At 73.7% G+C, this 89,614-nt stretch carries 60 protein-coding genes; 28 read left to right on the top strand and 32 right to left on the bottom strand.

Annotated elements, in window-relative coordinates; all coding sequences use genetic code 11:
* From ACZ5GP_RS33585 to ACZ5GP_RS33555, 7 genes are all read right to left on the bottom strand, one after another.
* A partial coding sequence (locus ACZ5GP_RS33585) for an amino acid adenylation domain-containing protein (protein WP_468754455.1) occupies positions 1–11,591 on the bottom strand: 11,591 nt, incomplete at its 3' end.
* Between the two features lie 59 nt (positions 11,592–11,650).
* The gene (locus ACZ5GP_RS33580; protein ID WP_468754454.1) at positions 11,651–11,914 is read right to left on the bottom strand and encodes an acyl carrier protein; all 264 of its coding nucleotides are present in this window, start codon (positions 11,912–11,914) and stop codon (positions 11,651–11,653) included.
* A 64-nt stretch (positions 11,915–11,978) separates the two neighbouring features.
* The gene (locus ACZ5GP_RS33575; RefSeq protein ID WP_468754453.1) at positions 11,979–13,730 is read right to left on the bottom strand and encodes an acyl-CoA dehydrogenase; all 1,752 of its coding nucleotides are present in this window, start codon (positions 13,728–13,730) and stop codon (positions 11,979–11,981) included.
* Complete coding sequence (locus ACZ5GP_RS33570) at positions 13,727–15,445, bottom strand: acyl-CoA dehydrogenase family protein (RefSeq protein WP_468754452.1); 1,719 nt, start codon at positions 15,443–15,445, stop codon at positions 13,727–13,729. The genes ACZ5GP_RS33575 and ACZ5GP_RS33570 overlap by 4 nt, the downstream gene beginning before the upstream one ends.
* The gene (locus ACZ5GP_RS33565; RefSeq protein WP_468754451.1) at positions 15,442–17,220 is read right to left on the bottom strand and encodes a fatty acyl-AMP ligase; all 1,779 of its coding nucleotides are present in this window, start codon (positions 17,218–17,220) and stop codon (positions 15,442–15,444) included. The genes ACZ5GP_RS33570 and ACZ5GP_RS33565 overlap by 4 nt, the downstream gene beginning before the upstream one ends.
* 290 nt (positions 17,221–17,510) lie before the next feature.
* On the bottom strand, positions 17,511–18,344 hold the full coding sequence (locus tag ACZ5GP_RS33560; protein ID WP_468754450.1) for a helix-turn-helix domain-containing protein: 834 nt from the start codon (positions 18,342–18,344) through the stop codon (positions 17,511–17,513).
* Positions 18,345–18,644: 300 nt separating this feature from the next.
* The gene (locus ACZ5GP_RS33555; RefSeq protein ID WP_468754449.1) at positions 18,645–19,700 is read right to left on the bottom strand and encodes a glycosyltransferase family 2 protein; all 1,056 of its coding nucleotides are present in this window, start codon (positions 19,698–19,700) and stop codon (positions 18,645–18,647) included.
* A 241-nt stretch (positions 19,701–19,941) separates the two neighbouring features.
* Between ACZ5GP_RS33555 and ACZ5GP_RS33550 the strand changes: the two genes are divergently transcribed.
* The 5 genes from ACZ5GP_RS33550 (at position 19,942) to ACZ5GP_RS33530 (ending at position 25,554) form a co-directional block, all read left to right on the top strand.
* Positions 19,942–21,126, top strand: coding sequence for a LeuA family protein (locus ACZ5GP_RS33550; RefSeq protein WP_468754448.1), 1,185 nt, complete (start codon positions 19,942–19,944; stop codon positions 21,124–21,126).
* On the top strand, positions 21,123–22,517 hold the full coding sequence (gene leuC, locus ACZ5GP_RS33545) for a 3-isopropylmalate dehydratase large subunit (RefSeq protein WP_468754447.1): 1,395 nt from the start codon (positions 21,123–21,125) through the stop codon (positions 22,515–22,517). Before ACZ5GP_RS33550 ends, leuC begins: the two co-directional genes overlap by 4 nt.
* A gap of 53 nt (positions 22,518–22,570) precedes the next feature.
* Positions 22,571–23,176, top strand: coding sequence for a 3-isopropylmalate dehydratase small subunit (leuD, locus tag ACZ5GP_RS33540; RefSeq protein ID WP_468754446.1), 606 nt, complete (start codon positions 22,571–22,573; stop codon positions 23,174–23,176).
* Between the two features lie 15 nt (positions 23,177–23,191).
* Entirely contained in the window at positions 23,192–24,226 is a 1,035-nt protein-coding gene (locus tag ACZ5GP_RS33535; protein ID WP_468754445.1) for an isocitrate/isopropylmalate dehydrogenase family protein, read from the top strand.
* Positions 24,227–24,465: 239 nt separating this feature from the next.
* Complete coding sequence (locus tag ACZ5GP_RS33530; RefSeq protein ID WP_468754444.1) at positions 24,466–25,554, top strand: hypothetical protein; 1,089 nt, start codon at positions 24,466–24,468, stop codon at positions 25,552–25,554.
* On the opposite strand, the gene ACZ5GP_RS33525 is transcribed toward ACZ5GP_RS33530, so the two are convergent.
* Complete coding sequence (locus ACZ5GP_RS33525; protein WP_468754443.1) at positions 25,520–26,683, bottom strand: acyl-CoA dehydrogenase family protein; 1,164 nt, start codon at positions 26,681–26,683, stop codon at positions 25,520–25,522. The two genes, ACZ5GP_RS33530 and ACZ5GP_RS33525, sit on opposite strands and share 35 nt — an antisense overlap.
* 332 nt (positions 26,684–27,015) lie before the next feature.
* Here ACZ5GP_RS33525 and ACZ5GP_RS33520 point away from each other — a divergent pair, with 332 nt between their 5' ends.
* A complete protein-coding gene (locus tag ACZ5GP_RS33520; protein WP_468754442.1) occupies positions 27,016–27,984 on the top strand; it encodes a UDP-glucuronic acid decarboxylase family protein in 969 nt (322 codons plus the stop codon).
* A 40-nt stretch (positions 27,985–28,024) separates the two neighbouring features.
* Here ACZ5GP_RS33520 and ACZ5GP_RS33515 read toward each other — a convergent pair whose 3' ends face one another.
* Entirely contained in the window at positions 28,025–29,002 is a 978-nt protein-coding gene (locus ACZ5GP_RS33515) for a beta-ketoacyl-ACP synthase 3 (protein ID WP_468754441.1), read from the bottom strand.
* Positions 29,003–29,502: 500 nt separating this feature from the next.
* Between ACZ5GP_RS33515 and ACZ5GP_RS33510 the strand changes: the two genes are divergently transcribed.
* Both ACZ5GP_RS33510 and ACZ5GP_RS33505 read left to right on the top strand, forming a co-directional pair.
* Complete coding sequence (locus ACZ5GP_RS33510) at positions 29,503–29,817, top strand: response regulator transcription factor (RefSeq protein WP_468754440.1); 315 nt, start codon at positions 29,503–29,505, stop codon at positions 29,815–29,817.
* A gap of 11 nt (positions 29,818–29,828) precedes the next feature.
* On the top strand, positions 29,829–30,608 hold the full coding sequence (locus tag ACZ5GP_RS33505; RefSeq protein ID WP_468754439.1) for a 4'-phosphopantetheinyl transferase family protein: 780 nt from the start codon (positions 29,829–29,831) through the stop codon (positions 30,606–30,608).
* A gap of 23 nt (positions 30,609–30,631) precedes the next feature.
* Here the strand turns inward: ACZ5GP_RS33505 and ACZ5GP_RS33500 are convergent, their stop codons facing one another.
* The 5 genes from ACZ5GP_RS33500 to ACZ5GP_RS33480 are packed head-to-tail and all read right to left on the bottom strand — an operon-like array spanning position 30,632 to position 35,120.
* On the bottom strand, positions 30,632–31,546 hold the full coding sequence (locus ACZ5GP_RS33500; protein WP_468754438.1) for an SDR family NAD(P)-dependent oxidoreductase: 915 nt from the start codon (positions 31,544–31,546) through the stop codon (positions 30,632–30,634).
* 56 nt (positions 31,547–31,602) lie between these two features.
* The gene (locus ACZ5GP_RS33495; protein ID WP_468754437.1) at positions 31,603–32,643 is read right to left on the bottom strand and encodes an SDR family oxidoreductase; all 1,041 of its coding nucleotides are present in this window, start codon (positions 32,641–32,643) and stop codon (positions 31,603–31,605) included.
* On the bottom strand, positions 32,640–33,965 hold the full coding sequence (locus ACZ5GP_RS33490) for an NAD(P)/FAD-dependent oxidoreductase (RefSeq protein ID WP_468754436.1): 1,326 nt from the start codon (positions 33,963–33,965) through the stop codon (positions 32,640–32,642). The genes ACZ5GP_RS33495 and ACZ5GP_RS33490 overlap by 4 nt, the downstream gene beginning before the upstream one ends.
* Before the next feature lie 40 nt (positions 33,966–34,005).
* On the bottom strand, positions 34,006–34,872 hold the full coding sequence (locus ACZ5GP_RS33485; protein WP_468754435.1) for a class I SAM-dependent methyltransferase: 867 nt from the start codon (positions 34,870–34,872) through the stop codon (positions 34,006–34,008).
* A complete protein-coding gene (locus ACZ5GP_RS33480; protein WP_468754434.1) occupies positions 34,869–35,120 on the bottom strand; it encodes an acyl carrier protein in 252 nt (83 codons plus the stop codon). The genes ACZ5GP_RS33485 and ACZ5GP_RS33480 overlap by 4 nt, the downstream gene beginning before the upstream one ends.
* 417 nt (positions 35,121–35,537) lie before the next feature.
* Between ACZ5GP_RS33480 and ACZ5GP_RS33475 the strand changes: the two genes are divergently transcribed.
* The 11 genes from ACZ5GP_RS33475 to ACZ5GP_RS33425 all read left to right on the top strand — a co-directional run bounded on the left by ACZ5GP_RS33475 (position 35,538) and on the right by ACZ5GP_RS33425 (position 56,843).
* Entirely contained in the window at positions 35,538–36,389 is an 852-nt protein-coding gene (locus ACZ5GP_RS33475) for an alpha/beta fold hydrolase (protein WP_468754433.1), read from the top strand.
* A 113-nt stretch (positions 36,390–36,502) separates the two neighbouring features.
* Complete coding sequence (locus ACZ5GP_RS33470) at positions 36,503–42,613, top strand: type I polyketide synthase (RefSeq protein WP_468754432.1); 6,111 nt, start codon at positions 36,503–36,505, stop codon at positions 42,611–42,613.
* Positions 42,614–42,616: 3 nt separating this feature from the next.
* Positions 42,617–46,564, top strand: coding sequence for a type I polyketide synthase (locus tag ACZ5GP_RS33465; protein WP_468754431.1), 3,948 nt, complete (start codon positions 42,617–42,619; stop codon positions 46,562–46,564).
* Positions 46,546–47,562 carry a 3-oxoacyl-ACP synthase III family protein gene (locus tag ACZ5GP_RS33460; protein ID WP_468754430.1) on the top strand — a complete coding sequence of 339 codons (1,017 nt, stop codon included), beginning with the start codon at positions 46,546–46,548 and terminating at the stop codon, positions 47,560–47,562. Before ACZ5GP_RS33465 ends, ACZ5GP_RS33460 begins: the two co-directional genes overlap by 19 nt.
* The gene (locus ACZ5GP_RS33455; RefSeq protein ID WP_468754429.1) at positions 47,559–48,950 is read left to right on the top strand and encodes an NAD(P)/FAD-dependent oxidoreductase; all 1,392 of its coding nucleotides are present in this window, start codon (positions 47,559–47,561) and stop codon (positions 48,948–48,950) included. Before ACZ5GP_RS33460 ends, ACZ5GP_RS33455 begins: the two co-directional genes overlap by 4 nt.
* Positions 48,947–50,041 carry an AfsA-related hotdog domain-containing protein gene (locus tag ACZ5GP_RS33450; protein WP_468754428.1) on the top strand — a complete coding sequence of 365 codons (1,095 nt, stop codon included), beginning with the start codon at positions 48,947–48,949 and terminating at the stop codon, positions 50,039–50,041. Before ACZ5GP_RS33455 ends, ACZ5GP_RS33450 begins: the two co-directional genes overlap by 4 nt.
* Positions 50,042–50,044: 3 nt before the next feature.
* A complete protein-coding gene (locus ACZ5GP_RS33445) occupies positions 50,045–51,406 on the top strand; it encodes a protoporphyrinogen/coproporphyrinogen oxidase (protein WP_468754427.1) in 1,362 nt (453 codons plus the stop codon).
* On the top strand, positions 51,403–52,242 hold the full coding sequence (locus tag ACZ5GP_RS33440; protein WP_468754426.1) for an SDR family NAD(P)-dependent oxidoreductase: 840 nt from the start codon (positions 51,403–51,405) through the stop codon (positions 52,240–52,242). Before ACZ5GP_RS33445 ends, ACZ5GP_RS33440 begins: the two co-directional genes overlap by 4 nt.
* A gap of 13 nt (positions 52,243–52,255) precedes the next feature.
* Positions 52,256–53,272, top strand: coding sequence for an acyl-CoA desaturase (locus ACZ5GP_RS33435; RefSeq protein ID WP_468754425.1), 1,017 nt, complete (start codon positions 52,256–52,258; stop codon positions 53,270–53,272).
* Between the two features lie 43 nt (positions 53,273–53,315).
* Positions 53,316–54,941, top strand: a complete 1,626-nt coding sequence (locus ACZ5GP_RS33430; protein WP_468754424.1) for an AMP-binding protein — start codon at positions 53,316–53,318, stop codon at positions 54,939–54,941.
* A 60-nt stretch (positions 54,942–55,001) separates the two neighbouring features.
* Positions 55,002–56,843: an acyl-CoA dehydrogenase gene (locus tag ACZ5GP_RS33425; protein WP_468754423.1), complete on the top strand. Its 1,842-nt coding sequence runs from the start codon at positions 55,002–55,004 to the stop codon at positions 56,841–56,843.
* Positions 56,844–56,875: 32 nt separating this feature from the next.
* On the opposite strand, the gene ACZ5GP_RS33420 is transcribed toward ACZ5GP_RS33425, so the two are convergent.
* The 4 genes from ACZ5GP_RS33420 to ACZ5GP_RS33405 all read right to left on the bottom strand — a co-directional run bounded on the left by ACZ5GP_RS33420 (position 56,876) and on the right by ACZ5GP_RS33405 (position 61,454).
* Positions 56,876–57,661, bottom strand: a complete 786-nt coding sequence (locus tag ACZ5GP_RS33420) for a thioesterase II family protein (protein ID WP_468754422.1) — start codon at positions 57,659–57,661, stop codon at positions 56,876–56,878.
* A gap of 124 nt (positions 57,662–57,785) precedes the next feature.
* On the bottom strand, positions 57,786–58,319 hold the full coding sequence (locus ACZ5GP_RS33415) for a GNAT family N-acetyltransferase (protein ID WP_468754421.1): 534 nt from the start codon (positions 58,317–58,319) through the stop codon (positions 57,786–57,788).
* 74 nt (positions 58,320–58,393) lie between these two features.
* Positions 58,394–60,808 (bottom strand): ATP-binding cassette domain-containing protein, encoded by a 2,415-nt coding sequence (locus tag ACZ5GP_RS33410; protein WP_468754420.1) that lies wholly within the window; start codon positions 60,806–60,808, stop codon positions 58,394–58,396.
* A gap of 193 nt (positions 60,809–61,001) precedes the next feature.
* The gene (locus ACZ5GP_RS33405) at positions 61,002–61,454 is read right to left on the bottom strand and encodes a carboxymuconolactone decarboxylase family protein (protein ID WP_468754419.1); all 453 of its coding nucleotides are present in this window, start codon (positions 61,452–61,454) and stop codon (positions 61,002–61,004) included.
* A 47-nt stretch (positions 61,455–61,501) separates the two neighbouring features.
* On the opposite strand from ACZ5GP_RS33405, the gene pdxR reads away from it, so the two are divergent.
* Entirely contained in the window at positions 61,502–62,980 is a 1,479-nt protein-coding gene (pdxR, locus tag ACZ5GP_RS33400) for a MocR-like pyridoxine biosynthesis transcription factor PdxR (RefSeq protein WP_468754418.1), read from the top strand.
* A 50-nt stretch (positions 62,981–63,030) separates the two neighbouring features.
* Positions 63,031–63,987: an AraC family transcriptional regulator gene (locus tag ACZ5GP_RS33395; protein WP_468754417.1), complete on the top strand. Its 957-nt coding sequence runs from the start codon at positions 63,031–63,033 to the stop codon at positions 63,985–63,987.
* Positions 63,988–64,030: 43 nt separating this feature from the next.
* Here ACZ5GP_RS33395 and ACZ5GP_RS33390 read toward each other — a convergent pair whose 3' ends face one another.
* Positions 64,031–64,993: an alpha/beta hydrolase gene (locus tag ACZ5GP_RS33390; protein WP_468754416.1), complete on the bottom strand. Its 963-nt coding sequence runs from the start codon at positions 64,991–64,993 to the stop codon at positions 64,031–64,033.
* A gap of 386 nt (positions 64,994–65,379) precedes the next feature.
* On the opposite strand from ACZ5GP_RS33390, the gene ACZ5GP_RS33385 reads away from it, so the two are divergent.
* Complete coding sequence (locus ACZ5GP_RS33385; protein ID WP_468754415.1) at positions 65,380–66,525, top strand: helix-turn-helix domain-containing protein; 1,146 nt, start codon at positions 65,380–65,382, stop codon at positions 66,523–66,525.
* Here ACZ5GP_RS33385 and ACZ5GP_RS33380 read toward each other — a convergent pair.
* Entirely contained in the window at positions 66,496–67,359 is an 864-nt protein-coding gene (locus ACZ5GP_RS33380; RefSeq protein WP_468754414.1) for a helix-turn-helix domain-containing protein, read from the bottom strand. The genes ACZ5GP_RS33385 and ACZ5GP_RS33380 overlap by 30 nt on opposite strands.
* 204 nt (positions 67,360–67,563) lie before the next feature.
* On the opposite strand from ACZ5GP_RS33380, the gene ACZ5GP_RS33375 reads away from it, so the two are divergent.
* The gene (locus ACZ5GP_RS33375) at positions 67,564–70,290 is read left to right on the top strand and encodes an ATP-binding protein (RefSeq protein WP_468754413.1); all 2,727 of its coding nucleotides are present in this window, start codon (positions 67,564–67,566) and stop codon (positions 70,288–70,290) included.
* A 14-nt stretch (positions 70,291–70,304) separates the two neighbouring features.
* Here the strand turns inward: ACZ5GP_RS33375 and ACZ5GP_RS33370 are convergent, their stop codons facing one another.
* The 7 genes from ACZ5GP_RS33370 to ACZ5GP_RS33340 form a co-directional block, all read right to left on the bottom strand.
* A complete protein-coding gene (locus tag ACZ5GP_RS33370) occupies positions 70,305–73,217 on the bottom strand; it encodes an AAA family ATPase (protein ID WP_468754412.1) in 2,913 nt (970 codons plus the stop codon).
* Entirely contained in the window at positions 73,199–73,549 is a 351-nt protein-coding gene (locus ACZ5GP_RS33365) for a GNAT family N-acetyltransferase (RefSeq protein ID WP_468754411.1), read from the bottom strand. Before ACZ5GP_RS33365 ends, ACZ5GP_RS33370 begins: the two co-directional genes overlap by 19 nt.
* Before the next feature lie 11 nt (positions 73,550–73,560).
* The gene (locus tag ACZ5GP_RS33360; RefSeq protein WP_468754410.1) at positions 73,561–74,487 is read right to left on the bottom strand and encodes a pirin family protein; all 927 of its coding nucleotides are present in this window, start codon (positions 74,485–74,487) and stop codon (positions 73,561–73,563) included.
* 163 nt (positions 74,488–74,650) lie between these two features.
* Entirely contained in the window at positions 74,651–75,388 is a 738-nt protein-coding gene (locus ACZ5GP_RS33355) for a YoaK family protein (RefSeq protein WP_468754409.1), read from the bottom strand.
* Entirely contained in the window at positions 75,369–75,893 is a 525-nt protein-coding gene (locus ACZ5GP_RS33350; protein ID WP_468754408.1) for a DoxX family protein, read from the bottom strand. The genes ACZ5GP_RS33355 and ACZ5GP_RS33350 overlap by 20 nt, the downstream gene beginning before the upstream one ends.
* A 66-nt stretch (positions 75,894–75,959) precedes the next feature.
* Positions 75,960–76,622: a hydrolase gene (locus ACZ5GP_RS33345; protein ID WP_468754407.1), complete on the bottom strand. Its 663-nt coding sequence runs from the start codon at positions 76,620–76,622 to the stop codon at positions 75,960–75,962.
* Positions 76,623–76,717: 95 nt separating this feature from the next.
* Positions 76,718–78,607 carry an amidohydrolase gene (locus tag ACZ5GP_RS33340; protein WP_468754406.1) on the bottom strand — a complete coding sequence of 630 codons (1,890 nt, stop codon included), beginning with the start codon at positions 78,605–78,607 and terminating at the stop codon, positions 76,718–76,720.
* Between the two features lie 277 nt (positions 78,608–78,884).
* Here ACZ5GP_RS33340 and ACZ5GP_RS33335 point away from each other — a divergent pair, with 277 nt between their 5' ends.
* Together ACZ5GP_RS33335 and ACZ5GP_RS33330 are read left to right on the top strand one after the other, a co-directional pair.
* Positions 78,885–79,856, top strand: a complete 972-nt coding sequence (locus ACZ5GP_RS33335; protein WP_468754405.1) for an alpha/beta hydrolase — start codon at positions 78,885–78,887, stop codon at positions 79,854–79,856.
* A 58-nt stretch (positions 79,857–79,914) separates the two neighbouring features.
* Positions 79,915–80,640: an alpha/beta fold hydrolase gene (locus tag ACZ5GP_RS33330; RefSeq protein ID WP_468754404.1), complete on the top strand. Its 726-nt coding sequence runs from the start codon at positions 79,915–79,917 to the stop codon at positions 80,638–80,640.
* 102 nt (positions 80,641–80,742) lie between these two features.
* Here the strand turns inward: ACZ5GP_RS33330 and ACZ5GP_RS33325 are convergent, their stop codons facing one another.
* Positions 80,743–81,876, bottom strand: a complete 1,134-nt coding sequence (locus ACZ5GP_RS33325) for a low temperature requirement protein A (RefSeq protein WP_468754403.1) — start codon at positions 81,874–81,876, stop codon at positions 80,743–80,745.
* A gap of 236 nt (positions 81,877–82,112) precedes the next feature.
* Between ACZ5GP_RS33325 and ACZ5GP_RS33320 the strand changes: the two genes are divergently transcribed.
* The gene (locus ACZ5GP_RS33320) at positions 82,113–82,718 is read left to right on the top strand and encodes a Dps family protein (RefSeq protein ID WP_468754402.1); all 606 of its coding nucleotides are present in this window, start codon (positions 82,113–82,115) and stop codon (positions 82,716–82,718) included.
* A gap of 27 nt (positions 82,719–82,745) precedes the next feature.
* On the opposite strand, the gene ACZ5GP_RS33315 is transcribed toward ACZ5GP_RS33320, so the two are convergent.
* Positions 82,746–83,651, bottom strand: a complete 906-nt coding sequence (locus ACZ5GP_RS33315) for a SigB/SigF/SigG family RNA polymerase sigma factor (protein ID WP_468754401.1) — start codon at positions 83,649–83,651, stop codon at positions 82,746–82,748.
* A 276-nt stretch (positions 83,652–83,927) separates the two neighbouring features.
* On the opposite strand from ACZ5GP_RS33315, the gene ACZ5GP_RS33310 reads away from it, so the two are divergent.
* Both ACZ5GP_RS33310 and ACZ5GP_RS33305 read left to right on the top strand, forming a co-directional pair.
* A complete protein-coding gene (locus tag ACZ5GP_RS33310; RefSeq protein ID WP_468754400.1) occupies positions 83,928–85,127 on the top strand; it encodes a PP2C family protein-serine/threonine phosphatase in 1,200 nt (399 codons plus the stop codon).
* Between the two features lie 112 nt (positions 85,128–85,239).
* Entirely contained in the window at positions 85,240–85,644 is a 405-nt protein-coding gene (locus ACZ5GP_RS33305) for a hypothetical protein (protein WP_468754399.1), read from the top strand.
* 32 nt (positions 85,645–85,676) lie between these two features.
* On the opposite strand, the gene glgB is transcribed toward ACZ5GP_RS33305, so the two are convergent.
* From glgB to ACZ5GP_RS33290, 3 genes are all read right to left on the bottom strand, one after another.
* Positions 85,677–87,926 carry a 1,4-alpha-glucan branching enzyme gene (gene glgB / locus ACZ5GP_RS33300; protein WP_468754398.1) on the bottom strand — a complete coding sequence of 750 codons (2,250 nt, stop codon included), beginning with the start codon at positions 87,924–87,926 and terminating at the stop codon, positions 85,677–85,679.
* A 4-nt stretch (positions 87,927–87,930) separates the two neighbouring features.
* On the bottom strand, positions 87,931–89,271 hold the full coding sequence (locus tag ACZ5GP_RS33295; protein WP_468754397.1) for a maltokinase N-terminal cap-like domain-containing protein: 1,341 nt from the start codon (positions 89,269–89,271) through the stop codon (positions 87,931–87,933).
* Positions 89,272–89,284: 13 nt separating this feature from the next.
* Positions 89,285–89,614 (bottom strand): alpha-glucosidase C-terminal domain-containing protein (locus ACZ5GP_RS33290; RefSeq protein WP_468754396.1); only part of this gene is annotated, 330 nt, incomplete at its 5' end.

The raw sequence follows: 89,614 nt of genomic DNA, 5'->3' as shown, positions 1-89,614 counted from the left end.
TCGGCCAGCCACGCCAGATGGTCCCGGAACGGACGCACGGCCGGCAGGTCCCGCGCCTCCCCCGCGCGGTACAGCTCCAGCAGGTCACGGAAGAGAACCGGCAGCGACCAGCCGTCGAGCAGGATGTGATGGAGCGTCAGGAGCAGGCGGTGCTGTTCGCGCGCCGTGCGCTCCACGGTGAACCGGAGCAGGGGCGGCCGGGTCAGGTCGAAACCCGCCGCGCGCTCGGCGCGGGAGGTGGCGTCGAGCGCGGTGCGCAGCTCCTGGAGGTCCAGGCCGGTCAGGTCGGCGTAGCGCCAGGGCGCCGGGGACGGTTCGGGTACGACCTGCACGGGCCGGTCGAGTCCTTCGTGCCGGAAGGCGGCGCGCAGGTTGGCGTGCCGTCGCAGCAGGTCGTCGGCGGCGCCGCGCAGCCGCCGGGGGTCGAGGGGCCCGGTCAGGTCCACCGCGCACTGGACCACGTAGTCGTCGGGTGAGCCCTCCGCCGTGTCGTGGTGCACGTGGTGGAAGAGCAGCCCTTGTTGCAGGGGGGACAGCGGCAGGACGTCCTCGATACGGGGGTGCAGCTCCTCCAGAGCGGTGAGGTCGGCCACGGTGAGGCCGGGCGCGGTGACATCCGGGGGCGTCAGCCCCGGTCGCCCGTCGGCGAGTTCCGCCAGCGCGGTGAACCAGAGGTCGGCCAGGTGCCGCGCCTGCTCGTCGGGGACCAGCTCGCGCGCCCAGGTCCACGACGCGGCCAGCGTCGGTCCCGCCGGGCCGTCCAGGGTGAGGGCGTCGAGGGCGATGGCGTGCGGGAGAGGTGTGGCGGGGTCCTGCTCGTCGAGGGCGGCGCCGTCGTCGGCCGCCGTCCACGGCTGCGCGCCGTCGGCCTGGACGCGGCCGAGGTAGTTGAAGCCGAAGTCGGGGTGCGGCGCGGCGGCGAGCCGGGGGCGGGTGGCGGGGTTGAGGTGGCGGAGCAGGCCGTGGGTGATGCCGTGGTCGGGGACGGCGCGCAGGCGTTCCTTGACGTCGGTGAGAGCGGTGAGGGGGGTGGTGCCCGGCCGCAGCAGCAGGGGGTGCAGCGAGGTGAACCAGCCGATGGTCCTCGTCAGGTCCGCGCCCGGCACGCAGCGCTCCGTGCGGCCGTGTCCCTCCACCTCGACCAGCACGTCGGTGCGGCGCGGGTCCCAGCGGGTCACGGCGAGCGCCAGGCCGGCGAGCAGCAGTTCCCGTGCGTCGCAGCGCAGGGCCGCGGTGGCGTCCAGGACACGTGCGGTGGTCTCGGGGGGCAGGGTCAGGGTCGTCCGGCCCGCGGTCGCGACCACGTCCACGGCCGGGTCGAGCGGCCGCCCGCCGACGGGGAGCGAGCGGCGGGCGTGCCGCTCCAGCCAGGCGTCGAGTTCCGCTTCCCGCGCCGGGTCCGTGGCCAGGCTCTGGAGCGCCTGTGCCCAGGCCCGCAGGGGTGTGCCCGCCGGTCGCAGGCCGATGGGCAGGTCGTCGCGCCGGGCCTGCCAGGCCTCGGCGAGGTCGGGCAGCAGGATGCGCCAGGACACACCGTCGACGGCGATGTGGTGGGCCACGAGCAGCAGCCGGCCCGGTTCGTCGCCGCGGTCGAGCCAGACGACGTCGAGGACCTCGCCGCGCTCCGGGGCGAGTCGTGCGCGGGCGGCGGCGGCCTGGGCGCGCAGCAGGTCCGGCAGCGCCGCGCCGTGGGCCGCCACGCGGCGCACATGGCCGCGGACGTCGACCGCGCCCGGGGGCAGCACCCGCAGCCGCCACCGGGCCCCGGTGGTCAGGGCCAGGCGCAGCGCGTCGTGGTGGTCGACCGCGGCCGTGACGGCGTCGGTCAGTTCCGGGAGGCCGAGGCGGGGTGGCACGGACACGGCCACCGACTGGTGGAACGAGCCGACGGGGCCGCCCAGTTCGCGCAGTCGGTGGACGACGGGGGTCAGCGGCACGTCGCCGGTGTCGGGGCCGGACACGCCGACGGCCGCCGTCGGGGCCAGCGCGGCGAGAGCGGCCGGGGTGGGGTGCTCGAACAGGTCCCGCGTGCTGACGGTGAATCCGGCGGCGCGTGCCTGGTTCACCAGTTGGATGGAGAGGATGCTGTCGCCGCCCAGGTCGAAGAAGCCGTCTTCCGGACGGACCGTGTCGAGGGACAGGACGCGGGCGAACAGCTCGCACATCAGGCGCTCGCGGGCGTCGCGGGGCGCTCGGCCCGGCGGGCGGGTGTTGTCCGGGCGGGGCAGCGCGCGCCGGTCGATCTTGTCGTTGACGGTCAACGGCAGCGCGTCGAGCAGGACGTACGCCGAGGGCAGCAGGTAGGCGGGCAGCCGTCGGCCCAGCCACTCGCGCAGTTCGGCGACGTCGGGGCGGTCGCCCGGCGCGGGCACCGCGTACACCGTCAGGCGCCGGTCCCCCGGCGTGTCCTCGCGGACGACGGCGACGCTCTGGGCGACCTGGGGGTGGGCGGTCAGCGCCGCCTCGACCTCGCCCGGCTCGACGCGGAAGCCGCGCAGCTTCACCTGGTCGTCGGCGCGGCCGAGGAATTCCACCGCTCCGGCCCGGTTCCAGCGCACCCGGTCGCCGGTGCGGTACATCCGCTCGCCGGGCTCACCGTAGGGGCAGGCGACGAAGCGTTCGGCGGTGAGCGGGGCGCGCCGGTGGTAGCCCCGGGCGAGGCCGCCGGCGATGTACAGCTCGCCGGCGACGCCGGGGGGCACGGGGAGCAGCCGTTCGTCCAGGACGTACAGGCGTTTGCCGTCGAAGGGGGTGCCGATGGGGACGGTTCCGGTGCTCGGTGCGGTCGTGTCGCCCGGCGCGGTGGCGTCCCGGTGGGGTGCGCAGTCCCAGATGGCGGCTCCGACGGTCGCCTCGGTGGGGCCGTAGCCGTTGAGGATTCTGCGGCCCGGCAGCCAGCGGCGGACCAGGTCGGGCGGGCACACGTCCCCGTTGAGGGTCAGGGTGACGCCTTCGGGCAGGCTGCCCTCGGGCAGGTTGGCGACGACGGCGGGCTGCACCGCGAGGTGGGTGACGCCGGCCGCGCGCACGAAGTCGGCGAGGTCCTGGCCGAGTGGTGTGTCCTGGGGTGCCAGGACGAGGGTCGCGCCGGACAGCAGGGCGCAGAAGGAGTCCCACAGCGAGGTGTCGAAGCTGGTGGAGACCAGTTGCAGGACGCGGCTGCCCGCGCCGAGCCCGAGCAGCCCGGTCTGCAGCGAGGAGAGCGCGGCGATCCCGGTGTGCGGGGTGACCACTCCCTTAGGTACGCCCGTGGAGCCGGAGGTGTAGATGACGTACGCGGCGTGCTCGTGCCGCAGGGGCGCCGTGCGGTCCGTGTCGTCGAGGTCGCCGGCCGGCCGGCGGCGCACCGACGCGGTGACCTCGGGATCGTCGAGCAGCAGGCAGGGGGCGCCCGCCGTGCGCAGCCCCGGGAGGAGGCCCCGGGTGGTCAGGACCGTCCGGGGGGCGGCGTCCCCGAGCATGAGGCGGATGCGCTCGGGCGGGTAGTCGGGGTCGATGGGCAGGAAGGCGGCTCCCGCCTTGGCGACGGCGATCCAGGCCACCACCCACAGGACCGAGCGGCGCAGGGCGACGCCCACGAAGGTGTCCGGTCCGGCGCCCAGGCGGATGATCTCGCGGGCCAACCGGTTGGCCCGCTCGTCCAGTTCGCGGTAGGTGAGGGCCTGCCCGTCGGTGCCTTCGCGTACGGCGACGGCGTGGGGGGTCGCGGCCGCCTGCGCCTCGAACAGGGCGGGCAGGGTGCGCGGCGTGGCGCCGGAGGCGCCGCTCGCCCACTTTGTGAGGAGGGTGCGGCGTTCGCGGGACCCGAGGATGTCGAGGTCGCCGACGGGGGTGTCGGGGTCGGTGACGAGGGCGGTGAGGACGCGGACCAACCGTGCGGCGATCGAGCGCGCGTTCTCTGCGTCGAACAGGTCGGAGCGGTACTCCAACTCGCCGAGGAGCCCGCCCTCGTGGTCCGCGCTCGCGGTGAACGTGACGCCGAGGTCGAACTTGACGAGGCCGGTGGGGATGTCGCTCACGCGCGCCTCGAGGCCGGGGAACCGGGCCCCGGGCGCGTCGAGGACCGCCTGGGCGGGCGCGTCGTCGAAGGTGAGCATGGTCTGGAACAGCGGATGGCGCGAGAGCGAGCGGGCCGTGCTCAGCTCTTCGACCACCTGCTCGAAGGGCACGTCCTGGTGGGCCTGTGCCCGCAGGTTCGTCTCGCGCCCGGCGGCCAGGAGGTCGCGGAAGGTCGGCGTCCCGGAGAGGTCGCAGCGCAGTACGACGGTGTTGACGAACGCGCCCACCGCCTCGTGGAACGCCGCGTCCGTACGGCCCGACACGGGACAGCCCACCGGGATGTCCCGGCCGCCGCCGAGTCGCGAGAGCAGGACGGACAGCGCGGTGTGCAGGCCGACGAACGGGGTGGTGCGGGCGGCGCCGACCAGGCCGAGCAGGGCTCGGTACGCGGTGTCCGGCACCCGGAAGGGCACGCGTCCGCCCCGGTCGGACAGCGCGGCGGCGCGCGGCCGGTCGAGAGGAAGGGGAACCTCCTCCGGCAGTCCGGCCAATGCCTCGCGCCAGTAGGACAGTTGGCGGGCGCCGACACTGTCCGGGTCGTCGGGGGAGCCGAGCAGGGCGGCTTGGCGCAGGGTGTGGTCGGCGTACTGCGCGGCGGGCTCGGGCCAGTGGGCCGCGGTGCCCTCGCGCCGCGCCGCGTAGGCGTGTGCCAGGTCGCGCACGAGCGGGGCTACGGACCAGCCGTCGCCCGCGATGTGGTGGGCGACGAGCAGCAGTACGTGCTCGTCGGCGCCGAGCCGCAAGAGCGTCGCGCGAAACGGCGGGGCGTGTGTCAGGTCGAACGGCCGCAGCGCCTCGTGGCGCAGCCGCTCGTCCGACTCGTCGGCGGTCGCCGGGAGCGGGGCGAGCGGGTACGGGGCGCCGGGCGGCGGTTGCACGAGCTGGTGCGGGCCCTGCGCGTCCTGGGCGAAGAGGGTGCGCAGGATCTCGTGGCGCTTGATGACGTCGGTGAGGGCGGCCCCGAGCGCCGCGAGGTCCAGGGCGCCCTTGAGCCGCAGCGCCATGGGCATGTTGTAGGTCGTGCGGGACGATTCCAGCTGGTGCAGGAACCACAGGCGGCGCTGCGCGGGCGACATCGGGACGCGCTCGGGCCGGGGCACGACCGCTCCCCCGACGGCCTCGTCCATGTCGGCCGGGGCCTGTGGCCGGCTCAGCACGAGGGCCAGTTCGGCGGGCGTGGGCGCGTCGAAGATCTGCCGTACCGACACGGAGGTGCCGAGCGCGGCGCGGACGCGGCCGACCAGCCGGGTGGCCATCAGGGAGTGGCCGCCGAGGTCGAAGAAGTTGTCGTCGGGGCCGACGGTGTCCGTTCCGAAGACGCCGGCGAACAGCTCGCACAGCGTCTCCTCCCGGTAACCACGCGGGGGCCGACCGGCCGGCCGCTCCGTCACGGGGGCGGGCAGCGCGGACAGGTCGAGTTTGCCGTTGGCGGACAGTGGCAGTTCGGGCACGATCTGGAAGGACTGCGGTACCGCGTGTCTGGGCAGCTGCCGACGCGCGTGCTCGCGCAGCTCCGCCGGCGTCGGCGCGGCGCCCTCGCGCGGCACGACGTAGGCCGCGAGCCGCTCGTCGCGCAGCGCCACGCCCGCCCGTACGACGCCGGGGTGAGCGCCCAGGACGGCCTCGACCTCGCCGGGCTCCACCCGGAACCCGCGGACGTTGATCTGGCTGTCGGCGCGGCCGAGGTACTCCACCTGGCCGTCCGCGAGGCGGCGCACGAGGTCCCCGGTGCGGTAGGCCCGGGTGCCGGGCGGGCCGTAGGGGCAGGCCACGAAGCGCTCCGCGCTCAGGTCCGGCCGCCCCAGGTACCCCCGGGCCAGTCCGGGCCCGGCCAGGTACAGCTCCCCCGGCACGCCCACGGGCACCGGGCGCAGCGCGCTGTCCAGGATCAGGGCGCTGGTGCCGCGCACCGGCCTGCCGATCACCGGGGCGGACGCGTCGGCCAGGTCGGCGGCGAGGGCGTCGACGGTGAACTCGGTGGGTCCGTAGAGATTGTGGGCGACGACGTCCGGCGCCGAACGCAGCCGGGTCCACAGCCGCTCCCCCGCCGCCTCCCCGCCGAGCAACACGACCGAGGGGCGTTCGGCGCCGTCGAGCAGGCCCTCCTCCAGCAGGATCTCGGCGTACGACGGCGTGACGTCGAGGACGTCCGCGCGGGTGCGCCGGAGATGGTCGACCACGGCGGCGGCGTCGCGCCGGGTGGCGTCGCCGAGCAGGTGCAGTTCGTGGCCGCCCAGCATCCAGATGAGCGCTTCCCACGACGTGTCGAAGGACAGTGACGCGGTGAGCACGAACCGCAGGCGGCGGCCCGCCCGCCGGGTCTGCGGGCCCACCAGGGCCTGGTGATGGTGCGTGATGAGGTTGACGGCGCCGCGCTGTTCGATGACCACGCCCTTGGGACGGCCGGTCGAGCCCGATGTGTACATGACGTACGCGGCGTCGGCCGGGGAGAGCGGCCGCAGGCGCTCCGTGTCGTCGACGGGGCCGGCCGGCCGCCCGGCGACGGCCGCCGCGGTGGCCGCGTCGTCCAGATCAACCCGCCGGGCGTCGCCGACCGGGCGCTGTCCGCCCGCCGTGACGACGAGGACGGGGCGGGCGCTGTGCAGCAGCCGCTCGATCCGCAGTTCCGGCAGGTCGTCCTCTACGGGCAGATAGGCGGCCCCCGACTTGAGGACGGCGAACAGGGCCACGACCAGGTCGCGGCGGCGTGGAAGCAGCAGCGCGACGACGGTGCCGGGACCGGCCCCCAGGCCGATCAGGTGCCGGGCGAGGCGGTTCGCGCGGGCTTCCAGGTCCGCGAAGGTCAGCGGTGTCTCACCCTCGCACACCAGGGCCGTGGCGGTGGCCGGGGCGGCCGCCATCAGGTGGTGCGCCAGGTCGGGGACGGTCGGGTGGGGCGGCCGCCGGTGGCCGGGGTCCGTGGCCCCCTCGGCGGCGGTGTCCGCCCCGGCCCGCGCGGCGGCCAGGGCCTGCCGGTGTTCCGCGGGTGCCAGCAGGTCGAGCCGGCCGAGCGGCAGCCGGGGCCGCGTCACCACCGCCTCCAGGACCCGGGCGACGCGGTCGGCCAGGGTCGCCGCGCCTGCCGGGTCGCCGGGCGCCGGGCGGCGTTCCACCTGGAGGACGAGTTCGTCCCCGACCGTCACCGTCAGGGCCAGCGGGTAGTGCGTGGTGTCGTGGAAGCCGGTACCGGTGATCCGCAGCCCGGCCGCGTCGGCGGCCGACGCCAGTTCGGCGCGGCCCGGTGGCTGGTTCTGCACGGACAGCAGCGTGTCGAAGAGCTGCTCGACACCTGCGGCCCGCTGGACCTCGGCGAGACCGAGGTGCTGATGGGGCAGCAGTGCCGTCTGCTCACCCTGGAGCCGGACGAGCAGGTCGAGCAGCGGTTCCCCGGGCCTCCAGGCCACCCGTACGGGAACGGTGTTGACGAACAGACCCACCATCTCGGCGTGTCCGTCGAGTTCGGCGGGCCGGCCCGCGACGGTGTTGCCGAAGACCACGTCGGTGCGGCCGGTCACCTGTCCGAGCACCTGTGCCCAGGCGCCCTGGAGAACCGTCGCGAGGGTCAGTCCCGCCGCCCGCGCCCGCCGTTCGAGCAGCGCGGTCGTCCGGCGCGGCAGCCGCACCCGGGCCACCTCCGAGGCCTCGGCGTCGAGGGGGCCGTCCGGCGCCACGAGGGTGGGCTCGACGGGCCCCGCGAGCGCCGTGGTCCAGGCCGCGACCGCCGTCTCCCGGTCGCGGGAGGCGAGCAGCCGCAGGTGCTCGGCGAACGGCACGGGCACGGGGAGGTCGCGTGCGCCGGCGGCCCCGGCCCCGTACAGCCGCAGCAGCTCGCGCAGCAGCACGGGCAGCGACCAGCCGTCGAGGAGCAGGTGGTGGTAGGTGAGCACGAGCCGGTGCCGGTCGTCGCCGAAGGCGATCAGCCGTGCCCTGAGCAGGGGGGCGCGGGACAGGTCGAACCTCGCCGAGCGGTCGGCGTCGGCCGCCCGCCGTGCGGCCGCCTCCCGGTCGGTCTCGGGCAGCGTCGCCACGTCGGTGCGCTCCCACGGGGTGGGCACCTGGGCCGGGCAGAAGACGACGGGGGTGCTCAGCGCCTCGTGCAGGAAGGCGGACCGCAGGGTGGCGTGGCGGTCGAGCAGGTGTCCGACGGCGTCGCGCATCCGTGCGGGGTCCACTTCGCCCGCCAGGTCCAGCTCGCACTGCACCACGTAGTGGTCGGGCCGGTCGGGGCCGTCCAGCAGTCCGAGGAAGAGCAGGCCCTCTTGCAGCGGGGTGACCGGGAGGATCTCGCCCGCGCCCCGCGCGGCCCGGACGGCCGCGAGTTCGTGGGGCGGCAGCGGCGCGGGGAGCGGCCCGGCCGCCGCTCGGCCGGGGCCGACGGGCTCGGCCAGGGCGGCGAGGGCGGCGGGAGTGCGGTGCTCCAGCACGTCGCGGGCGGTCAGGGCGAGCCCGGCACGGCGGGCGCGACCCACCAGCGCCAGCGCCTTGACGCTGTCGCCGCCCAGGTCCGTGAAGCCGTCGTCGGCCGAGATCCCGCCGATGCCGAGCAGTTCCTCGAAGAGGGCGCACAGCACGGTCTCCCGTGGCCCGGACGGGGGGCGACCGGTGCTCGCGGCGGTGTCGGGGGCGGGCAGCGCCCGCCGGTCGAGCTTGCCGTTCGGGGTCAGCGGGAGGGCCGCCAGGACCATGACGTGGGAGGGCACGGCGGGGCCGGGGAGCAGGGCGGCCACGTGCCGGCGGACCTGGGCGGCGAAATCGGCGTCCGAGACCCCGGCTCCGGTGGCCGAGCCGTCGGCGGCGCGTGTCACGTAGCCGGTGAGGCGACGGTCGGCGGGGCTCTGGCCGTGCACGGCGGCTGCCGCGCCGCCGACGCCGGGCGCGCCCAGCAGGGCGGCCTCGACCTCGGCCGGCTCGACCCGGTGGCCGCGCACCTTGACCTGGGCGTCGGTGCGGCCGACGAACTCCAGGCCGCCGCTCTCCCGTACGCGTACGCGGTCGCCGGTCCGGTACATCCGCTCGTGCGGGGAGCCGAAGGGGTCGGCGACGAACCGCTCGGCCGTCAGGTCCGGGCGGCCCAGATAGCCCCGGGCCAGGCCCGCGCCCGCCAGGTACAGTTCGCCGCTCTCCCCGGCCCGCACGGGTCGCAGCTGGTCGTCGAGCACATGGGCCGTGGTGTTCCAGATCGGGGTGCCGAGGGCGACGTCCGGTCCCTCGCACGCGGCGAACAGGCTGTCCCCGGTGGCCTCCGAGGAGCCGTACAGGTTCAGGAGCGTGGCCGCCGGCAGGGCCTGTGCGAACCGCTCGGCGTCCTGCTCTCTCAGCACCTCCCCGCTGCTGACCCACAGGCGGCACGGGCGCAGCCGGTGGGCGTCCGCGCCGTCCAGCAGCGCGCCGAGCAGGCTCGGGACCACGGTGACGCGGCCGATGCCGTACCGCTCCACCAGGTCCGCGATGCCGTCGGCCGCCGCCACCGCGCCGTCCGGGGCGAGCACGAGCGGCGCGCCGCTCAGCAGGGCGCCGAACAGCTCCGTGGTGCCGTCGATGAAGCTCAGCGACGTCTTGCCGAGGACGGCTTCCCCCTGGCGGTGCGGGAAGGCCCCCTCGAACCAGCGCACCCGGTTCAGCACGCCCGCGTGCACTCCGACGACGCCCTTGGGGCGGCCGGTCGAGCCGGAGGTGTGGATGACGTAGGCGGCCGATGTGGGGGGCACGGTGGGGCGTTCGGCGCCGGACAGCTCGTCCGGGGCGTGCGCCGCCAGCTCGCGCAGCACCTCGGGGTCGTCCAGTGCGACGACGTGCGCAGCGGTGGGGGGCAGCGCGGCGGCGAGCGCGGCCGTGGTGAGCACGGTGTGCGGGGCGGTGTCGGCCAGGACGAACTCGATGCGCCCGGCCGGGTAGTCGGGGTCGAGCGGCACGTAGGCGCCGCCCGCCTTGGTCACGGCGAGCACCGAGGTGACCTGGGCGAGGGAGCGCGGCAGATGGATGGCGACCGGCGTCTCGGGGCCCACCCCCCGGCCGAGCAGCAGGCGGGCCAGCCGGTTGGCGTCGGCGTTGAGTTCGCCCGCCGTGACACGGGTGGCGCCTTCGACGACGGCGAGCGCCGCCGGGTGGCCGGTGGCCCGCTGCTCGAAGGCAGTGGCGAGGTTCGGGCCGAAGGCTTCCTGCGGGACGTCGGCCCCCCGGAGCGAGGTGTCCGGGAGGGCGTCGCAGTGGCCGGAGCGCGGGGGGAGCGCGCCCACCGGGCGTCCGGGGTCTGCGGCGGCCCGCAGCAGATGGCCGATGAGGTCGTCACGGAGCTCGGCCAGGCCCGCCTCGGAGTACTCCTCGGCGTGGGCGTGCAGGTCGAGCGCGAGGCCGCCGCTGCCGTCGGGCGCGCCGTGGACGTTGAGGGTGAGCCCGTGCACGGGTCCGGTGGACAGCTGGTCGGTGACGGCCTCGACGGCGCCGAAGCGCAGAGTCCGGTCGAAGGCCATCACGTTGAGCATCAGGGCGCCGAACCCCGCGCCGGTCCAGCCGAGTTCACGCCGCAGGTCCTCGCCGCGATAGCGCTGGTGGCGCAGGACGGGGCCGAGCGTTTCACGCACCCGCCCCACCAGGTCGGTGACGGTGTCCCAACGTCCGACGGTCAGACGCAGCGGCAGTTCGTTGGCGAGCATGCCCGGGGTGGTCAGGGCGGCGCGCCCGACGCGGGTGGACAACGGCAGGCCGAACACGACCTCGTCCCGGTCGCCGGCCGCCCTGCGGTGGGCGGCGGTGAGCGCGATCACGAGGACCGTCCAGGGCACACCGGCCGCGCGGGCCGCCTCGACGAGGGGCCGGGTCTGCTCCTCGGTCAGGCGGCCCCGGCTGCGCGCCCGCGGTCCAGCGTCCCGGTGACCGCGCGACGGGGGCGCGTCGGCTCCGGCCAGCTTCGCCAGCCAGTACGCCCGGTCGTCCGCGTGCCTGGCGGACTCCTCGTAGGCACGGTCCTGTTCGACCAGTGCGGCGAGGCTGCCCGCGGCGGCCCCGGGCACGGCACGGCCGGCGGTGAGGGCGGTGTAGACCTGGGCGATCCGGGCGGTGTGCAGGCTCTGGCCGTAGCCGTCGAGGACCGCGTGGTGGTACGTCAGGACGAGGCGGTGCCTGAGGGGGCCCAGCCGCAGGAGCGCGTGGGCCACGAGAGGATCGCCGCCGAGCAGGGCCGGGGCAGCCGTGAGCCGGTCGGCCGCCCAGGCGTCGGCCGCCGCGGCCGGGTCCCGGTCCCCGCCGAGGTCGACTTCGGCGAGGGCGGCCTCGGCCCGCGCCTCGGCGGGCGTCAGGACGTGCTGCAGCAGCCGGTCGTCCCGCTCGGTGAAGCGCACCCGCAACGTCTCGGCGTCCGCGACGGCTCGGGCCACGGCACGGCGGAGCAGGTCGGTGTCGAGGGGTCCGGTCAGTTCCAGCACGGCCCCGCAGTGGAACGCGCCGGCGTCCCCGTCGAGCTTCTCGGCGATGTGGACGCCGCGCTGCGCGGCCGTCGCGGGCAGCGGGTCGAGTCCCGCCCGGCGGATGTTCACGGGGCATGCTCCAGGTCTGCGTGGACGGGTGGGGGGGGGATACGCCGCTCGGAACGGGGTCAGGTCGCCTCGGGACCGGTGAAGAACGCGGCGAGCGCGTCGATGCTGGGGTGGTCCCAGACGACGGCCGGGTCGACCTCGATGCCGAGGCGGTCCTCGATGGCGGTGGCCAGGGTCAGGCCCGCGATGGAGTCCAGGCCGTACTCGCCCATGGACGCGGCGCGGTCGATGGGCTCGGCCGGGTCGCCGAGCAACGCGGCGACCTCGCCGGCCAGCCAGTCGCTCAGCTCTTCACGTGCGCGGTCGGCGCGGACTTCGGTCATGGTCGGTTCTCCTCCTGCGGCAGGGGTCACGGCATGCGACGCGGGTGGTCTCCCGCGGCGCGGGTCAGGGCATCGCCCCTCGTCCGCCGTCCGGGAGCGGCCGGCCGGTGAGGTCGAAGGAGCGTCCCGCGCCGAGGCGGTCGAGCAGCTCGGTGACGAGCGGCTCCGCCAGGTCCTCGGGCAGCGCCGTCGGGCGGCCGCCCAGCCGCCCGTGCAGGCGGGTGAGCACGGCCTGGAGCCAGGCCGGCTCGCCCTGCGGTCCGCCGCGGTGGCGGTTGTGCCGCCAGATGCCGAGGCAGGCCGCGGCCGCGAGCAGGTGCCCGGTGCGGGTCACGAGTTCGGAGGAGCGCGCTCCGGTGGTGACGCCCAGTTCGGAGAGGGGCAGCGAGCGGCATTCGCGTACGAGGGCTGCGTGTTCGGCGAGGAACAGCGCGCCCAGTTCGGCGCAGCGGCCGGACAGCGCGGGCACCGAGGCGCGCAGGGTCCCGGTGAGGTGGTCGCTCCCCGAGCCGCTGAGCCTGAGCCGGTCGAACCGCAGGGGCGGCAGCGGCGCGTCGAGCCGGAACAGCTCCTCCGGGGCCGGCCGCGGGTCCGGTGCGGCCCACGAGCGGCGGGCGAGGACCGGGAGCTGGGGCAGGACGTTCGACTCGCAGGCCCCGCGCGCCGCGTGCCCGAAGCTCACGACACGCACGTCCCGCAGCAGCTTCTGGAAGATCGCCGCCGGCCCGCCGCGCAGATAGAAGTGGGCGCCCATGAGTTCGGAGAGGGTGTACATGACGTCGAGCAGCAGCGCGGACCCGAAGTGCTTGAACACCGAGGCGAGCACGCTGAGTTCGGCCGGCAGCACATGGACGGCCCGCAGCACGGTCGCGCTCAGGCACTCCACGGCGAGCAGGTCGGCGTAGGCCCCGGCGAGAGTGGAGCGCAGGTACGGCAGGTCCATCGCCGGCCGCCCGTACAGGCGTCGGTCGAGCAGGTGGCGCAGGGTCACGCGCAGGCCCGTCTCCACCGGCCCGCACATCACGGCGGGCAGGACGCTCCGGGTGATCTGGAAGGACCGCAGCGCGGTCTCCAGGCCGCCGCCGGTGCGGCCCAGAACGCTGCCGGGCGGCAACGGGCAGTCGGCGAACTCGATGCCGTGCAACTGCACTCCCCGCATGCCCGAGCTGAGGAAACGCGGCAGGTCGTGCACGCGTGCGGGGTCGAGGTTGCGCTTGTCGACCAGTACTTGCGAGTGGCTGCGGCTGCCGCGGCGCTCGTCGGTGCGGGCGAACACGACCAGGGCGTCGGCGCGCCGGATGTTCGTCACGACCTCCTTGCGGCCGCGCAGCACGGGTCCCGCGCCGGTCTCGGCCACGGCGCACTCCACCCCCGCCATGTCGTTGCCGTGGGCCAGCTCGTGGTAGGCCGCCGCGATCCTGCGGTCCGACAGGAGAAGGCGGGCGGTGGCGCGCTGCTGGCGGTCGTCGCCGGCCAGCCAGACGTTGACCGCCGCGATGAACGAGCTCATGCCGTAGCCGAGCCCCAGGCACGGGTCGCGCCGGTACACGGCACGCAGGGCCGCCACCAGCTCGTCGAGGCGGCTCAGCCGCCCGCCGAGCGCGGTGGGCACGAAGTCGGCGTTGAGCCCGTGCTCGTCCAGGGCCCGTTCGCCGGCGGCGCACATCTCGCCGCGCTCGTCGGCCCGCAGGATCGCGGCGAAGCCGAGGGGGTTGGCGTCGTCGAAGGGGTCCGCCAGCCGGTTCTCCAGTGCGTCGATGAGGGTGGGCGCCTCGGGGCCGGGGCCGGGGTCGGCGTGACGGCTGTCGACGGTCATGCCCCCTCCCTCCCGGGAAGCGTGTCGGGGAGCAGGGAGAGTCCCTCCGCGTCGGGCCCCGCGTCGAGCAGTGCGGCGGCGAGCAGGTCGCGGGCGTCGGGCCCCGCGGGGGGCTCCAGGCCCAGGCGGCTGAGGACGGTCGTCAGGCAGGCCCGTATCCAGAGCGCGTCCTGCCACCAACGGGCGTCGCGCGAAGGGGTGTTGTGGAGCCACAGGGCCAGGCAGGCCGCCCCGGCGAAACACCATTCGTACCGTTGGACGAGGTCGAAGGCGGCGGGTGGCACGCCCCCCGTCGTGCGGCAGGCGGCGATCTCCTCGTGCAGGCGCTGCGACTGTGCGGTCAGGGCGCGGGCCGCGTGCGCGATGTCCGGCGGACCGCCGGCCCCGGCCAGGTCGGCCGCGTCGGGCAGCGCCTGGACGACGCCGCACCCGTCACTGGTCAGGGCCAGCCGCGTGGGGTCCAGGGCCGGCCGCCGCGCACCGTGCCGGGCCGCCGCGACGACCCCGGCGCTGTCGTGGGAGCCGGCCCTGTGGGCGCGGGTGAGCAGCGGGAAGGAGGTGGCGAGGGCGTGGCGGTTGACCGCTGTGCTGCCGTCGAAGATCCCCACGATGCGGTGGTCCCGGTCGAGCTTGGCGAAGGCGCCGTGCTCGAAGACCGTGGTGACGAAGCCGCGCACGCCCAGCAGGTCGCCGAGCTGGTCGAGCGCCCGCTGCACGGTCGTGGGCACGAACGCCTTGGTGACGGCCGAGAGCACACCCAGCTCGCGGGTCAGGGTCTGGGCGGCGCGTCCCGCGAACACCGCGACCGCCTCGGCGGTCAGGATCGAGGCCGCGGCGTCACCCAGTACGCGGCGTACGCGCGGCAGGTCGGCCAGGTGGTGCCCGTAGAGGTCGCGGCCCGCGAGGAAGCGCAGGGCGAGCGGCAGGGCGTGGTCGGCCGCGCCCAGGGAGAGGGCGGTGGCGAAGATCCGGGTGACCTGGAGCGACTTGAGGGCCACCTCGAACCCGGAGCCCTCCGGCCCGATGAGGCACGAGCCGGGTGCCGGGGCGCCGCGCAGGGTGAAACCGCTGATGTCGGCCCCGCGGACGCCGTGAGTCAGTTCCTTGGGCAGCGTCCGGCAGGTGCCGTCCGGCAGCGTCGACCTGTCCAGCAGGAAGAAGCTCAGGCCCCGGGGCCCGCCGTCGGCGCGGGTGCGGGCGAGGACGCAGGCGTACCGCGCCCGCGTGCCGTTGTTGATCAGCCACTTCTCGCCGTCGAGCCGCCAGTCGCGGCCGTGCGGGCGCGCGGTCAGCCGGCTCGCGAGCAGATCGCTGCCGTGACCGCGTTCGGTCATCGCCCAGCACACCTCGGCGCCGGACATGATCACGCCGGCCAGCTCCGCCGCCTGCCGGTCGGTGCCGGCCACCCAGGTGGGCATCGCGCCCAGGAACGTCTTGCCGTGCGCGACGGCGAGGGTGAGATCGTGCCGGGCGATGACACGCAGGACGGACCAGAGCCTGTCCAGGCCGTGCAGCAGGCCGCCGTGGCGGCGCGGTACGTAGTGGGCGGGGACCCCCGCCTCGCCGAGCAGGTGGTGCGCGGCCGCCGGGAACGCCTCGGCCTCGTCCCACGCGGCGAGCCTCGCGGGGTCCAGGGCTCCGCCGGGCCGCGCCGCGTGTCGGAGCAGGTCCCGGAGCCGGGCGGCGGTGACCGCCGCCGGAGCGGTGCTCGTCATGTCGCGCGCCCCTCCCCCGCCGCCACCGCGGCCGCGCCGAGCCCGGGGTCGTACTCGGCGAACAGCGGTTCCACGCCGCCCGACAGGAACAGCTCCCGCATCGCGGAGCGCTGCACCTTGCCGCTCGTCGTGCGCCGGACGGCCGCCCGGCGCAGCAGTGCCACCCCGGCGGCACGCACCCCGAACTCCCGGGACACCGTGTCGCGCATGGTGCGGGCGAGCAGCCGGGCGCTGTCCTGCGAGGGCCGTCCGCGCACTTCCTGGAGGACGACGAGCGCCTCTTGCCCCGGCTCCTCCTCGTGGGTCACGGGCACGGTGAAGACCGCCCCGGGCAGCCCGGCCAGGTCGGCGTGGTCCTCGCGCAGGGCGTGCTCGACGTCCTGCGGGTGCAGATTGCGGCCGTTGATGATCATCAGGTCCTTGCGTCTGCCGGTGATGTACAGCTCGCCGTCGAGCAGCGCGCCCAGGTCCCCGGTCCGCAGGAACGGTCCGTCACCTTCGGCGGTGCGCGCGCCGAACACCTCGGCGGTGACCTCGGGGCGGTTCCAGTAGCCCCGGGCGACGCTGGCCCCGCTCAGCCAGATCTCACCGACGTGACCCGCGGGCACCTCGGCGCGGGTGTCCGGGTCGACGACGCGCACCTCGAAGTCGCGGATCATGCCGTTGCTCGGCAGTTCGCGCCCCGGTGCCGTGGGGGCCACCCGCCGCAGCCGCCCGCGTTCCAGGAGGTCGGGGTCCAGGCGGGCCACGACGAGAGAGCGCCCCGACGCGCCCGAGACGAAGACCGTTCCCTCCGCCAGGCCGTAGCAGGGGCTGAAGACGTCGTCCCGCAGCCCGGCCGCCGCGAAGCGCCGGACGAAGCGCCGGGCCGTGGAGACCTGGACGGGCTCCGCGCCGCTGAGCGCGTGGCGCCACCGCGACAGGTCGAGCGCGGCGAGCTGCTCGTCGGTGACCTTCTCGACGCACAGGGCATGGGCGAAGTTGGGGGCGGCGGAGCACGTCACGTCGAAGTCGTCGATCACCTTCAGCCACAGGTGGGGGCGCTTCACGAACGTCACCGCCGACATGAGCACCGTCGTGCCGGCCAGCGCCAGGGGGGCGAGGGTCTGCAGGATGAGCCCCATGTCGTGGTAGAGCGGGGCCCAGCCCCCCACCCGCATCGGGGCGTGCGGGGAGATGGCACCGGCGAACGCCAGGACGTTGTGCAGGAGATTGCCGTGTGTGACCTCGACACCCTTGGGGTCGCTGGTGGACCCGGACGTGTACTGGAGCAGGGCGAGCGTGGCGCGGTCGGCCGGTACGGGCGCCAGGCCGGTGCCGTCGGTGAGCTGGTCCGTGGCCACGGTGTGCGGCACGGGCCGGTCGGCGGCCTCGGCCCATTCGCGCACCCCGGCGCGGTGCGCGGTGTCGGTGAGCACCACGCCGATGCCGGCGTCGGCGGCGATGGCGGAGAGCCTGCGGCGGTCCTGCCGGTAGTTGCCGGGCAGGGGTGCCACGACCGCGACCATGCCCGCGTACAGGCATCCCAGGAACGCCGCGACGCACTCGGTGCCCGGCGGGTAGAGCAAGAGCACCCGCTCGCCGCGTTCCAGGGTCGCCGCCAGGGTCTCGGCGATCAGGGCGGCGCGGCGGTCCAGCCGGGCGTAGGTCAGGGTGTGCGCCCGCGCCTCGGCGGCGTCGTGGACGAAGACGACGGCCTCCCGCTCCGCGTGGTCGCGCGCGTGCTCGTGCAGCAGGGTGCTGAGCGCCTCGGCGCGTGCGACGTTCTCGGTCATGGTGTGGCCCACTGACGTCTTCTCCCTGGCGGTGGCCGCCCGTTGATGTTGGTGTCCGTCCCGGCGGAGCCGTGAGGTTCCCGCGCGGCAGGGGGGTGTGCGCGGCGCGGCACGGACCCACCGGCCCCGCGTCGGGGCGCCGCCGGTCCGTGGGTGGGGCGCCGGTGGTCCCTGCGTGGTGGCGCCACCCGTCGGTCCGCGCGTCCGGTGCCGGCGGTTCATACGTGGTGCCGGCGGCCCGTGCGTCGTACCGCCGGTAGTTGCGTGGTGCCGCCGGTCCGGGCGTGTGGTCAGGACACGCCGCTGCGCTCCAGCAGCGTTTCCCCCCGCCCCTTGCCGTCGTTCAGCAGGGTCGAGCCGAGCGGGGTCAGGGAGTGCAGCACCGTGTTGAGGTTGCGGCAGCTCGTGACGAGCCCCGCCGCGCGCAGCACCGTGGTGTGCTGGCTGGCGGCGGCGACGGAGATGCCGAGCCGGCGCCCGAGCTGGGTGGTGGTGCAGCTCTCGGTCAGCGCGCGCAGGATGCCGGCCCGGGTGCGGCCCATCAGGGCGCCGAGCGCCTTGCCCTGGTGCGTCGGCCAGTCCCACAGGGTCGCGGCGGTGACCGCGTCCAGCGGGACGGGGTAGATCAGGACGAGCGCCGCGCCCCGGGAGCCGGGTCCGGTACGGACGACCGGCCTGCCGTGCAGGAACAGCGAGGGCAGGATGGTCAGGCCGGCGCCCTCGGGATAGATGTCCTCGTCGAGTCCGTTGTCCAGCTCAAGGACCGGGGGCCGCCATTCGGCGCGGGTGTGCAGGGTCGCGAAGAGGCCCTCGACGCCGCTGCCGAGGAAGATGCGGCCGCGGTGCCCCGCGTCGGCCTTGAGGTAGGCGTTGATCCGGCTCCAGTAGGGCGCGACGGCCCTTTCGTGGAAGGCCGCGGCCGCTTCCCCGCCGAGGCCCGGCGAGCGCCGGGCGGAAGGGGGCGGACCCGCGGGCCGCGGGTAGGAGCGGGCGAGGTCGGGCGCGGCCGGGCGGCGCGTGGGATGTCGTACCGCGGCGCCCTGGCCCACCAGATCTCGCCAGCGGGCGAAGATCGCGCCACCGCCGCGGCGCAGTAACAGATCGGCCGCGAAAGCCGTTTCCATCATGGGGTCCCCACCAGGTGCGATGGTGATTCGCGTCAGGTCCTGCACAGAGAAATGGATTCGCTGCACTGATCCCCCCCTGATCGGTGGATGAAAACCCGGCCCGAGCCGCCGAGTTCGGCAAAGCCCCGGCAGTCTTACCGGCCGCGAACAGCACCGCAATGAGTTTCAGATGGCAGCGAAAATGCCCGCCGCCCGCTTACGGAAATCGTCCGGCCCGGGGCATACTCCGCGAGTGGATCGGCGCGACCGGGCACACCTCGTACCGTGTGGGCGGCATCGGGCGCCCGAGAAGCGGCTTCACCGCGCGTGGCGCGCCACTGCGGCGGCCACGAGATCGAGCCGCTGCCGGTCCCTGTGCCGCAGCAGCCGCTCGATCCGCAGCCCGTGGGCCCGGGTCAGGCACGGCACGGGGTGGACGAGGTCGGCCCCGTCGACGACGAGTTCGTCGATCAGCGGCTGAGGCCCTCCCGGCCGCGGCCCCGCCTGGAACGTGTCCCACTCGCCGAGCGCCTCCTCGCACGTCACGCCGGGCGGCAGCGCGGCCTGTCCGGACGAGAGGATCTCGGCCAGCCAGGCCCGGGTCGAGGCGCGGTGCAGCTCGTGGAACCGCTCGCGCAGCGGTGCCGAGCGCAGTTCGTCGAGGGCCGCTCGCGCCCCGTCCGGGGAACCGGCGCGGCCCACCACGATCGGGTGGGCGTCGGCGGCGTACGCGTCGGTGTGCCGCATCGTCGTCAGACCGGCCCGGATCTCCACCGTGGCCTCGCCGGCGATCGCGACCGACTGGCCGTCGTCGGCGAACCGCAGCCACAGCTCCCAGTCGTCCCGGTTGATGCCCCGGCCCTCGGACCAGCCGCCGAGCCGGTCGAGCAGGGCGCGGCGGTGCGCGACCCTGGAGGGCTCGAAGAGGGAGGCGACGAGTTGCAGTTCCGGGTGCCACACGCTGCCCAGGATGTGGGCGGGCACTTTCCGCTCCCCGTTGTCGTCCACGTAGGTGCCGGCCGCCACGACCCAGGATTCTCCGGCGTCGAAGCGGGCGAGCACCTGCGCGAGGTGGTCGGGGCGCCAGCGGTCGTCGTCGTCCAGGTAGGCGACGAGCGGCGCCGACGAGGTGGCGAGACCCACGTTGCGCGGGCCGCCGGGGCGCCTGCGCGCGGTGCACTCCAGGAAGGTGATGCGCGGGTCGTCGTAGCCGGCGACGACCTCCGCCGTGTCGTCGGTCGAGGCGTCGGAGACGATCACGAGGTGCCAGTCCGGGACGGTCTGGGCCAGCACGCTCTCGATGGCTCCGCGAAGCAGCGCAGAACGGTTGTATGTGGCGCACAGGACATCGATCCGGGAATCTTCGGGATACATACGGGTTCCACACTCCTGCGTGCTGAGTCACGAGTCGGCCGAGTTACGCTAGCGCGGAAATCACTCGGTGGCGCGCGTCGTATTTCAGCGATATCAGGGTCTTTCAAGCGAGCATGAAAAACTATTCGCGGGCCGTCCCGGACATTTAGCATCCCCCCATGCCGACGTCGGAGGGTCAGCCGCCAGCTAGCGCACCCGCCCGAAGAGGAACGGCACTTGCCACTTTCAGGGGGGCCAGCACGTGACCACAGAAAGCGCATCCCGTCTTCGCCGTATCTCGGTGTTCGACGCCACGCTGCGCGACGGCGAGCAGGCACCCGGCAACGCCATGTCGGCGCGGAGCAAAGTGCGGCTGGCCCTGGCGGCCGAGGCGTACGGCGCCGATGTGGTGGAAGCGGGTTTTCCCGGCTCCTCCCCCGAGGACGCCGAGGCGACCCGGCTCATCGCCGACGCGCTGACCACCGCGAAGTTCGCCACGTTCAACCGGGCCTCCACCTCCGACGTCCGGCAGTCCATGCTGGCCGGTGGCGCCCGCCCCCACCACCAGGTGCAGATCTGCGGCACCGGCAGCGACATCCACCTGAAGCACAAGCGCGGCATCACGCGCGAGGAGTCGGTCCAGGAGGTGCGGGACGCGATCCGGCTCGCGGTGGAGATGGGCGCGAGCGACATCTCCTTCGGGGTGGAGGACGCCAGCCGCAGCGCCAAGGACCACGTCAGGTCGCTGGTCACCACCGCCGTCGAGTGCGGTGCGGGCACGGTCATCCTCGCCGACACGACGGGCTGCGCGACGCCCCGCGAGTACGGCGACCTGTGCGCCGCTGTGCGCTCGTGGATACCGGACGAGGTGGTCCTGTCCACCCATTGCCACGACGACATGGGCCTGTCGCTGGCCAACGCCCTGGCCGGGATCGAGGCCGGCGCCGACCAGATCCAGGCCACTCTCGGCGGTATCGGCGAACGGGCGGGAAACACCGCTCTGGAGGAGCTGGCCGCCGTACTCGCCCACAAGGGCGAGCAGTTCGGCGTCACCAGCGACATACGGCTCGACCTGCTGTACCCCGCCTACCAGTCGCTCGCCGAGACCATCGCACTGCCGCCGTACCGGAACAAGGCCGTGGTCGGCGTCAACTCCTTCGCGACGGAGGCCGGGATCCACCAGGACGGCATCCTCAAGAACCCCGTCAACTACGAGTACCTGAACCCGCACCGGTTCGGCCGGGAACGCTCCCTGCTGGTGGGGCGGCACTCGGGCCGGGCCGTCCTGCGTTATCTGCTCACCCGGACGGGCCTGCCCCAGAACGACGCCCTCGTCGACGAGCTGTACGAGGAGTTCATCGCGTCCACGCCCATGGGCGCTTGTGAGGAACTGGACGACCTGGCCAAGCGGCTCGCCGACCGCGCCACCGCGCAGGCCGACACATGAGCCGACCCACCACGCTGATCGACAAGCTGTGGGACGCGCACGTCGTCCAGCGGCAGGACGGCGCCGACCTGCTGTACGTGGATCTGCACCTCATCCACGAGGCCACCTCGGCGCAGGCGTTCGACGGCCTGAGGCTCGCCGGGCGCCGGGTGCGCCGGCCGGACCTGACCCTGGCGGTCGAGGACCACAACGTACCCACCGACTCCCTCACCATCGGCGACCCGGTGGCGTCCCTCCAGGTCCGCACGTTGCGGCACAACTGCGCGGAGCACGGCATCCGGCTGTTCAGCCACGGTGACGCGCGCCAGGGGGTGGTGCACGTGGTCGGCCCCGAACTGGGCGTCGTCCTGCCCGGCATGACGGTGACCTGCGGCGACAGCCACACCTCCACCCATGGCGCTTTCGGGGCGCTGGCGTTCGGCGTGGGCACGAGCGACGTCGAGCACGTCCTCGCCACCCAGTCGGTCGCACTGCGGCGCCCCAAAACGATGGCCGTGGAGTTCGCCGGTCTGCCCCCGGACGATGTGACGGCCAAGGATCTGGCACTCGCCCTGCTGGCCGGGCTCGGCGCCAACGGCGCCCACGGGCATGTGCTGGAGTACCACGGCGACGCGGTGCGGGCCCTGTCGATCGAGGGCCGGATGACGTTGTGCAACATGAGCGTGGAAGCGGGCGCGCGGGCGGGCCTCGTCGCGCCGGACGAGACGACGCTCGCCTATCTGCGCCGGCGGCCGGAGAGCCCGCGGGGCCCGGACTGGGAGCAGGCGGCGGCCTACTGGAGCCGGCTGCGCACCGACGCCGGGGCCCGGTTCGACCGGACGACGCGCATCGACGCGTCCGCCCTGACGCCGCACGTCACCTGGGGCACGAACCCCGGGCAGGCGGTGGGCATCGGTGATCGCGTGCCCGACCCCGACCGGTTCACCGGCGCCGAACAGGCCGCGGCCCGGCGGGCGCTCGCGTACATGGACCTGGCGCCCGGCACGGCGATGCGGGACATCACGGTCGACACGGTGTTCCTCGGCTCGTGCACCAACGGCCGGCTGGAGGACCTGCGCGCCGCGGCCGACGTGCTGCGCGGCCGGGCCGTCGCGCCCGGGGTGCGGATGCTGGTGGTCCCCGGCTCGACGCAGGTGCGCCGTGCCGCGGAGGCGGAGGGACTGCACGAGGTGTTCCTGGCCGCGGGCGCGCAGTGGCGGTTCTCGGGCTGCTCGATGTGCCTCGGCATGAACCCCGACCGGCTGCCCGGCACACAGCGCTGCGCCTCCACGTCCAACCGCAACTACGAGGGGCGCCAGGGCAACACCGCCCGGACCCACCTGGTGTCGCCGGCCATGGCGGCGGCGACCGCCGTCACCGGGCGCTTCACCACCCCCGCCGACCTGGACTGACCGCCCGGACGGCAACGAGCGGCGCGAAGCCGCCAAGCGAGAGAGCCACGGACATGGACCCGCTCACCGAACACACCGGCACCTGTCTGCCACTGCGGCGCAGCGATGTGGACACCGACCAGATCATCCCGGCGCGGCACTGCCGCAGACTGACCAGGACCGGGTACGCCGACGCGCTGTTCGGCCACTGGCGCAAGGACACCGGGTTCGTGCTGAACCGGCCCGAGTACCGGGAAGCGAGCATTCTGCTGGCCGGCCCCCACTTCGGCACCGGCTCCTCGCGCGAACACGCGGTGTGGGCGCTGCGGGACTGGGGGATACGAGCGGTGCTCGCCGCCAGCTTCGGCGACATCTTCCAGCGCAACGCCCTGCGCAACGGCGTACTGGCGGTGGAGTTGCCGCAGGAGGTGGTGGCGGGCCTGCTGGAGCGCGCGGAGCAGGACCCCTCGTACACGCTCACCGTCGACCTGCGCGGGCGGGAAGTGCGCGCCGGCGGTCACCGGTGGCCCTTCGAGGTCGACGCGCGGGCCCGTCGGCTGCTGCTCGAAGGCCTCGACGACATCGAGGTCGCCCTGCGGGCCGAGGACGCGATCACCCGGCACGAACAGAGCAGGCCCCATTGGATGCCCCGGCCGTCGGCGGCCGTGGGGCGCCCCTGAAGGAGGAAGCCGAACGTGCGACGCATCGCCGTGGTCCCGGGCGACGGGATAGGCCCACACGTCACGGCGGAGGCGCTGCGGACACTGCGCGTGGTGGCGCCCGACCTGGAGTTCGACGTGCTCGACCACGTCAACGCCGACAGATACCTCGCCACCGGCACCGCGCTGTCCGACGACGACTTCGCCCGCGTGGCGAGCTGTGACGGCGCCCTGCTGGGAGCGGTCGGCGACCCGCGGGTGAGCGGCCCGGACTACGCGCGTGACGTACTGCTGCGGCTGCGCTTCGAGCTGGACCTGTACGTCAACCACCGCCCGGCGCACCTCCTGCACGACCGGCTCAGCCCGCTGCGCGACCCCGGCCGCAGAGCGATCGACTGCACGGTGGTGCGCGAGAACACCGAGGGGCTGTACGTGGGTGTCGGCGGCGCGCTGCGCGCCGGCACCCCGCACGAGACGGCGATCGACACGGAGGTGAGCACCCACCGCGGGGTGCGCAGGGCGATGGAGTTCGCGTTCGCGCGGGCCACCCGGTCGGTGTGCCTGGTGGACAAGGCCAACGCCGTGCCGCACAACGGAGCGCTGTGGCAGCGCTGTTTCCGCGAGGCGGCCGCGCTCCGTCCGGAGCTGCCCACGCGGCACTTGTATGTGGACGCGGCGGTCATGCTGCTCGTGCAGGATCCGACCGCGTTCGACGTGATCGTGGCGAACAACGCGCACGGCGACGTGCTGAGCGATTTGACCGCCCAGCTGGCGGGCGGCCCCGGCACCGCGGCCTCGGCGAACCTCAACCCGCAGACGGGGTACGCGCTGTGTGAGCCCGTGCACGGCTCGGCGCCGGACCTGGTGGGCACCGGCACCGCCAACCCGCTGGCGGCTGTCCTCAGCGCCGCCCTGCTCCTGGACTGCGCGGGCCGCGCCGAGGAGGCGGAACGGATCCGCGCGGCGGTTCGCACCACGGTCGCGGACCGGCGGTGCACACCCGACCTGGGCGGCTCGTCGACCACGTCCGAGGCTGGGGCGGCGGTGCGGGACGCGTTGCGCCGGGAATGAGAGGCGGAAATTCACGCGGCCATAAATCGCCGGTGGGCAGCATTTCGGCCTTTTCCCCGGGACCCTTCGGGCCGGAAAGCACCGGGCGCACCATGATTTCCTCGCAATTTGCTCAACAGTTGGTGTGACAGGTTGACCGCATTCAGTGACACCGGTATCGATGGACTGCGAGAGCGAAGCCTCCAGGCCTTTCGGACGTTTCGCGTCCGACCGTCACCCATTCTGAAGGGCATCCCGTGATGACCGGAGTACACGGGCTCCACCACCTGCGCCCCGGTGGCCTGTTCGGCCGCGAACGCCGCGCGACGGCGGGCGCGGCGCGCGGCGCGTTGTCGCCGCCCGCGTCCCGTCGCGTGGCGGGCGAGGTCGAGGGCGACGTGGGTGACACACCGTTCGCCGTCACGACCTCCCACGGGCTGCTGCTGTGGAACGGACGGCACTTCGAGCGCATCGTCCGGGGGCCGTCCTGCGGCCTGACGGTGCGGGACGGAGCGCTGTGGGTGTTCCAGCGGGCCGGGCGGCACGGCCGTGTCCTGTCGGTGCACCTGGAAGGCGGGGACGTCGAGGTCGTCCCCCGCATCTGGGGGCTGCCCCGCGACGAGTACTGCATCGACTTCGTCGACGACGAACTGCTGGTCACGGATCCCTCGCGCAATCAGGTGCTCGCCTACCGGGTGGGTGAGGGCGGACCGGCGGTGCACGCGGCGCACGCCGACCGCTCGTTCCGCCTGGACGAGCAGGCGCCCCGCCTCCCGCTGCGCATCAGCGCGCTGTTCCGGTACGGCCCGCTCCTGTTCGTGATGGCCAGCGAGGGGCGCCGGCGCGGTTCCCGGCAGAGCGAGATCTGGGCCTTCGACAGCCAGTCGCGGCTGGTCACGGTGGTGCCCGCGGGCGGTTCCCACTGCCACGACCTGTTCTTCGACGGGGAGCAGTTCGTACTGTGCAGGTCACGGGAGAGGACGGTGGTGCGCGGCCCGCAGCCGGTGTACCGCGCGGACGGCTTTCCGCGCGGCCTCGCCGTGAGCGAGGACCGGGTGCTGGTGGGCGTCTCGGCCTACGCCCGTTCCCGGTACGCCCGCGAGAAAGGCGCGGCGAGCGTGGAGTTCCTGGACCGCGACTTCCGGTGGCAGGGGCGGATCACGCTGCGCCACGGCCAGATCCGCAACGTGCGGCTGCTGTCCGGGGACCTCTCCACGAGTAACGCGGCCCGTGAGCCGACGGCCCGGCCACCCCGGCAGCCGGCGGGCCGCGGCCTGCCGGGCCCCGGCGACGAGGGCGCGCCCGCGGTGGCGGTCATCCCAGCACCACCGAGCGGTCGAGGAGCATGAGCGAGCCGGTCGCGGTCAGCAGCCGGTCGTTCGCGTAGTTGAGGCTCGCCGCCCGCAGGTCGCGGAAGGTCCGCTCCACCGGGAGCGGTGAGGTCTTGGAGTAACCGCCGGCGAGCCCCGCGAACTGCATCATGCGGTCGGCCGCCCGGAAGGTCAGCTCGGACGCGGCCACCTTGAGCGTGTTCAGATGGATCTGTACGACCGTCTCTCCCAGCGACCGGTCCGCCGCGCGCGCGGCACTGACCTCCTGCTGTACGCGGTGGAGGTATCCGCTGGTCAGCTCCAGGTCAATGCGGATGCGGGCCAGTCGTTCCCGGACGAGTTCGGAGCCGGTGTCGGGGCCCCGCCGTCCCGGGCCCCGCAGGCCGGTGACCAGTTCGCCGAGCGCCGCGCGGGCGGCACCCAGCCAGCAGGCGGACCAGCCGAGGTGGGCCATGGGGATCATGGACTCCACCGCCACCTCGCGAAAGCCCCCGGAGCCGCCGACGACCTGGTCCGCGGGGACCTCGCCGGAGAGCCGGACGCCGAGGCTGCGCGTCCCGCGCATGCCGAGGGTGTCCCACTCCCCGGTCTCCGTGACCGACAGGGCGTCGCGGTCGGCGTACACCAGGGACACCGCGTGGGCGGGCAGGTCCGCGCCCTCCTTCATCGTGACGAGGAAGCCCTCGGCGACGGACGCCCCGGTCACGACCGGCGCGTCCCGCTCGATGCGCAGCTTGCCGTCGCGCACGCCCAACGGCGCCTCGGCGGTCAGGAGATGGCCGCCCTTGCCCCGCTCGGTGGTCACCGACGCGATGTACAGCTCGCCGCGGGCGACGCGGGGCAGTACGCGTTCGCGCAGCCGGGGGCCGCCGAAGCGGGCGATGGCGTCCGTCTGCTGGCAGTGCATGGTCCAGGCGAGGGCCGTCGACAGGCAGCCGCCCGCGAGCACCTGGGCCACCTCGACGTAGGTGTCCAACCCGGCGCCCGCTCCCCCGTACTCGGTCGGCACCACGAGCCCCAGCAGGCCGCTCTCGCGGAGTGCGGCGAAGCTCTCCACCGGGAACCTCGCCTGTTCGTCCACCTCCGCCGCGTACTTGCGCAGCACGTTCACGGCTGTCCGCGCCGCGGCCTGGCACGAGTCGTTCATCGCTGCCCTCTTCCCTGCCCCGCGTAGGCATTTTCCGTACGCGACGCATTCGCTGCCTCGGACGGCGAGAAATTCGATGGCCCAGGGGGAATGCCCAAAGTGCACAGAATCAGATGTCGGCAGGCAGCTTAATGGCGCCGCCCGCCACACCGTCAAGAACCTTCAGCCCCTGCTGCATGACCCTGGATGCCGCTGCCGCAGAAGCGAATCGACTGCTAGGCTCCCGAGCCCGAACCAGCGCCTTCGCACCACTTTTGCACCCGGCCCATGCACACGGAATTCCTTTTCCCATGGATATGGACACCGACGACGGTGAGAGACACGGAGGCAGCATGAACGACGAGCGGCGCAGTGTGGTGGTCACCGGTGGTGCCGGCTTTCTGGGGTCGCACCTGTGTGAACGTCTGGTGGGTGAAGGCACGTCCGTGGTGTGCGTGGACGACTTCTCCACCGGCAACCCGGACAACATCGCGCACCTGCTGGCGGACCACGGGTTCCGCCTGGTGCGGCGGGACATCTGCGCCGGCCTGGAGGTCGAGGGCCCCGTGGACGCGATCGTCCACCTCGCGTCACCGGCCAGCCCGCAGGACTATCTGCGGCTGCCCGTCGAGACGCTGCGCGTGGGTTCGGCCGGCACGCTGGCCACGCTGGAGCTGGCCAGACGGACGGGCGCGCGCCTCGTCTACGCCTCCTCCAGCGAGGTGTACGGGGATCCGCTCGTCCACCCCCAGGACGAGACGTACTGGGGCAACGTGAATCCGCTCGGCCCGCGCTCGGTGTACGACGAGAGCAAGCGGTTCGGCGAGGCGGCGGTGGCCGCCTACGTCCGGGAGCACAACGTCGACGCGTGCGTCGTCCGGCTGTTCAACACCTACGGGCCGCGCATGAAGCCGGACGACGGACGCATGGTGCCGAACTTCGTCGTCCAGGCCCTGGAGGGCAAGCCCTTGACCGTCTACGGCTCGGGACGCCAGACGAGGTCGCTGTGTTATGTCTCCGACACCGTGGAAGCCCTTCTGCGCGCGGTCGGCAGCGATCATCCGGGGCCCATGAACCTCGGCAACCCGGTGGAGATGACGGTGCTGGAGGTCGCCGAGCTGATACGGGACCTCACCGGATCGACGTCCGAGATCACCTTCCTGCCCGGCATGGAGGACGACCCGAAGCTGCGCCGGCCGGAGATCGCCCTCGCCCGCCGGGTGCTGGGCTGGCAGCCGGAGGTGCCCCTGCGGCAGGGCCTGGCCGAGGTCATCGCGTCGTTCAGGGACGTGCGGGCGGCGCGGTACGGCGCGGTCGACTGAGCGGCTCGCGCCATCCAGGCCCCCCCGGGGCTCGCCGGGCCTACGGGCAGACGATCACCTGCGCCGCGTAGCTGAGTCCCGCGCCGAAGCCCATCAGCAGGATCGGGTCGCCGGGCCGGACCTGGCCGAGGTCGATCAAGCGGGACAGCGCCAACGGCACCGAGGCCGCGGAGGTGTTGCCGGTGCGCACGATGTCCCGGGCCACGGCCGCGTTCGTCGCCCCGAGACTCACGGCCAGACGTTCGATCATCCGCAGGTTCGCCTGGTGCGCCACGAAGCCCTTGAGGTCGGCCGGGGCGATGCCGGCGCGGGCGCAGGCCGCCGCCGCCACCGCGGCCAGCTCCGACGTCACCCAGCGGTAGACGGCCTGGCCGCGCATGGTCACGCTGCCGTGCCGGTCGGGGATGGCGACGAGGTCCGCCTTGTCGCCGTCGCCGCCCCACTCCACCGGATGGATCCCGGCCCGCTCGGCGCCGACGACGACCGCGGCACCGGCCCCGTCGGCGAAGACCGTGGCGGTGTCCACGTCCGTGGCGTCCACCCAGTCGGTCATCCGTTCCGCTCCGATCACCAGGGCACGGCGGCTGGTGCCGGAGCGGATGAGGCCGTCGGCGACACCGAGGGCGTAACAGAACCCCGCGCAGGCTGCGTTGACGTCGAACGCCGCGATGTGCGGGGTGCCGAGGAGCGCCGCGACGGAGGCCGCGCCGCTCGGCATCGGCGAGGGCATGGAGCAGGTGGCGAGGACGAGCAGATCGATGTCGGCGGGGGTGAGGCCGGCCGCCGAGAGGGCCTTGGCCGCCGCGCCGGCCGCCATGGCCGTGACGCTCTCCTCCGCGCCGGCGAACCGCCGTTCGCGGATGCCGACCCGCCGCTCGATCCACTCGGCCGTGACCCCGAGGCCCCGGCCCAGTTCCGTGTTGCCGACGATCCGTCGCGGGCGCACACCGGCGACGGCCGCGACGCGGGAACCGGCGACGGCGTCGGGGCCGGCCGGAACAGATGAATGGGACGACATACGGTCACCTCGAGCTGTCTGCGGCGATGGATGGTCCGGTGGGCACGGAAAGTCCGGACCTTCGGGGCCCTGAATGCGGGGCGGTCTTTTTGCACGGATCCGTCAATTCCACTTGGGGAAGAATTTCCTTGGCGCGCGCTTCTCCTCCCTCCCCTGGAAATTTTTGCGCGGCAGCGTAAATGCACACGCCCGACCCCGGGTGATCACCGCCGCAAGGCCGGGACATGCAGCACTACCGGCGCGAACGCCCATGGGATCAAGGCGCGTTGAGCGATCAACTAGTTACGATCGCAAGCAACCGTCGCCCCCGGGAAGGAAATCCACACCGACGGCCCCTCCTCTTCATCGGGGTATAGTGCGAGTGACTCACGTCACAAGGTGGTGACCCGGTGGGTGCGCCGCCTTATTTACTGTCGGTCAACAGGGGGAATAATGGTCGTGCGTGAATAATCACTCCGATTCCTCCTGCGGTGACGGCTTTTCAAGGAGTTGGAGAACGAATGCACGGGGAGATTCAGGTCGGCGGCGACGCCGACGGGGGAATAGGGTCCGGTGGCGGTCGCCTGGCGGCGGTGGAACGCTCCGCCCTGCGGGTGCTGACGCCACGGGAGCTCGAAGTGTTCAGCGTGCTCCCGGACGGGGAGGGGAACCGGGAGCTCGCCCGCCGGCTCGGCATCGCGGAGCGCACCGTCAAGGCCCATCTGACGAGCATCACGCGCAAGTTGGGGCTGCGGTCCCGGGTGGAGGCCGCGCTCCTCGCCGCGGAGTGGTCGCACGACCTGCCGCCCGGCCCCGAGGGCCTCGACAAGCCGTAGGGGCCACCTTCATGACCGAGGCCCCTCGGGACCCCGTCGGCTCCCGTCCGGACACCGTCGCCGTCGACGGGAGTGACGAGGTCGACGTGTGGATGCTGTGGATACCGGAGCACGCCGAGGCGGCCGCCGCCCGCACGGGGATCCTCGACTCCGAGGAGACCGTACGTGCCGCCGGGTTCTTGGACCCGGCGGCGCGCACCCGTTTCGTCACCTCGCACGTGGGACTGCGCGTGCTGCTCGGCGCCCGCCTCGGCACCGCTCCCGAGGACGTGGTGTTCGTCCGCGAGCGGTGCGGGATGCCCGGTTGCGCGAAGCCGCACGGGCGCCCCGCCGTCGCCGGCCGGCCCGACGTGCACTTCTCGCTCTCGCACGCCGGGGACATCGCGCTGTACGCCCTGGCCGCCGCGCCGGTCGGGGCGGACATCGAGTCCATGGACCTGGCCCGCGAGGGACTCGGACGACTGGCCCGGCGCCTGCACCCCGACGAGCGGCGCGCCCTCGACACCCTGCACCCGGCGGCCCGTCAGGAGGCCGTCCTGGGCTGCTGGGTGCGCAAGGAGGCCTTCCTCAAGGGGATCGGCACCGGACTGCCCGGCGGGGTGGGCGCCCATCACGTCGGCCTCGCCTCGGCGCTCGCCCCGCCCTGGGCACCGCCGGTGCCCGACGGCTGGGCGCTGCTCGACGTGGCCGCGCCCGAGGGGCGGCAGGCCGCCGTCGCCCTGCGGCTCCAGGGCCCCGCGGGCCGGGGACGGCTCCCCACCATGCGTACCTCCCGATTGCTGCTGGAGTGACCGCGCCGCGCGGTTTGACCGCTCTACTGCTCCGCCGCCGACCTGACCACCTTGTTCAGCCGGTGCATGCGGGTCGCCAGGCTCATCCGGCCCTCCAGGCGGAACGCCGGCGGCCGCCGGCCGTCCACGTCGGCGAAGCCGTACTCGACGGCCAGATCGCCGGTGCTCAGCACCTTGCCCGAGCGGCTCATCACGTCGGGGTCCGCGAGCAGGGCCGCGACGGCCCGGCCCACGTACTCCGGGGAGTGCACCACCGACGCGGGCCCCTCGCCCAGCGCCTCCCACGCCGCCGCCACGCGCTCGGTGCGGACGAATCCGGGGTGCAGGGAGAGCGCGGCGACGCCCTTCTTGCGCAGGTCCGCGGCGAAGCCCCGGCACATGCGGTCGGAGGCCGACTTGAAGACGTCGTAACCCACCTGGCCGAGGTAGATGTCGCCGTCGGAGAAGCTGATGCCGACGACCAGGCCGCTCTCCTGGGGCAGCATCAGCGGGACGAGCCTGCGGGTGACGTCGTACTGCGCCCGCAGCGACGTCTCGAACAGGTCGTAGCGCCACATCGGCTGGTCCCAGAAGGGCGCGTCGAAGCGGACCTCCGAGGAGCGTTCGTAGCCTCCCCAGGCGTTGTTGACCAGCAGGTCGAGCCTGCCGTGGTCGGCCTGGACGCGGGCGGCGAGCCTCTCGTTGTCCGCGCCCGACGCGTGATCGCAGCGCACGGCGATGCCCTTGCCGCCGCGCTCGGTGATCTCGTCGGCGGTGTCGTCCACCGTCCCGGGGAGCCCCTCGGTCCGCTCGCCGTCGCGGGTGCTGCGGCCCGTGACGTACACGGTGGCGCCCGCGGCGCCGAGCGCGAGCGCGATGCCGCGGCCCACGCCGCGGCTGGCGCCGGTGACCACGGCGACCTTGCCGCCCAGGTCCGGCGCGTTCCAGTCCTCGTTCACAGCCCTGTCCTTCCGTTCGTCCGGCCATGCCTTCGGCCGTCGGGCGGCCGTCGGCTCTAGCCGAGGTGTTCGGCCGCGTAGTCGAGGCTCGTCAGATACGCCGCCGTGTCGTCGACGTGGGGGATGCCGTAGCGCTCGCGCAGGTGCGGCATGGAGGTCGGCAGCACTCCCCCGCTGCACCGGGTGACCTCGCTGACGTCCCGCAGGACGGACAGGTAGGAGCGGGTGCGCGGTGCGGTGTTCTCGATGGCGTCCGGGGCCAGTTCGTCGGCGTTCACCACCGGTGGGGGTGTCAGCGACCGGCCGCGCGCGGCCGCGTGCTTGACCAGCACCCGCAGACAGGCCTCGATGTCCATGGCCTCCGGCCCGTACGTCACCCAGAACTCACCGGCGTCGTCCCCCAGTTCGATGGCGCGCAGTACCGCTTTCGACAGCAGGTCCTGGGGGACGAAGTCCATCCGGATGCCCGGGTGCGCCGGGATGAACGGCGCCCTGCCCCGGCCCAGCCAGTCCGACATGAGCTGCACGATCTGGCCTTGCGAGGTCCAGCCCGTGGTGGCGTCGCCGATGAGGTTGGTGGGGCGGAAGACGGTGTGCCGCACACCGCTGTCGCGCAGGATGTGCTCCGCCTCGCGCTTGGAGGCGATGTAGTTGCGGCAGACGTTGCCCGCGCCGAGCGGCACGGGCGCGTCGTCGGCGAGCGCGGCGACGAACGCCGTGCTCATGAAGTGCACGGTGGCGTCCGCCTCCGCGGCGAACCGGGCGACCCGCCGCGTGCCCTCGATGTTGATCGGCCGGTAGTCCTCGGCGGGCAGGCCCCATTCGGTGAGCCCCGCGGAGTGGATGACGACGTCGACCTCGGCGGCGAGGCCGGCGTAACCGTCCTCGTCGAGTCCGAAGCGCTCCGCGGTCATGTCCAGGCGCACCGCCCGCGCGTCGCCGGCCTCGGGCACCGGCGTGCTGTGGGTGGCGACGATGAACCGCGGCCCGTCCGGCGTCCGCGCCGCCTCGCGCAGCAGTGAGCGTCCGACGACCCCGGACGCGCCGGTCAGCAGGACGGTGGGACGGGCCCCCGGCCCGCTCGCGGTGCGGCTCATGCCCGGGAGTCCTTCCAGTCCATCAGCCGTGCCGCGGTGCGGGCACCCACGTACAGGGCCGGGTCGGGCGGGAAGGAGGCGGGCGGCCTGCGCCGCTCGTCGTCCACGAAGAGCAGGCGCGAGTAGTCCGTGTCCTTGCCGAGGGCGAGGTCGCGCAGGACCTTGCCGCCGGTGTGCGTGGCCGCGATGCCGTTGCCGCAGTAGCCGTACCCGTACAGGATGTTGCCGCCGCCGAGCGTGCCGAAGTGCGGGGCGTAGTCGCGCACGACGTCGGCGGTCCCGCCGTAGGCGTAGCGGAACTCCACGTCGCCCCACATCGGGAAGAACCGCAGGAACTCCCGGTGGATCTCGCGGTAGACCCCGGGCCGGTTCATGTTCCGCTGCCGCTTGTCCCTGCCGTAGTAGTAGGGGGCCGGGCCGCCGGCGAACATGACGCGGTTGTCATGCGTGAAGCGGGCGCAGGTCAGCAGTGACTTGGCCTCGACCAGGCCCTCGCGTCCCGCCCAGTCCACGCGCGCCAGCTGGGCGTCGGTGAGCGGCTCGCTCACCATCGCGTACGTCCAGATCGGGATGACCTTCCTGCGGAACGGCGGGAAGGCGTCCATGTGGACGTTGGTGGCGAGGACGACCTTGTCGGCCCTGACCTGTCCGCCCGCGGTCACGACGGTCGGCCGCACGCCCGGTTCCACGCGCAGGCAGGGCGAGTCGTCGTAGATCGTCACGCCCTTCTCGCGCACCACGCGGGCGATGCCGCGGGAGAGTTTGAAGGGGTTCACAAGCGCGCCGCCGGTGCGCATGCTGCCGATCACCGCGGGCGAGCCGATGACCTCCCGGGACTCCTCGCGGGACAGGATCCGCGCCTGGGCGGCGCCCATCCGCTCGGCGAGCGCGCGGTCGTGCTCCAGCCGCTTGAGCTGGGCGGCGTCGGTGGCCACCATCAGGTAGTCGTTGGCCTCGTACTGGGCGTCGACGCCGTTCTTGCGGGCGAACCTGCCGATCTCCAGGATCGACCGGCCGACGGCCTGGGACGCCTCGAGGGCACGCTGGACGCCGAATTCCTTGACCAAGGCTTGAATGTCCTTGCCGATGGTCGGCGTGACGAATCCGTCGGCGCGGCCCGAGGCGCCGTAACCGGAATGGTGTGCCTCGACGATGCGGATGTCGAGCGCGGGTTCGGCCTCTTTGAGGAAGTAGGCGGTCCAGAGCCCGGTGAATCCGCCGCCGACGATGCAGATGTCGCAGTCGACGGATTCCCGCAGCGGGTCCTCGACGGTGACTTTTTCGGTGTCGTGCCAGTAGACGACGTGCTTGTACGCGTTCAAATGAGTGCTCCTCAAGAGGACCCGCCGGTGGAGCTTTCGGTCACACCGCTTCGAAGATGATCCTCGAAAGTCCGAGATGGCGGCCCCTGAAGTGGCCGACCGTGGAGCTCAGATACCGCTCGTAGTGGGCGACGTTTTCCTCGCCGGCCACCTTCACGGCCTGCTCGCGATTGGCCCGCAGGCGGTCGAACCATTCCTGGCACGTTCGGCTGTAGTGGTCCGGGTCGTTGCGCAGCCGGACGACATCGAAGCGCTTCTCGCTGGATTCGATGACCTCGGAGAGGGCCGGAATCTCGGATTCGGGAAAAATGAAGTCCATGATGAAGAGCAGGTCCCGCACGGTCTGCTTGTTCATGCGGACGTTGTTTCCCTTGATGTTCGTCTGGAGCGCGAGTCTGCCGCCCTTGGGCAGCCAGTCCCGGCAGCGCTCGAAGAACTCGCGGTACGCGGCGATCCGCTCGGCGCGGGAGAGGCCGGCGCGCGCGAAGTGCTCGAAGGCGCCGATGGAGATGATCGCGTCGTACTGCTCGGTGGGCTCGTGGTCGAGCCAGTTCTCCACCCGCACCTCGGTGCGTTCGAGCGCCAGTTCGCGCAGGCGCTGCGCCTGGCTGTCGCTGAGCGTGAGGCCCACGGCCTGCTGCACCCCGTGGGTGCGGACCAGCCGTTCCAGCAGGCTCCCCCAGCCGCAGCCGACGTCGAGGACGCGGCGCGCCCCGGCCGCCCCGGCACCCTCGATGAGGTGGTCGAGCTTGCGCTCCTGGGCGCTTTCCAGCGTGTCGCCCTCGTCCCACAGCGCACACGTGTACGTGAGGTCCTTGTCCAGCCACAGCGCGAAGAAGTCGTTGGAGACGTCGTAGTGATGCTTGATGGACTCCGGGGTGGCGCCCTGATAATCGACGGCCGTCACGCGGCGGCGCTGCCCTGCTTGGTCTCCTCGGCGAGCTTCACCAGGTCCGCGACCGTCTTCACGCTCGCGGCCCTGCTCTCGTCGAATTCGATGTCGAGGTCGTCCTCGATGGTGTAGACGATGTCGGCTATCTGCAGGCTCGACAGGCCCACGGCGTCGAAAGCGGTGTCCTCGTTCAGGGTGTACGCGTTCGCCTTGCTGCCGAGCTTCTTGGCGATACGGGCACATACTTCTTCAGCAGTGATCACGGGGCAGCCTTTCCGATGCACGGTGATGGGGATGACCGATGTTCTGTGGACCCGGGATCCGGCCGAACGGGCCTGGGGATCGCGGGTGGGATTTCCTGAGCAAATGGCCTGTGGGGTGCGGTCCTGAGCCGCACGGCATACCTCGTCCGTGCACTCGTCCTTCACCTTGCGGCGGACGGCTGCGGCACGGGAGTTGCCACGGTACCCAGACGGCCGTCGCCCGACTATTGCCCTTAAGGGCAATGATCGTTTCGGCTCGGTTTGTTGCTGGCGAAAAAGAGCCTGAGGTGTTTTGCTTACCCCGACTCACCCGGCCGGGCGGCTGCCGCGCCGCCGACCTGGGCAACGAGTGTTGCGTCCGGTGCGGGCATCCCTTCGCGACCTCCCCGAACACGTACAGCTCCGAGGAGATGTGAAATGGCTGAGGTAGACCTTTCGGCTGGCACGGTGGAGTATCAGGACACCGGCGGCGAGGGGCCCGTCGTGGTCCTGCTGCACGGCGTCGCGATGGACGGCTCCCTGTGGCGGAACGTGGTCGCGCCTCTGCGCTCCGAATTCCGGTGCGTGGTGCCGACGTTGCCGCTGGGCGGTCATCGCCGGCCGATGAAGCCGGACGCGGATCTGTCCGTCGCGGGGGTGGCCCGGCTGGTCGCGGAGTTCCTCGACCGGCTCGACCTGCGCGATGTCACGCTGGTGATGAGCGACTGGGGCGGCGCGCAGGCCCTGGTGTCCGAGGGGAAGGACGAGCGGATCGGCCGGCTCGTCATCACCTCCTGCGAGGCGTTCGACAACTTCCCGCCGGGCGTGCCCGGAAGCAACCTCTTCACCTCGGCGAAGCTGCCGGGCGGCATCAACCTCGCCTTCAAGCTGCTGAAGTTCAAGCCGATGCGGCGACTGCCCATGACCTGGGGCTGGATGAGCAAACGGCCGGTGCCGCACGAGGTGATGAACGCCTGGTTCGAACCACTGTGGACCTCCAAGGAGATCCGCCGCGACCTGCGCAAGTACGTGCTCGGGGTGCCCCCGAAGAGCGAACTGCTCGGCTGGGCGGAGAAGTTGCGCGACTTCGACCGGCCCGCGCTCGTGGTGTGGGCCGCCGAGGACAAGGTCATGCCGCCCGAGCACGGGCGCAAGCTCGCCGAGCTGCTCCCCAAGGGACAGCTCGTCGAGATCGACGACAGCTACACCCTCATCCCCGAGGACCAGCCGGAGAAGCTCGGTGCGCACATCCGGTCCTTCCTGCTCACGGGCGGGGCCGCCGCCGCGTAGGAGGGCCGGTCCCGGCTCAGGGCGGACGACGGAACTCTGTGGCCGCGTCCCGGACCCGTGTCCGGGGGCGGCGGTGAGGCGCGGGGGCGCAGGGAGACGACGTGGAGGACTGCATGGCTGACCCGATGAACGAGCGAAGCCGAGGAACGGGGCCGAGGGACAGTCGGCGGGCCGGGCAGGACAGGCAGGCCGACCAGGACGGGCGGCCCGAGGGGCTGGTGGGCCGCCTGCTTTCGTTGCCGGCCGGTCGTCGGCCGGCGGCGGTGCTCGATCTGGTGCGTGCGGAGACCGCCGGGCTCGCGGGCACGGACCCGCTCGACGTCGACCCGCACCTGGCCTACCGGGACTACGGGTACAACTCCCTCGCGGCCGTCGAGCTGACCGGCCGGCTGAGCCGGGCCACCGGTCTCGAACTGCCGCTCACCCTGCTCTTCGACCACCCGACGGCGGCCGCCGTGGCGGAGCATCTGCTGGGCCTGCTGGGCTTCACGCCCGCCGGGGACGCCCAGGGTGCAGAGAACGCCGTGGACTCCGAGGGCGTCGGCGAGGCACCGGAGACGGACGCGGGCTCGGACTCCCGTTCCGGTTCTGGTTCCGGGTCGGCTTCTCGTTCTGGTTCCGGTTCGGCGCCGGATCTCGATGACGACCCCATCGCCGTCGTCGGCATGGCCTGCCGCTACCCGGGCGGTGTGACCTCCCCCGCCGGGCTGTGGGAGGTGGTGGCCGCCGGGCGCGACGCCGTCTCGGACTTCCCCCGCGACCGGGGCTGGGACCTCGACGGCCTCTTCTCCGACGACCCCGAGCAGCCCGGCACCAGCTACGCCCGTACCGGTGGATTCCTCGACCGGGTCGCCGACTTCGACGCCGAGTTCTTCGGCATCGCACGCCGCGAGGCCCTCGCGATGGACCCGCAGCAGCGGCTGCTCCTGCAGACCGTCTGGGAGTGCCTGGAGCACGCCGGCATCGACCCCGGCCGCCTGAAGAAGTCGCCGACCGGCGTGTACGTGGGCAGCAGCGGCCAGGACTACGAGAGCGTGGCGCGGTCCGGCCCCGGCGAGCTGGAGGGCTACTGGGGCATCGGCTCCGCGGGCAGCGTCCTGTCGGGCCGGGTCGCCTACGCCTTCGGCTTCGAGGGTCCGGCCCTCACCGTCGACACGGCGTGTTCGTCGTCGTTGGTGGGCGTGCACCTGGCGGTACAGGCCCTGCGCCGGGGTGAGTGCGCCCTGGCCGTGGCGGGCGGCGCCGCCGTGATGGCCACGCCGAAGGTCTTCACCGAGTTCAGCAGGCAGCGCGCGCTGTCACCGGACGGCCGGTGCCGTTCGTACGCGCGGGCCGCCGACGGCACCGGCTGGGCCGAGGGCATCGGCGTCCTCCTCCTGGAACGCCTCAGCGAGGCCCGCCGCAACAACCACCGCGTGCTCGCCCTCATCCCGGGCACGGCCGTCAACCAGGACGGTGCCAGCAACGGTCTGACCGCCCCGAACGGCGGCTCCCAGCAGCGTGTCCTGGCCCAGGCCCTCGCCGACGCCGGGCTGCGCCCCGGTGACATCGACGCGGTGGAGGGGCACGGCACCGGCACCACGCTCGGCGACCCCATCGAGGTCGACGCCCTCGCAGCCGTCTTCGGGCAGGACCGCCCCGCCGGACAGCCGCTGCGGCTGGGTTCGCTGAAGTCCAACATCGGGCACAGCCAGGCCGCGGCGGGCGTCGGCGGACTCATCAAGATGATCCAGGCGCTGCGTCACGAAGTACTCCCCGAGACCCTGCACGTGGACCGGCCCACCCCCAAGGCGGACTGGTCGGGCGACGGCATCTCCCTGCTGACCGAGGCCACCCCGTGGCCGCGCGGCGAGCGGATACGCCGGGCGGGTGTCTCGGCCTTCGGCGTGGGCGGCACCAACGCGCACGTCGTGGTGGAGGAGGCGCCGCTCGACGCCTCCGAGGACGCCGGGCCGCTGCTGCCGACGCGGGAACTGCCCGTGGTGCCCTGGATGCTCTCGGCCAGGACACCTGCCGCCCTGCGCGCCCAGGCCCGCCGCCTGCACACCCACCTCACCACCACGCACCCCCAAGCCACCCCCACCCACATCGGTGCCGCCCTCGCCCACACCCGCGCCCACTTCGACCACCGCGCCACCCTCACCGGGACCACCCGCGCCGAACTCCTCGACCTGGTCGACACGATCGCCCGGGGCGAGGTGGCGGAACAGGCGACCCTGGCCCGGGCGCGCACCGGACGGACCGTCTTCGTCTTTCCCGGCCAGGGCGCCCAGTGGGTCGGCATGGGCCATGAACTCGCCGCCGCGCACCCGGTGTTCGCCGCGGAGCTGCGTGCCTGCGCCGACGCCCTCGCGCCGCACACCGGCTTCTCGCTCGACGAGGTCCTGCGCGGGGCGCCCGGCGCGCCCCCGCTGGACCGGGTGGACGTCGTCCAGCCCGCCCTGTTCGCGGTGATGGCGGCGCTCGCCGCGCTCTGGCGGCACCACGGCGTGCACCCGGACGCCATCGTCGGGCACTCGCAGGGCGAGATGACCGCCGCGTACGTGGCCGGGGGTCTTTCGCTCCAGGACGCCGCCCGCGTCGTGGCGCTGCGCAGCAAGGCCATCGCGGAGCTGGCGGGGCGGGGCGGCGGCATGGCCTCGGTGACGGCATCGCCCGAACGTCTGCTGCCGCTCCTGGCGGACTGGGGCGGACGCATATCCGTCGCGGCCGTCAACGGCCCGTCCTCCATGACGGTCTCGGGTGAGTCGGACGCGTTGGACGGGCTGCTCGCCCGCTGCGCCGCCGAGGACATCTGGGCCCGCCGGGTCCCCGTCGACTACGCCTCGCACTCCTCGTGGGTCGAGCCGCTCAGGGAGCGGCTGGCCGAGGTGCTCGCGCCGATCACGCCGCGCTCCGGGGAAGTGCCGTTCCACTCCACACTGACCGCGGGCGAGTTCGACACCGCGGGGCTCGACGCCGACTACTGGTTCCGGAACCTGCGGCAGACCGTACGGTTCGAGGAAGTCGTGCGCTCGCTGCTGGAGCAGGGGCACACCACGTTCATCGAGGTGAGCCCGCACCCGATCCTCACCTTCGCGGTGGAACAGACGGTGGAGCAGGTCGCCGAGCGGGCGGCGCAGGAGGCGGCGCGCGCGGGCGGCGGCGGGGCCGGCCGGTCCGCCGCGGCCGTGCTCGGCTCGGCGCGGCGTGAGCGGGAACAGGCGCAGTTCACCGCCTCGCTGGCCGCCGCGCACGCCCACGGGGTGGCCGTGGACTGGGGCGCGGTGTTCGACCCGGCCGACGCGCACGGCGTCGAACTCCCCACGTACGCCTTCGAGTCGACGCGCCTGTGGGCGGCGCCGCGAGCCGCCGCCGGCGATGTCGGGGGCGCGGGCCTGCACGCCACCGGTCACCGGTTGCTGAGCGCCGGTGCCGAACTCGCCGACGGTGGCGGGTGGGTGTTCGCCGGCCGCGTCTCGCGGGACACGCACGGCTGGCTGGAGGACCACGCGGTCCACGGCACGGTCCTGTTGCCGGGCACCGCGTTCGTGGACATGGCCGTCCTCGCCGCCTCGCACGTCGGCTGCGACGTGGTGGAGGAGCTGACGCTGGAGGAGCCGCTGGTGTTCCCCGACGCGGGCGCGGCCGACCTCCAGGCGTCGGTCGGCGCGCCGGACGAGCGGGGACGGCGGCCGGTGTCCCTCCACTCCCGGCCGGCCGGCGCCGCGAGCGGCGGCGACTGGACGCGGCACGCCGCCGGCTTCCTCGCGATCGCCCCGGCACACGCCGACAGCGCCCCCGTGCCCGGCGCCTGGCCCCCGCCGGGCGCCGAACCGCTGGACGTCGAGGGCCTGTACGACCGGCTCGCGGACCGGGGCTTCGGCTACGGGCCCGCCTTCCGCGGGCTGCGCGCGGCCTGGCGGCATGACGGTGTGCTCCTCACCGAGGTGGACAGCGCGGCAGCCGGTGACGTCGGTGACACCGACGGGTACGGGGTGCACCCGGCCCTGCTGGACGCCGCGTTCCACGCCCAGCTGACCGAGCTGGCGGGTGCCGACGGGGCCGGAGGGCAGGCGTGGCTGCCGTTCACCTGGTCCGGCGTGCGCGTCGCCCGAACGGGTGCGTCGGCCGTGCGGGCCACGCTCACCCCGCTCGGCGAGGGCACCGTGCGGATGTCCGCGGTCGACGCGGCGGGCACGCCGGTGGTCTCCGTCGACTCCGTCGTGGCCCGCCCGGTGGATCCCTCGCGCCTGTCCGGCGCGGGCGGCCCGGCCGACGCCCTCTACCGCGTCGCCTGGCACCCGGCCCCGGCCCCCCAGCCCCCGCCGCCTCCCCTGCCTTCCACGCCCGAGCACTGGGCCGTCCTCACCGGGCCCGACGCGCCGCCACCGGCCCAGGACGCCCCGTACGTCTTCCCCGGCCTCGCCGGTACGCCCCTTCCCACCCATCCGTCCCTCACCCACCTCACCGAAGCCCTCGACGCCGGCGGCCCCGTGCCGGAGACCGTCGTCGCGTTCATGACCGAGGCGCACGGCGCGCCCAGCGCCGAGGGGGCGCGGGAGCGTGCCCGGCGTGTTCTCGCGTTGCTGCGCGGATGGCTGGCCGAGGAACGGTTCGGCGGGGCCCGGCTCGTGGTGGTCACCCGCGATGCCGTGGCCACCGCCCCCGGGGCGCAGGCCGCCCCCGAACTCGCGCCGCTGTGGGGGCTGGTGCGCACCACGCAGTCCGAGCACCCCGGCCGCTTCACCCTCGTCGATCTGGACGAGGAGGCGGCCGGTGACCCCGCGCGGGTGCTGCCCGCGGTGCTCGCCACCGGGGAGCCGCAGGTCGCCGTCCGGGACGGTGTGCTCCTGCTGCCCCGTGCCGAACGGGTCCGGGGGGCCGCGGGCGGGCCGCTGCCCTTCGATCCGGACGGGACGGTCCTGATCACCGGGGGCCTCAGCGGAATCGGCGCCCACATGGCCCGGCACCTCGCCGCCGAGCGGGGCGCGCGGCACCTCCTCCTGGCCGGCCGGCGCGGCCGGGACACCGCAGGCGCGGCGGAGCTGACGGCCGAACTGAGCGCCCTCGGCGCCCGGGTGACCGTCGCGGCCTGTGACGTCACGGACCGGGCGGCGACGGCCGCACTCCTCGCGTCGGTCGACGCCGCGCACCCGCTGACCGCCGTGATCCACTCCGCGGGGACGCTCGACGACGGCCTCCTGGAGACGCTGACCCCCGAGCGACTGGACCGCGTCCTGCGGCCCAAGGTGGACGCGGCCTTGCACCTCCACGAGCTGACCAGGTCCGCGCCGCTCACCGCGTTCGTCCTGTTCTCGTCGGTGGCCGGCACCATCGGCGGCCCGGGGCAGGGCAACTACGCGGCGGCCAACACCTTCCTCGACGTCTTCGCGCAGTGGCGGCGCGCCCAGGGGCTGCCCGCGCTCTCGCTGGCCTGGGGCCTGTGGGAGGAGGCGAGCGACATGACCCGGCACCTCGGACAGGCCGAGGTGGCCCAGTTGGGCCGGTCGGGGCTCGTGCCGCTCGGCACCGACGAGGGACTGCGCCTGTTCGACGTGGTGCACGGCACCGAGGACGCGCTGCTGCTGCCCGCGCGGCTCGACCCGGGCGCCCTGCGGGCGCAGGCCCGCGAGGGTTCGCTGCCCGCCGTGCTGCGGGCCCTGGTGCCGGTGACGCGGGCGGCCGCGGACCGAACCGAGCCGGCGCTGTCCGCCCGCCTGAAGGCCGCCGCGCCCGGGGAGCGGGACGCACTGGTGCTCGCGGCGGTGGTGGCGGAGGTCGCCGCGGTGCTCGGGTACGAGGACACGGGCGCCGTCGATCCGGAGCGGCCCTTCAAGGAACTGGGCCTGGACTCGCTGGGCGCGGTGCGGCTGCGCAACCGGCTGAGCCTGCTGACCGGGCTGGCGCTGCCCTCCACCCTGGTGTTCGGCCATCCGACGGTGCCCGCGCTCACCGCACACCTGCGCACGCTGCTCGACGCGGACGCCGCCGAGGGCGGGGAGCCGGTGCGATCCGCGGCGCACGCGGATCTGGACCGCCTCGCCGGATCACTGCCGTCGGTCGCCGACGCCGAAGTGGCGGCCGTCCGCGCGCGGCTGCGCTCCCTGCTCACCGCGCTCGACGCCAGGGACGGCCGGGAGGACGGCGACGAGGACGGTCGGGGCCTGCGCAGGGAGCGCATCGACGAAGCGTCCGCCGAGGACCTCTTCGACTTGATCGACAACGACTTGGGGGTGGGCTGAACCATGCCGGACGACGACAGGACACTGCGGTACCTCAAGCGCGTCACCGCCGAGCTCCAGGCCGCCCGCGAGCAGTTGCGGCAGGCGGAGCGGCGTACGCACGAGCCGGTCGCGGTGGTGGGCATGGCCTGCCGCTACCCCGGCGGGGTGACCTCCCCCGACGGCCTGTGGGAGGTGGTGGCCGCCGGGCGCGACGTGGTCGCGGACTTCCCCGAGGACCGGGGCTGGGACCTGGAGCGGCTCTTCCACGACGACCCCGACCACCCCGGCACGACGTACGCGAGGGCGGGCGGTTTCCTGGCGGGCGCCACGGAGTTCGACGCGGAGTTCTTCGGCATCGGCCGCACCGAGGCCCTCGCGATGGACCCGCAGCAGCGGCTGCTCCTGCAGACCGTCTGGGAGTCCCTGGAGGACGCGGGCATCGACCCGGGCGCCCTGCGCGGCTCGCGGACGGGCGTGTTCGTGGGGACGACGGGCCAGGACTACGCGCAGCTGGCGCGCTCGGGCCCGCAGGAGCTGGAGGGCTACTGGGGCATCGGCTCCGCGGGCAGTGTGCTCTCCGGGCGCGTCTCGTACGTCATGGGGTTCGAGGGTCCGGCCCTGACCGTCGACACGGCGTGTTCGTCGTCGCTGGTGGGGGTGCACCTGGCGGTGCAGGCGCTGCGGAACGGCGAGTGCTCGCTGGCCCTCGCGGGCGGTGTGACGGTGATGTCCACGCCGGGTGTGTTCACCGAGTTCAGCAGGCAGCGCGCGCTGTCACCGGACGGCCGGTGCCGTTCGTACGCGCAGGCCGCCGACGGCACCGGCTGGGGCGAGGGCGTCGGGATCGTCCTGCTGGAGCGCCTCGGCGAGGCCCGCCGCAACGGCCATCGCGTCCTGGCGGTCGTCGCCGGGTCCGCGGTCAACCAGGACGGCGCGAGCAACGGTCTGACCGCCCCGAACGGCGGCTCCCAGCAGCGCGTCATCGCCCAGGCGCTCACCGCGGCGCGGCTGCGTCCCGACGACATCGACGCGGTGGAGGGGCACGGCACCGGCACCACGCTCGGCGATCCCATCGAGGTCGACGCCCTCGCGGCGGTGTACGGCCGTGAGCGGGCCGCCGGGCAACCGCTGCGGCTGGGTTCGCTGAAGTCCAACATCGGGCACAGCCAGGCCGCGGCGGGCGTCGGCGGACTCATCAAGATGATCCAGGCGCTGCGTCACGAAATGCTCCCCAAGACCCTGCACGTGGACCGGCCCACCCCCAAGGCGGACTGGTCGGGCGGCGGCATCTCCCTGCTGACCGAGGCCACCCCGTGGCCGCGCGGCGAGCGGATACGCCGAACCGGGATCTCCTCGTTCGGCATCAGCGGCAGCAACGCGCACGTCGTGGTGGAGGAGGCACCGCTCGACGCCTCCCCGGACGCCGGGCCGCTGCCGACGACCCGGGAACTGCCCGTGGTGCCCTGGATGCTCTCGGCCAAGACGCCCGCCGCCCTGCGCGCCCAGGCCCGCCACCTGCACACCCACCTCACCACCACACAACCCCACGCCACCCCCACCCACACCGGCGCCGCCCTCGCCCACACCCGCGCCCACTTCGACCACCGCGCCACCCTCACCGGGACCACCCGCGCCGAACTCCTCGCGGGCCTCGCGGAGTTCGGTGCGGGGCGGCTGCCGGGCAACGCCGTCGTCGGCGTGGCGGCGCGGGGGCGCAGGACCGCCTTCCTGTTCTCCGGGCAGGGCTCCCAACAGGCGGGCATGGGCAGCCAACTCGCGGCCGCCCATCCGGTGTTCGCTGACGCCCTGGACGCGGTCAGCGCGGAGCTGGAGCGCCATCTGGAGCTGCCGCTGCGCCAGGTGATGGACGCCCCCGACGGCACCGCGGAGGCGGAGCTGCTGCACCGCACGGACTGGACGCAACCGGCGCTGTTCGCCCTGGAGGTGGCCCTCTTCCGGCTCGTCGAGTCGTGGGGTTTCACGCCGGACTTCCTGCTGGGCCACTCCGTCGGGGAGCTGGCGGCCGCGCATGTCGCCGGGGTGCTGTCCCTGGCCGACGCGAGCACCTTGGTCGCCGCGCGCGGCCGGCTCATGCGGGCGCTGCCGGAGGGCGGTGCGATGGTCGCCGTGGAGGCGACGGAGGACGAGGTCCTGGCGAGCCTGCGCGAGGAGGACCCGCTGGCCGTGGCGGCCGTGAACGGGCCCCGCTCGGTCGTCGTGTCCGGCGCCGCCGACCCGCTCACGGCCTGGCTGCGGCCGTGGCAGGAGCAGGGCCGCCGCACCCGTCGGCTGCGCGTCAGCCACGCCTTCCACTCGCCCCTCATGCGGCCGGCGCTCGCGGAACTGGCGGACGTGGCCGGGGGGTTGAGCTACCGCGCGCCGACCGTGCCGATCGTCTCCAACGAGACCGGGACCTTCGCCGCCCCGGCCATCCTGGCCACGCCCGGCCACTGGGTCCGCCACGCCGAGCGCCCCGTCCGCTTCCACGACGGGATACGCCTGCTGGAGGGCGCCGGGGTGAGCGCGTTCCTGGAGCTCGGGCCGGGCGGGGTGCTCACCTCGATGACCCGGCACTGCCTGCGGGAGCCGGGCTCCGCGGTGCTCGCCGCCGCCCTGGACGGGCGCGCGCCCGAACCGGCCGCGCTCGTGACCGCGCTCGCCGAGCTGCACACCCATGGCGCGTGCGGCGACCTCGCGGCCCTCCTCCCCCGGGAAGCGGCTCGCCAGGTGTCCCTGCCCACGTACGCCTTCCAGGGACGCCGGCACTGGATCGACGTGCCGCAGACCGTGCGGGACACGCGGGCCGACCCGGCCGTACCGGACCAGGGGGACGGCGGCGCCGCAGAGCCGATCGGCCAGGAACCGCAGGAATCTCAGGAGTCCCAAAAACAGGACGTGCTTCAACTGGTGTGCGCCCAGGCCGCCTTGACCCTCGGATACGAGGACGGCACCGGGATCGACCCCGAGCTGACGCTGCTGGAGCTGGGCCTGGACTCGCTCGGCGCCGTCCGCTTCCAGCGACGTCTGGCCACGGTCACCGGTCTGGACCTGCCGGCCACCCTGCTGGTCGACCACCCCACCCCGGCGTCCCTCGCGGAGCACCTGCGGCCGCTGCTCGACCCCGCGGCCGAGCACCCCGCGCGGGGACCGGCCGACCGGCTCAGGGACCTGCACCGGCAAGGGCGGCTGGCCGAGGCCGTACCGCTCCTTCGGGCCGCCGCCGAGGACCGGCCCGTCTTCCGTGCGGCCGAACAGCCCTCCGGTCCGCCGGAGTCGGTGCTGGTCTCCGACGGGCCCGCCGCACCCGTCGTGGTGTGCGTGCCGTCCTTCCTGGCCGGGTCGGGCCCGCACCAGTTCGCCCGGTTCGCCGCCGGATTCACCCACCGGCCGCGGATGTCCGCGCTCACCCTGCCCGGCCTCGGCGCCTCGCCGCTGCTGCCCGGCTCACTGCGCGCCGCGGTCGAGGGCCTGGCCGACGCCGCGCTGCGCACCGCGGCCGGCGCCCCGCTCGTCCTCGCCGGGCACTCCGTCGGCGGTGCCCTCGCACACGCCGCCGCCGCGTCCCTGGAACGCGCCGGGCACCGCGTCGAAGGGGTCGTACTGATCGACACGTACGAACCGGAAACCGCCCAGCAGCGGGCGGTGTTCGCCTGGGCGATGGGCCGCGTCCTGGACCGGGACGGCGCGCCCGCCGCCCTCGACGACGACAACGTCACGGCCATGGGCGGCTACCTGCGGCTCTTCGACGACTGGACGGCCGACCCGCTGACGGCGCCCGCGCTGCTGCTGAGCGCCGAGCGGGGCCCGGACGCGCCGGACGCGGCGGGCTGGCGGCTGTGGCGGGCCGCGGACACCGTCGCGACCGTCACCGGCGACCACTTCTCGCTCCTCGAAGAGGACGCCGCCCACACGGCGCGCGCCGTCGAGGACTGGCTTCGAAAGGAACTGTCATGCAGCCCGTCGGCATAGTCGACTTCGGCAGCCATCTGCCCGAGAACGTGGTGGGGCCCGAGTTCTTCCTGGACGAGACCGCCCCGGTGGACCCGCTCGCCGACACCCCGCTGTTCCGCGTGCCGCCGACCCGCCACCACGTCGCCCCCGGCGAACGGGCCGCCGACATGATCGCCAAGGCGGCCCGGCCGGTCTTCGAGCGCCTCGGCAAGGAGCCCGCGGGCCAGGTCGACGTGCTGCTGACGAACGTCCTGCTGCCCGACGAGCCGTTCATGGGCGTCGGCGCGCAGGCCGCGCACGCGCTGGGCATCGACCCCGAGTGGATCGTGGACCTGCACAACGGCGGCTGCGCCTCGTTCCCCTACATGCTCGCGCTGGCCCAGAAGATCATGGCCGACGGGGCGGCGCGCACCGCGTTGATCGCCAATGTGCAGAACACCGCGGGCCAGATGTTCGCCCAGTCCGAGGTGCGCAAGCTGTCGCACGCGCCGATTCCGGGCGACGGCTGCGGGGTGGCCTATCTGGAGGCGGGCGCGGGCTCGCCGATCCTCGGGGTACGGACCCGCAGCATCCCCGCGTACTCCGTGGACCTCGGCATCAAGACGTCGGACGGGCGCAAGTACTGGGAGCCGGGCGAGGGGCAGATGGACATCGCCTTCGACGCCGGCAAGGCGGCGGAGATCCTCCAGCGCGGCAACACACTCGTGCCCGAGCTGGTCGAGAAGCTCTGCTCCGACCTCGGGGAGCGGCCGTCCGACATCGACGTACTCGTCACCAACCAACCCAACCGCATCTTCCTGAAGAACTGGCGCCAGGCCCTGGGGCTGGACGAGGCGCGGCACCTGGACACCTTCGACCGCTGCGGGAACCTGTACGGCGCCGCCGTGCCCGTCACCCTCGACCGGGCGGCCCGCGCCGGGGAGCTGCGCGACGGCGACCTCGTGGTGATGTCGGGGTTCGCGCACGCCGGTGACTTCGCGGCCGCCGCGGCGGTGCGCTGGAACGGGGCCTCATGAGCGAGTCGTCCGGGCGGGCCGGGGAGTTGGACGTGATCGTCGTCGGGGCACGCTGCGCCGGGTCGACGCTCGGCGCCCTGCTGGCGCGCCGCGGGCTGCGCGTCGCCGTCCTCGACCAGGCCACCGAGATCCGCTCGACCCTCTCCTCGAACATCCTCCAGGCCGACTCGCTGGCGTTCCTCGACCGCCTCGGCGTGCTGGAGCGCCTGCGCGCGGCCGGGGTGCGGACCATGAGCCACGTCGACATGCGGCTGGAGGACTTCCGCTGCCGGGCGGCGTTCCCGCAGGAGCCCGGTGACGTCGGCGGCGCAGCGTGCATCCGACGCGAGGTCCTCGACCCGGTGCTTGTGGACGCGGCCCGCGCGTCCGGCGCCGAGGTGCGCCTGGGCACCCGGGTCGTCGGAGTGATCCGTGAGGGCGGCCGCGTCGCGGGGGTACGGGCGGTGTCGGGCGGTGCGGAGACCTCGCTGCGGGCCGCCCTGGTCGTCGGCGCGGACGGGCGGACCTCGAAGGTCGCCGAGGTGTGCGGGTCCCGGATGTACCACGTGAGTCCCGGTGAACGCAGTTACTACTGGACGTACTTCGAGGGAGCGGACATCGGTGAGCGGCCGACGTTCGTCTTCCACCGGTGGGGCGACCGGCACATGCTGGGCGGCCCCGCAGACAACGGCCTGTACATCGTGGGCGTCTCCCCGCAGCGGCACGAGCGGGAGAGTTTCCGCGCCGACCTCGACGCCAACGTCCGTGCCCACGCCCTGCGCTGCCCGCCGATCGCCGAGGCCGTCGCCGGGGCCACCAGGGCGAGCAGGATCTACGGCATCCGGCGCTTCTTCGGCTACTTCCGGGAGGCGGCCGGGGCCGGCTGGGTGCTGCTCGGCGACGCCGGGCACTTCAAGGACCCGGCGGGCGGGCGGGGCATCGGCGACGCGTTCCACCAGGCGGAGCGCCTGGCCGGCGCGGTCGCGGACGCCGTCGGGTCGGGCGCCCGGCTCGACCGCGCGACCGCCGACTTCGGCCGCTGGCGGGACCGCGCGTACGCGCAGTACTACGGCCTGGCCGCCGATCTCGGCGTGGCCGGCCCCCTCGCCGGCGTCGTCCCGCGAGTGGTGCGCTCCCTGCACGCCCGGGGCGAGGTCGACGGCGTCCTGAACCTGCTGAGCCACCGGGCCTCCGTCCTGGACGTCCTGACCCCGGCGCGGGTGCTCGGCGCCACGGGCGGGCACCTGCTGCGCGCCCCCGGCGGGCGGCGCGCCGCCCTCACCGAGCTGGGGCGGCTCGCGGCCACCGAGGTCCGGCGCCGGAACGCGATGCGCAGGCCCGTCTTCCAGAGCGGCCCCCAGCCGCGCCCCGTACAGCAGGACACTCCAGAACCGGAGCCGAGCCGATGACCCGTACCCTCCCGCACGCCGCCGAGCGCGGCCAGCTGCCGCCCCCCGGCGTGGAGCTGCGTTTCGAGCAGACGGTGCCCCGCTCCCTCGCCCACCGCAGGCAGGTCGGCGAGGTGTTCGTCACCGACTCCGCGCAGCAGACCGACGACGACTTCCACCTCGCCTTCCAGATCCCCCGCGCCCACAGCCTCTGGTCGGATCAACGACCCGGGTCACACGACCCGTTCGCGTCCGCGGAGGCGGCGCGGCAGGCCATCTTCGTGCTGCTGCACCGGCATGTCGGGGTGCCCGTCGGGCTCCCGTTCAGCCTGCAGCGCATCACGCTGCGGGTGACGGACCCGCAGGCGTACGCCCACGACGGGACGTCCGCCCTCCAGGGGTATGTGCACTACCGGGTCGCCGAGCGGCAGGGCAAGGGCTCCGACGTGGTGAGCATGGTCCTGGAGGGCGCCATGGAGATCGGCGGGCGCCCGGCGATGACGCTGAGCGCGGTGCTCGCGTTCATGTCGCAGGAGGACTACGACATCTTCCGGGCCTTCCAGCGGGCGCGGAAGCCGGTGGCCGACGCCCGCCCCACCCCGGCCCGGCGGCTTGCCGCCGCCCTGGTGGGGCGTGAGATCCCGCGCAACGTGGTCATCGGCCTGCCGGCGCACGAGGCCGAGCCGGTGCCGGCGGACCCCGCGGCCGGCGGGACGTCCGCGGAGGGCGGGCCCGGGGACGGCGCGTTCCGGTATCTGCTCGCCGCCGACCCGCACCATCCCGCCTTCTTCGACCACGAGTACGACCATGTGCCGGGGCCCCTGATGGTCGAGGGCATGCGGCAGGCCGCCGTGGCCGCGGCCTGCCGGTCCGGCGCGCTGGCCGCGCCGCACGCCCTGGCCGTCGGCTGCGAGGCCGCCTTCCTCGACTTCGCGGAGTTCGAGGCCGACCTGGTGCACGAGGCGCGGGTCGGCGCCGCCGGGGCGGACGGCCGCATCCCGGTGGCCGTGGTCCTGCGGCAGTTCGGCAGACCGGTCGTCGAGGGCCGCATCGACCTGCTTCCCGACGCGACCCCGCGTCCCCCATCAACCGCGCGAGCGCACGGAGTCTGATCCATGGCAGTGGCACACACAGGTGACAGCACGACGAACCGGCGGCGCGTCGCCGTCGTGGGAGCCGGTATCTCCGGCCTCACCGCGGCGCTCCGCCTCGACCTCCTCGGATACGACGTCGAAGTCATCGAGGCGGCCGAGACCCTCGGCGGCCGCTTCGGCGTCGACAAGCTCGGCGACCGGCCGGTCATGACCGGCGGGAAGAACATCGGCCGCCGCTACCACACCTTCCGCCGGCTCACCTCGGAGCTCGGCGTGGACACCTACGAGTCCTTCGGCTACAACGCCTCCCGGGTCAAGGACGGCGAGATCCTCACCCTCGACAGCGAGCGGCGGAGCCAGACGCTGAAGAACATCCGGCGGATGGGCTCGGCCCGCGACTTCGCGCGGATGGCGGCGATGGCGGCGCGGATCCGCGCCGACGAGCGCAACCGCTTCCTCGGCTCGCGCTACTTCAGCGGCGTCTCGCGGCGCCACGACCACGCCCCGCTCGCCTCGTTCTTCGGCCGCGAGATGACGGACATGCTGGTGCGGCCCATGGTCATCCGCAACAACGGCGCCGAACCGGACGAGGTCTACCCCGGCACGTTCGGCACCAACCTCGCGATGCTGATGGACCACTACGACCAGCTGACCGGCGGCATCCAGCCCGTCCTCGACGCGTTCGCCAAGCGCGTCCCGGTGCGGCTCGGGGCCACGGTGGAGGGCGTGGAGGTCCGTGACGGCAAGGTCGCCGGGCTGCGCGTGGCCGAGGCGGGGGCGCCCGCGCGGATCAGCGACTACGACGGCGTGGTGCTGGCGACCCCGGCCCACGCGACCGCCGGCATCCTGCGCTCGGCGCGGCCCGCGCTCGCCCGCCGCCTGTCGGACGTGAACTACTTCCCGGCCACGGTGGTGCTCGTCGAGTACGACCGGCCGGTCTTCGGACCCGAGGTGCGGGCGCTGGCCATGGACGACGGGCCGTGCAGCAACGCCGGTTCGTACGGGATGGAGGACCGGCACATCGTCCGCTACACCTACAGCGGACGCGAGGGACGCCTGAGCGACTTCAGCCCCGAGAACATCGACCGGCTGACCGGGCAGACCGAGGAGCGCCTGGTGAAGTATCTCGGGGCGCCGCGCGCCGAGCGCGTCAACCTCCTGGTCAGGCACTGGGAGGCGGCCTACAGCGGCTATCTGCCGCACCACGCCGACTTCCTCGCCGAGGTGCGCCAGGGCGTGGCGGACGTGGCGGGCCTGGAGCTGGCGGGCGACTACATCCAGGGTGTCTCCATCGAGGCGTGCGCCCGGACGGGCCGTGCCGCGGCCGGCCGGCTCGCCGCCCATCTCACCTCGCCCTCGGCGCCCGCGCGGGCGGCGGCGTGAGCGGCCCGGGCGACTGGGCGGTGGTCACCGGTGCCTCGTCGGGCATCGGTGAGCACCTCGCCCGGGGCCTGGCCGCGCGGGGGTACGGGCTGTGGCTCGTCGCCCGCTCCACCGACGCCCTGGAGCGGCTCGCCGGGGAACTGCGCGAGCGGCACGGCGTGCCGGTGCGCGTGCGGACCTGCGACCTGGCGGACCCCGCGGCGCGGCAGGCCCTGCTCGCCGAGCTGGCCGGTGAGCCGGTGACCGTGCTCTGCGCGAACGCGGGCTTTCCCACCTGCGGGCCGTTCGGCGACAACGACCCGGCCAAGGAGAGCGCCCAGGTCCAGGTCAACGTCGTCTCGCTGCACGCGCTGACGCGGACGCTGCTGCCGGGCATGCTGGCCCGGGGCCGCGGCGGGATCCTGGTCACCGGTTCGACCGCGGGCTGCCAGCCCGTGCCGACCGCGGCGACCTACTCGGCCGGCAAGGCGTTCGCCAACACCTTCGCCGAGGCGCTCCACGTCGAACTGCGCGGCACCGGGGTGCACTGCACCCTGCTCGCCCCCGGCCCCGTACGCACCAACTTCTACGCGGTGGGCGGCATGCCACGGCTCCAGGAGCGCTCGTTCCTGGCCTGGCTGACGCCCGAGCGGGTCGCCGAGGCAGGCCTGCGCGGCCTGGCCCGGGGGCGCCGTGTGGTGGTCCCCGGACCCGTGGCCAAGGCCCAGTACCTCGCGGGCCGGCACACCCCGCGCCCGCTGCTCTTCCCCGTGCTGCGCGCGGTGGTGCTGCCCGTCTTCCGCAACGCGCGAAGCGGCTCCCGCCCGCCGGTCCGTACTCCCGACGTCCGCAAGTGAGAGGCACTGCCACATGGACGGCAAGAAGCACCGTTGGTTCATCCTCGGGGCGTCGCTGATACCGCTGGTCGCGGTGTTCGGCGCCATGGCCCTGCTGTGGAACGAGATATTCGGCTGGTCGGACGTGGTGGTCCTGGTCATCATGTACGCCATCTCCGGCTTCGGCATCTCCGCCGGCTACCACCGGATGCTCACCCACCGCTCGTTCGAGACCTACAAGCCCATCCGCGTGGCCCTGGCCACCGCCGGGGTGATGGCCGGGCAGGGCCCGCCGCTGATCTGGGCGGCCCACCACCGCAAGCACCACCGCGTCGCCGACAAGCCCGGTGACCCGCACAGCCCGCACCTGGACTTCGAGCCGGGCTTCAAGGGCACGCTGGCCGGTCTGTGGCACGCCCACCTGGGCTGGCTGTTCGACGTCGATCTCACCTCCGACCCGATGCGCTACTGCCCCGACCTGGTGCGCGAGAAGCCGCTGCGCTGGCTCAGCGAGAACCTCCTGCTGGTCACCGCATCCAGCGTCGTGCTGCCCGGCCTCATCGCCTACGCCCTCACCGGCGGCGACTGGCGGGCCGGGCTGACCGGCATGCTCTGGGGCGGTCTGGTGCGCATCTTCCTCATCAACCACATGACGTACGCGGTCAATTCGGTCGGGCACGTCTTCGGCCGCCGCCGCTTCGACACCACCGACCAGTCGCGCAACGTCGCCTGGCTCTCCATCCCCTCCTTCGGCGAGGCCTGGCACAACAACCACCACGCCTTCCCGCGCTCGGCGCGCCACGGCATGAAGTGGTACGAGGTCGACCTCTCCGCGATCCTCATCTGGAGCCTGGAGAAGACCCACCTCGCCTGGAAGGTCGTGCGCATCGACCCCGAGCGCATGGAGATGCGCGAGGCGGGTGTCAGCCGCGTCGACGCGTCCGCCGCGGACAAGCGGGAGCTCCTGGAGACCCAGCAGAACATCGCGCCCATGGCGGAGCGCCGCCGCGAGGCCCGGGAGGCCGACGCCTCGCTGGTGGACGTGGAATAGCACGGCCGCCGCACGAGCAGACGAACAGACGGGGATCACGCACATGGAGTTCTTCCACGCCCTGACCAACGGGGCCTCGCACGGCGTGCTGCACGAGTGGACGGGCGAGGAGTTCGAGCACACCCCCTGGCGCGATGTCGTCAGGGACGCCCACGGCATGGCCGCCGAGCTGCGCACGCTCGGCGTCGGCCCCGGTACCCGGGTCGCCGCCATCCTCACCAACACGCCCGACACGGTGCGCGGTCTGCTGGCGGTCTGGCTGGCCGGCGGTGCGGTGGCCTCGCTGCCGCTGCCCACCCGCGGCCTGAGCCAGGAGGCGTACGGCGAACAGCTGGTGGCGCTCTCGGCGCGCCTCGACCCGACGCTGCTCCTGGTCGACGACTGGCTCACCGCGATGGTGCCGGAGCGGCTGGCCAAGGAGCTGCCGGTCCGCGGCTGGTCCGCGCTGCGCGGCGCGGGGCGCATCGAGCCGAGCCCGCCGGGCCCGGACGACATCGCCTTCATCCAGTACTCGTCGGGGTCCACCAGCACCCCCAAGGGCTGCGCGCTCACCACGCGCGCCATCGAGCAACAGCTGCGGATCATCCTGCATCTGACCGGTGGCCGGCCCGGCGCCGACACCGTCGCCTCCTGGCTGCCGCTCTCGCACGACATGGGGATGTTCGGCTGCCTGCTGTACTCGTGGGCGTACGACTTCGACTTCGTGCTGTCCTCGCCGGACCGGTTCGGGATGGCTCCGCGCACGTGGTTCCGGGACATGTCGGAGTACGGGGCGACGATGACCGCGGGCACGAGCACCGCCGTGTATCTCGCAGCGCGGGCGCAGGGCCGCGGGACGCTGCCCAAGGAGCTGAGGCTGCGGGCGGCCGTGATCGGCGCGGAGCGCGTCGACTGGGACACGCTGACGGCGGCGACGGAGAAGTTCCGGCCCTTCGGCCTGTCCGACACCGCGTTCCAGCCCGCGTACGGCATGGCGGAGGCGACGCTCGCGGTGACGGGCAAGCCGTGGGCGCAGGCGCCCAGGGCGCTCGCCTTCGACGGTCCCGCGCTCGTCGAGGGCTCGGTGATCGAGGTGGCGCCCGACCATCCGAAGGCGACCCGGCTGGTCTCCAACGGCGTGACACTGCCCGGGGTGTCGGTGCGGGCGGGCAGCGGCGGCGGCGTCTCGGAGATCCTGGTCTCCTCGCCCAGCCTGGCCAGTGGCTACTACGCGGACCCCGAACGCACGGCCGCGCGCTTCCAGGACGGTCGGCTGCGCACCGGCGACCTCGGGTTCGTGCGCGACGACGAGCTGTACGTCCTCGGGCGGGCCGACGACATGCTCTCGGTGGGCGGCCGGAAGGTCTACGCCTCGGAGATCGAGTCGGCGGTGGACTCCTTGAAGAACGTCCGCAAGGGGTGTGCGGCGGTGGTCGACGCGGGTGACTCGGGCATGTCCCGGCTGGTGCTGATGGTGGAGCCCCAGGGCAATCCGAAGGACTTCCGGCCGATCGCCGAGGAGGCCGCGTCGCTGGCCCTGGAGAAGGCCGGGGTCGCCCTCGCGGAGTGCCTGTTCCTGGCGCGCGGGGTGCTCCCGAAGACCCCCAGCGGGAAGATCCAGCGGTTCCGCTGCCGTGCGCTGCTCGACGAGGGGCGGCTGATCCCCGTGGCGCGGGTGACGTTCGACTGACGTGCCAGGCAGACCCCGGGGGCCGCAAGGCCCCGAGGACCTCAAGGGAGGCGACCGGCGATGAGCCATTACAAGTCACATCTGGAAGATGTGGAGTTCAACCTCTTCGAGGTCCTCGGCCGCGAGGAGTCCTACGGCCGCGGCGCCTTCGCGGGCACCACGGCCGAGACCGCGCGCGACCTGCTCGGCGAGGTGGAGCGGCTGGCCGTCCAGGAGCTGGCGGACGCCGCCGTCGAGGCGGACCGCACCCCGCCGGTGTACGACGCGCGGGCCCGCACGGTGACGCTGCCGGAGTCCTTCAAGAAGGCGTACGCCCGCTGGACGGAGTCCGGCTGGCACCTGATCGACCTGCCCGAGTCGCTCGGCGGGGCGGGGGTGCCGCCGTCGCTGCGCTGGGCGGTCGCCGAGCTGGTGCTGGGGGCCAATCCGGCGCTGTACATGTACCAGTCGACCGCCGGCTTCGCGAAGATGCTCGACAGCCTCGGCACACCGGAGCAGCGCGGGCTCGCCCGGCTGCTCGTCGGGCGCGCGTGGGGCGCGACGATGGTCCTCACCGAGCCGGAGGCGGGCAGCGATGTGGGCGCCTGCCGCACCAGGGCCGTCCGGCAGCCGGACGGCAGCTGGCACATCGAGGGCGTGAAGCGGTTCATCACCTCGGGCGAGCACGACCTTTGCGAGAACATCCTGCACTTCGTGCTGGCCCGCCCCGAGGGCCACGGCCCCGGCACCAAGGGGCTCTCCCTGTTCGTGGTCCCGAAGTACCTCGTGGCCGATCCGGGGACGGGGGAGCTGGGCGCCCGCAACGGCGTGTTCGCCACCTCCCTGGAGAGCAAGATGGGCCTGAAGGCCTCCGCCACCTGCGAGTTGACGTTCGGCGCGGAGATCCCCGCGGTGGGCGAGCTGCTCGGTGAGCGGCACGACGGCATCCGGCAGATGTTCCACATCATCGAACAGGCCCGGATGGTCATCGGCACCAAGTCGATGGCGACACTCTCCACCGGCCACCTCAATGCCCTGGAGTACGCCAAGATCCGCACCCAGGGCGCCGATCTGACCGCCCTCGCGGACAAGTCGGCCGCACGGGTGCCCATCCTGCGCCACCCCGACGTGCGCCGCTCCCTGCTCCTGCAGAAGGCGTACGCGGAAGGGCTGCGCGCCCTCGTCCTGTACACGGCCACCGTGCAGGACCAGATCGCCGAGGCGCGGGCGGCGGGCGCCCGCGACGACGCGGCGCACGCCCGCAACGACCTGCTCCTGCCGATCGTCAAGGGTTACGGCTCCGAACGGGCCTGTGAACAGCTGGGGCACGCGCTGCAGGTCCTCGGCGGGGCGGGTTACACGCAGGACTTCCCGCTGGAGCAGTACATCCGCGACACCCGGATCGACACGCTGTACGAGGGCACCACCGCGATCCAGGGCATGGACCTCTTCTTCCGCAAGATCGCCCGGGATCAGGGGGCGGCCCTCGACTCGCTCCTCGCGGAGGTGGCGCGGACCGCGGCCGCCGCCCCGGACAGCGGTGAACTCGCCGACGCGCACCGGCTTCTCGGCCGGTCCGTGGCGCAGCTGCGGGCGATGGCGGAGGGCCTCGGCGGGCATCTGCTGGCGTCCCTGGCGGAGCCTGCCGCCGTCTACCAGGTGGGGCGCGGCACGACCCGGTTGCTGATGGCGGCGGGTGATGTGCTGGTGGCGTGGCTGCTGCTGCGGCAGGCGGGTGTGGCGGCCCTGCGGCTGGCGGAGCCCGGGGCGGGGGTGCGGGCGGCGCGCCGCTCCTTCTACCGGGGGAAGGTGGCGGCGGCGGTGTTCTTCGCGCAGGAGGTGCTGCCGCTGGTCGCCGCCCAGCGGGAGATCGCCGACCGCGAGGACGGCGTCCTCATGACCCTGGACGAGGACGCCTGGTAGGGCGCCCGCGGTGGGCTCCGGCGACGGGCTGGTCAGGCGGTCGCGGGCCGCCGCCCGGCGGCGACCTCCGCGCTCACCTCGCGCAGGACGCCGAGGAGGGGCTCGCGGTCCTCGCGGAAGTAGAAGTGGCCGCCGGGCAGGGCGCGCCGGCGGGTGACGCGGGTCAGGTGGCGGGCCCAGCCCGCGCTCTCGCCGGCGAGGCGGTGCTGCTCCCCGGTGCCGCACAGCAGGGTCGTCGGCACCTCCAGCGGCGGCTCGGGCTCATGGACGTACGTCTCGAAGACGCTGATGTCGGCGCGGAGCGGGCCGAGGACCAGCCTGCGCAGCCGCGCGTGCGCGTGGACCTGCTCGGGCAGCGGGCCCCAGCGCGCCTCGGCCGCCGTGATCAGTTCCTCGTCGGGGAGGGTGTGCAGGGAGCCGGCCGGGCCGCCCCTGCCGAAGGAGTGCGGGGCGGGGCAGGAGGACAGGATCAGGTGCTTGGGCCGTCCGCGGCCCTCGCGGCGCAGCGCCCTCGCCGTCTCGTACGCCAGGAGGCCGCCGAAGCTGTGGCCGAACAGGACGTAGGGCGCGGTGAACACCGCCTCGCGGACCAGGGCGGCGACGAGGGGGCGGAGCGCGGTGTGCGCGGGCTCCGCGAGACGCGCCGAGCGCCCGGGGAGCCGCACGCCCCACAGCTGAACGTCCGTCAGTTCGTCGGCCCACGGCAGGTATTCGTCGCTGGATCCGCCCGCGTGCGCGAACACGTAGACGTTCAGCGGCGCCTCGGGGCGCTCGCGGCGGCGGACCAGCCACGGCGTCGGTGCGGTACGGGGGTCCATGGGGGCCTCGAGGCGTCAGGGGCGGCGGTGGCCGTCACCGGGTCACCAGGTCTACCACGGGCCCGGTCGCCGTCACCCGGGTGGCCCGGCACGCGGCGCCCCGCCCGGCACTCCGGCGCCGGCGTCAGGCCTGGTACTCGGTCAGGTCGATGCCGTGGACGCGCAGCGCATGGCCGGACCGCGGGTGCGTCGTCTCGCGCTCCAGGACCATGCCGAGCTTGCGGGCCACGTTCTCCGAGGCCTGGTCCTGCGCCCGGTGGATGCACACGACCCGGTCGAGTCCGCGGTCCTGGAGGGCGAACTCCAAGGTGGCCTGGGCCGCCTCGGAGGCGTACCCCTGGCCCCAGAACTGCGTGCCGAGGCGCCAGGCGATGGCCGCGTCGGACGCGGCCTCCGGCAGGAACTCGGGCACGAACAGGCCGGTGAAGCCGGCCAGCTCGCCCGAGGCGAGGAGTTCGACGGCGAAGAGGCCGAAGCCCTCGTCGTCCCACTCCTCCTGCCAGCGCTCGATGTCCTGCGCCGTCTGCTCCAGGTCACGCACGCGACCGTCGTCGACCAGGCGCATGACCCGCGGGTCCGCGTTGATCTCCGCCATCGGCGCGAGGTCGCTGTCGTGCCAGGGGCGGAGGAGGAGGCGGGGGGTGCGGATCTCGGTCATGCACCCCATCCTGCCCAAGGGAGGCGCCCCACCGGTAATCGGCGCTCCCCCGCACCCTCACCGTGTGAAGCCGATCACTGCCGTGGCCGCTCCGCCGCGCCGACGTACGCCGCGAGGTGCTCGCCGGTGAGGGTGGAGCGGGCGGCGACGAGGTCGGCGGGGGTGCCCTCGAAGACGACGGTGCCGCCGTCGTGGCCCGCGCCGGGTCCGAGGTCGATGATCCAGTCGGCGTGCGCCATGACCGCCTGGTGGTGCTCGACGACGATGACGGACTTGCCGGAGTCCACGAGCCGGTCCAGCAGGCCGAGCAGCTGTTCGACGTCGGCGAGGTGGAGGCCGGTGGTCGGCTCGTCGAGGATGTAGACGCCGCCCTTCTCGCCCATGTGCGTGGCGAGCTTGAGGCGCTGCCGCTCGCCGCCGGAGAGGGTGGTGAGCGGCTGGCCAAGGGTGAGGTAGCCGAGCCCGACGTCGGCGAGCCGCCGCAGGATCTTGTGGGCGGCCGGTGTGCGCGCCTCGCCCGCGTCGAAGAACTCCTCGGCCTCGCTCACGGACATGGCGAGCACCTCGCTGATGTCGCGGCCACCGAGGCGGTACTCCAGGACCGACGCCTCGAACCGCCTGCCCTCGCAGTCCTCGCAGGTCGTGGAGGTGCCGGCCATCATCCCGAGGTCGGTGAAGACGACGCCCGCGCCGTTGCAGGTGGGGCAGGCGCCCTCGGAGTTGGCGCTGAACAGCGCCGGCTTCACGCCGTTGGCCTTGGCGAACGCCTTGCGGATCGGGTCGAGCAGCCCCGTGTACGTGGCGGGGTTGCTGCGCCGGGAGCCCTTGATCGGGCTCTGGTCGACCGAGATCACGCCCGCGTCGGCGGGCAGGGACCCGTGCACGAGGGAGCTCTTCCCCGATCCGGCGACGCCCGTGACGACGGTGAGCACGCCGAGCGGGATGTCGACGTCGACCTTCCGCAGGTTGTTCGCCGTCGCGTTCCGGATCTCCAGGGCGCCCGTGGCCTCGCGCACGCTCTTCTTGACCGCCGCCCGGTCGTCCAGGTGGCGGCCGGTGATCGTCTCGGAGGCCCGCAGCCCCTCCAGGGTGCCTTCGAAGCAGACGGTGCCACCCGCCTGGCCCGCGCCGGGGCCGAGGTCCACGACGTGGTCGGCAATCGCGATCATCTCCGGCTTGTGCTCCACGACGAGCACCGTGTTGCCCTTGTCCCGCAGGCGCAGGAGCAGGTCGTTCATGCGCTGGATGTCGTGGGGGTGCAGGCCCGCGGTGGGCTCGTCGAAGACGTAGGTGACGTCGGTGAGCGAGGAGCCGAGGTGACGGATCATCTTGACGCGCTGGGCCTCACCGCCGGAGAGGGTGCCCGCAGGCCGGTCGAGGGCGAGGTAGCCGAGGCCGATCTCCACGAACGAGTCGAGGGTCTGGCGCAGTGAGGCGAGCAGCGGGGCCACCGACGGCTCGTCGAGGTCGCGCACCCATGCCGCGAGGTCCCTGATCTCCATCGCGCACAGGTCGGCGATGCTCCTGCCGCTGATCTTGGAGGATCTGGCTCCCTCGCTGAGCCGGGTGCCGTCGCACTCGGGGCAGGTGGTGAAGGTGACCGCCCGTTCCACGAACGCCCGGATGTGCGGCTGGAGCGCTTCCTTGTCCTTGGCGAGGAACGACTTCTGGATCTTCGGGATCAGGCCCTCGTAGGTGAGGTTGACGCCGTTGACCTTGACCTTGACCGGTTCGCCGTAGAGGAAGGCCTGCAGCTCCTTCTTGGTGTACCGGCGGATCGGCTTGTCCGGGTCGACGAAGCCGGACTGGGCGTAGACCTGCACGGTCCACTGGCTGTCCGACTTCCAGCCGGGGATGGTGAACGCCCCCTCGGCGAGCGACTTGGAGTCGTCGTAGAGCTGCGTGAGGTCGATGTCGGAGACCTTGCCCCGGCCCTCGCAGCGCGTGCACATGCCGCCGGTGCGCTGGTAGGTCGCCTTCACGGTCTTCGTCCTGGCCGCGCCGCGTTCCACGGTGATACCGCCGCTGGCCCGGACGGAGGCGGTGTTGAAGGAGTACGCGCTGGGCGGGCCGATGTGCGGTTCGGCGAGCCGGCTGAAGAGGATGCGCAGCATGGCGTGGGCGTCGGTGGCGGTGCCGACCGTGGAGCGCGGGTCGGCGCCCATCCGGCTCTGGTCGACGCTGATGACGGTGGTGAGCCCGCCGAGGACGTCGACGTCGGGCCGCGCCATGGTCGGCATGAAGCCCTGCACGAAGGCGCTGTACGTCTCGTTGATCAATCGCTGCGACTCGGCGGCGATCGTGTTGAACACCAGTGAGCTCTTGCCCGAGCCGGAGACGCCCGTGAACACCGTCAGCCGGCGTTTGGGGATCTCGATGCTGATGTCCTTGAGATTGTTCTCGCGCGCGCCGTGCACACGGATCAGGTCGTGGCTGTCGGCGGCGTGCGGCGCGGACGGCCGCGGGGCCGTTCTCGGGGCCTTGCTCATCGTGTCGTGTCTCCCTGTGTCGTGCGGCGCCGCCTGCGCGGCTCTTCCCCCTGCGTCGTACGGCGCGCCGCCTGCGCGGCTCGGTCACGCTAGCGGTGGCCCGAGCGCGGCGCTTCTCCATTCCTGATCTTTCCGCTCACTCGTTCGGCACCGCGGCCCGGCGCCGCGGTCACCGACAGGGTGGAGGCGGAGGTTACTCGGTCCCGGGGGTCTTGCGGGTGGTGACGTTCATCCGGTTCCAGGTGTTGACGGTGAAGATGAGCGCGATGAGGTGCGCCAGCTGCTCCGCGTCGAAGTGCCGGGCCGCCTCGTCGTACACGGAGTCCGGCACCCCGTCGGGCAGCAGGGTGACCGCCTCGGTCAGGGCGAGCGCGGCACGCTCCTCGGCCGTGTAGAGGCTGGACTCCCGCCAGCCGCTGAGCTGGTAGATGCGGTCCTCGGTCTCCCCCGCCCTGCGGGCGTCGCCGGTGTGGTAGTCGATGCAGTACGCGCACCGGTTGATCTGCGACGCGCGGATCTGGACGAGTTCGAGGAGCACCGGGTCGAGGCCCTCGCGGGCCGCGGCGTCCAGGGCGAGGACGGCCTTGAAGACCTTGGGGGCGACGGTGGCGAAGTTCATGCGCTGCGGAATCTGAATCGCTGTCATGACCAGAACTCTAGGAGCCGATTAGCCCCCGGGTATGGTGCATTCTTGTGGCACATCAATGGGGCAATTCCTCGGGCGGGCGCGGGTCCCCGCCGCCGGACACGGGTGCGGGAACCGACTTCCACCTGGAGCTCAGCGGCACCGGCGCGCTGCGCGAACAGGTGATGCGGGCCCTGCGCGAGGCGATCGGCACCGGCCGGCTGGCCCCCGGCACCCGGCTGCCCCCGTACCGGAGTCTGGCCAGGGATCTCGGCATCGCCCTCAACACCGTCGGCGACGCCTACGGCGAACTGGTCGCCGAGGGCTGGCTCACGGCGCGGCAGGGGTCGGGGACCCGGGTCGCCCGGCGCAGCACCCCCCTGCCGCCGGACCGCTCGCGCCGTTCGGCGCCACCGGTGCGCCGCCCCGCCCACGACCTGATGCCGACCTCGCCGGACGCCGCCATGTTTCCCCGCGCGGCCTGGCAGACCTCCTCGCGCCGCGCGCTCAACGCGGCACCCAACGACGCTTTCGGCGTGGGTGATCCGCGGGGCCGCGTCGAGCTGCGCACCGCGCTCACCGAGTACCTCGCCCGGGCCCGTGGTGTGCGTACCGCTCCCCACCGGATCATCGTCTGCGCCGGATTCGCCCACGCGCTGCAGATGCTCGGGCGGGTCCTGACGGGTGACGTGGCCGTCGAGTCGTACGGACTGGGCTTCCACCGCTCGCTGCTCACGGCGGCCGGGCGGCGCACCGTCCCGCTGGCCGTCGACGCGCGGGGAGCCGTGATCGACGAGCTGCCGGGGACGGGGGCCCGCGCGGTCCTGCTCACCCCCGCCCACCAGTTCCCGACCGGGGGGCCGCTGCATCCCGCGCGCAGGGCCGCCGTGATCGACTGGGCGCGGGCCGGCGGGGGGCTCGTGGTGGAGGACGACTACGACGGGGAGTTCCGCTACGACCGCCAGCCGGTCGGCGCCGTCCAGGGCTTGGACCCCGACCGCGTCGTCTACATCGGCTCGACCAGCAAGAGCCTGTCGCCCGCCCTGCGCATTGGCTGGATGGCGGTGCCGGACCACCTCGTCGACGACATCCTCGCCGTCAAGGGCGCCCGCGAGCTGTGGACCGGCGCCCTGGAGCAGCTCACTCTGGCCGACTTCATCGTCTGCGGCGCCTACGACCGGCACGTGCGCCGGATGCGGCTGAACTACCGGCGCCGCCGCGACCGGCTGCTCGCCACCCTCGGGGCGCGGGCCCCGCACATCGGGGTCGGCGGTATCGCCGCGGGGCTGCACGCCGTACTCGACCTTCCGCCGGGCAGCGAGGCGGCGGCGGTGCGCGCCGCGTCCCGCCGGGGCCTCGCCCTCGAAGGCCTGGCCGCCTACCGCCACCCCGACAGCGCCATGCCGCCCCGCGACGGCCTCGTCATCGGCTACGGCACCCCGCCCGACCATGCCTTCGACGCCGCTCTGGAGGCCCTGTGCCTGGCCCTCCCGGACCCGGTACCGGCGGGGGATGTGCCCGATACCGGCCGGGGCGCACGACGCTGATGAGGCAGAATGCTCCCCCAGGGGCCGGTTGTGTGTGCGTGGGGGTATGTGTGCTTCTCGTCGATCTGAACGTGGTCGCGCCGCGTGAGCGGGCGGAGGCGTTCCATCACGCGCTGACCGACTCGTCGGTGCCCAACGACGTCGTCCACGAGGAGCCCGAGGCCGGCATCCACGCGCGCATGGAGGCGTGGCGGGTGGGCGGACTGGACCTGTTCGCCACCCGCAACTCGGGGTTCGAGGTGCGGCGCACGGAACGGCACGTGCGTCACCACCGGAGCAACCCCGTCGTCTCCGTCTCGCTGCAGACCGAGGGGACGCACCGCGCCGAAGTCGGGGGTACGCGAAGGATGCTGGGCCGGGACGACATCTGCGTCTTCCACGAACTGTCGTCCCGCGTGTACGGCTGGTCCGGGGACGGCGCCTCCCAGGCCATGATGTTCGACGCGAACCGCCTCGGCGTGCCGCCGGAGGTCGTCGAGAGGGCGTCCCAGCGGCTGCCCGCCAGCCCGCTGTACGGCCTGGTCCTGAACCATCTGCGCGAGGTGTGGCGCGATCCGGCGCGCCTGGAGGGTGACGCGGGCGCGCCGGCGCTGGCGAGCGCCACCACGGAGCTGGTCCGCGCGCTGCTCCTGTCGGCCGCGCACGCCGAGGACGCCCCGGCGGTCAGGTCGGTGCTGGACGAGACGCTGTTGACCCGGGTCAGGGCGTACGTGCGCCGGCACCTCGCGGACCGGGACCTGACGCCGGAGCGGATCGCGGCGGAGCACGCCATCTCGGTGCGCGGGCTGTACGTCCTGCTCGGCGACGCGGGCATCAGCCTGGAGCAGTGGCTGATCGGCGAACGCCTCGCGAAGGCACGGCAGATGCTGGCCGCCGCGCGCTACGACCGGCTCACCGTCGCCGCCGTCGCCGCCCGGTGCGGGTTCAGCAGCCCGAGCCACTTCAGCCGCCGCTTCCGGGCGGAGTACGGCATGACGCCGGGCGAATGGCGGCGCCGGCGCGCCTGAGCCCCGGGCGCGGTCAGGCCGCGTGCAGGGGCCCCGGGCGCGGTCAGGCCGCGTGCAGGGCGGCGTGCAGGGTGTCCGTCACCTGGATGCGTGCCGCTTTGGACGCGTCCGTGCCGCGCAGCGGGTCGAACAGCACGAAGCCGTGGATCGTCCCGTGGTAGCGGACCGACACCACCGGTACGTCCGCCTCCCTCAGGCGGGCCGCGTACGCCTCCCCCTCGTCGCGCAGGACGTCGGCCTCGGCCGTGAGGACGAGCGCCGGCGGCAGGCCGCGCAGGCTGTGGACGGGCGCGCGCAGCGGCGAGACCGTGCCGTGCGTCCGGCTCGCCGGATCCGGGGCGTACTGCTGCCAGTAGCGCCGCATGGTGGCCCGGCTCAGGAAATAGCCCTCGGCGAACTGCCGGTAGGACGGTGTGTCCATCGCCGCGTCGGTCACCGGACACACCAGCACCTGGTGGCGCAGGCGCGGCCCGCCGCGCTCTTGGGCGAGGAGCGTGAGGGCGGCCGCGTGCTGGGCTCCCGCGCTGGCTCCGACGACCGCCATCCGGGCCCCGTCGAGCCGCCACTCCCCGCCGTGCCGGGCGATCCAGCGGGCGACGGTGTGCGCCCGCTCCACGGCACCGGGATGCCGCGCGTCCTTCGGGCCCTCGTACTCCGGGACGACCACCGCGGCGTCCGCCCCCAGCACGAGGTCGGCCACCAGCCGTCGATGGGCGTAGGCGTCGGTCGTCATCCAGCCGAGCCCGTGCAGGTACAGCACCACCGGCAGGGCGTCGTCGCTGCCGGCCGGGCGCAGGATGCGCACCCTGATCCGGTGGCCGTCGCCTCCCGGCAGCGCCAGCCACTCCTCGTCGACGTCCGGGTCGTCGCGGCCCTCCCCGTCCCACAGGGCGGCCATGCGCGCCCTGGACTCCCCCGCGTCCGCGTCCGTGTCCGGGGCGGCGGGCCAGGCGTGGTCCCGGAGGAAGGCGCGTGTCCGTCGTTCGAGGGCAGGTCTCTCCCCCATGGCTGGGGCGTCTTCTTGCACGGGATCTCCTGCGCGGGGACGGGACACGGGCCGTTCGAAGGCGCCGCCGCGCACTGACGGCCGGACGAGCGGGCGCTCGGTGCCGCAAGCGGCTCTGCCGGCACGCGGCACCCACCCTAGGCGGTCGGCGCCGGGAACCGGGCGGGGCCACCGTACGCATCCGTGCCGCTGCGTGCACAGTTCGCGGGGCGCCGGCCCGAAATGCCGTGCGGCGCGCGGCATTCGCGGCGGACCCGGGCCGAAGTGCAGTCATATGACCTACCGCCGTCCCCGGCGCCGCCGGAAGACTCGTGCTCGGTGCGAGGGGCGGCCGTCCCTCCTCACGCACCGGCACAGACCTTCCGGGACGGCTGAAGGGAACGCACGTGAGCACTCGAGCCGGTTCGGCGGTCTCACCGGGCGGCGGCGCGTCCACCGATGTCGTGGCCGCGCTGTCGCGGTGGCTGGCGCCCGTCGACGGAAACGTCCCCGGGGTCGCCGCGACAGCCGGCTCCGTGACACTGCGTCACTTCGGGTACGTGGACATGATCACCTGCGTCACCGGGCCGCTCGCTCTCACCCGGGGCCCGGGCCCGGAGGCGGGCCCGGAGGCGGTGGCGCTCCTGGTGCCGCGGACCGGCACCGCGCGGATCACCCAGGACGGCCGCGCCGCCCGCGTCGAAAGCGGCCGTCTGGCGCTGCTCGACCTGAGCCGGCCCTTCTCGGTCGATTGGGCCGGCGGGGGCGGGCAGGTGCCCACCGGTGACGCCGGGCAGGCCGGCGAAGACGGGCAGGTCGCCAAGGGCGGGCCCGTCGGTGGCGCCGGGCCGGAGGGGCATGCCCGCCGGGCCGAGTACTCCCGCACGCTCCTGTTCCGGCTGCCCGTGCACGCGCTGCACCTCCCGGCGGCGGTCCTGCGGGACGCCACCACCCGTGTCCTCGACCCGTCGCCCGCCGTGGCCGCGCTGCTGACCCCCGTACTCAGGTATCTGGACGAGTCCGCTGCCCCGATCCCCGCGGCGGTGGCGGAACGGCTCGGGGGCGTGGTGACCGACGCGGTCGCCGCCCTCGTCGGTGAGCCGGCCGGGGAAGCGGGGCGGACGGCGGAGAGCGGGCCGCGCCACGTCGTCCTGTCCGTCCGCCGGTTCATCGACCGGAACCTCGGCGACCCCGAGCTGTCCGCGGAGCGCATCGCCGCGGCGCACTTCATCTCCGTCCGCTATCTGCACCGCCTCTTCGAGGGCGAGGACACCACGGTGAGCAGGCTCGTCCAGCGCCGCCGGGTGGAGGAGTGCGCGCGGGAGCTGGCGCGGCGCGGACGCGTCGGCCCCTCACTGGCCGTCGTGGCCTCCCGCTGGGGTTTTCGCAGTGCCGCGCACTTCAGCCGCGCCTTCAAGGCCGTGCACGGTCACCCGCCGCAGCAGTGGCGGCGCCTGGTGCTCGCCTCCCCGGCGGATCTCGGGGCGCCGACCGCGACGGCCGGAGGCCCGTCGGAGCACCGGTCAGCCACGGGCGTGCCCGGCATCGGCTGACGGTCCGGTCCGGCCGTCGCGCCAGTCACTGGGCGACATGCCGTACGCCGCGCGGAAGCTGCGGCTGAAGTGCGTGGCGCTGGCGAAACCCCAGCGTCTGGCGACCGCCGACACGGTGACGCCGTCGCGCCCGGGGCGGGCCAGTTCCCGGCGGGCCTCCTCCAGCCTGCGGTGCTGGATCCACCGGCCGACCGTGCTGCCGTGGCCCTCGAAGAGCTTGTGGAGATAGCGGATCGAGATGTGCTGGGCCGCCGCGACCGTGGCGGGCGTCAGGTTCCGGTCCCAGAGACGGGCGTCGACGTACGCGCGTAGCCGCCCCACCAGCTCCGCGCGGCCCCGTGGCCCGGGGTCGGCGTCCTCCACGGCCAGCAGGTCCACCAGCTCCGCGACGGCGCCCGCCAGCCGCAGGGCGGTCCGGGGCGCGTCCTCGGCGGGCACCGCGACCAGTTCCCGCAGGAGCGTGCCGAGCAGCGAGGCCACCGGGCCGTCGGCGACCGGGGGCCGGCCGCTCAGGTCGGTGGCCTGCTGGTCGGTCAGGGTCAGGGCGCGACGCGCGATCCGGACCAGGTGCAGTTCGTACGCCGTGGACTCGCGCAGGACGACGGGCTGTGTCCCGTCGACGACGAAGAGGTCCCCGGGCCGGCACGGCACGGCGCTTCCCCGGCGGACGAGCGTCGCCTCGCCGCTCGTGTGGAAGCCCAGCAGGAGGTACGGCTCGCTCTGTTCCGCGGTGGGCACGCGCACGACGCGGGGCTCTGTCCCGCGGAGCGTGCTCACCCCCAGGAAGCCGAGTGCGTGCTCGTCGGCGCCTGCGGGCGCGGGCATCGGGTTCATCAGTCCCCCTGATCTGGGCGTCGGTCCGGTGATGCGCGTGGTCCCCGGGCTCGGCGCGGGTCCGCGCGGATCCATCCTGTGGTCGCTCCGTCCCAGGTGGGAGGCCGTGGAGCGCTCTCTGCGGGCAAGGGCAAGGACCGTGCACACTGGGGCAACGCCGCGGTGTCACGGTGTTCCTGGACGGACCGAGGGCAGGGGGTGGCGATGGGCGGCGGAGGCGACGGGACGGTGCTCGTCGGCCGACGGCGCGAACGCGCGCTGCTGGGCCGGGCCCTGGACGACGCGCGAACCGGCGCGGGCGGCTCGGCCACCGTGCTGCGGGGCGATCCCGGCATCGGCAAGAGCGCGCTGCTGGACTGGACCGCCACGCGTGCCGACAGTGACGGCTTCACCGTGCTGCGGGCGGCGGGACACGAGCCGGAGACCGGGGTCGCCTTCGGGGCGCTGCACCAGGTGCTGCGGCCGTTGTGGGCGAACGCCCGCGCGTTGCCCGGGCCCCAACTGGCCGCGCTGGAAAGGGTCCTCGGCCTGCGGGAGGGCCTGCCGCCGAACGGCTTCATGGTCGGCGCGGCGGTCCTGGCGCTGCTCGCCGAGGAGGCGCGCCGGCGTCCGGTGCTGATCCTCGTCGACGACCTGCACTGGGTGGACTCCTCCAGCGTCGCCGTCTTCGTCTTCCTGCACCACCGGATCACCGGGCTGCGCGTGGTCGTGGTCGGTGCCAGCCGCGGCGAGGGCGGGACGGCTCAGGGGCGGGACGGGCACACGGTGGACGTGGGGGTGCTGTCCCGGGAGGACTCGCGCGCGCTGCTGCGGCACTGGCATCCGGGCCTGGCGCCCTCCACCGCACAGCGGGTGATGGACGAGGCCGTCGGCAATCCGCTGGCGCTGGCCGAACTGCCCGGCCAGTTGGCGCACGGGCACCGCAGGGGCGTGGTGCCGCTGCCGGACCGGCTGCCGCTGGGGCGGCGCCTCGAGTCGCTCTTCGCCCGACGCCTGCGCGCCCTGCCCGCCGACGCGAGGAGGCTGCTGCTGCTCACGGCGCTGGACGGGGTCGACGCCACGGGCGGCGGCGCGCTCCACGAGCCCGCCCTCGGCCGCACGGAGCGCCTACTCGACCGCGTCGAGGCGAGCGGTCTGGCCCGGCTCGACGCCACGGGACGGCTGGTCTTCCGGCACCCGCTGGTACGCAGCGCCGTCATCGCCTCCTCGGAACGGACCGAGCGGCAGGCCGCGCACCGGACGCTGGCCGCACGGTTGCGCGAGGACGATCCGCGCCGTCTGACGCACGAGGCGCTGGCCGCCGACGGTCCGGACGAGCGGCTCGCCGTGCGGCTGCACCGGGCGGGCGAGCGCATCGCGTTGCGCGGCGGTGACGCGGAGGCCGCCCTGCTCCTCGAACGCGCGGCGGCACTCGGCTCCGGCCCCGGCGACCGGGCGCGCCGGCTGACCTGGGCGGCCGTGATGTCGGCGCGGGGCGGGCGGCTCGCGTACGCGGCGAGCCTGGTCGAGGAGTTGCGGCGCGGGCCGGTGCCCGAGGACGTCGCCCCGCTGTTCGCCTATGCCGTCGTGTACGTCGATCAGAGCCACCACGTCGACTTCGCGTCGTCGATCGAGCTGCTGCCCGGGGCGCTGGCCGCACTGACCGCGCCGGGCGCTCCCGACTCCGGCGACCTCGTGGAGCAGATGTTCTTCAAACTGCTGCTGGCCGTGTCGTACACGGGCGACGCCCGGGGCCGGCGGGCCCTGGAGCGGTACACGGCGCATGTCTCCCCCGCCGCCCGCCTGTGTCACCGCGCCTGGGCGGACCCGCCGCGCACGGCACACGGCGCGCAGGCCGATCTGCAGGTGCTGACGGCGCGCATGACGGCCGGACGGGAGGCCGGCAACTCCTGGCTGGTGCTGTGGGCGGCGGCGGCCGTCGACGCGGCGGACGCCGACCTGTGGCGGCTCTTCGGCGGGGAGCACGCGTACGCCACTCAGGGCTCGGTGGCCAAGGCGCGGTACCACCAGGCGTTCCTGCGGGGCGAGTGGGAGGCAGCCGAGGAGTCCATGGCCGCGGCCGAGCGCGCGGACGAGGCCGGGTACCACTGCAACGCGCTGCTGTTCCGGTTCTACTACGCCCATTTCCTTGCGGGCCGCGGGGACGCGCCGGCGCTGCGCGAGGTGCGCGAGCGGATCGGGCCGGCCGCCGCCAAGGCGCGGATGCGGCTGGTCACGGACCACTTGGAGCGGCTGGAGGCGCTGGTGCTGCTGGCCCACGACCGGCACGAGGAGGCGTACGTGCGGCTGCGCCGCCTGATGGCGCCCGGTGAGCTGCCGTGCGGTCTGGCGTGGTTCCATCTGCCCTTCTTCGACCTGGTGGACGCCTGCCTGGGGTCCGGGCGCCGCGCCGAGGCGCTGGCGCACGTGGCGGCGGGCCGGGCGGCGCGGATGGACGGCATCTCGGCGCACCACGCCTTCCTGCTGGCGGCGGCGACCGCGATGACGGCCGACGACGGCGAGGCCGACGCGGCCTATGCGGCTGCGTACGCCGTGCGGGGCTCTTGTCAGTGGGTGTTCGAGATGGCGCGGCTGCGGCTGGCGCACGGCTCCTGGCTGCGGCGACGGGGGCGGGGCACCGAGGCGAGCGGCGTACTGCGGGCGGCCTGCCGTACTTTCCGCGCCCTGGAGGCCGAGCCCTGGGTGGCGCGGTGCCGGGTCGAACTGCGCGCCGTCGAGGCCCTCCTGGGGGACGGTTCGACGGATGCCGGCGGGCTCACGGCGCAGGAGCTGCGCATCGCCCGTCTGGTGGCCACCGGGCTGACGAACAAGGAGGTCGGTGCCGCGTTGCGGCTGTCCCCGCGCACGGTCGGGGCCCACCTCTACCGGATCTTCCCGAAGCTGGGCATCTCCTCACGGGCGGCACTGGCCAGGGCGCTGCCCGGCGGCTGAGCGGCCCGGCGCCCCTACGCGGGGCCGCCCGGCCGCTCGGCGCGGGCCGGGGCCAGGGCGCGGGCCACTCCGGCCCGGGTCGTGATGCCCAGTTTGGGGAAGACCTTGTAGAGGTGTGCGCCGATGGTGCGCGGCGACAGGCCGAGCCGGTCCCCGATCTGCCGGTTCGTCAGTCCTTGGGCGGCGAGTTCGGCGATGCGGAACTCCTGTGCGGAGAGCAGGGGATGGCCGCCGACGGCTGCGGTCGCCGCGTCGAGTTCGCGCGTCGCTCGTGCCGCCCAGGACGTGGCGCCGAGCCGGGTGAAGGTGTCGCGTGCGGCGCGGCACGGGGTGGCCGCCGGGGCGTGTTGTCCGCGTCGCCGCAGCCCCGCGCCGTGGGCCAGTTGGGCCCTGGCGAGCGGGAAGGGCCACCGCGCCGCGCCCGGGAAGGCGTAGACGGCCTCGAAGCGCGTGTCCGCCGCGTCGTCGTCGGCCGCGACGGCCTCGGCGACGGTCACCAGGAAGGCGTGGTGGGCACAGGTACGCGCGGTGCCGGCGGCCCTGACCGCCCGCAGGTGATGCAGGGCGTCCGCCCGGTGGCCGCTGTCGACCGCGGCCTGGATCCAGTCGAGGAGGCCGAGGGGGAACCACGGGGAGCGCGGCGGGATCACGCCGGGCGCGGTGAGCGACCGCGCGTGGTCCCATGCCTCGTCGGCCCGGCCGTGGCCGAGCGCGCACAGCGCTTTCAGGCCGTGCAGCCGCTCGGCGACGCGGTGCGCGTGCCGCCCGCGTGCCGCGCCCGCGAGGGCGGCTTCCAGAGCGGCGAGGGCCTCGCTCTCGCCGCGGGCCGCGAGGACCTGACCGGCGTGTTGCAGGAACAGCAGCTCGTTGAAGACATAGCCGTGGGAGCGGGACGTCCTCGCACCGTCGCGGGCGAGCGCGAGGGCCGCGTCCCAGCGGCCGTGCAGGAAGTCGTCGTGGGCGCGCAGGCCGTCGAGGAAGGCCTGGGTGGCGACCGCGTGGCCGCGCGCGAAGGGGCGGGACAGTGCCTCGTGCTCACCGACGGCGTCGAGCGCGGCGGCCGCCCACAGCAGCAGCCAGGCGGCGGGGGTCTCCCGGTCCTCGGGCAGCGCGGCGACGGCCTCGCGCAGTTGCCCCGCCAGGTCGTCGGGGCCGGCGGCCGCGACGGCGCGCCCGGTGTCGCGGGGCGCGCCGGTCGCGGTGTCCGGGGGTGGTCCCGCCCAGGCGCGCCAGCACAGCGCCGCCGGTCGTGAGGCGTTGCGGGCATGACGCTCGGCGGCGGCCCACGCGCGTTCGTCCCCCGTGTGGACGGCGACGACGATGAGCAGGAACAGCATCGGTTCGAGCAGTCCGGCGCCCTGGTCCCGGCCCTCCGGCCCTGCCAGCAGCTCCAGTGCGCCGGGCAGCAGTTCGACGGCGGGTGCGGGGTCGCCCGCCAGCTGGAGCCGGGTGTAGGCGACGGCGAAGGCGTGCGGGGCGGCGGGCCGGGGACGTTCCGGGCGGGCCTCGGCCTCCGCCCGGGCGACGAGTTCCACCGCCAGGCGCAGCCGCCCGCCGCGGGCGGCCATGACCGAGGCGGCGACCAGGCGCGCCGCCCGCCGCGCGGGGTCGGGGGTCAGGCCCGCCGCGCGCGCCATCATGCCGGCCGCCTCGGCGTCCCCGCCCTGCGCGGCCATGTTGTCGGCCTCGGCGTGCAGCAACTCCGCGAGGTCGTCGTCGGTGCCGACGGCGGCGGCCGCGAGGTGGGTGACGCGTTGCGGGCTCCTGGCGGGCAGGTGCCGGGCCAGCAGCCGGTGTGCGGCGCGGCGCTCCGCCGGGGAGGCGATGTGCACCAGACAGGCGCGCACCAGGGGGTGGTGGAACAGTACGCGGTCGCGCATGAGGTCGACGCGCGCGAGGCCGGATGCCTCGATGAGGCGCTGCGTGCGGGCCCATGGCGTGGCCGTTGCCTCGCGCGCCATGGCGCGCAGGGCGCCGACGCGTTGGGCGAAGGAGCCGCCGACGGCCGCGACCAGCAGCAGTTGGCGGATGTCGTCCGGGAGGGCGCGCAGCCCGTCCTCGTAGAGCCGGCCCAGTCGGGTGCCGAGCGGCAGTTCGTCGAAGGGCTCGTCGCCGTCCTCGGCGCGGGGGGCCGCGAGGAGTGCGGGGTGGTCGGGGGCCAACCTCCGTATTTGTGCGGGGAGTTCGTGCAGGGCGAGGGGGTTTCCCGCGGCCGCCCGCAGCACGCGGCGGTGTGCGGGGGCGGGCAGCCACGGGTGGAGCGTGCGCAGCAGCCGTTCGGCCTGCTCCTCGTCCAGGGGCTCCAGGTCCATGACCCGACCCGGCGGGCTCTCGGTGTCCCCGCTCTCCTGCGCGTCCCCGGCCCCGCCGCCCGCGTCGCCCTCGCGCCGGGTGGTGCCGACGAGGACGAGGGGCAGGGGGGTCAGGTGCCGTCGCAGGTACCCGAAGACGGCGACGCTGGAGGGGTCGGCCCATTGGAGGTCGTCCAGGAGTACGACGACGGGGCGCGTGGCGGCGGCGTGGGCGAGCAGCGCGAGCGCGGCTCCCGCCACGGTGAACCCCTCGGGCGGCATGCCCTCGCGCACCCCCAACGCGCACTCCAGGGCGTCGCGCTGGTCGTCGGGGAGCGCCCGGGTGCCGTCGAGCAGCGGCCAGAGCACCTGGTGCAGGGCGGCGAAGGGGAGGCCGGTCTCCGCCTCGGCGCCGGTCATCCGCAGCACCCGCAGTCCGGCGTCGCGTGCCGTTGCCTCCGCGGCCGCCAGGAGCGCGGTCTTGCCCATGCCGGGGTCGCCCCGCAGGAGTACGGACGTCCCCGCGTCGGCGATGCCGGCCAGGGCCGCTTCGATGGCCGCGAGGTGCGCGTCCCGTCCCGCGAGCGCCTCGGAGGCCTGCTCACCGCCGCCGTCGTTCATGAGGTCCGCTGCCACGCCCTGTCCCGCAGCCAGGTGAGCACCTCGGGGGTCACCGGGTCGGTGATGTCGGCGAAGTCGCCGTGCTTCTGGAGGTACTTCGCCACGTAGGGGCAGACCGGCACGATCCGCTTGCCCGCGGCGCGTACGTCGGTCAGCGCCTCTCGTACGAGCGTCGCGGCCAGGCCCTGTCCCGCGAAGGCCTCGTCGATCTCGGTGTGGTGGAAGACGCGTCGGTCCTCCTGGTCACGGTAGGCGGTGAAGCCGGCGGTGGTGTCGCCGACGAGGATCTCGTAGCGGTGCCGGGCGTCGACGCGGCGGACGGTGGGGGCGGGGGCGGGTCGTGTCATGGGGGTGCCTTTCAGGGGCGTGGGAGGGCGCGCGGCGTGAGGGTTGCGCGGGGCAGGGCGGGGGCGGGCAGTCGTCCGCCCGCGTAGCCCGGGACGGTGCCGAAGCGGTCGGAGGCGTCCTGCCACGCCTGCCTGGCCTCGACGATGTCGTCATGGCTGCGGCCGATGAAGTTCCACCACATGACGATCTGTTCCTCGAACGGCGTGCCGCCGAGCAGGACGGCCCGGGCGGCCGCGTCGGTCTCGTTCGCCAGGGTCAGCGTTCGGTGCCCGGTGCCGAGGTACCCCAGTTCCGTCGGGCGCAGCGGTGTTCCGGCCATGCGGACCTCTCCCTGGTCGACGAGCAGGCCGTGTTCGAAGTCCGGGGCGATGTCGAGGGTGACCACCGCGCGGGGTGCGAGGAGGAGTTCGGCGCCCAGCAGCGGCGTGAAGGTGGTCACCGGGGAGGTGTCGCCCGCGAGCGAGCCGAGGAACACCTTGATCTCGGCGCCGTCGACCCGGACCGTCTCCGGCGCGTGGTGACGGAAGTCGGCCGGCGCATGGCGGTGTTCCCCGGGGAGGGCGACCCACAGCTGGACGCCGTGCAGGACGGTGGTGCGCGCCGTGGAGACCTCGGAGTGGCTGATGCCGTGGCCGCCCGTCATGAGGTTCAGCTCACCGGGCCGCACCAGCGCGTGATTGCCGAGGCTGTCCCGGTGCTCGATCTCCCCGGCGAAGAGCCAGCTCACCGTCTGCAGGCCGGTGTGCGGGTGGGGCGGCACGTCCATGCCGCCCGTGTCGGCGACGAAGTCGGGTCCGTAGTGATCCGCGAAGCACCAGGCCCCGATCAGCGTGCGGGCGCGCTGCGGCAGTGTGCGCCGTACGGTCATCGCCCTCGGGCCGCCCAACGGGACGTCCCGCGCCGTCAGGACGTGGGCCCGCGGTGTCCGCTCGGCCATCGCCCGCACCCCCTTCAAGTGATTGCAACTTCAACATTATCGTTGATCATAAACGCGGCCACTGCCTCGACGCGCACACCCGGGCGGCGCTGCGCGCCGGACATGCGCGGCGCGCCGCCGCGGCGACCGGAGCCGGGGCCGAACGCCCGGCTCCCGCCGGGGTTCACCGCTGCGGCCTGATCCACGCGGCGTCGCGCGCCGACAGGCGCCAGGCCGCCGCGCCCGCCGCCACGAGGACCAGCAGCGCGAGGCCCAGGGCGGCGGTGGGTCCGGCGTGTGCCAGCAGCAGCGCCCCGATGAGCGCGCCGAGGAACATCACCGCGACGGACAGGACGCGCCGGCCCGGCCGGGGCCCCGCTCCGCCGGCCGGCGCGGAGTCCGCCGCCAGCCCGGTCAGGGTCAGCGTCAGGACCGTGGTGGTCAGATCGGGCACGCCCAGGCGCCGCGCGACGGCGTTCTGCAGGCCCATCGCGAGGCCGAGCAGCACGATCAGGGGGTACCGGACCGGGGCGGTGGCCCCCTCGTCCGGGATCGCCGCCGTGAGGGTGGCCGCGGCGACGAGCGTCGCCTGGATCGCGGCGGCGACCGCGAGGAGCCGCCCGCGGTGCTCGGCGAACCGGCTGCCGAGTCGGCCCCCGGCCAGGGCGCCGGTGAGGAAGGCGGCCATCGACACGACCGAGGCGAGCGCGGAGAGCCCCTCGGCCCCCGCGAGGGCGAAGCCGAGGAAGACGACGTTCCCGGTCATGTTGGCGACGAAGACATGCCCGAGGGCGAGGTAGCTCACCGCGTCGACCACCCCGGTCACCAGCGTCAACGCCAGCAGCAGCGGCGGCAGCGGGCCGTGCCGGTCCCCCTTGGGCGGCACCAGGGTTCGGGCGGCGTCAGCCAGCAGTTCGCGCATCCGGCACCCTCCCCTCGGCGACGGGCGCGCGGTGCAGCACCGCGCGGGTGAGCAGCCCGCTCATCGGGCCCGCGACGACGGCCGCGACCGACACCCACAGGGGCCACGGGGTCAGGCCCAGGGCGTGGTCGAGGGACCGTTGCCCGGGCCCGGTCAACGCCAGGACGGCACTGACGACGACCAGGACCAGCGGATACTCGTAACCGTCGTTCTGCACCCACAGCCCCTTGCGCCACTTGACGGTGCTCGCGACCGTCATCACCCCCATCGCGGCCGTCGCCGCCGCCGGGGTGAGGAGGCCGGCCGCCAGGAACAGGCCCGCCCCGACCTGGCTGCCGCCCGCGGCGAGCGCCGTCCAGCGGCCCCCGCGGAAGCCGTCGTGGCGGAACTCCTCCGTCCCACCGGCGAGGCCGTGGCCCCCGAGCCGGAAACTGACCTTCTGCACCCCGTGCCCGGCGATGAGCAGTCCCACCGCCAGCCGGAGCACCAGCAGTCCCGTGTCCATGCGTGTTCCCGCCTGTTCCTGACGTTCCGTCGTCTTCTCGTGTGTCCGCGTTCCGGTACGGGCGCGTCAGCCGGCCGCGTGCTCGCCGATGACGGCCTGCGCGTACACGAGCCCGAGGCCGTAGGCGCCGCCGTGCTCCTTGACCACCTCCGTGACGGGCACGTACGTCTGCGTACGGGCCCAGTCGCGCTGGAGTTCCAGGAGCACCTGCACCCAGGTCACCGGGACGGCGCCGCCTTGGACCATGCGCTGGACGGCGTGCTCGTGCGCCTGCGCGCTGACGCCGCCGGACGCGTCGGTGACGACGTAGACCTCGTAGCCCTGGGCGATGGCGGACAGGGCGGGCAGGACCACGCAGACCTCCGTCCACAGGCCCGCGATGACGAGCTTCCCGCGGCCGGTCGCCTTCACCGCCTCGACGAAGGGGACGTCTTCCCAGGCGTTCATCGAGGTGCGGTCGATGACCTCCTGGCCGGGGAAGACCTCCGAGAGCTGGGGCATGAGGGGCCCGGAGAAGGACTCCGCGGCGACGGTGCTCAGGACCACCGGCACCTCGAAGACCTTGGCGGCCTTGGCCAGGCCGGTGGCGGCGTTGATGATCGCGGTGCGGTCGCCGCTGCCGGTGCCGAAGAACATCTGCGGCTGGTGGTCGATGAACAGCACCGCGCAGTTGTCGGGGGTCAGCAGGTCGGGGCCGGGGGAAGCGGTGACCTGGGAGAAGTCGGTCATGGGTGTGCCTTTCCTGGGTGGGTCGGATTCCGGGAGGGGCGCTGCGCCGCTGCCGGGAGGGGGGACGGGCGCCGCCGGGAAGGCCCGGCGGCTGTTCAGAGGGAGAAGCAGGGGTCGAAGGCCGGGCGGGCGTCCGGGGGCGTGAGGCCCCGGCGGGCCCGCCACTGCCGGTGCTGTTCGGAGTCCGCGACCGCCTGGTCGAGCAACTCCGCCTGCCGAGCGCCGGACAGGCCCGTCCGGGGCGCGGCCCGATAGCCGCCGAAGTGGGCGACCGGGCTCCACGCGGGGTTGACCGGGGGCAGTTCCTCGTCCAGGCCCTCGTACTCGCCCGCGGCGTGCACGATCCGGCCGCCGACGACCGTCAGCAGGGACTCGATGTGGGCGATCTCCGGCTCGGGCACCGTGAAGTAGTCCTCGGACAGCATCGCGAGGTCGCCGAAGAAGCCCGGCCGCAGCATGCCCTTGACGTTCTCCTCGCCGGTCAGCGCGGCCCCGGCGGAGGTGAACATCGCGAGCGCGGTCTGCCGGTCGAGGCGGCCGAGCGGCGGCCGCAGGACCAGGTCGCCGACCGAGCGGCCGGTGACCAGCCAGTGCAGGGCGATCCAGGGGTTGTAGGTGGAGACGCGCGTAGCGTCGGTGCCGGCGCCGACGGTCAGGCCGCGCTCCAGCATGGCGCGGACGGGCGGGGCGTCGGCGGCGGCGCCGATGCCGTAACGGCGTACGAACGCCTCGCCCTGGAAGGAGAGGCGGTTCTGCACCGACATGGCCCCGCCGAGGGCGGCGACGCGGTCGAGGCTGTCCGTCGAGACGGTCTCCGCGTGGTCGAACAGCCACCGGTTCCCGGCCGGGAAGAGCCCTTCCGCGGCCAGTTTCTCGAAAACCGACAGATCCCGGCGGATGGTCTCGTCATAGGTGGCGTGCAGGCGGAAGCCCCAGCCGTTCTCCATGAGAAGACGTACCGCCTTCTCGAATTCCACCTCGTAGTCCGCGGTGAGTTCGGGACGCGGCTGGGCGAAATTCTCGAAATCGGCCGCCGCCCAGGTGAGATTCTCGCCCGCGCCGTTCAGGCGCAGCCATTCGTCCCCGTCGTCCGGACCGGTCATGTCGATCCAGCGGGCGAGATCGTCGACCTCCTGGCCCGCGGTCTGCGGGAAAAGGTGGTAGGCGATGCGCAGGGAGAGCTGCCCGTCGCCCGCGAGTTCCGCGACGGTGCCGTAGTCGCCGGGGAAGTTCTGGAATCCGCCCGCCGCGTCGATCGCCGAGGTGAGCCCGAACCTGTTCAGCTCCCGCAGGAAATGACGCGTCGAGGTCTTCTTGTCCTCGCCGTCCAGGACCGGGGCCTTGGCGAGGGTCGAGTACAGCACCAGCGCGCCGGGGGCGGCCAGCAGCATGCCGGTGGGCGCGCCGTCGCGGCCCCGCACGATCTGGCCGCCCCTGGGGTCCGGGGTGTCCTTCGTGTATCCGGCGGCCTTGAGCGCCGCCCGGTTGAGCACCGCCGACTGGTAGAGGTGGAGCACGAACACGGGGGTGTCGGGGGCCGCGGCGTTCAGCTCCGCGACGGTCGGCAGCCGTCGTTCGGCGAACTGCTCGGCGGACCAGCCGCCGACGACCCGCACCCACTGGCCCTTCGGCGTGCGCGCCGCCTGCTCCCGCAGCATGGCGAGGCCCTCGCGCAGGGTGGGCACGCCGTCCCAGCGCAGTTCGAGCACGTAGTTGAGGCCGCCGCGGATGACGTGCAGATGGGAGTCGTTGAGCCCGGGGACCACCCGGCGGCCGAGGGCGTCGACCACCTTCGTGGCCGGGCCGAGGTGGGCGGCCATGTCCCGGTCGTCGCCGACGGCCGCGATGACACCGTCCCGCACGGCGATCGCCTGGCCATGGGGGCGGCGCGGATCGCCCGTGTGGATCTTCGCGTTGCGGACGACGAGGTCCGCGGCGTGGTCGGCGGCGCCGGGTACAAGCCCGCCGACCGGGATCGTGGACACCTTTCGACAACCTCCTGCGGTGGGACCGGAATTGCTCTTCCGTCCTGACGCTATTGCGGTCCGCGGCGGCCGAGCGGCGCCTGCGCGCACTTGACGCGTTCCGACAGTGCACTGCCCCGATGGCGATGCGCTGTGGGACCAGGTCCGGTGCGCTGGAGGTCAACTGTCGCCGTCGTACGGCTTTTAGCGTGGGTCTCATCGGTGCCGACGCCATCTGTTCGCGGCCCGGATTCGACATTCACCGGTTCATCCGGTCACCCGAGATCAGGGAGTCATCATGCCCGACGCCGCCGAGGTCATTCGTCCGGTCCTGGAACCGGCCGCCGCCGCTTTCGCCGAGGCGACCGCCCAGCCGCCCTACCTCTTCGAACTGCCGCCCGCCGAGGGACGCAAGGCCGTCGACGAGGTGCAGTCCGGCGAGATCGCGAAGCCGGAGATCGACGAGGAGTGGGTCACCGTCCAGGGCGGCCCGACGGGCAGTGTCCGGGCGCGCATCGTCAGGCCCAAGGGCAGCACCGGCCCGCTGCCGGTGATCCTCTACATCCACGGCGCCGGCTGGGTGTTCGGCAACGCCCACACCCATGACCGCCTGGTGCGCGAGCTGGCCGTCGGCGCGAACGCCGCCGTGGTCTTCCCCGAGTACGACCTCTCCCCCGAGGCCCGCTACCCCGTCGCCATCGAGCAGAACTACGCGGTCGCCCGGTGGATCGTCCGAGAAGGCGCCGCCAAGGACCTGGACGGCTCCCGGCTGGCCGTGGCGGGCGACTCGGTGGGCGGCAACATGAGCGCCGCGCTCACCCTGATGGCGAAGGCGCGCGGTGACGTGCCGCTGGTCCAGCAGGTGCTGTTCTACCCGGTCACGGACGCGGCCTTCGACACCGGCTCCTACCACCAGTTCGCCACCGGCTACTTCCTGCGGCGCGACGGCATGCAGTGGTTCTGGGACCAGTACACGACCGACGAGGCCGAGCGCGCCCAGATCACCGCCTCCCCGCTGCGGGCCACCACCGAACAGCTCGCCGGGCTGCCGCCGGCGCTCGTCGTCACCGGCGAGGCCGACGTCCTGCGGGACGAGGGAGAGGCCTACGCCAACAAGCTGCGCGCGGCCGGGGTGCCGGTGACCGCCGTCCGCTTCCAGGGCGTCATCCACGACTTCGTCATGCTCGACGCCCTGCGCGGGACGCATGCCGCCGAGGCCGCCATCACGCTGGCCGCCGGCACGCTGCGCACGGCGCTCCACGCGGGCTGACGCCCCGGCCGTAGCCGAACCACCCACCCCGAAACCCCAACGAGAAGAGCCACTTGTCATGACCGACAACACTTCCCTGCCCACCGTCGTCCTGGTGCACGGCGCGTTCGCGGACGCCGCGAGCTGGAGCGGCGTCGTCGCCGAACTGCAGGGTCACGGCATCCCGGTGATCGCACCGCCCAATCCGCTGCGCGGCCTGGTCGCCGACGCCGCGTACATCGCCTCCGTGGTCGCCCGGATCGACGGGCCCGTGGTACTGGTCGGCCACTCCTACGGGGGCGCGCTGATCACCGTGGCCGGAGCCGCGGAGAACGTCGTCGGGCTCGTCTACATCGCGGCCTACGTGCCCGAACAGGGCGAGAGCCTCGGCGAGTTGCAGGACCGCTTCCCCCTGTCCTCCCTCGTCAGCAACCTCACCGAGGCGACGTACCCGGTGCGGGACGGCGAGCCGGCGGTCGAGGTGACCATCCGCGCCGAGGCGTTCCCGGAGATCTTCGCCGCCGACGTACCGGCGGAGGTCACCAAGGTCCTCGCGGTGTCCCAGCGCCCCCTCGCCGCCTCGGCGTTCACGGAGCCGGCCGCGGTCGCCGCGTGGAAGACCACGCCTTCATGGGCGCTCGTCGCGGCGGCGGACCAGGCGATCAACCCCGACGTCGAGCGTTTCGGCGCGAAGCGGGCCGGCGCGACGATCGTCGAGCTGGCGGGCGCCTCGCACGCCGTCGCGGTGTCCCGGCCCCGGGAAGTCGCCGAGCTGATCCGTGACGCGGTACGCGCCACGAGCTGACCGGACGACAGACCGGCCGCCGGCCGGACGACAGACCGGCCGCCGGCCGTGCCAGAGCCCCCGTGCACCGTGCGTGCGGGGGCTCTCGCGCCGCACCGCCCCTCAGCGACGCGCCGCCGAGTCCACCGCGACCAGGATCACCAGCAGCGCGCCCGTGGCGAGCGCCGGCGCCGGGGACCAGGTGGCCGCGAGCACCGCGAGCGCGGTGAGGGGGTACGGGATCCGCTCGGCCGCGGCTCTTTGGTGCGGCCGCAGCTGCACGGCCCATACCGCAAGCAGGAACACCGCCGCGGGGACGGTGACCGCCGCGCCGGCCGCGGCCCCCGGGACGCCGGGCCCCAGTGTGACGTGGTCGGCGTACGCGGCCAGCCCGGCGCCCTCGGCGGCGGCCGAGGCGAAGACGAGGTAGTGGCCGTAGGCCCAGCCGAAGCGCCGCCGGTGGGCCCGGTGGGTGGTGGCGAGCAGCGTGTGCGCGGGCCTGCTGAAGTACAGCCACCACATGGCGAACGCCGTCACCAGCCCCCCGGCCGCGACCGCGGACAGGGCGCCGATGCCGTGGTGGCGGTCGAAGGCGCCGCGGACGGCGACCGTGGCGGCGGCGATCGACTCGCCGATGACGATGAGCGTGAACAGTTCATAGCGCTCGGCGATGTGGCGCGGGTGCCAGGGGGTCATCCCCGCAGACTGCGCCCACACCGGCACGGCCAGCTCGGCGAGCACCAGGACGGCGATGCCCGGCAGCCGTACCGCGTCCGCCGCGCCGAGCAGCGCGATCCATCCGGCCTGGCAGACGCCGATGCCCGTGGCGAAGCGCAGGGCGGTCCGCCGCCGTGCGGGGTCGGAGCGCGCCGCGCGGAGCCACAGGGCGGCCAGCGCCGTGCGGGACACGACGTATCCCAGGGTGATGACCAGCAGATCCCCCTCCTCGAACGCACGGGACACACCGGCCGCGAGGACGAGTGAGCCGGTGATCTGGACCAGCACCGTCAGCCGGTACGGGACGTCGCCGGGGTCGTACGCCGAGCCGAACCAGGTGAAGTTCATCCACGCCCACCAGAGGGTGAAGAAGATCAACGCGTAGCGCAGCGCCCCGGCCGCGAACCGCTCCTCGGTGAGCGCCTCGTGCAGGCTCGCGGACGCCTGGGCCACCGCGACGACGAAGCACAGGTCGAAGAGGAGTTCCAGGGACGTCGCGGACCGGTGTCTCTCTGCGGGATCGCGCCCCGGCATGCTCATGACCGTCTCTTCTCGTCGCTCCGGCCCACGGGCGTGGGCCCGAGCGACGCTAGGGCGGCCGTACACGGGACGGCTGCGTGTCGGTGCACGGGTGCCGGTCCCAGAGTGAACGGTCGTACGGGGCCGGCGGGCAGTGCGCTGACGGACAACCGGGCGTGCGCTGTCGGTCAAGGGGGCCGGGCGCAGGGCCCCTAGCGTCGGCCGGGTACCCACCACCGCACCACGGGAGACGCACCATGACCAGTACAACCGGCACAACCGGCACAACCGCGAGCAAGAGTGGCGGCAGCCAGCCGTGGCTGCACCAGAAGGGAGAGGTGATCCAGCCGTTCGGCACGGTCAGGCAGCTGCCGATCGGTCTGTCCTACGAGGCGCGGATGTACGCGTGCCAGCGGCTGAACCACCTCCTCGCGGACACCCAGATGCTGTACGCGCTCTACAAGAAGCACCACTGGCTGATGCGGGGCGCCACCTTCCACCAGCTGCACCTGCTGCTCGACCGGCACGCCGAGGCGCAGCTCGCCCTCGTGGACGCGCTCGCCGAGCGGGTCCAGAGCCTCGGCGGTGTCGCCGTGGGCGACCCCCGGCACGCGGCCGAGATCACGTCGGTGCCGCGGCCCCCGGACGGCGTCGAGGAGGTGCCCGCCATGTTGTCGCGGCTCCTGGAGGCCCACGAGATGATCCTCGTCGACGCCCGCGAGGCGGCGCACCGCCTGGCGGAGCTGGGGGACGACGGCAGCAACGACCTGATCGTCTCGGAGGTGGTCCGCGGTGGTGAGGCTCAGGCGTGGTTCCTCGCCGAGCACCTCGTGGAGACCCCTCTCGTGCGTCTGCTGCCGTAACCGCGGGAGCCGGATCCGCTTCGGTGGTCACTCGTGGGTGAGCAGACCCGTACGCAGCTCGGCCAGGGTGCGGGACAGCAGGCGTGAGACGTGCATCTGCGAGATGCCGAGGGCGGCGCCGATCTCGGCCTGGGTCAGCTCCTGGCCGAAGCGCATCTCGATGATGCGGCGCTCCCGCTCGCCGAGTCCGGCGAGCAGCGGGGCGAGGGCGTGCAGGTGCTCGAAGGTCTCGATCGCCGGGTCCGGGGCGCCCATGACCTCGGCGAGCGAGCGGCCTCTCCTGTGCGTCTCGGCGTCGTCGGACGAGCCGTGCGGGGTGTCGATGGACCCGGCCGCGTATCCGTTGGCGGCCATGATCGCCTCCAGCGCCTGCTCCTCGGTCACCTCCAGATCGGCCGCCAGCTCCTTCACCGTGGGTTCGCGGCCGAGCACCGAGGACAGCCGCTCCTGGGAGGCGGAGAGTCGGTGGCGCAGCTCCTGGAGTCTGCGCGGCACGTGCACGGCCCAGCTCGTGTCGCGGAAGTGGCGCTTGATCTCGCCGAGGATGCAGGGCACCGCGAACGAGACGAACTCGAACCCCCGGCTCGCGTCGAACCGGTCGATCGCCTTGATCAGGCCAACGGTCCCCACCTGGACGATGTCCTCCAGCTGGCCGTTGCCGCGATTGCGGAACCGGCCCGCCACGTAGTGCACCAGGGAGAGGTTCATCTCGATCAGGGTGGTGCGCGTGTACGTGTGGTCGGCCGACCCCTCTTCCAGGGTCCCGAGCCGGTCGAAGAACAGCTTCGACAGCTCCCGCGCGTCCTGCGGCGCGACCCGGTGGGGTTCCTCGATCAACGGCAGAGGGGCGTTGTCCGCCCGGTTGCCGGCCTCTCCCTGCATCCCTTCGGTCGGATCTCCGGCCTGTTCCACGTCGATGGCTCGCACGAACATCTGCTGTCTTCCCGTGTCGTGGCGTACTCGCTCCGGTCCTGTCCGGTCCGGCTCAGGCCCCGAGGTCCATGAAGGAGCCTCCTTCGCGTTCTGCGCTGCGGTCTGCTGTGTGATTCCGCGAGCGGCGGGGCGTGTACCGGGACCTTCCTCCCTCACCCGGGGGACCAAGGACCTCGATCCTTCGGCCGGGGGCCGGCCGGCCGTGCCGTTCGGCCCCCTCCACGCGGGCGGGACCAGGGGCCCGGTGTGAGACTGCCTGTGAGGTGGTGATCACAGATGTCGAGCCAGCCGAGGGTGCCCGGTCCCGGCGAGCAGCTGCTGGAACAGCTGCTCGCCGCGGCGCACGCGGCGACCCCGGTGGACCTGCCCGGTCTGGTGCAGCGGTTCGCCGACGCCGCGGGGCTCGACCGCATCGACGTGTATCTGGTGGATCTCCAGCAGCGCTACCTGGTCCCGCTGGCCGAGGGGTCGACCGCCCTCGGCGTGGACAACTCCGCGGCCGGTTCGGCCTACCGGGCCCATGAGCTGCGCGTCGAGGAGCTGGCGCATGGACGGATCACGACGTGGTTGCCGCTGATCGACGGAGTGGAGCGGCTGGGCGTCATCGGCGCCACGGCCTCGGTGATCGACGGCGTGCTGCTGCGCCGCTGCCGCACGCTCGCCTCGATCCTGGCCATGGTGATCACCTCGAAGCGCGCCTCCAGCGACACCTTCGCGCGTCGGACCAGGGCCCGGCCCATGGAGCTGCCCGCCGAGATGCTCCGGGCCTTTCTGCCGCCGAGGACCATCGGCAACGCCGACGTCATCTCGACCGCCGTGCTCGAACCGGCGTACGACATCGGGGGCGATGCCTTCGACCACTCCCTGACGCACTCCACCCTGCACGTGACGCTCCTCGACGCCATGGGCCACAATCTCGCGTCCGGCCTGACGACCGCCGTGGCCATGGCCGGCTGCCGCAACGCCCGCCGGGCCGAGGTCGAGCTGCCCGAGCTGGTCGACACCGTCCAGGACGCGCTCGCCCAGTGGCTGCCCGAGCAGTTCTGCACGGGGATCATCGCCCAACTGGACCTGGCGGGCGGTGTACTGCGCTGGTGCAACTGCGGTCACCCGCCGCCCCTGCTCATCCGCGACCACCGCGTACTCGACCGTGCCCTCGAACGTCCGCCGCAGCCGCCCCTGGGGACGCCGGCGCTGCTCGCCCGCGCCACGTGGGAGGTGCACGAGGAGGCGCTCCAGCCCGGCGACCGGGTGCTCATGTACACCGACGGCGTCACCGAGCTGCGGACCGGGGGCGACACGGAGTTCGGCCTGGAGCGGTTCACCGACAGCATCATCCGGGCCACCGCCGCGGGCGAGTCGGCCCCGGAGGCGCTGCGTCAGCTCATCCACTCCATCCTCGACCGGCAGGACAACCGGCTGCGGGACGACGCGACGCTCCTGCTGCTCGAATGGCGGCCCCCGGGCGTCCGGTGAGCACGCCCTGTCACCACCGCCGACGCCCTCTTCGGCATGTCATTACCTATAAATTGTGATGATTCGTCTTAAATTACTGCGGTCCCCCTCCCTCGGGCTCCCTGGAGATCGCATGAACCCTGTCATGACGCGTGCCGTCACTCTCAGCGCCGGCCTGCTGCTGTGCGCCGCCCCCCTCACGGCGGCGCACGCCTTCGCCACCTCCTCCGACGACGACCCGGGCGCGGCCCGCAAGTCCGCCCCACGCCCGGCGCTCACCGCCCAGGCGACGGTGCGCTCCGTCCCGGCCTGGCACCAGTTCCGGGTCCACGGCGCCGCCAAGAACATGCGCGCCGGGACGCGCGTGACGCTCCAGCAGATGCAGGGCAAGCGGTGGGTGTCCCTGCCGGCCCAGATGAACACCGCCCGCAACAGCACGTACAACCTGCGTGTCAAGCTCGGCCTCAAGGGCGCCAACAAGATCCGTGTCGTGGGCGGCGGCGCCGTCTCCAACACCGTCCAGGTCACCATCCGCTGACGCGAGCGGGTCAGGACGGCGGCCGCCTGCCGTCACTCCGGGCGCAGCCAGAGCGTGGCCAGCGGCGGGAGCGTGACGCGCAGGCGGGCCGGCCTGCCGTGGGCGGGCTCGGGCTCGGGCTTCAGCGGGTGCGTGTTGCGCACGTCCCCGCCGCCGTAGCGGGCCGCGTCGGTGTTGAGGGTCTCCACCCAGGCGTGCGGCTCCTCCGGGACGCCGAGCGGGTAGTCCTCGCGGAGCACCGGCGAGAAGTTGCAGACCGCCAGGAGCGGGGTGCCGTCCGCGGCGTACCGGAGGAACGCCAGGACGTTGTCCTGGGCCGCGTCCGTCACGATCCAGGAGAACCCGGCCGGTTCGGTGTCCTGCTCCCACAGGGCGGGAGCCGCCCGGTACTGGTGGTTGAGGTCCCGCACCAGGAGTCGTACGCCCTCGTGGTCGGGCCGCGCCGGGTAGGACGGGTCCAGGAGTCCCCAGTCCAGGCCGCTCTCCTGTGACCATTCGGCGCCCTGGGCGAACTCCTGCCCCATGAACAGGAGTTGCTTGCCGGGGTGGGCCCACATGAAGCCCAGGTAGGCGCGGTGGTTGGCGCGGCGCTGCCACCAGTCGCCGGGCATCTTGGAGACCAGCGCCTGCTTGCCGTGCACCACTTCGTCGTGCGAGAGCGGCAGGACGTAGTTCTCGCTGTAGGCGTACACCATCGAGAACGTCATCTCGTCGTGGTGGTACTCGCGGTACACCGGGTCGCGGCTGATGTACTCCAGTGAGTCGTGCGACCAGCCCATGTTCCACTTCAGCCCGAAGCCTAGGCCGCCGAATCCGTCCGGTCCGGTGTGGTGGGTGGGCCGCGTCACCCCGTTCCACGCCGTGGACTCCTCGGCGATGGTGACCACGCCGGGGTTGCGGCGGTAGACGGTGGCGTTCATCTCCTGGAGGAAGGCGACCGCGTCCAGGTTCTCCCTGCCCCCCGATTCGTTGGCCACCCACTGCCCCTCCTCGCGGGAGTAGTCGAGGTAGAGCATCGAGGCGACGGCGTCGACGCGCAGCCCGTCGATGTGGAACTCCTCGCACCAGTAAGTGGCGTTCGCCACCAGGAAGTTGCGCACCTCCTTGCGGCCGTAGTCGAACTCCAGGGTGCCCCAGTCGGGGTGCTCGGCGCGCCGCCAGTCCTGCGGTTCGTACAGGTGCTCCCCGTCGAATGCCGCGAGCGCCCAGTCGTCCTTGGGGAAGTGCGCGGGTACCCAGTCCAGGAGTACGCCGATGCCCGCCCGGTGCAGTGTGTCGACCAGGTACCGGAAGTCGTCCGGGGTCCCCATGCGGGACGTCGGGGCGTAGAAGCCGGTGACCTGGTAACCCCACGACCCGCTGAAGGGGTGCTCCGCCACCGGCATGAACTCCACGTGCGTGAAGCCCGCCTCCGTGACGTATGCCGTGAGCTGCTCGGCGAGCTGCCGGTAGGTCAACCCCGGTCGCCAGGACGCCAGGTGGACCTCGTAGACGGAGAAGGGTGTCCGGTTGACGGGGCGGTCCGCGCGCTGGGCCATCCAGTCGTCGTCCCCCCACACGTACGCGGACCGCGTGACGACGGAGGCCGTGGCGGGGGGCACCTCGGCGCGCCGGGCCATCGGGTCCGCGCGCAGGGTGTGGCTGCCGTCGGGGCGGGCGACGTCGAATTTGTAGAGGGTGCCTTCGTCCAGTCCGGGGACGAACAGCTCCCAGACGCCGGTGGAGCCGAGCGAGCGCATCGGGTGGGCCGAGCCGTCCCAGTGGCAGAAGTCCCCGCAGACCCGCACGCCCCGCGCGTTGGGCGCCCACACGGTGAAGCGGGTGCCGGTCACGCCCTGGTGGGTCATGGGGTGCGCGCCGAGTGCCTGCCACAGCTCCTCGTGCCTGCCCTCACCGATGAGGTGCAGGTCCAGTTCGCCCAGGGCGGGCAGGAAGCGGTAGGGGTCCTCGTACGCGATGTCCTGCCCGTCGTACGTCACGCGCAGGGTGTACGGAGGGACCGCGGTGAGCGGCAGCACCCCGCAGAACAGGCCGTCGCCCGTGTCGTTCAGCCGCTGTGTCCCCTCCTCGGTGACGACCGTCACCGCCTGGGCGTACGGGCGCAGCACCCGGAAGGCGACGCCGTCGGGCACGGGGTGCGCGCCCAGCAGCGCGTGCGGGTCGTGGTGGGTGCCGGACAGGAGGCGTTCGCGGTCCGACGCGTCGAGCGGGGCCTCGGGGAGGCGGCCGGGGCCCTTGGCGCGTGCGGGGGCCTGGGGTGCGGTGGTGGCGGTCGTTTCCACGGTGTCAGCTCTCCTCTGCGAGGCGGGCGATCGCCGCCATGGGAACAGGTAGCCAGTCGGGGCGGTGCCTGGCCTCGTACAGCGCTTCGTACACCGCGCGGTCCGTCTCGTAGGCGCGCAGCAGCTCGGCCTCCGCGCGCGGGTCCCAGGTGGAGCCCGCGGCGTACCCGGCGCAGTACGCCTCGCGGCACCGTCGCAGCCACTCGGGGCCTCGGGGGCGCCGGGTGTGGGCCGCGTAGTCGAAGGAGCGGAGCATGCCGGCGATGTCCCGGATGGGGGCCTGGGGCCGGCGGCGCTCGTCGAGCGGCCTGGCCGGTTCGCCCTCGAAGTCGATGATGAACCAGCGCTGTTCGGCCCTGAGCACCTGGCCGAGGTGCAGGTCCCCGTGGACGCGCTGTGCCTCGCGGCCCGGGCCGCATCCGGCGACGGCACCGTACGCCGCCTTCAGACGGGGCACGTAGGGGTCGAGCGCCGGCATCTGCCGGGCCGCGGATTCCAGGCGCCCGATCATGGCGGCGGCCAGCGGGCTGCCGCCGTAGGGGTCCGGGGGCTCGGAGCCGAAGGCCTCGGCCAGCGCCAGGTGCACCTCGGCGGTGGCGCGCCCCAGTTCATGGGCCTCGGCGGCGAAGTCCTCGCCGGCGGCGAGGGACCGCAGCGCCAGCGTCCAGCCGTCCGTCGCCGCGGGGAGGAACGGCTGGAGCACGCCGAGTGTCGCCTTGTGCGGCTCGGTGGTCCAGAACCAGGCCACGGGCGCGGGCACCCGCGCGCAGCCGCCGCGGGCCAGCGCCCAGGGCACCTCCAGGTCGGGGTTGACGCCGTACTGCACGCGGCGGAACAGCTTCAGGATGAAGGAATCTCCGTAGACCAGCGAAGTATTGGACTGCTCCCCGCCGAGGAGCCGGGGCGGGAGCCCCGTCGGCACCACGGTCCGCGCGTCCCGTTCGAAGCGCAGCGGGCCCAGCTCGCCGGGGACGCGCAGGCGCTCCAGGAGAAGCTCCGCCGACCAGGGGTCGAGGAGCGCGTCGTACACGGTGAGGCCTTCGAGGGGGCCCGTGTCGGAGCGGCCGACGATGGCGTGCCGGAGCCGGGGAGGCACGTGTTCGCGCACACCGAGCAGGAGTTGGTAGCAGTCCTCGGGCGGGCCGGCAGGTCCGGTGCGGATCAGCAGGTGCAGGCACCCCGGGTGCAGTTCGGTCGTGGACAGCACGGACAGGTCCGTGACGGGGCGTCCCTTGCCCGCGAACCAGCGCTGCTCGGGCAGCCATGTGCGGAGCATCCCGGCCAACGAGGTCAGCAGCTGCGGAGGGCTGAGGCTGCCGGGCGACTGCGATGCGGTCTTCAGCATGCGACACGTCCCTTCAAAAGTGCACCGCGGGTGCGGCCGGACGTCGTGGCTGTTCGATCAGCCGGAACCAGTAGAAGCCGTGGCCCGCCAGCGTGAGCAGGTACGGCAGTTCGCCGATGGCCGGGAAGCGGACCCCGCCGATCAGCTCCACCGGATGACGTCCGTCATAGGCGCGCAGATTCAGCTCCGTCGGTTGGGCGAAGCGGGAGAAGTTGTGCACGCACAGGGCCAGGTCGTCCCCGTGTTCGCGGAGGAAGGCGAGGACGGCGGGGTTGGAGGAGGGGAGTTCGGTGTAGGTGCCCAGGCCGAAGGCGGGGTTCTGTTTGCGGATCTCGATCATCCT

Source organism: Streptomyces sp. NPDC031466 (assembly GCF_055581265.1).
The sequence above is the reverse complement of the archived record's forward strand: the minus strand, read 5'-3'. Positions and strand labels throughout refer to the sequence as shown.

Coding starts and splice junctions, on each gene's coding strand:
- ACZ5GP_RS33580 (WP_468754454.1), bottom strand. CDS start 11,914: ATGACCGAAGTCCGCGCCGACCGCGCACGTGAAGAGCTGAGCGACTGG.
- ACZ5GP_RS33575 (WP_468754453.1), bottom strand. CDS start 13,730: ATGACCGTCGACAGCCGTCACGCCGACCCCGGCCCCGGCCCCGAGGCG.
- ACZ5GP_RS33570 (WP_468754452.1), bottom strand. CDS start 15,445: ATGACGAGCACCGCTCCGGCGGCGGTCACCGCCGCCCGGCTCCGGGAC.
- ACZ5GP_RS33565 (WP_468754451.1), bottom strand. CDS start 17,220: ATGACCGAGAACGTCGCACGCGCCGAGGCGCTCAGCACCCTGCTGCAC.
- ACZ5GP_RS33560 (WP_468754450.1), bottom strand. CDS start 18,344: ATGGAAACGGCTTTCGCGGCCGATCTGTTACTGCGCCGCGGCGGTGGC.
- ACZ5GP_RS33555 (WP_468754449.1), bottom strand. CDS start 19,700: ATGTATCCCGAAGATTCCCGGATCGATGTCCTGTGCGCCACATACAAC.
- leuC (WP_468754447.1), top strand. CDS start 21,123: ATGAGCCGACCCACCACGCTGATCGACAAGCTGTGGGACGCGCACGTC.
- leuD (WP_468754446.1), top strand. CDS start 22,571: ATGGACCCGCTCACCGAACACACCGGCACCTGTCTGCCACTGCGGCGC.
- ACZ5GP_RS33530 (WP_468754444.1), top strand. CDS start 24,466: ATGACCGGAGTACACGGGCTCCACCACCTGCGCCCCGGTGGCCTGTTC.
- ACZ5GP_RS33525 (WP_468754443.1), bottom strand. CDS start 26,683: ATGAACGACTCGTGCCAGGCCGCGGCGCGGACAGCCGTGAACGTGCTG.
- ACZ5GP_RS33520 (WP_468754442.1), top strand. CDS start 27,016: ATGAACGACGAGCGGCGCAGTGTGGTGGTCACCGGTGGTGCCGGCTTT.
- ACZ5GP_RS33515 (WP_468754441.1), bottom strand. CDS start 29,002: ATGTCGTCCCATTCATCTGTTCCGGCCGGCCCCGACGCCGTCGCCGGT.
- ACZ5GP_RS33510 (WP_468754440.1), top strand. CDS start 29,503: ATGCACGGGGAGATTCAGGTCGGCGGCGACGCCGACGGGGGAATAGGG.
- ACZ5GP_RS33505 (WP_468754439.1), top strand. CDS start 29,829: ATGACCGAGGCCCCTCGGGACCCCGTCGGCTCCCGTCCGGACACCGTC.
- ACZ5GP_RS33495 (WP_468754437.1), bottom strand. CDS start 32,643: ATGAGCCGCACCGCGAGCGGGCCGGGGGCCCGTCCCACCGTCCTGCTG.
- ACZ5GP_RS33475 (WP_468754433.1), top strand. CDS start 35,538: ATGGCTGAGGTAGACCTTTCGGCTGGCACGGTGGAGTATCAGGACACC.
- ACZ5GP_RS33470 (WP_468754432.1), top strand. CDS start 36,503: ATGGCTGACCCGATGAACGAGCGAAGCCGAGGAACGGGGCCGAGGGAC.
- ACZ5GP_RS33465 (WP_468754431.1), top strand. CDS start 42,617: ATGCCGGACGACGACAGGACACTGCGGTACCTCAAGCGCGTCACCGCC.
- ACZ5GP_RS33460 (WP_468754430.1), top strand. CDS start 46,546: ATGCAGCCCGTCGGCATAGTCGACTTCGGCAGCCATCTGCCCGAGAAC.
- ACZ5GP_RS33455 (WP_468754429.1), top strand. CDS start 47,559: ATGAGCGAGTCGTCCGGGCGGGCCGGGGAGTTGGACGTGATCGTCGTC.
- ACZ5GP_RS33450 (WP_468754428.1), top strand. CDS start 48,947: ATGACCCGTACCCTCCCGCACGCCGCCGAGCGCGGCCAGCTGCCGCCC.
- ACZ5GP_RS33445 (WP_468754427.1), top strand. CDS start 50,045: ATGGCAGTGGCACACACAGGTGACAGCACGACGAACCGGCGGCGCGTC.
- ACZ5GP_RS33435 (WP_468754425.1), top strand. CDS start 52,256: ATGGACGGCAAGAAGCACCGTTGGTTCATCCTCGGGGCGTCGCTGATA.
- ACZ5GP_RS33430 (WP_468754424.1), top strand. CDS start 53,316: ATGGAGTTCTTCCACGCCCTGACCAACGGGGCCTCGCACGGCGTGCTG.
- ACZ5GP_RS33425 (WP_468754423.1), top strand. CDS start 55,002: ATGAGCCATTACAAGTCACATCTGGAAGATGTGGAGTTCAACCTCTTC.
- ACZ5GP_RS33420 (WP_468754422.1), bottom strand. CDS start 57,661: ATGGACCCCCGTACCGCACCGACGCCGTGGCTGGTCCGCCGCCGCGAG.
- ACZ5GP_RS33415 (WP_468754421.1), bottom strand. CDS start 58,319: ATGACCGAGATCCGCACCCCCCGCCTCCTCCTCCGCCCCTGGCACGAC.
- ACZ5GP_RS33410 (WP_468754420.1), bottom strand. CDS start 60,808: ATGAGCAAGGCCCCGAGAACGGCCCCGCGGCCGTCCGCGCCGCACGCC.
- ACZ5GP_RS33405 (WP_468754419.1), bottom strand. CDS start 61,454: ATGACAGCGATTCAGATTCCGCAGCGCATGAACTTCGCCACCGTCGCC.
- ACZ5GP_RS33390 (WP_468754416.1), bottom strand. CDS start 64,993: ATGGGGGAGAGACCTGCCCTCGAACGACGGACACGCGCCTTCCTCCGG.
- ACZ5GP_RS33380 (WP_468754414.1), bottom strand. CDS start 67,359: ATGAACCCGATGCCCGCGCCCGCAGGCGCCGACGAGCACGCACTCGGC.
- ACZ5GP_RS33375 (WP_468754413.1), top strand. CDS start 67,564: ATGGGCGGCGGAGGCGACGGGACGGTGCTCGTCGGCCGACGGCGCGAA.
- ACZ5GP_RS33365 (WP_468754411.1), bottom strand. CDS start 73,549: ATGACACGACCCGCCCCCGCCCCCACCGTCCGCCGCGTCGACGCCCGG.
- ACZ5GP_RS33360 (WP_468754410.1), bottom strand. CDS start 74,487: ATGGCCGAGCGGACACCGCGGGCCCACGTCCTGACGGCGCGGGACGTC.
- ACZ5GP_RS33355 (WP_468754409.1), bottom strand. CDS start 75,388: ATGCGCGAACTGCTGGCTGACGCCGCCCGAACCCTGGTGCCGCCCAAG.
- ACZ5GP_RS33350 (WP_468754408.1), bottom strand. CDS start 75,893: ATGGACACGGGACTGCTGGTGCTCCGGCTGGCGGTGGGACTGCTCATC.
- ACZ5GP_RS33345 (WP_468754407.1), bottom strand. CDS start 76,622: ATGACCGACTTCTCCCAGGTCACCGCTTCCCCCGGCCCCGACCTGCTG.
- ACZ5GP_RS33335 (WP_468754405.1), top strand. CDS start 78,885: ATGCCCGACGCCGCCGAGGTCATTCGTCCGGTCCTGGAACCGGCCGCC.
- ACZ5GP_RS33330 (WP_468754404.1), top strand. CDS start 79,915: ATGACCGACAACACTTCCCTGCCCACCGTCGTCCTGGTGCACGGCGCG.
- ACZ5GP_RS33325 (WP_468754403.1), bottom strand. CDS start 81,876: ATGAGCATGCCGGGGCGCGATCCCGCAGAGAGACACCGGTCCGCGACG.
- ACZ5GP_RS33320 (WP_468754402.1), top strand. CDS start 82,113: ATGACCAGTACAACCGGCACAACCGGCACAACCGCGAGCAAGAGTGGC.
- ACZ5GP_RS33315 (WP_468754401.1), bottom strand. CDS start 83,651: ATGTTCGTGCGAGCCATCGACGTGGAACAGGCCGGAGATCCGACCGAA.
- ACZ5GP_RS33310 (WP_468754400.1), top strand. CDS start 83,928: ATGTCGAGCCAGCCGAGGGTGCCCGGTCCCGGCGAGCAGCTGCTGGAA.
- ACZ5GP_RS33305 (WP_468754399.1), top strand. CDS start 85,240: ATGAACCCTGTCATGACGCGTGCCGTCACTCTCAGCGCCGGCCTGCTG.
- ACZ5GP_RS33295 (WP_468754397.1), bottom strand. CDS start 89,271: ATGCTGAAGACCGCATCGCAGTCGCCCGGCAGCCTCAGCCCTCCGCAG.